97 protein-coding genes, 4 tRNA genes, 3 rRNA genes and 1 pseudogene (1 of these 105 cut by a window edge) are annotated in these 115343 nt (G+C 61.7%); 70 read left to right on the top strand and 35 right to left on the bottom strand.

The genetic code is table 11. The annotated features are described in order from the left end of the window. Positions 1-129 precede the first annotated feature (129 nt). From ACEN8U_RS25960 to ACEN8U_RS25830, 27 genes are all read left to right on the top strand, one after another. Positions 130-1146, top strand: a complete 1017-nt coding sequence (locus ACEN8U_RS25960; RefSeq protein ID WP_310106243.1) for an NAD(P)H-quinone oxidoreductase — start codon at positions 130-132, stop codon at positions 1144-1146. A 172-nt stretch (positions 1147-1318) separates the two neighbouring features. Then, entirely contained in the window at positions 1319-2098 is a 780-nt protein-coding gene (gene tpiA / locus ACEN8U_RS25955) for a triose-phosphate isomerase (protein WP_310106245.1), read from the top strand. An 81-nt stretch (positions 2099-2179) separates the two neighbouring features. Next, positions 2180-2566, top strand: a complete 387-nt coding sequence (gene secG / locus ACEN8U_RS25950) for a preprotein translocase subunit SecG (protein WP_310106248.1) — start codon at positions 2180-2182, stop codon at positions 2564-2566. Positions 2567-2678: 112 nt separating this feature from the next. Continuing rightward, positions 2679-2763, top strand: a tRNA-Leu gene (locus tag ACEN8U_RS25945). 160 nt (positions 2764-2923) lie between these two features. Then, on the top strand, positions 2924-3283 hold the full coding sequence (locus ACEN8U_RS25940; RefSeq protein WP_013587773.1) for an NADH-quinone oxidoreductase subunit A: 360 nt from the start codon (positions 2924-2926) through the stop codon (positions 3281-3283). A gap of 63 nt (positions 3284-3346) precedes the next feature. Then, on the top strand, positions 3347-3826 hold the full coding sequence (locus tag ACEN8U_RS25935) for a NuoB/complex I 20 kDa subunit family protein (RefSeq protein WP_006052903.1): 480 nt from the start codon (positions 3347-3349) through the stop codon (positions 3824-3826). A 19-nt stretch (positions 3827-3845) separates the two neighbouring features. Next, on the top strand, positions 3846-4448 hold the full coding sequence (locus tag ACEN8U_RS25930) for an NADH-quinone oxidoreductase subunit C (RefSeq protein WP_013587774.1): 603 nt from the start codon (positions 3846-3848) through the stop codon (positions 4446-4448). Positions 4449-4457: 9 nt separating this feature from the next. After that, positions 4458-5711, top strand: coding sequence for an NADH-quinone oxidoreductase subunit D (locus tag ACEN8U_RS25925; RefSeq protein WP_013587775.1), 1254 nt, complete (start codon positions 4458-4460; stop codon positions 5709-5711). A gap of 131 nt (positions 5712-5842) precedes the next feature. Beyond that, positions 5843-6328: an NADH-quinone oxidoreductase subunit NuoE gene (nuoE, locus tag ACEN8U_RS25920; protein WP_013587776.1), complete on the top strand. Its 486-nt coding sequence runs from the start codon at positions 5843-5845 to the stop codon at positions 6326-6328. Then, positions 6325-7653 carry an NADH-quinone oxidoreductase subunit NuoF gene (gene nuoF / locus ACEN8U_RS25915; protein ID WP_013587777.1) on the top strand — a complete coding sequence of 443 codons (1329 nt, stop codon included), beginning with the start codon at positions 6325-6327 and terminating at the stop codon, positions 7651-7653. The genes nuoE and nuoF overlap by 4 nt, the downstream gene beginning before the upstream one ends. 196 nt (positions 7654-7849) lie before the next feature. Continuing rightward, the gene (gene nuoG, locus ACEN8U_RS25910) at positions 7850-10183 is read left to right on the top strand and encodes an NADH-quinone oxidoreductase subunit NuoG (RefSeq protein WP_310106251.1); all 2334 of its coding nucleotides are present in this window, start codon (positions 7850-7852) and stop codon (positions 10181-10183) included. Next, positions 10184-11248, top strand: a complete 1065-nt coding sequence (gene nuoH, locus ACEN8U_RS25905; protein ID WP_006052897.1) for an NADH-quinone oxidoreductase subunit NuoH — start codon at positions 10184-10186, stop codon at positions 11246-11248. Between the two features lie 15 nt (positions 11249-11263). Then, positions 11264-11752, top strand: a complete 489-nt coding sequence (gene nuoI / locus ACEN8U_RS25900; RefSeq protein ID WP_013587779.1) for an NADH-quinone oxidoreductase subunit NuoI — start codon at positions 11264-11266, stop codon at positions 11750-11752. A 213-nt stretch (positions 11753-11965) separates the two neighbouring features. After that, positions 11966-12649 carry an NADH-quinone oxidoreductase subunit J gene (locus tag ACEN8U_RS25895; RefSeq protein WP_013587780.1) on the top strand — a complete coding sequence of 228 codons (684 nt, stop codon included), beginning with the start codon at positions 11966-11968 and terminating at the stop codon, positions 12647-12649. A gap of 20 nt (positions 12650-12669) precedes the next feature. After that, complete coding sequence (nuoK, locus tag ACEN8U_RS25890) at positions 12670-12975, top strand: NADH-quinone oxidoreductase subunit NuoK (protein ID WP_013339863.1); 306 nt, start codon at positions 12670-12672, stop codon at positions 12973-12975. Positions 12976-12992: 17 nt separating this feature from the next. Continuing rightward, positions 12993-15062 carry an NADH-quinone oxidoreductase subunit L gene (gene nuoL, locus ACEN8U_RS25885; RefSeq protein ID WP_013587781.1) on the top strand — a complete coding sequence of 690 codons (2070 nt, stop codon included), beginning with the start codon at positions 12993-12995 and terminating at the stop codon, positions 15060-15062. A gap of 14 nt (positions 15063-15076) precedes the next feature. Continuing rightward, entirely contained in the window at positions 15077-16567 is a 1491-nt protein-coding gene (locus tag ACEN8U_RS25880) for an NADH-quinone oxidoreductase subunit M (RefSeq protein WP_310106254.1), read from the top strand. A 24-nt stretch (positions 16568-16591) separates the two neighbouring features. Next, entirely contained in the window at positions 16592-18064 is a 1473-nt protein-coding gene (gene nuoN, locus ACEN8U_RS25875; RefSeq protein WP_013587783.1) for an NADH-quinone oxidoreductase subunit NuoN, read from the top strand. Beyond that, the gene (locus ACEN8U_RS25870; RefSeq protein WP_310106256.1) at positions 18064-18360 is read left to right on the top strand and encodes a DUF2818 family protein; all 297 of its coding nucleotides are present in this window, start codon (positions 18064-18066) and stop codon (positions 18358-18360) included. Before nuoN ends, ACEN8U_RS25870 begins: the two co-directional genes overlap by 1 nt. A 43-nt stretch (positions 18361-18403) precedes the next feature. After that, on the top strand, positions 18404-18988 hold the full coding sequence (locus ACEN8U_RS25865; protein ID WP_013587785.1) for an NUDIX domain-containing protein: 585 nt from the start codon (positions 18404-18406) through the stop codon (positions 18986-18988). 316 nt (positions 18989-19304) lie between these two features. Beyond that, positions 19305-19562 carry a hypothetical protein gene (locus ACEN8U_RS25860; protein ID WP_310106258.1) on the top strand — a complete coding sequence of 86 codons (258 nt, stop codon included), beginning with the start codon at positions 19305-19307 and terminating at the stop codon, positions 19560-19562. Positions 19563-19596: 34 nt separating this feature from the next. Further along, positions 19597-20121 carry a DNA-binding protein gene (locus ACEN8U_RS25855; RefSeq protein WP_310106260.1) on the top strand — a complete coding sequence of 175 codons (525 nt, stop codon included), beginning with the start codon at positions 19597-19599 and terminating at the stop codon, positions 20119-20121. 269 nt (positions 20122-20390) lie between these two features. Continuing rightward, positions 20391-20816, top strand: coding sequence for a DUF1178 family protein (locus tag ACEN8U_RS25850; RefSeq protein ID WP_013587788.1), 426 nt, complete (start codon positions 20391-20393; stop codon positions 20814-20816). Between the two features lie 48 nt (positions 20817-20864). Further along, positions 20865-22061 (top strand): acyl-CoA dehydrogenase family protein, encoded by a 1197-nt coding sequence (locus ACEN8U_RS25845; RefSeq protein WP_013587789.1) that lies wholly within the window; start codon positions 20865-20867, stop codon positions 22059-22061. 10 nt (positions 22062-22071) lie between these two features. After that, positions 22072-23199: an acyl-CoA dehydrogenase gene (locus ACEN8U_RS25840; protein WP_310106263.1), complete on the top strand. Its 1128-nt coding sequence runs from the start codon at positions 22072-22074 to the stop codon at positions 23197-23199. A 35-nt stretch (positions 23200-23234) separates the two neighbouring features. Then, positions 23235-23693: a MaoC family dehydratase gene (locus ACEN8U_RS25835; RefSeq protein ID WP_310106266.1), complete on the top strand. Its 459-nt coding sequence runs from the start codon at positions 23235-23237 to the stop codon at positions 23691-23693. Further along, a complete protein-coding gene (locus tag ACEN8U_RS25830; protein ID WP_310106268.1) occupies positions 23690-24169 on the top strand; it encodes a MaoC family dehydratase in 480 nt (159 codons plus the stop codon). Before ACEN8U_RS25835 ends, ACEN8U_RS25830 begins: the two co-directional genes overlap by 4 nt. A 121-nt stretch (positions 24170-24290) precedes the next feature. Here the strand turns inward: ACEN8U_RS25830 and ACEN8U_RS25825 are convergent, their stop codons facing one another. The 6 genes from ACEN8U_RS25825 to ACEN8U_RS25800 form a co-directional block, all read right to left on the bottom strand. Then, a complete protein-coding gene (locus ACEN8U_RS25825; RefSeq protein ID WP_013587793.1) occupies positions 24291-24992 on the bottom strand; it encodes a glutathione binding-like protein in 702 nt (233 codons plus the stop codon). A 164-nt stretch (positions 24993-25156) separates the two neighbouring features. After that, positions 25157-26416: an acyl-CoA dehydrogenase family protein gene (locus tag ACEN8U_RS25820; RefSeq protein ID WP_310106271.1), complete on the bottom strand. Its 1260-nt coding sequence runs from the start codon at positions 26414-26416 to the stop codon at positions 25157-25159. A gap of 74 nt (positions 26417-26490) precedes the next feature. After that, positions 26491-27597, bottom strand: a complete 1107-nt coding sequence (locus ACEN8U_RS25815; protein WP_310106274.1) for a phosphotransferase — start codon at positions 27595-27597, stop codon at positions 26491-26493. Between the two features lie 20 nt (positions 27598-27617). Then, entirely contained in the window at positions 27618-28334 is a 717-nt protein-coding gene (locus ACEN8U_RS25810) for a histidine phosphatase family protein (RefSeq protein ID WP_310106279.1), read from the bottom strand. Positions 28335-28344: 10 nt separating this feature from the next. Continuing rightward, positions 28345-29133 (bottom strand): oxepin-CoA hydrolase, alternative type, encoded by a 789-nt coding sequence (locus ACEN8U_RS25805; protein WP_310106282.1) that lies wholly within the window; start codon positions 29131-29133, stop codon positions 28345-28347. Next, positions 29130-30686, bottom strand: a complete 1557-nt coding sequence (locus ACEN8U_RS25800) for a 3-hydroxyacyl-CoA dehydrogenase (protein ID WP_310106284.1) — start codon at positions 30684-30686, stop codon at positions 29130-29132. Before ACEN8U_RS25800 ends, ACEN8U_RS25805 begins: the two co-directional genes overlap by 4 nt. Before the next feature lie 132 nt (positions 30687-30818). On the opposite strand from ACEN8U_RS25800, the gene ACEN8U_RS25795 reads away from it, so the two are divergent. Continuing rightward, positions 30819-31466, top strand: a complete 648-nt coding sequence (locus tag ACEN8U_RS25795; RefSeq protein WP_310106287.1) for a glutathione S-transferase — start codon at positions 30819-30821, stop codon at positions 31464-31466. A 169-nt stretch (positions 31467-31635) separates the two neighbouring features. Here the strand turns inward: ACEN8U_RS25795 and ACEN8U_RS25790 are convergent, their stop codons facing one another. Together ACEN8U_RS25790 and ACEN8U_RS25785 are read right to left on the bottom strand one after the other, a co-directional pair. Next, entirely contained in the window at positions 31636-32808 is a 1173-nt protein-coding gene (locus ACEN8U_RS25790) for a pyridoxal phosphate-dependent aminotransferase (RefSeq protein ID WP_310106290.1), read from the bottom strand. A 124-nt stretch (positions 32809-32932) separates the two neighbouring features. Further along, entirely contained in the window at positions 32933-33451 is a 519-nt protein-coding gene (locus ACEN8U_RS25785) for a putative toxin-antitoxin system toxin component, PIN family (protein ID WP_310106293.1), read from the bottom strand. Positions 33452-33508: 57 nt separating this feature from the next. Between ACEN8U_RS25785 and yaaA the strand changes: the two genes are divergently transcribed. Further along, a complete protein-coding gene (yaaA, locus tag ACEN8U_RS25780) occupies positions 33509-34291 on the top strand; it encodes a peroxide stress protein YaaA (RefSeq protein WP_310106296.1) in 783 nt (260 codons plus the stop codon). Positions 34292-34355: 64 nt separating this feature from the next. After that, the gene (locus ACEN8U_RS25775) at positions 34356-35510 is read left to right on the top strand and encodes a M14-type cytosolic carboxypeptidase (RefSeq protein ID WP_310106299.1); all 1155 of its coding nucleotides are present in this window, start codon (positions 34356-34358) and stop codon (positions 35508-35510) included. A 179-nt stretch (positions 35511-35689) separates the two neighbouring features. Here the strand turns inward: ACEN8U_RS25775 and ACEN8U_RS25770 are convergent, their stop codons facing one another. The 4 genes from ACEN8U_RS25770 to ACEN8U_RS25755 all read right to left on the bottom strand — a co-directional run bounded on the left by ACEN8U_RS25770 (position 35690) and on the right by ACEN8U_RS25755 (position 39588). Beyond that, complete coding sequence (locus tag ACEN8U_RS25770) at positions 35690-36316, bottom strand: BspC domain-containing protein (RefSeq protein WP_310106302.1); 627 nt, start codon at positions 36314-36316, stop codon at positions 35690-35692. A gap of 188 nt (positions 36317-36504) precedes the next feature. Then, the gene (locus ACEN8U_RS25765; protein WP_013587805.1) at positions 36505-37179 is read right to left on the bottom strand and encodes an energy-coupling factor ABC transporter permease; all 675 of its coding nucleotides are present in this window, start codon (positions 37177-37179) and stop codon (positions 36505-36507) included. A 110-nt stretch (positions 37180-37289) separates the two neighbouring features. Continuing rightward, positions 37290-38168, bottom strand: coding sequence for a response regulator transcription factor (locus ACEN8U_RS25760; RefSeq protein ID WP_310106304.1), 879 nt, complete (start codon positions 38166-38168; stop codon positions 37290-37292). Positions 38169-38373: 205 nt separating this feature from the next. Then, entirely contained in the window at positions 38374-39588 is a 1215-nt protein-coding gene (locus tag ACEN8U_RS25755; protein ID WP_013587807.1) for a DUF2863 family protein, read from the bottom strand. 272 nt (positions 39589-39860) lie between these two features. Here ACEN8U_RS25755 and ACEN8U_RS25750 point away from each other — a divergent pair, with 272 nt between their 5' ends. From ACEN8U_RS25750 to rrf, 6 genes are all read left to right on the top strand, one after another. Next, a complete protein-coding gene (locus ACEN8U_RS25750; RefSeq protein WP_310106390.1) occupies positions 39861-40976 on the top strand; it encodes an AI-2E family transporter in 1116 nt (371 codons plus the stop codon). Positions 40977-41454: 478 nt separating this feature from the next. Next, positions 41455-42986, top strand: a 16S ribosomal RNA gene (locus ACEN8U_RS25745). Positions 42987-43060: 74 nt separating this feature from the next. Further along, positions 43061-43137, top strand: a tRNA-Ile gene (locus ACEN8U_RS25740). Between the two features lie 63 nt (positions 43138-43200). Next, a tRNA-Ala gene (locus tag ACEN8U_RS25735) sits at positions 43201-43276 on the top strand. 306 nt (positions 43277-43582) lie between these two features. Further along, a 23S ribosomal RNA gene (locus ACEN8U_RS25730) occupies positions 43583-46462 on the top strand. A 212-nt stretch (positions 46463-46674) separates the two neighbouring features. Further along, positions 46675-46788: ribosomal RNA gene (rrf, locus tag ACEN8U_RS25725) — 5S ribosomal RNA — on the top strand. The 16S, 23S and 5S rRNA genes sit together here with 2 tRNA genes alongside, the layout of an rRNA operon. Positions 46789-46939: 151 nt before the next feature. On the opposite strand, the pseudogene ACEN8U_RS25720 reads toward rrf, so the two are convergent. Beyond that, a pseudogene (locus tag ACEN8U_RS25720) lies at positions 46940-47182 on the bottom strand (lipocalin family protein); the annotation flags it as partial. 211 nt (positions 47183-47393) lie between these two features. Between ACEN8U_RS25720 and imuA the strand changes: the two are divergent. From imuA to ACEN8U_RS25705, 3 genes are read left to right on the top strand one after another with little or no spacing between them, the layout of a single operon-like run. Next, positions 47394-48233 carry a translesion DNA synthesis-associated protein ImuA gene (gene imuA / locus ACEN8U_RS25715; RefSeq protein ID WP_310112210.1) on the top strand — a complete coding sequence of 280 codons (840 nt, stop codon included), beginning with the start codon at positions 47394-47396 and terminating at the stop codon, positions 48231-48233. Continuing rightward, entirely contained in the window at positions 48133-49980 is a 1848-nt protein-coding gene (locus tag ACEN8U_RS25710) for a Y-family DNA polymerase (protein ID WP_413657794.1), read from the top strand. The genes imuA and ACEN8U_RS25710 overlap by 101 nt, the downstream gene beginning before the upstream one ends. A gap of 5 nt (positions 49981-49985) precedes the next feature. Beyond that, positions 49986-53561 (top strand): error-prone DNA polymerase, encoded by a 3576-nt coding sequence (locus ACEN8U_RS25705; RefSeq protein WP_310112216.1) that lies wholly within the window; start codon positions 49986-49988, stop codon positions 53559-53561. 51 nt (positions 53562-53612) lie between these two features. On the opposite strand, the gene ACEN8U_RS25700 is transcribed toward ACEN8U_RS25705, so the two are convergent. Together ACEN8U_RS25700 and ACEN8U_RS25695 are read right to left on the bottom strand one after the other, a co-directional pair. Beyond that, on the bottom strand, positions 53613-54533 hold the full coding sequence (locus ACEN8U_RS25700; protein ID WP_310112218.1) for an SDR family oxidoreductase: 921 nt from the start codon (positions 54531-54533) through the stop codon (positions 53613-53615). A gap of 12 nt (positions 54534-54545) precedes the next feature. Then, positions 54546-54788 carry a heavy-metal-associated domain-containing protein gene (locus ACEN8U_RS25695; protein ID WP_013587813.1) on the bottom strand — a complete coding sequence of 81 codons (243 nt, stop codon included), beginning with the start codon at positions 54786-54788 and terminating at the stop codon, positions 54546-54548. 120 nt (positions 54789-54908) lie between these two features. Here ACEN8U_RS25695 and cueR point away from each other — a divergent pair, with 120 nt between their 5' ends. The 4 genes from cueR (at position 54909) to ACEN8U_RS25675 (ending at position 57586) form a co-directional block, all read left to right on the top strand. Further along, a complete protein-coding gene (gene cueR, locus ACEN8U_RS25690; protein ID WP_310112299.1) occupies positions 54909-55343 on the top strand; it encodes a Cu(I)-responsive transcriptional regulator in 435 nt (144 codons plus the stop codon). 293 nt (positions 55344-55636) lie between these two features. Further along, entirely contained in the window at positions 55637-55783 is a 147-nt protein-coding gene (locus tag ACEN8U_RS25685) for a DUF3563 family protein (RefSeq protein ID WP_006053111.1), read from the top strand. Positions 55784-56012: 229 nt separating this feature from the next. After that, positions 56013-56354, top strand: coding sequence for a hypothetical protein (locus tag ACEN8U_RS25680; RefSeq protein ID WP_310112219.1), 342 nt, complete (start codon positions 56013-56015; stop codon positions 56352-56354). A 191-nt stretch (positions 56355-56545) separates the two neighbouring features. After that, a complete protein-coding gene (locus tag ACEN8U_RS25675) occupies positions 56546-57586 on the top strand; it encodes an ABC transporter substrate-binding protein (RefSeq protein ID WP_310112223.1) in 1041 nt (346 codons plus the stop codon). Positions 57587-57644: 58 nt separating this feature from the next. Here ACEN8U_RS25675 and ACEN8U_RS25670 read toward each other — a convergent pair whose 3' ends face one another. Both ACEN8U_RS25670 and ACEN8U_RS25665 read right to left on the bottom strand, forming a co-directional pair. After that, entirely contained in the window at positions 57645-58490 is an 846-nt protein-coding gene (locus ACEN8U_RS25670) for a 23S rRNA (adenine(2030)-N(6))-methyltransferase RlmJ (RefSeq protein WP_310112226.1), read from the bottom strand. Between the two features lie 311 nt (positions 58491-58801). Then, a complete protein-coding gene (locus ACEN8U_RS25665; protein ID WP_310112228.1) occupies positions 58802-59773 on the bottom strand; it encodes an aldo/keto reductase in 972 nt (323 codons plus the stop codon). Positions 59774-60016: 243 nt separating this feature from the next. On the opposite strand from ACEN8U_RS25665, the gene ACEN8U_RS25660 reads away from it, so the two are divergent. Together ACEN8U_RS25660 and ACEN8U_RS25655 are read left to right on the top strand one after the other, a co-directional pair. After that, positions 60017-60814 carry a 3-hydroxybutyrate dehydrogenase gene (locus ACEN8U_RS25660; protein WP_013587820.1) on the top strand — a complete coding sequence of 266 codons (798 nt, stop codon included), beginning with the start codon at positions 60017-60019 and terminating at the stop codon, positions 60812-60814. A gap of 10 nt (positions 60815-60824) precedes the next feature. Beyond that, positions 60825-62063, top strand: a complete 1239-nt coding sequence (locus ACEN8U_RS25655; protein WP_013587821.1) for a DUF3734 domain-containing protein — start codon at positions 60825-60827, stop codon at positions 62061-62063. 107 nt (positions 62064-62170) lie between these two features. On the opposite strand, the gene ACEN8U_RS25650 is transcribed toward ACEN8U_RS25655, so the two are convergent. Then, a complete protein-coding gene (locus ACEN8U_RS25650; RefSeq protein WP_310112231.1) occupies positions 62171-63370 on the bottom strand; it encodes an amino acid aminotransferase in 1200 nt (399 codons plus the stop codon). A gap of 347 nt (positions 63371-63717) precedes the next feature. Here ACEN8U_RS25650 and uvrB point away from each other — a divergent pair, with 347 nt between their 5' ends. The 5 genes from uvrB (at position 63718) to ACEN8U_RS25625 (ending at position 69466) form a co-directional block, all read left to right on the top strand. Next, positions 63718-65811, top strand: coding sequence for an excinuclease ABC subunit UvrB (gene uvrB, locus ACEN8U_RS25645; RefSeq protein ID WP_309583324.1), 2094 nt, complete (start codon positions 63718-63720; stop codon positions 65809-65811). Positions 65812-66157: 346 nt separating this feature from the next. Then, positions 66158-66706 (top strand): iron transporter, encoded by a 549-nt coding sequence (locus tag ACEN8U_RS25640; RefSeq protein WP_310112236.1) that lies wholly within the window; start codon positions 66158-66160, stop codon positions 66704-66706. Positions 66707-66806: 100 nt separating this feature from the next. Continuing rightward, entirely contained in the window at positions 66807-67139 is a 333-nt protein-coding gene (locus tag ACEN8U_RS25635; protein ID WP_310112237.1) for a cupredoxin domain-containing protein, read from the top strand. Between the two features lie 78 nt (positions 67140-67217). Continuing rightward, on the top strand, positions 67218-68063 hold the full coding sequence (locus tag ACEN8U_RS25630) for an FTR1 family iron permease (protein WP_013587826.1): 846 nt from the start codon (positions 67218-67220) through the stop codon (positions 68061-68063). Next, complete coding sequence (locus tag ACEN8U_RS25625) at positions 68060-69466, top strand: 4Fe-4S binding protein (protein ID WP_310112240.1); 1407 nt, start codon at positions 68060-68062, stop codon at positions 69464-69466. The genes ACEN8U_RS25630 and ACEN8U_RS25625 overlap by 4 nt, the downstream gene beginning before the upstream one ends. A gap of 261 nt (positions 69467-69727) precedes the next feature. Here the strand turns inward: ACEN8U_RS25625 and hemP are convergent, their stop codons facing one another. From hemP to ACEN8U_RS25605, 4 genes are all read right to left on the bottom strand, one after another. After that, a complete protein-coding gene (gene hemP / locus ACEN8U_RS25620; RefSeq protein ID WP_310112242.1) occupies positions 69728-69991 on the bottom strand; it encodes a hemin uptake protein HemP in 264 nt (87 codons plus the stop codon). Positions 69992-70233: 242 nt separating this feature from the next. After that, the gene (locus tag ACEN8U_RS25615; protein WP_015002198.1) at positions 70234-70716 is read right to left on the bottom strand and encodes an SRPBCC family protein; all 483 of its coding nucleotides are present in this window, start codon (positions 70714-70716) and stop codon (positions 70234-70236) included. Positions 70717-70795: 79 nt separating this feature from the next. Continuing rightward, positions 70796-71194, bottom strand: a complete 399-nt coding sequence (locus ACEN8U_RS25610) for an OsmC family protein (RefSeq protein WP_310112244.1) — start codon at positions 71192-71194, stop codon at positions 70796-70798. 275 nt (positions 71195-71469) lie between these two features. Beyond that, positions 71470-72348, bottom strand: coding sequence for a pirin family protein (locus ACEN8U_RS25605; protein ID WP_041745136.1), 879 nt, complete (start codon positions 72346-72348; stop codon positions 71470-71472). 121 nt (positions 72349-72469) lie between these two features. Here ACEN8U_RS25605 and ACEN8U_RS25600 point away from each other — a divergent pair, with 121 nt between their 5' ends. Continuing rightward, complete coding sequence (locus ACEN8U_RS25600) at positions 72470-73456, top strand: LysR family transcriptional regulator (protein WP_310112245.1); 987 nt, start codon at positions 72470-72472, stop codon at positions 73454-73456. Positions 73457-73850: 394 nt separating this feature from the next. Here ACEN8U_RS25600 and ACEN8U_RS25595 read toward each other — a convergent pair whose 3' ends face one another. The 8 genes from ACEN8U_RS25595 to ACEN8U_RS25560 form a co-directional block, all read right to left on the bottom strand. Further along, a complete protein-coding gene (locus tag ACEN8U_RS25595; RefSeq protein ID WP_006051191.1) occupies positions 73851-74270 on the bottom strand; it encodes an ExbD/TolR family protein in 420 nt (139 codons plus the stop codon). A 28-nt stretch (positions 74271-74298) separates the two neighbouring features. Further along, positions 74299-75027, bottom strand: a complete 729-nt coding sequence (locus ACEN8U_RS25590) for a MotA/TolQ/ExbB proton channel family protein (protein ID WP_310112247.1) — start codon at positions 75025-75027, stop codon at positions 74299-74301. A gap of 27 nt (positions 75028-75054) precedes the next feature. After that, on the bottom strand, positions 75055-75801 hold the full coding sequence (locus tag ACEN8U_RS25585; protein WP_310112249.1) for an energy transducer TonB: 747 nt from the start codon (positions 75799-75801) through the stop codon (positions 75055-75057). A 272-nt stretch (positions 75802-76073) separates the two neighbouring features. Next, positions 76074-76313: a bacterioferritin-associated ferredoxin gene (locus ACEN8U_RS25580; RefSeq protein WP_310112251.1), complete on the bottom strand. Its 240-nt coding sequence runs from the start codon at positions 76311-76313 to the stop codon at positions 76074-76076. Positions 76314-76530: 217 nt separating this feature from the next. After that, positions 76531-77418, bottom strand: coding sequence for a glutamate racemase (gene murI / locus ACEN8U_RS25575; protein ID WP_310112253.1), 888 nt, complete (start codon positions 77416-77418; stop codon positions 76531-76533). 198 nt (positions 77419-77616) lie between these two features. Continuing rightward, positions 77617-78096, bottom strand: coding sequence for a bacterioferritin (bfr, locus tag ACEN8U_RS25570; RefSeq protein ID WP_013587838.1), 480 nt, complete (start codon positions 78094-78096; stop codon positions 77617-77619). 183 nt (positions 78097-78279) lie between these two features. Then, complete coding sequence (locus tag ACEN8U_RS25565; protein WP_028362303.1) at positions 78280-79815, bottom strand: fumarate hydratase; 1536 nt, start codon at positions 79813-79815, stop codon at positions 78280-78282. 52 nt (positions 79816-79867) lie between these two features. Continuing rightward, a complete protein-coding gene (locus ACEN8U_RS25560) occupies positions 79868-80434 on the bottom strand; it encodes a TIGR00645 family protein (protein WP_374725957.1) in 567 nt (188 codons plus the stop codon). A gap of 786 nt (positions 80435-81220) precedes the next feature. Between ACEN8U_RS25560 and acs the strand changes: the two genes are divergently transcribed. The 13 genes from acs (at position 81221) to ACEN8U_RS25495 (ending at position 104273) form a co-directional block, all read left to right on the top strand. Continuing rightward, on the top strand, positions 81221-83203 hold the full coding sequence (gene acs / locus ACEN8U_RS25555; RefSeq protein ID WP_310112257.1) for an acetate--CoA ligase: 1983 nt from the start codon (positions 81221-81223) through the stop codon (positions 83201-83203). A gap of 134 nt (positions 83204-83337) precedes the next feature. Then, positions 83338-83820 carry a DUF4212 domain-containing protein gene (locus tag ACEN8U_RS25550; protein ID WP_310112258.1) on the top strand — a complete coding sequence of 161 codons (483 nt, stop codon included), beginning with the start codon at positions 83338-83340 and terminating at the stop codon, positions 83818-83820. 4 nt (positions 83821-83824) lie between these two features. After that, entirely contained in the window at positions 83825-85843 is a 2019-nt protein-coding gene (locus ACEN8U_RS25545; protein ID WP_310112261.1) for a sodium:solute symporter family protein, read from the top strand. Between the two features lie 60 nt (positions 85844-85903). Continuing rightward, positions 85904-85994 (top strand) — tRNA-Ser (locus tag ACEN8U_RS25540). A gap of 338 nt (positions 85995-86332) precedes the next feature. Beyond that, positions 86333-87001, top strand: coding sequence for a hypothetical protein (locus ACEN8U_RS25535; RefSeq protein ID WP_310111476.1), 669 nt, complete (start codon positions 86333-86335; stop codon positions 86999-87001). A 9-nt stretch (positions 87002-87010) separates the two neighbouring features. After that, on the top strand, positions 87011-88147 hold the full coding sequence (locus ACEN8U_RS25530; protein ID WP_310111478.1) for a hypothetical protein: 1137 nt from the start codon (positions 87011-87013) through the stop codon (positions 88145-88147). A 1050-nt stretch (positions 88148-89197) separates the two neighbouring features. Beyond that, positions 89198-97522 carry a filamentous hemagglutinin N-terminal domain-containing protein gene (locus tag ACEN8U_RS25525; protein WP_310111481.1) on the top strand — a complete coding sequence of 2775 codons (8325 nt, stop codon included), beginning with the start codon at positions 89198-89200 and terminating at the stop codon, positions 97520-97522. A gap of 38 nt (positions 97523-97560) precedes the next feature. After that, positions 97561-98067: a hypothetical protein gene (locus ACEN8U_RS25520; RefSeq protein ID WP_310111484.1), complete on the top strand. Its 507-nt coding sequence runs from the start codon at positions 97561-97563 to the stop codon at positions 98065-98067. Positions 98068-98102: 35 nt separating this feature from the next. After that, positions 98103-100226, top strand: coding sequence for a filamentous hemagglutinin N-terminal domain-containing protein (locus tag ACEN8U_RS25515; protein ID WP_310111486.1), 2124 nt, complete (start codon positions 98103-98105; stop codon positions 100224-100226). Beyond that, on the top strand, positions 100226-102046 hold the full coding sequence (locus ACEN8U_RS25510) for a ShlB/FhaC/HecB family hemolysin secretion/activation protein (RefSeq protein ID WP_374725952.1): 1821 nt from the start codon (positions 100226-100228) through the stop codon (positions 102044-102046). The genes ACEN8U_RS25515 and ACEN8U_RS25510 overlap by 1 nt, the downstream gene beginning before the upstream one ends. A gap of 2 nt (positions 102047-102048) precedes the next feature. Then, complete coding sequence (locus ACEN8U_RS25505; protein ID WP_310111491.1) at positions 102049-102897, top strand: peptidyl-prolyl cis-trans isomerase; 849 nt, start codon at positions 102049-102051, stop codon at positions 102895-102897. Between the two features lie 116 nt (positions 102898-103013). Then, positions 103014-103658, top strand: coding sequence for a glutathione S-transferase family protein (locus ACEN8U_RS25500; protein ID WP_310111494.1), 645 nt, complete (start codon positions 103014-103016; stop codon positions 103656-103658). Positions 103659-103781: 123 nt separating this feature from the next. Next, a complete protein-coding gene (locus ACEN8U_RS25495; RefSeq protein ID WP_310111499.1) occupies positions 103782-104273 on the top strand; it encodes a GFA family protein in 492 nt (163 codons plus the stop codon). A gap of 645 nt (positions 104274-104918) precedes the next feature. Here the strand turns inward: ACEN8U_RS25495 and ACEN8U_RS25490 are convergent. Together ACEN8U_RS25490 and ACEN8U_RS25485 are read right to left on the bottom strand one after the other, a co-directional pair. Next, a complete protein-coding gene (locus tag ACEN8U_RS25490) occupies positions 104919-105383 on the bottom strand; it encodes a MarR family transcriptional regulator (RefSeq protein ID WP_310111501.1) in 465 nt (154 codons plus the stop codon). 44 nt (positions 105384-105427) lie between these two features. Further along, positions 105428-106309, bottom strand: a complete 882-nt coding sequence (locus ACEN8U_RS25485; protein ID WP_310111504.1) for an NmrA family NAD(P)-binding protein — start codon at positions 106307-106309, stop codon at positions 105428-105430. Between the two features lie 481 nt (positions 106310-106790). On the opposite strand from ACEN8U_RS25485, the gene ACEN8U_RS25480 reads away from it, so the two are divergent. The 6 genes from ACEN8U_RS25480 to ACEN8U_RS25455 are packed head-to-tail and all read left to right on the top strand — an operon-like array spanning position 106791 to position 112699. After that, positions 106791-107723: a TauD/TfdA family dioxygenase gene (locus tag ACEN8U_RS25480; RefSeq protein ID WP_310111506.1), complete on the top strand. Its 933-nt coding sequence runs from the start codon at positions 106791-106793 to the stop codon at positions 107721-107723. 48 nt (positions 107724-107771) lie between these two features. Further along, positions 107772-108839: an ABC transporter substrate-binding protein gene (locus tag ACEN8U_RS25475; protein ID WP_310111508.1), complete on the top strand. Its 1068-nt coding sequence runs from the start codon at positions 107772-107774 to the stop codon at positions 108837-108839. A gap of 13 nt (positions 108840-108852) precedes the next feature. Further along, the gene (locus ACEN8U_RS25470; RefSeq protein ID WP_310111510.1) at positions 108853-109683 is read left to right on the top strand and encodes an ABC transporter permease; all 831 of its coding nucleotides are present in this window, start codon (positions 108853-108855) and stop codon (positions 109681-109683) included. Between the two features lie 21 nt (positions 109684-109704). Continuing rightward, positions 109705-110562, top strand: a complete 858-nt coding sequence (locus ACEN8U_RS25465) for an ABC transporter permease (RefSeq protein ID WP_310111512.1) — start codon at positions 109705-109707, stop codon at positions 110560-110562. Then, on the top strand, positions 110562-111326 hold the full coding sequence (locus ACEN8U_RS25460; protein WP_310111514.1) for an ABC transporter ATP-binding protein: 765 nt from the start codon (positions 110562-110564) through the stop codon (positions 111324-111326). Before ACEN8U_RS25465 ends, ACEN8U_RS25460 begins: the two co-directional genes overlap by 1 nt. Before the next feature lie 5 nt (positions 111327-111331). Continuing rightward, complete coding sequence (locus ACEN8U_RS25455; protein ID WP_310111517.1) at positions 111332-112699, top strand: LLM class flavin-dependent oxidoreductase; 1368 nt, start codon at positions 111332-111334, stop codon at positions 112697-112699. A 60-nt stretch (positions 112700-112759) separates the two neighbouring features. On the opposite strand, the gene ACEN8U_RS25450 is transcribed toward ACEN8U_RS25455, so the two are convergent. The 3 genes from ACEN8U_RS25450 to ACEN8U_RS25440 all read right to left on the bottom strand — a co-directional run. Continuing rightward, positions 112760-113440, bottom strand: a complete 681-nt coding sequence (locus ACEN8U_RS25450) for an SDR family NAD(P)-dependent oxidoreductase (RefSeq protein ID WP_310111520.1) — start codon at positions 113438-113440, stop codon at positions 112760-112762. Between the two features lie 35 nt (positions 113441-113475). After that, complete coding sequence (locus ACEN8U_RS25445) at positions 113476-114258, bottom strand: DeoR/GlpR family DNA-binding transcription regulator (protein ID WP_310111523.1); 783 nt, start codon at positions 114256-114258, stop codon at positions 113476-113478. A gap of 137 nt (positions 114259-114395) precedes the next feature. Continuing rightward, positions 114396-115343, bottom strand: the 3' portion of a protein-coding gene (locus ACEN8U_RS25440) for a sialidase family protein (protein ID WP_310111647.1). Its footprint extends 240 nt past the window's final position; only the last 948 of its 1188 coding nucleotides appear in the window; the start codon falls outside the window, past its right edge — the gene reads right to left on this strand; the stop codon is at positions 114396-114398.

Here is a 115343-nt window from a genome sequence, read left to right as displayed (position 1 = left end):
GTTGGCGAAAATCGGGTAGCGCGCACGTCATTGTCGCAATCGGGGGACAATGCGCATGAGGTCCCGCCAGCGCGGACCGCGTAGACAACGCGCGGTGTGCAACGCAATCCAATCTTGGAGTTGACGCAGATGAAAGCGATCGAAATCACGGAATTCGGAGCGCCGGAAGTTCTCAAGCTCGCGGAGCGGCCCACGCCGCAGCCCAAAGCGGGCGAGGTGCTGATCAAGGTGGCGGCTTCCGGCATCAACCGTCCGGACGTGTTTCAGCGCAAGGGCACCTATGCGCCGCCGCCGGGTGCGTCCGACCTGCCGGGGCTGGAGGTGGCGGGGGAAATCGTCGGCGGTGACATCGACGAAAGGAACAATCCGTTTGGTTTGAAAATCGGCGATCGCGTCTGTGCGCTGCTGGCGGGCGGCGGCTACGCCGAATACGCCGTCGCGCCGTTGTTGCAGTGCCTGCCGGCGCCGGCCGGTCTGTCGGATGTCGAGGCTGCCTCGCTGCCGGAGACGTTTTTTACCGTGTGGAGCAATGTGTTCGACCGCGCGCAGCTCGGCAAGGGCGAGGGTGGCGCGAACGAAACGCTGCTGGTGCAAGGCGGCTCGAGCGGCATCGGCGTGACCGCGATCCAGATCGCGCACGCGCTCGGTTTCCGCGTTTTCGCAACCGCCGGTTCGGACGACAAATGTCGCGCGTGCGAAGCGCTCGGCGCCGAGCGTGCGATCAACTACAAGACTGAAGATTTCGTCGAAGTCATCAAGTCGCTGACCAACGATCGCGGCGTCGACGTGGTGCTCGACATGGTGGCCGGCAGTTACGTGTCGCGCGAGCTGACGGCGTTGGCAGACGGCGGCCGTATTGTGCTGATCGCGCTGTTGGGCGGCGCGAAAGCGGAACTCAACCTCAACGAAGTGCTGCGTCGCCGCTTGACCGTGACGGGCTCGACGCTGCGTCCGCGGCCGGTGGAGTTCAAGGCGAAAATTGCTGCGCAGTTGAAGGAGCAGGTGTGGCCCCATCTGGAAGGCGGGCGAATCAAACCGGTGGTGCATCGGGTATTTCCCGCCGCGCAGGCCGCCGACGCGCACGCGCTGATGGAAAGCAGCACGCATGTCGGCAAGATTGTGCTGACGTGGGGTCAGGACGCTTGATACGAGCCGTCCGGCGGCGGGAGCGGGTGCCAACGCGTGTGTTTGACCCGATCTCCCCCACGCAGTAAAATTGCGCGTTTTGCGCGCGCCGCATGAATCCGAAAGGCGGACTGTAAGCGCAACGAAACACGCGCAAGCGAGGCCCGCCGTCAACAGAAGACAAGACGAGACGATGTCGACACAACGAGCCAAACTGGTAGTGGGTAACTGGAAGATGCATGGGCGCCTCGCCGAGAACGCCGGGCTGCTGCAGGCCGTGGCGAAAGGCGCGGGCGAACTGCCGGTTGCGGTGCGCGTAGGCGTGTGCGTGCCGAGCCCGTATCTCGCGCAAGCGCAGTCGTTGCTCGAAGGCAGCCGGGTGGTGTGGGGTGTGCAGGATGTTTCCGCTTTTACGCACGGTGCCTATACCGGCGAAGTCGCTGCGCAAATGGTGACGGATTTCGGCGCCACGTTTGCAATCGTCGGGCACTCGGAGCGGCGTGCCTATCACCGCGAGAGCGCGGAGCTCGTCGCGGTCAAGACGCAGCGTGCGCTCGAGGCGGGCTTGACGCCGATCGTGTGTGTCGGCGAAACGCTGGAAGAGCGGGAAGCGAGCGCGACGGAGCAGGTGGTCGGCGCGCAGCTGGACGAAGTGCTGGCGAAACTGTCGGCGCAAGAAGCGGCGCATATCATCGTCGCCTATGAGCCGGTCTGGGCTATCGGCACCGGCAAGAGCGCGAGTTCGGAGCAGGCGCAGGCGGTCCACGCGTTTTTGCGCGCGCGTCTTGCGGTAAAGGGTGCTGAGGTCGCGGGCGTGCCGCTGTTGTATGGCGGCAGCGTGAAGCCCGACAATGCGGAAGAGTTGTTCCGTCAGCAGGATATCGACGGCGGCCTGATCGGCGGCGCGTCGTTGAAGGACCAGGATTTTCTGGCGATCTGCAAGGCGGCGGCTGCAACGGCAGCCGCGAGTTGAGCAGGGCGCCGCGTCGGGGATGACCCATTCCGGGTCTCGCAGTTTGCGAGTCTCGGCTCAATAAAGACTCAGGTGAGTGTAATGCTGTATTTGAAAACTTTGATTATCGTCGTTCAGCTGTTGTCGGCGCTCGGGGTCATCGGCCTCGTCTTGCTGCAGCACGGCAAAGGCGCCGATATGGGCGCGGCATTCGGCAGCGGCGCGTCGGGCAGTCTGTTCGGTGCGACCGGCTCGGCAAACTTCCTGTCGCGCACCACCGCCGTGCTTGCCGCCGTATTTTTTGTTACAACGCTGGCGCTCACGTATCTCGGCGCGTATCGCGTGAAACCGTCGGCCGGCGTGCTGGGCGCGGCAGTCACGGCGCCGGTCGCCGCGTCGGCTGCTCCCGCTGCGTCCACGCCGGCTGGTGGTTCGGCTGCGCTCGCGGCATCGGCTGCGTCCGTGCCTGCTACCGACGTGCCGAAATAAATTTTCGTAGAAAGTGCGTTTGTGCGTTGAACAATCTGTTTAAAGCAGTTACAATCTAAGTCTTGAAGCGATTCGCGGGTTTTACAAGTTGTTTTCCCGGATTGCATACAGTGCCGACGTGGTGAAATTGGTAGACACGCTATCTTGAGGGGGTAGTGGCGAAAGCTGTGCGAGTTCGAGTCTCGCCGTCGGCACCAAATGTTATCTAAATGCCAGCCGCTTGCTTCGCTTCGGCTGGCATTTTCACTTCTGGCGCGCCGTTTGCGTTGGTCTGCGGCGTGTACGTCTCAGAAGTGATTTCTCGTCAGGGGTGCTATGCTCCTGACGGCACTCAGAACCAACCGATTGAGGATAGTCTTGAACCTCGCAGCCTATTTCCCCGTCTTGTTGTTCCTCCTTGTGGGCACCGGTTTAGGCGTAGCACTGGTCAGTATCGGCAAGATCCTCGGTCCTAACAAGCCCGATACCGAGAAAAACGCACCGTATGAGTGCGGCTTCGAAGCGTTCGAAGACGCGCGCATGAAGTTCGACGTGCGCTATTACCTCGTCGCCATTCTCTTCATCATTTTCGATCTTGAAACCGCGTTCCTGTTCCCGTGGGGTGTGGCCCTGCGCGACATCGGCTGGCCTGGCTTCATGGCGATGATGATTTTCCTGCTCGAATTCCTGCTGGGCTTCGCCTATATCTGGAAGAAGGGCGGCCTCGACTGGGAATGATGGTTTAATCGCCGGTTTGCGTGGGTGGCTAAAGCTTGCCGCCCCGTCTGGAGTGGAAAGCAAATGAGTATCGAAGGGGTCTTGAAGGAAGGGTTTGTCACCACGACGGCTGACAAACTGATCAACTGGACGCGCACCGGCTCCCTGTGGCCAATGACGTTCGGTCTGGCGTGCTGCGCGGTCGAGATGATGCATGCGGGCGCGGCCCGTTATGATCTCGACCGTTTTGGCGTGGTGTTTCGTCCCAGTCCGCGTCAGTCGGACGTGATGATCGTCGCCGGCACGCTGTGTAACAAAATGGCGCCGGCTCTGCGCAAGGTGTACGACCAGATGGCGGAGCCGCGCTGGGTGATTTCCATGGGTTCGTGCGCGAACGGCGGCGGCTATTACCACTACTCGTATTCGGTGGTGCGTGGCTGCGATCGCATTGTGCCGGTCGACGTCTATGTGCCGGGTTGCCCGCCCACAGCGGAGGCGCTGGTTTACGGCGTGATCCAGTTGCAGGCCAAGATTCGCCGCACCAACACAATCGCCCGTCAATAAGGCAACGCCTCCCCACAATATGGCAAGCAAACTCGAGACCCTGAAAGCGAACCTCGAGGCGGCCTTTGGCGGCCTCCTGCTGAGCACTACCGAGGCAATCGGTGAGTTGACGATCGTCGTGAAAGCAAGCGACTACCTCAACGTGGCAACGCGTCTGCGCGATGACCGCTCGCTCGGTTTCGACCAGATGATGGACCTGTGCGGCGTCGACTATCAAACGTACGCCGACGGCGCTTACGACGGTCCGCGTTTCGCGGCCGTTCTGCATTTGTTGTCGGTGCAGAATAACTGGCGTCTGCGGCTGCGCGTGTTCGCGCCGGACGACGACATGCCCATTCTGCCGTCCGTCGTCGAAGTCTGGAATTCCGCGAACTGGTACGAGCGCGAAGCCTTCGACCTCTACGGCATCGTTTTCGAAGGCCACCCCGACCTGCGCCGCATTCTCACCGACTACGGCTTCATTGGTCACCCGTTCCGTAAAGATTTCCCTGTTTCCGGCTACGTCGAAATGCGTTACGACCCGGAAGAAAAGCGCGTCGTCTATCAGCCCGTGACGATCGAGCCGCGGGAAATCACGCCGCGCGTGATCCGCGAGGATCGCTATGGCGGTCTGAAACACTAAGAGAACGCCATGGCAGAGATCAAGAACTACACGCTCAACTTCGGCCCGCAGCACCCGGCAGCGCACGGTGTGCTGCGCCTCGTGCTGGAGCTCGACGGCGAAGTCATTCAGCGCGCCGACCCGCATATCGGCCTTTTGCATCGCGCTACCGAAAAGCTCGCCGAAACCAAAACGTTCATCCAGTCGGTGCCGTATATGGACCGTCTCGACTACGTGTCGATGATGGTCAACGAGCACGGCTATGTGATGGCCATCGAAAAGCTGCTCGGCATCGAAGTGCCGGTGCGCGCGCAGTACATTCGCGTGATGTTCGACGAAATCACGCGCGTGCTGAACCATCTGATGTGGATCGGCGCGCACGCGCTCGACGTCGGTGCAATGGCTGTATTCCTGTACGCGTTCCGCGAGCGGGAAGATCTGATGGACGTGTACGAAGCGGTGTCCGGTGCGCGGATGCACGCGGCCTATTACCGTCCGGGCGGCGTCTATCGCGATCTGCCTGACGCAATGCCGCAATATAAGGCGTCGAAGATTCGCAATGCGAAGGCATTGTCGAAGATGAACGAGAACCGTCAAGGTTCGCTGCTCGATTTCATCGACGATTTCTTCACGCGTTTCCCGACGTACGTCGACGAATACGAGACGCTGCTCACCGACAACCGCATCTGGAAACAGCGTCTGGTCGGCATCGGCGTGGTCAGCCCCGAGCGCGCTTTGCAGCTCGGCATGTCCGGCGCAATGCTGCGCGGTTCTGGCGTCGAATGGGATCTGCGCAAGAAACAGCCGTACGAAGTGTACGAAAAGCTCGACTTCGACATTCCGGTCGGCGTGAACGGCGACTGCTACGACCGCTATCTGGTTCGCGTCGAGGAAATGCGCCAGTCCACGCGTATTGTGAAACAGTGCATTGAGTGGCTGCGCAAGAATCCGGGCCCTGTGATGATCGACAATCACAAGGTGGCACCGCCGTCGCGCGTGGGCATGAAGTCGAACATGGAAGAACTGATTCACCACTTCAAGCTGTTCACGGAAGGCTTCCATGTGCCGGAAGGCGAGACGTATGCCGCAGTGGAACATCCGAAGGGCGAGTTCGGTATCTACCTGATCTCGGACGGCGCGAACAAGCCGTATCGCCTCAAGATTCGCGCGCCGGGCTATGCGCACCTGTCCGCACTGGACGAAATGGCGCGCGGGCACATGATCGCCGACGCCGTGACGATCATCGGCACGCAGGACATCGTGTTCGGCGAAGTCGATCGCTAGGACGTAATCATCGGCGCGCGCGTTCGGGTAGGTCACAAGCGCGCGTCAAGCAAAGGAACGCCGGGTCTGTCGCAGCACGAAGTGAGCGACAGGTTTTCGTTCGGTAGGAATTGAAAGAGTCGTGTCTGAAAATGATCTCAGCTGAAGGCCTGAAAGAAATCGATCGTGCGATCGCGAAGTATCCCGCCGATCAGAAACAGTCCGCCGTGATGTCGGCGTTGGCCACTGCTCAGGAAGAGCATGGCTGGCTCTCGCCCGAACTCATGCAGTTCGTCGCGGACTACCTCGGCATGCCGGCTGTCGCCGTGCAGGAGGTCGCAACCTTCTACACGATGTATGAGACGTCGCCCGTCGGCAAGTACAAGATCACGCTCTGCACGAACCTGCCGTGCCAGCTCGGCCCGGACGGCGGCTCCGACAGCGCCGCTGAATATCTGAAGCAGAAGCTCGGCATCGACTTCGGCGAAACCACGGCCGACGGCAAATTCACCTTGAAAGAAGGCGAATGCATGGGTTCGTGCGGCGACGCGCCGGTGATGCTGGTGAATAACCATCGCATGTGCAGCTTCATGAGCCGCGAGAAGATCGACCAGCTGCTCGAGGAACTTTCGAAATGACGTCTTTACACGATCGTCACATCAAACCGCTGATTCTCGCTGGCCTGAACGGCGACAACTGGCATCTCGAAGACTATGTGGCGCGCGGCGGTTATGCCCAGCTGCGCCGTATTCTGGAAGAAAAGATTCCGCCCGAGCAGGTGATCGCCGACGTCAAGGCGTCGGGTCTGCGCGGCCGTGGCGGTGCGGGCTTCCCGACCGGTCTGAAGTGGAGCTTCATGCCGCGTCAGTTTCCGGGGCAGAAGTACCTGGTCTGTAACTCGGACGAAGGCGAACCGGGCACGTTCAAAGACCGCGACATTCTGCGCTTCAATCCGCATTCGCTGATTGAAGGTATGGCCATCGGCGCGTACGCGATGGGCATTACGGTCGGCTACAACTATATCCACGGCGAAATCTGGGAAGTCTACAAGCGCTTTGAAGAAGCGTTGGACGAAGCTCGCCGCGCTGGGTTCCTCGGCGAGAACATCATGGGTTCGGGCTTTTCGTTCGAACTGCATGCGCACCATGGCTATGGCGCCTACATCTGCGGCGAGGAAACGGCGCTGCTCGAGTCGCTGGAAGGCAAGAAGGGCCAGCCGCGCTTCAAGCCACCGTTCCCGGCGAGCTTCGGCGTGTACGGCAAGCCGACCACCATCAACAACACCGAGACGTTCGCCGCAGTGCCGTTCCTGCTCGCCATCGGCCCGCAGAATTACCTCGAAATCGGCAAGCCGAATAACGGCGGCACGAAGATCTTCTCGATTTCCGGCGACGTCGAACGTCCGGGCAATTACGAGGTTCCGCTCGGCACGCCGTTCGCCACGCTGATGGAACTCGCGGGCGGCATGCGCGGCGGCAGAAAGATCAAGGCGGTCATTCCCGGCGGGTCGTCGGCGCCGGTCATTCCCGGCGACATCATGATGCAGACGGACCTCGACTACGACTCGATCGCGAAGGCGGGCTCCATGCTCGGCTCCGGCGCGGTCATCGTCATGGACGAAACGCGCTGCATGGTGCGCTCGCTGCTGCGCCTGTCGTACTTCTATTACGAAGAGTCGTGCGGTCAGTGCACGCCTTGCCGTGAGGGCACGGGCTGGCTGTATCGCGTCGTGCATCGCATCGAGCATGGGCTCGGCCGTCCGGAAGACCTGGATCTGCTGAACTCGGTCGCGGAAAACATCATGGGCCGCACGATCTGCGCGCTCGGCGATGCGGCGGCCATGCCGGTTCGCGGCATGCTCAAGCACTACTGGGACGAATTCGAATATCACGTCGCTCACAAGCATTGCCTTGTCGGCGGTCATGCGGGTGCTGCGGCGGCAGCCGAAACAGTGGCGGCCTGATCGAACTTTGGAATGAGCTTCAAAGTGAGCTCCAGATTGCCCGAGGCGCGAACCTAAAGCGCTCGGGCAAGCGCCGGGCAAGCAACGCGCCGGACAGCTACGCACCAGAACACGTCAACCACGGGATTCATTGCAGAAGCCTGCGATGAACGGGGCGAACGATTGAGCGGTAACAGGTTAAGGAAGATTGACCATCATGGTTGAACTTGAAATAGACGGCAAGAAGGTAGAAGTGCCCGAAGGCAGCATGGTGATCCAGGCTGCGCATAAGGTCGACACGTACATTCCGCACTTCTGCTATCACAAGAAGCTGTCGATTGCGGCCAACTGCCGGATGTGTCTCGTCGATGTCGAAAAGATGCCGAAGGCCGTGCCCGCATGCGCGACGCCCGTTTCGGCCGGCATGGTCGTGCGCACGAAGTCGGAAAAAGCAGTGAAGGGTCAGCAATCCGTGATGGAATTCCTGCTGATCAACCACCCGCTGGATTGCCCGATCTGCGATCAGGGCGGCGAGTGTCAGTTGCAGGATCTGGCGGTGGGCTACGGCAAGTCGTCGTCGCGCTACAGCGAAGAAAAGCGTGTGGTGTTCCACAAGAACGTCGGGCCGCTGATCTCGATGGAAGAAATGTCGCGTTGCATTCACTGCACGCGCTGTGTGCGCTTCGGCCAGGAAGTCGCCGGCGTGATGGAACTCGGCATGCTGGGCCGCGGCGAGCATTCGGAAATCACGTCGTTCGTCGGCAAGACGGTGGACTCCGAACTGTCCGGCAACATGATCGACCTGTGCCCGGTCGGGGCGCTGACCAGCAAGCCGTTCCGCTACAGCGCCCGTACGTGGGAACTGTCGCGCCGCAAGTCGGTGAGCCCGCACGATTCCGTCGGCGCAAACCTGGTGGTGCAGGTGAAGAACAACCGCGTCATGCGCGTTTTGCCGTTCGAAAACGAAGCGATCAACGAATGCTGGATTTCGGACAAGGACCGCTTCTCGTACGAAGGCCTGAATAGCCCGGAGCGTCTCACGCAGCCCATGCTGAAGCAGGGCGGCAAGTGGGTGGAAACCGACTGGCAGACGGCGCTCGACTACGTGGTCAAGGGTCTGAAGGGTATCAAGGGCGACCACGGCGCAAATGCGCTGGCTGCGCTCGGGAGCGCCCACAGCACGGTGGAAGAACTGTTCCTGCTGAAGCAGCTGGCGCAAGCGGTCGGCACGCCTAACGTCGACTTCCGTCTGCGTCAGTCGGATTTCTCGGCTCCTGTCAACGGCGCGCCGTGGCTCGGCACCACGATTGCAGACCTGTCGAATATCGACTCCGCGCTCGTGATCGGTTCGGACCTGCGTCGCGATCACCCGCTCTTCGCCGCGCGCCTGCGTCAGGCCGCGAAGGGCGGCGCGAAGCTCACGCTGGTGCAAGCGAGCGGCGACGACGCGCTGATTCCGCAAGCACAACGTATCGCCGCTGCGCCGTCGGCATGGCTCCAGGCACTGGGCGGCATCGCATCGGCGGTCTCGCAGGCGAACGGCACCGCGTTGCCGGAAGCGTTCTCCGGCGTAGAAGCCACGGAAGCCGACAAGGACGCCGCAAAGTCGCTGGCTACGGGCGAACGCCGCCTTGTGCTGCTCGGCAACGGCGCGGTGCGTCATCCGGATTTCGCGGTCATTCATGCGGCGGCGCAATGGATCGCCGACGCAACCGGCGCAACGCTCGGCTTCCTGACGGAAGCGGCGAACACGGTCGGCGCCCATCTCGTGAATGCATTGCCGGGCGAGGGCGGTCTGAATGCTCGCGAAGTATTCGAGCAGCCGCGCAAGGGCTATGTGCTGCTGAACTTCGAACCGGAATTCGATACGGCCAATCCGGTTGAGGCGCTGGCCGCACTGAAGCAGGCGGAAATGGTCGTCGTCATGTCGCCGTTCCAGACGGGTGCCGAATACGCCGACGTGCTGCTGCCCATCGCGCCGTTCACCGAAACGGCCGGTACCTTTGTGAATGCGGAAGGCACGGTGCAGACGTTCAACGGCGTTGTGCGTCCCCTCGGCGACACGCGTCCTGCATGGAAAGTGTTGCGCGTGCTGGGCAGTCTGTTGGGCGCGTCCGGTTTCGAATACGACACGGCGGAAGAAGTGCGCACGGCGGCACTCGGCGACGGCGAACTGCAAGCGCGTCTGTCGAACCGCACGAGCGTGGCGGTTGCTCGCGGCAAGGCGGCCAAGGCAGCGGAAGGCAAGTTCGAGCGTATCGCCGACGTGCCCATCTACCACGCCGACCCGCTTGTCCGTCGCGCCGAGTCGCTGCATCTGACCGCCGCGGCGCGCGCCGCGAACAAGGTCGGCCTGCCGGCGGCGCTGTTCGACAAACTGGGTTTGAAGGAAGGCGACGCGGTTCGCGTGCGCCAGGGCGAGCAATCGGTGCAGTTGCCGGCCGTGCGCGATGCGAATCTTGCGGAGACGGTCGTCCGCGTGTCGGCGGCTACGCCTGCCGGTGCAGCGCTGGGCAGCCTGTTCGGTGAACTGGTGGTGGAGAAGGCGTAAATGAGCTTGTTCGATACGATCAACTCGGGCGGCACCCAGCTTCTCGGTGTGGCATGGCCCACGGTGTGGGCATTGGTGCGCATCCTGGTGGTGGCCGTCGTGATCCTGCTGTGCGTGGCTTACCTGATTCTGTGGGAGCGTAAGCTGATCGGCTGGATGCACGTGCGTCTCGGCCCGAACCGCGTCGGTCCCGCAGGTCTCTTGCAGCCGATCGCCGACGTGCTGAAGCTGTTGCTGAAAGAAGTGATTCAGCCGACCCAGGCAAGCCGCTGGATCTACATGATCGCGCCGATCATGGTGGTGGTGCCGGCCTTCGCGGTCTGGGCGGTGATTCCGTTCCAGGCGGGCGCGGTCCTCGGCGACATCAACGCAGGTCTGCTGTATGCGATCGCCATTTCGTCGATCGGCGTGTACGGCGTGATTCTGGCCGGCTGGGCGTCGAACTCGAAGTATGCGTTCCTTGGCGCCATGCGCGCCGCGGCGCAGATGGTGTCGTACGAAATTTCCATGGGCTTTGCGCTGGTCGTCGTGCTGATGACGGCCGGTACGCTGAACCTGTCGGACATCGTCGGTTCGCAGGAACGCGGCTTTTTCGCGGCGCACGGCCTGAACTTCCTGTCGTGGAACTGGCTGCCGCTGCTGCCGATGTTCGTCGTGTACTTCATCTCGGGCATCGCGGAAACGAACCGCCATCCGTTCGACGTGGTGGAAGGTGAGTCGGAAATCGTCGCGGGTCACATGATCGACTACTCGGGTATGGCGTTCGCGCTGTTCTTCCTCGCCGAGTACATCAACATGATCGTGATCTCGGCACTGGCGTCGACGCTGTTCCTCGGCGGCTGGAGTGCGCCGTTCGGCTTCCTGTCGTTTATCCCGGGTATCTTCTGGCTCGTCCTCAAGGTTTTCCTGCTGCTGTCGGTGTTCATCTGGGCGCGTGCCACGTTCCCGCGCTACCGCTATGACCAGATCATGCGTCTCGGCTGGAAGATTTTCATTCCCGTTTGCGTGGTGTGGCTGGTGGTGGTCGGCTTCTGGATCATGTCGCCGTGGAATATCTGGAAATAAAGGGCGGATGAACTCATGACCGCAATCCAAAACTTTTTCAAGACCTTCTTCCTGACGGAACTCGTCAAGGGCCTCGCGCTGACCGGGCGTTATACGTTCCAGCGCAAGGTCACCGTGCAGTTCCCGGAAGAGAAAACGCCCATTTCGCCGCGTTTTCGCGGACTGCATGCGCTGCGCCGTTATGAAAACGGCGAAGAGCGCTGCATCGCGTGCAAGCTGTGCGAAGCGGTGTGCCCGGCGCTCGCTATTACGATCGAGTCGGAAACGCGCGAGGACAACACGCGGCGCACCACGCGCTACGACATCGACCTGACCAAGTGCATCTTCTGCGGCTTCTGCGAAGAAAGCTGCCCGGTCGATTCGATCGTCGAGACGCACATTCTCGAGTATCACGGCGAAAAGCGCGGCGATCTGTACTTCACGAAGGAAATGCTGCTGGCCGTCGGCGATCGCTACGAAACGGAAATCGCCGCGAACAAGGCTGCCGACGCGCCGTATCGTTAAAGCGTCAAGTGAAGCGGTAGATGCGGCAGTCGCGCATCGAGTCAATGCAGCAGTAACACGGCCTGTTGTCGGGCCGGACGCCGCGGCGTGAATGCCGCGGCATGGCGCACCTGTGCGGTTGTTCTGGCGGTTTTCACGCTGTTGCCAGCGTGCTTGCCAGATGCACGTGCCAAAGAAAATGCCTGACGATGGCCTAACGATGAACCGGTAATCATGGAATTCACGACCGTACTGTTCTACATCTTCGCGCTGCTCCTGGTGGTTTCAGGGCTGAAGGTGATCACCTCGCGCAACCCGGTGTCGTCCGCACTGTTTCTCGTGCTGGCGTTTTTCAACGCAGCCGCTATCTGGATGCTGCTGCAGGCCGAGTTCCTCGCCATCCTGCTGGTGCTGGTTTATGTGGGCGCGGTGATGGTGCTGTTCCTGTTCGTCGTGATGATGCTGGACATCAACCTCGACGTGCTGCGCAAGGACTTCAAACGCTTTGTGCCCATGGCCACGGTCGTTGGCGCGATCATCGTGCTCGAAACCGCGCTCATCCTGTGGCACGGCTACGGTGCGACGAGCACGGTGGTGCGCGACACGACCGCCGCCGCGAGCGGCATGGGCGACTGGTCGAACACCCGCCTGATCGGCAAGGTGATCTACACCGACTACATCTTCGCGTTTGAAATTGCCGGACTCGTGCTGCTGGTAGCGATTATCGCGGCCATCGCGCTGACCACGAGCCACAAGAAGGACAGCAAGCGCCAGACAATCAGCCAGCAGGTCAAGGTGCGCGCGCAGGACCGCGTGCGCGTCGTGAAGATGCCGTCGGAGAAGAGCGCGGCGACTGTCGCGGCGGAAGAAGCCGCAGCAGCGGCGGCAGCCGAATCGGCGTCTGCGAAGAACAGCTGAGCGGACAGGAGATAAAAATCATGTTGACCCTTGCCCATTACCTCGTGCTCGGCGCGATTCTCTTTGCGATCAGCGTCGTCGGCATTTTCCTGAACCGCCGCAACGTCATCATCATCCTGATGGCGATCGAATTGATGCTGCTCGCGGTGAACACCAATTTTGTCGCCTTCTCGCATTACCTCGGCGACGTGCATGGCCAGATTTTCGTGTTTTTTGTGCTGACAGTGGCGGCAGCGGAAGCGGCGATCGGCCTCGCCATTCTGGTGACCCTGTTCCGTAGTCTCGACACGATCAATGTCGAAGATCTCGATCAGCTCAAAGGTTAATCTCAGGAAAAGCGGTTATGTCCACGATACTTAATGAAAACCTGCTGCTGGCGATTCCGCTGGCGCCGCTGGCCGGCTCACTGGTCGCGGGGCTGTTCGGGAAGGCTGTAGGGCGCGCGGGCGCGCACTCGGTCACGATTCTCGGCGTTGCCATCTCGTTCGTCCTGTCGATGATGGTGTTCTTCCAGGTGCTGGACGGCGCGAGCTTCAACGCGACCGTCTACGAATGGATGATGATCGGCAAGACGAAGTTCGAGATCGGCTTCCTCGTCGATTCGCTGACGGCCATGATGATGTGCGTCGTGACCTTCGTGTCGCTGATGGTGCACATCTACACGATCGGCTACATGGCCGACGACGACGGCTACCAGCGCTTCTTCTCGTACATCTCGCTCTTCACGTTTTCGATGTTGATGCTCGTCATGAGCAACAACTTCCTGCAGCTGTTCTTCGGCTGGGAAGCGGTGGGTCTGGTGTCGTACCTGCTGATCGGTTTCTACTTCACGCGCGAGTCGGCCATCTACGCGAACATGAAGGCGTTCCTCGTGAACCGCGTCGGCGACTTCGGCTTCCTGCTCGGTATCGGCCTGCTGTTCGCGTTTGCCGGTTCGTTGAACTACGGCGACGTGTTCGCAAAGCGTACGGAGCTTGCCGCGCTGAGCTTCCCGGGCACGGACTGGGGCTTGCTGACGGTGGCCTGTATTTGCCTCTTCATCGGCGCAATGGGTAAGTCCGCGCAGTTTCCGCTGCACGTGTGGCTGCCCGATTCGATGGAGGGTCCCACGCCGATTTCTGCGCTGATTCACGCGGCAACCATGGTGACGGCCGGTATCTTCATGGTCACGCGCATGTCGCCGCTGTTCGAACTGTCGGATAGCGCGCTGTCGTTCGTCACGGTGATCGGTGCCATTACCGCGCTGTTCATGGGGTTCCTCGGCATTGTCCAGAACGACATCAAGCGTGTGGTGGCGTACTCCACGCTCTCGCAACTCGGCTACATGACGGTTGCGCTCGGCGTCTCGGCTTATCCGGTCGGCGTGTTCCACCTCATGACGCACGCGTTCTTCAAGGCGCTGCTGTTCCTCGGCGCGGGTTCCGTGATCATCGGCATGCACCACGATCAGGACATGCGCAACATGGGCGGTCTGCGCAAGTACATGCCGATCACGTGGATCACGTCGCTGATCGGTTCGCTCGCGCTGATCGGCACGCCTTTCTTCTCGGGCTTCTACTCGAAAGATTCGATTATCGACGCCGTCAAGCTGTCGCATTTGCCGGGTTCGGGCTTTGCCTATTTCGCCGTGGTGGCAAGCGTGTTCGTCACCGCGCTGTACTCGTTCCGTATGTATTTCATGGTGTTCCACGGCAAGGAGCGCTTCCGCGATCCGAAGCATCCGGATTCGCCGATGGGCGCCGAAGCCGCGGCACACGGTCATGGCAACGGCCACGACGCGCACGGTCATGGTCACGACGACCACGGTCACGCGCACGAGCCTCATGAAACGCCGTGGGTGGTGTGGGTGCCGCTGGTGTTGCTGGCCATTCCGTCCGTCGTGATCGGTGCGATTGCTGTCGGTCCGATGCTGTTCGGCGACTTCTTCCAGCACGGCGTGGCGTTCGAGAAGGTCATCTTCATCGGCGAAAACCATCCGGCATTGCATGAAATGGCGGAAGAGTTCCACGGCTGGGCGGCAATGGGCCTGCACTCGGTGGCCGGTCTGCCGGTCTGGCTGGCGCTCGCGGGTGTCGTCGTTGCGTGGTTCCTGTATCTGGTTCGTCCTGAACTGCCGGCTACCATCAAGCGCGCGTTCGGTCCGATCTACACGCTGCTCGACAACAAGTACTACATGGACAAGATCAACGAAGTCGTGTTTGCGCGGGGCGCGGTGGCAATTGGCCGTGGTCTCTGGAAGGAAGGCGACGTCGTCGTGATCGACGGTATCGTCAACGGCAGCGCACGCTTTATCGGCTGGTTCGCCGGCGTGATCCGCTTCCTCCAATCCGGCTACATCTACCACTACGCGTTCGCCATGATTATCGGCATGTTGGGGCTCCTGACCCTGTTTGTAACGCTCGGCGGCAAATAAGGCGAGGGACACTAATGCACGCTTATCCGATTCTCAGTATCGCCATCTGGTTACCGATCCTTTTCGGCCTGCTGGTTCTGGCCATCGGTTCCGACCGCAACCCGGGCCCCGCGCGCTGGGTTGCATTGATCGGCTCTATCGTGAGCTTTCTCGTCACGATTCCGCTGATCACCGGTTTTGATTCGAGCACCGCCGACCTGCAGTTCGTCGAAAAGGCGAACTGGATCGAACGATTCAATATCACGTATCACCTGGGCGTTGACGGCATCTCGATGTGGTTCGTGGTGCTGACCGCACTGATCACCGTGATCGTCGTGATCGCCGCGTGGGAAGTCATTACGAAGAACGTCGGCCAGTACCTCGCTTCGTTCCTGATCCTGTCGGGCATCATGGTCGGCGTGTTCAGCGCGGCCGACGGCATGCTGTTCTACGTGTTCTTCGAAGCAACGCTGATTCCGATGTACATCATCATCGGCGTGTGGGGCGGGGCGAACCGCGTCTACGCGGCGTTCAAGTTCTTCCTGTACACGCTGATGGGCTCGCTGCTCATGCTGGTCGCGCTGCTCTATCTGTACATCCAGACCGGTACGTTCGACCTCGCCACCTGGCAGCACGCGCAAATCGCGATGACGCCGCAGATCCTGCTGTTTATCGCGTTCTTCATGGCGTTCGCCGTGAAGGTGCCGATGTGGCCGGTGCACACGTGGTTGCCTGACGCTCACGTGGAAGCGCCGACGGGCGGCTCCGTCGTGCTGGCCGCGATCATGCTGAAGCTCGGCGCCTACGGTTTCCTGCGCTTCTCGTTGCCCATTACGCCGGACGCAAGCCACTTTCTCGCGCCAGTCGTCATCACGCTGTCGCTCATTGCCGTGATCTACATCGGCCTCGTCGCGATGGTGCAGGCCGACATGAAGAAGCTCGTCGCGTATTCGTCGATTGCGCACATGGGCTTCGTTACGCTCGGCTTCTTCATCTTCAATCAGCTCGGCGTAGAAGGCGCGATCGTGCAGATGATCTCGCACGGTTTCGTGTCGGGCGCCATGTTCCTTAGCATCGGCGTGTTGTACGACCGCATGCATTCGCGTCAGATTGCGGACTACGGCGGCGTCGTCAACGTCATGCCGAAGTTTGCGGCTTTCGTCATGCTGTTTTCGATGGCCAATTGCGGTTTGCCGGGCACCTCGGGTTTCGTCGGCGAATTCATGGTGATTCTCGCCGCCGTCCAGTACAACTTCTGGATCGCGGCCGGCGCCGCCGTGACGCTGATCCTGGGCGCGGCCTACACGCTGTGGATGTACAAGCGCGTGTACTTCGGCGCGGTCGCCAACGACCACGTGAAGAGCCTGCTCGACATCGGCCGCCGCGAATTTTTCATGCTGGCAGTGCTCGCCGCACTGACGCTTTTCATGGGCCTGTATCCGAAGCCCTTTACCGATGTGATGCACGTATCCGTGGAAAACCTCCTCTCCCACGTTGCGCAGTCGAAGCTGCCGTTGTCTCAGTAACGCAGAGCGGAGGAATCAAACACCATGCAAAACGCCCCTATGACTGCTCTGTTGCCCGACGCGCTGGTGATGCTCGCCGTTGTCGTCGCGTGGCTTAACGACACGTTCGTCGGCCAGGCCGGTCGCCGTACCACGTACTTCATCGCGGTCCTGTCGACGCTCGTCGCCGGCATCTGGTTCGCGGTAAATGCGTTCGACCCGTCGGTGCACTACTTCTTCAGCCGCATGTACGTGGTCGACTCGTTCGCGAATCTGATGAAAGCCGTGGTGACCCTCGGCTATACGGTCACGATCGTGTATTCGCGCCGCTACCTCGAAGATCGCGGGCTGTATCGCGGCGAGTTCTTCCTGCTCGGCATGTTCTCGCTGCTCGGTCAGATCGTCATGATCTCGGGCAACAACTTCCTGACGCTGTACCTCGGTCTGGAACTGATGTCGCTGTCGCTGTATGGCGTGATCGCACTGCGTCGCGAGGCCGCGCCGTCGAATGAAGCCGCCATGAAGTACTACGTGCTCGGCGCGCTGGCTTCCGGCTTCCTGCTGTACGGTATTTCCATGCTGTACGGCGCGACCGGCTCGCTCGAGCTGAACGAAGTCTTCAAGGCGATCGGTCAGAGCCACTACGACCCGAGCGTGCTGCTGTTCGGCGTGATCTTCATCGTCGCGGGCGTCGCGTTCAAGATGGGCGCCGTGCCGTTCCACATGTGGGTGCCCGACGTCTATCAAGGTGCGCCCACGGCCATGACGCTGCTGGTCGGCGGCGGTCCGAAGGTCGCGGCATTCGCGTGGGGCCTGCGCTTTCTCGTGATGGGTCTGCTCCCGCTCGCAGTCGAATGGCAGGAAATGCTGGTGATTCTCGCGGCGCTGTCGCTCATCGTCGGCAATATCACGGGTATCGTGCAGCGCAATGTGAAGCGGATGCTCGCGTACTCGGCGATCTCGAACATGGGCTTCGTGCTGCTCGGCCTGCTGGCCGGCGTGGTCGACCACAAGACCACCGGCGCGGCGAGTGCGTACGGCTCGGCGATGTACTACAGCATCGTCTATCTGATCACGACAATGGGTACCTTCGGCGTCATCATGCTGCTCGCGCGTCGCGAATTCGAAGCCGACACGCTTGACGACTTCAAGGGTCTCAATCAACGCAGCCCTGTGTTCGCGTTCGTCATGATGGTCATGATGTTCTCGCTCGCCGGCATCCCGCCCGCAGTCGGTTTCTACGCGAAACTGGCGGTACTGCAGGCTACGATGAACGCCGGCCTGACCTGGCTGACGGTGCTGGCTGTGATCACGTCGCTGTTCGGCGCGTTCTACTACCTGCGTATCGTGAAGCTGATGTATTTCGACGAGCCGCAAGACAAGTCGGCCATCACCGCGGACACGGGTACTCGCGCGTTGCTCGCGCTCAACGGCGTCGCGGTGCTGGTACTCGGCATCGTGCCGGACCCGCTCTTGAAGGCTTGCCTGCAAGCTATCCAGCACACACTGTCGTTCTAATGTCCGCCGCTGGCTGGTTTATCGTGCTGTTGGCGCTCGTCGGCGCCAACCTGCCGTTCCTGAATCAGCGACTCTTCGCCGCCGTCCCGTTGAAGGCGGCGAAGAAAAGCGCCTGGCTCCGCATTGCCGAACTGATCGTGCTGTACTTCGTGGTCGGCGCGCTCGGCTTTCTGCTCGAAGCGCGTGTCGGCAATCGGTTTGAACAGGGGTGGCAGTTTTACGCGATCACGTTCGCACTGTTCGTCGTCTTCGCCTTCCCCGGCTTCACTTTCCAGTATCTCCTCAAACGCCGCTGACGGCGTCACGCCGTCGCGCACCAAGCTGTTCCGAGGTCCGCATATGGCTGAACTTCCCAATCACGACGCCGTCCTTACCGAGACCTGTGTCGACAGTAAAACGGTCCATCAAGGGCCGTTTCTGACACTCAAGTGCGACACCGTTCGTCTGCCGGACGGCAAGCATGCGACCCGCGAATATGTGGAGCATCCGGGCGCCGTGATGGTGATTCCCCTGTTCGATGACGGCCGTGTGCTGCTGGAAAGCCAGTATCGCTATCCGATGGGCAAGGTTATGGTCGAATATCCGGCCGGCAAACTCGATCCGAACGAAGGCGCGCTCGCCTGCGCGATTCGTGAATTGCGCGAAGAGACGGGCTACACGGCGCGGGAGTATGTGTATCTGACGCGTATCCACCCGATTATTTCCTACTCGACCGAGTTCATCGACATCTATCTCGCGCGAGGTCTCACGGCCGGCGAACGCAAGCTCGACGACGGCGAGTTTCTCGAAATGTTCACGGCGACGGTTCCCGAAGTGTCGGAGTGGGTGCGAACCGGCAAGATCACAGACGTCAAAACCATCATCGGGACGTTCTGGCTCGAGAAGGTGTTGTCGGGCGCATGGCCGATGGCGCAACCGCAATAAATCGTGGCATCTGCCGGCACACAAGTATTGGTGCTGCATCAGCGAAGCCCCTGCCGGTTTTGACCGTCAGGGGCTTTGTCATTGTTGGGCGCGCCAAACCTTCCACATTTCTCATGGCGTCTGAACGAATGCGCCTTTGTCCTATGCCATCCGACAGTCTCGCGTCATTGTGGCGCCTACTTTAGTATGGAACTCCGGCAAACCGCTTTCTCGTCAAATTATTTTGCACAACGAAGTATATGAGCGCGAGCGTCGCCGACCGAAATCAGGTTGTCACTTGACAACCTGATTTGCGGGTACTACATTGGAGGACAGGATGGTTCGTGGAGTCCACGCTAAGAAAGAGATTGAGGCCGCATTGGCATATGCCGAGCGGCGCGGGTGGCGCATACAGGGCGGAGGCAAGGGGCACGCGTGGGGAAAAATGTATTGCCCTTATAAAGATGCGGAGTGCCGTTGCGGAGAGTTCTGCATCTCAAGTGTGTGGAGTACGCCTAAGAATGCGGTTAATCATGCCAGGCACTTGCGGCGTGTGGTCGACAACTGCACGGCGCACCGTTCATGCCGGCATTGAGTTGCAAAGTCATGGAATTGAGTAGGAGTAGCACATGGAATATACGTTCACGTTGAAGTACAAACTCGCTGCGCAAGACTGCGATCTTGACGCGATTGTCGAGCGACTGGGCGAAGCGGGGTGTGACGACGCCACAATCGGCGTGGGTCAGCCGGGGCGGCTCGCGCTGGTCTTTTCTCGAGAAGCGGCGTCCGCGTTCGAGGCGCTGGCCAGCGCGCTTCGCGACGTCAAGAATGCGGTGCCGTCGGCACGGCTTGTCGAAGCGGGCCCGGATTTCGTTGGTCTGACAGACGTGGCCGAGATTGCGGGCGTGTCCCGGCAAAACATGCGCAAGCTTATGCTGAGTCATGCAGCTGAGTTCCCGGCGCCGGTGCACGAGGGAAGTGCGTCGGTGTGGCATTTGTCGGACGTGCTCGATTGGCTGGATTCCCGTGGTGGATACGACATCAAGCCAGACGTTTTCGATGTCGCGAAGTCGGCCAAGCAGATCAACCTCGCCAAAGAAGTGCGCGAGCTCGAGCCGCAGCTGAGTCGTCGACTCGAACGTCTCGTCGCGTGAGCGCTCAACAGGGAACCGTACGAGGAGCCCGGTGAGCACCCCGTGAGTGCGCAGGTTTTCGGAAGCGCTAAGGTGGTAACACGCACGCAGGTCGGGCTCGTCCGGTCATATCGCGTTCAGCAGGTGTTTGCTCAAAGCGTTAAAATCGCCCTCCACGCCTGATCTTCCGGCAGCGTCTTGATACGAACGCGTGGTCCGCCAATTTTTACGAACGACCGTTCACAAATTTTCGTTTTGCGCTAAACTGGCAAGCAAGCCCCTGATTCCAAATGAAGGTCCTCGATTTACAGTGTCCGCACGGCCATCGGTTTGAAGGCTGGTTTGCTTCGGCTGATGACTTCGAATCGCAGCAGTCCCGCAAGCTGGTCGAATGTCCGATTTGCGGCGCGAAAGAGGTGAGCCGTTTGCCGTCGGCTCCGCGCCTGAATCTCTCGGGTGCGGTCGAAACGAAAGCGCCCGCGACCTCCGGTGACCTGCAGGCGCGGGCCATGCGTGCGTTGCGCGAGGTACTGGAAAAGACGGAGAACGTGGGCGACCGCTTCGCCGAGGAAGCGCGGCGCATTCATTACAACGAAGCGCCGGCACGCAATATTCGCGGCGTCACGACGCCGGAAGACGCGCGAGCTTTGGTCGAAGAAGGCATCGAAGTGATGCCGCTGCCGGTCCCGGCTGCCTTGAAGGAACCGCTGCAATAGCGCAGTGGCTCACTGGCGGCGGGTGGTAGCGGCCAGGAGACACTGCGTATGAATCTGGACTATTCCCCCGCGGAGAAGGCGTTCCGCGCCGAGATCCGCGCCTGGCTCGAAGCCAGCCTGCCTCGCGAACTGAGCGAGAAGGTACTCAATCACAAGCGGCTGAATCGCGAAGACTTCGCAAGCTGGCACAAACTGCTGGGCGCGCGCGGCTGGTCGGCTGTGGCCTGGCCGAAGGAATACGGCGGCCCAGGCTGGGACGCGACCCAGCGTCATATCTGGGACGAAGAGTGCGCGCGTGTCGGCGCGCCCACGGTGTTGCCATTCGGTGTCTCCATGGTTGCGCCAGTCCTCATGAAATACGGCAACGAGGCCCAAAAACGCTACTACCTGCCGCGCATTCTCGACGGTACCGACTGGTGGTGTCAGGGCTACTCGGAGCCCGGCTCCGGTTCCGACCTCGCGTCGCTACGCACGCGTGCTGAACGGGTCGGGGATCACTACCTGGTCAATGGGCAGAAAACGTGGACTACATTGGGGCAGCACGCCGATATGATGTTCTGCCTCGTGCGCACGGACAGCGGCGCGAAGAAGCAGGAGGGAATCTCGTTCCTGCTTATCGACATGAAGACGCCCGGCATCACGGTCCGTCCGATCATCACGCTCGACGAAGACCATGAAGTCAATGAAGTTTTCTTCGAAGACGTAAAAGTGCCCGTCGACAATCTGGTCGGCGAGGAGAACCGCGGCTGGACCTACGCGAAGTATCTGCTTGGGCACGAGCGCACCGGCATCGCACGAGTCGGGCAGTCAAAGCGCGAGCTGGTTTTCCTCAAGCGTCTCGCGCTCGATCAGAAAAAGAACGGCAAACCGCTTTTGCACGACCCGGTGTTCGCCGCCAAAGTCGCAAATCTGGAAATCGAACTGATGGCGCTCGAAGTCACCGTGCAGCGCGTGGTGGCCAACGAGGCAGGCGGACGTGGGCCGGGTCCCGAGGCCTCGATGCTCAAGATCAAAGGCACGGAGGTGCAACAGGCGTTGACCGAACTCATGTTCGAAGCCATCGGGCCGCTTGCCGCGCCGTTCGACGTGCCGTTCCTCGAAGGCGAGCGCCAACACAGCCTTGCTGGCGACGACGATGCGGCGCCGTTAGCCGCGTATTACTTCAACTTCCGCAAGACGTCGATCTACGGCGGCTCGAACGAAATTCAAAAGAACATCATCGCCCAGATGATTCTCGGACTTTGAGGAGCGGCGCATGGACTTCACCTTCAACGACGAGCAACAGCAGTTTGCCGACGCGCTGCGCCGCTATCTGGATAAGGGCTACGGCTTCGAAGCGCGCCAGGCGATCGTGCAGTCGGACACCGGTGTCTCAGAGGCCCACTGGGCAGCCTTCGCCGAGTTGGGCCTGACGGCATTACCGGTGCCGGAAGCACACGGAGGTTTCAACGGCGGACCCGTCGACATGCTGGTCGTCATGCAGGAACTGGGCCGTGCGCTGGTGGTCGAGCCGTATTGGGCGAGTGCCGTGGGCATCGAGGCCGTGCGCCTCGCCGGCACAGGGCAGGGCGAAGATGCATCGCTGCTCGAGCGCGCGGCTCAAGGCAAGATCAAGCTGGCGTTTGCATTCCACGAACCGCAGGCGCGCTACGACCTGTTCGATGTGGCAACCACTGCGCATGACGCAGGCGAGCAGCAGACGCTTACCGGAAGGAAGTCAGTGGTGCTGCATGGCGCGCAGGCGGATTATTGGATCGTTCCGGCGCGGGTGAACGGCGAAATCGCGCTATTCGTCGTTGCGCGCGAGGCCGCCGGTGTGAAGATCACCGATTACCGCACCATCGACGGGCAACGCGCTGCCACGCTGGAGTTCGACCGCACGCCGGCACGCCGTCTGAGCGGCCGGCACGCGGGCGCGGCGGCTCTCGAGCATATCGCGGATTACGGCACGCTGTTGCTGTGTGCGGAAGCCATCGGCGCCCTCGACGCATTGAACACGGCAACGGTCGACTACACGAGGACGCGCCAGCAGTTCGGTCAGCCCATCGCACGCTTCCAGGTCTTGCAGCACCGTATGGTCGAGATGCTGATTCACGCCGAACAGGCGCGTTCGCTCACCTACCTGGCCGCCATGCGCTATTCGAGCGAAGATGCCGATGAGCGCCGCCGCGCAATCTCCGCGGCGAAGGTGCGCGTGGGGCAGGCCGCACGGTTCGTCGGCCAGCAGGCGGTGCAGTTGCACGGCGGCATGGGCGTCACGAACGAGGTCGCCGCGGCGCATCTGTTCAAGCGTCTCGCTATCATTGAAACGACATTGGGCGACGTCGATCATCATCTTGCACGCTTTGCCGCGCTGCCGGGGTTTGTCAGTACCGAAGTCTGATTGGCCGATTGAATCGACAGCAAGGAGACAAAGAGATGGGTTTGAGTTACGAGGACATGACGGTCGGCTCGACGACCGAAGTCGGCAAGCACACTTTCACGCGCGAGGAGATCATCGAGTTTGCGGAGAAGTTCGACCCGCAGCCGTTCCATGTCGACGAGGCCGCGGCTGAAACGTCTGCGTTTCGGGGATTGGTGGCGAGCGGCTGGCATACCTGTTCGGTCATGATGGGCATGCTGGTGCGCAACGTACTCGCGGGCTCGACGTCGATGGGCTCGCCCGGCATCGACGAAATACGTTGGCTCAAGCCGGTACGCGTCGGCGATACGATTACCATGACGAATTCGGTGCTCGACAAGCGCGTCTCGGAGAGCAAACCGGATCGCGGCATCGTGTCCACGCAATGGGCGGGCATCAATCAGCATGGCGAGACGGTGATCACCGTGCGCTCCAAAGGCTTGTTCGGGCTGCGCAACCCGGGCGCCGGGTCATGACGACGGAAAGCGCGTCGCCTGCTGCGGTGTTTTGCGACGCGGCGGCGTTGCATGCGCTCGTCGGCGGGGCGCCGCTGTTAAGCGATTGGATAACGATCGATCAAGCGAGCGTCGATCGTTTTGCCGAAGCCACCGGCGACCAGCAATGGATCCACGTCGACCCCGAGCGAGCGCAGCGCGAGTCCCCATTCGGCGGCGCCATTGCGCACGGCTTCATGACGCTTTCGCTGATTCCCGGACTGCTGCAAAAAACTGTGCGGATCGAGCAACGCATGGCGGTGAACTATGGGCTCAATCGCGTCAGGTTTACGTCGCCTGTACTGGTGGGCGCGCAATTGCGCGCTCAATTCGCGGCGGCGTCCGTCGTGGATATCGAGCAGGCAGGCGTGCAAATAACGTGGAACGTCACGTTGGAGCGGCAAGGCAATGAGCGGCCGGTGTGCATTGCCGAGTTCATCACGCGCCATTATTTCTGACGCGCTCCGCCGCAAGCGTTAGGCGGACGACGGCTACCCGCATGCCACCGTCGGGTCGCTTTGGCGCCACGACATTTCCAGTCAGGCGCGCGTGCGCGCCGTCGCGCCACGCCCCAACGCCCTAATGCTTTGCGTATTGTGTCGCGCCGAACAGCATTTCCTTGGCCTTGTCGTCCATCAGCGGCTTGCGGGCCGACGCGAGCACGGCGACGCCGCGCACCACCGCCGGGCGCGCGGCGATTTCCTCGTGCCATCGTTTCACGTTCGGAAACGCGTCCAGTTCGATGCCCTGGTTTTGCCACGAACGCGTCCAGGGGAACGACGCAATGTCGGCGATCGTATACTCGTTCCCAGCGAGGTACTGCGTCTTGCCGAGTTGCTTGTCCATCACGCCATACAGCCGCCGCGTTTCATTGGTGTAGCGGTTGATCGCGTACTCGATCGGCTCGGGCGCGTAAATGCGGAAGTGGTGCGTTTGCCCGAGCATGGGCCCGAGACCGCCCATCTGGAACATCAGCCATTGCAGTACCGAATAGCGGGCAGCGGGATCGGTTGGCAGGAAACGGCCGGTTTTCTCGGCGAGATAAATCAGGATCGCGCCCGATTCGAACAGCGCGAACGGCTTACCGTCCGCGCTGCGTGGGCCGTCGGAGTCGGTAATCGCCGGAATCTTATTGTTCGGGCTGATGTCGAGAAATTCGGCTTTGAATTGATCGCCGGCGCCGATGTCGACTGCGTGCACCGTGTACTCGAGGCCTGTCTCCTCGAGCATGATATGAACCTTGTGACCGTTAGGGGTCGCCCAGCTATAGACGTCGATCATCCTCGCTCCTTGCGTTCGTTACCGCGGCACCGCGAGGGCGCCGCGCTTCGCGAAAATTAGAGCATAGATCGCGCGATGCTGCTGGCGAGCCGGCTGCAACGACGGGTGCTGCAAGACCGAATCTGCCGCCGACAAAACGCCTGTCAAATTCTGTCAGCAGTACCTCAAGCGCGCGTGACCGGCGTCTTGACACGATCCGTCGCGCCGGGCTCCATGTAACGCGCAAGTTCCAGCTTGGCAATCGCATTGCGATGCACTTCGTCCGGTCCGTCGGCGAAACGCAGCGTTCGAGCCGACGCGTAAGCGTACGCGAGCGGGAAGTCGTCGCTGACACCGCCGCCGCCGTGAGCCTGGATTGCCCAGTCGATGACCTGACAGGCCATGTTCGGCGCCACGACCTTGATCATCGCGATTTCGCCGCGCGCTGCCTTGTTGCCCACGGTGTCCATCATGTACGCGGTTTTCAGCGTCAGGAGCCGCGCCTGCTCGATCAGGCAGCGCGCCTCCGAAATGCGCTCCTGCGTCACGCCCTGCATGGCAACCGGCTTGCCGAAGGCGACGCGTTGCAGCGACCGTTTGCACATCAATTCGAGCGCGCGCTCTGCAAGGCCGATCAGACGCATGCAATGATGGATGCGTCCCGGTCCCAGGCGGCCCTGCGCAATCTCGAAGCCACGCCCTTCGCCGAGCAGCATATTCGTCGCCGGCACGCGCACGTTGTCGAGCGTAATTTCCATGTGGCCGTGCGGCGCGTCGTCATAACCGAACACGGAAAGCGGACGGTGCACCGTGATCCCGGTGGCGTCGGCGGGAACGAGGATCATTGACTGCTGTTGATGGCGCGGCGCCTCGGGATCGGTCTTGCCCATCACGATATAGATCTTGCAGCGCGGATCGCCCGCGCCCGACGACCACCACTTGTGACCGTTGATCACGTAGTAGTCGCCGTCGCGCACAATGCTGGTCTGGATATTGGTGGCATCCGACGAAGCGACTTCGGGCTCCGTCATCAGGAATGCAGAACGAATGTGCCCTTGCAGAAGCGGTTCAAGCCATTCGCGCTTGTTCTCCTCGCTGCCGTAGCGCTCGATCGTTTCCATGTTGCCGGTGTCGGGCGCGTTGCAATTGAACACCTCCGGCGCCCAGGGCACGCGCCCCATGATTTCGCACAATGGCGCGTATTCGAGGTTAGTCAGCCCGGCGCCGCGTACGGAATCCGGCAAAAACAGATTCCACAGGCCCGCGTCGCGCGCTGTCTGCTTGAGTTCCTCGATCAGTTCCGTCGGCTGCCATGCGTTGCCGTCTTGCCGATTCCGTGCAATCTCCGCGTAGAACGCGTGCTCATTGGGATAAATGTGCTCGTCGAAAAAGGCGAGCAGTTTTTCGCGCAGTGCCTGAACCTTCGGGGTGTAGTCGAAATTCATCTATGACCTCGCGGATAACGGACGATATTCAATGTGGGGCTGCGAGGCGCGCTCCGGCGCCCTCGCATCGCCGATCAACGCACCTTCTGCGCGTAACGCCAGGCGAGCTCAGCCATTGGCCGCGCGCGCCGGCCTGCATCGAGTGCTTGCGCGCTTGCCGCGGTGCCGTCGACGACTCGCTTCATGATGCCCTGCAGAATCGCCGCGATGCGAAACATGTTGTACGCCAGGTAGAAATTCCAGTCGCCGCGAATCTCGAAGCCTGTGCGCGCGCAATATTGCTCGACGTAGCGCTGTTCGTCGGGTATGCCCAGCGCGGCCCAGTCAAGGCCCGCGATGCCGCGGAACTGTGCGGGATCGACATGCCACGCCATGCAGTGATATGCGAAATCCGCGAGCGGATCGCCGAGCGTCGACAATTCCCAGTCGAGTACGGCCAGCACTTTCGGTTGCTTGCGATCGAAGATCAGATTGTCGAGCCGGTAATCGCCATGCACGATCGAGACGCGCTCGCCGCTTTCGGCGGGCATATGCTGCGGCAGCCATTCGATGAGACGCTGCATCGCTTCGATCGGTTCGGTTTCCGACGCAAGGTACTGCTTGCTCCAGCGGCCGATCTGACGCGCGAAATAGTTGCCCGGCTTGCCATAGTCGGAAAGCCCCACGTCCGCCGGGTCGACGCTGTGCAGTGCGGCGATCACGCGGTTCATTTCATCGTAGATCGCGGCGCGTTCAGCGGCGCTCATGCCGGGCAGCGACGGGTCCCACAGCACACGGCCCTCGACGAACTCCATCACATAGAAGGCGCGCCCGATCACGCTTTCGTCCTCGCACAGCGCGAGCATTCTGGCGACGGGCACGTCCGTGCCGGCGAGCGCATGCATGACGCGGTATTCGCGTTCGACGGCATGCGCGGACGGCAGCAATTTCGCCGCCGGCCCAGGCTTCGCGCGCATCACGTAAGCGCGCGCGGGCGTGACGAGCTTGAAGGTGGGATTCGACTGCCCCCCGGCGAACTGCTCCACCGTGAGCGGCCCCGAAAAACCGTCGACATGCTGCGTCAACCACGCGCCGAGCGCTTCATGGTCGACGCGCTGCCGTTCATTGACGGGGCGCGTGCCCTCGAACGCCGAGTAATCCGCCCGCTGTTCCAGTTCGCCGCTTTCTGACGCTTGCACCATGTGTCTCCTCCGGTTCGGGTTCAGCTACGCGAGTATTGGATGAATTGTGCGTAGAGAATTTCCATCGTCGTATTGCGGATGTCGCGATGCAGCGGCGACGGCGGGGAATAATTGATCGCGCGCAGCACCCAGTCGCGCGGTGCCGAGCCGACGTCGAGCGCGTTGATGCAGCCCGTGGCCTGCGCAAGGTGGCCGAAGAATGTGCGGCCGCCGGCCGTGAGCGCATGCGAGAGAATCGCGCGATTCACCCCGCCGTGCAGCACCAGCAACACGGTGTCCCACGAGCTGTCCTCGCGCAACGCGGCGACGGCGGGCAGCACGCGGTCGAACAATTCGCGGATCGTCTCCCCGTCGAGAAAGCGCGTGCTTTCCGGCACGATCCCGTCGAACACGCCGAGAAACGCCGCTTCGAGATCCTGCAACGGAATCTGCCGCAGCTTGCCGCCGCGAATTTCATGCCACGCCGGTTCGATCTCCACTTCGATCCGCTGACCGGTCTCGGCCAGCACGCGCTGCGCGGTTTCCACGGTGCGCGGCAGTCCGCTCACGATCACACGGTCGAAGCGCACCTGCTGTTCGGCGAACACGCGGCCCGCGGCGCTTGCCTGCTCGCGGCCGTTGGCGTTCAGGGGCACGGTTTCGGGATCGATTGTCCGGCCGGAGTCGTCGAAGTACGTCACATCGCCGTGACGCATCAGATAGATGCGCCGGCGCTTCGGTAGCTGATAGGCAGGCATGGTCCCTCGCTTATTTGTAGACGGGCGCGCGCTTTTCGAGGAACGCGGAAATGCCCTCCAGCGCGTCGCGATGATGCAGCGAGGCGACGAAGTTATCGCGTTCGGCAACGAGATGCGTGGAAAGCGGCTGCGTGCCGGCCGCGCAGACCAGAGTCTTGATGCGCGCGGTCGAATTGGGCGAGATCTTGCCGAGCTCGTCCGCCCATGCGACGGCGGCGTCGCGCGCCGTGCCCGGCTTCACGAGCCTGTTGACGACGCCGAGTTCGTGCAAACGCGCGGCGCCGATCGGCTTGCCTTCGATCAGCACTTCCGTGGCCAGCTGGCGAGGCAGCGCCTGCGCGAGGAACCACGAGCCCCCGCCGTCGGGTGTGAGGCCGACGCGTGCATACGACATCACGAATTTGGCGTCTTCGGCCGCGACGATCAGATCGCATGCCAGCGCGAGCGAAAAGCCGGCGCCGGCAGCCGCGCCGTCGACCGCGGCAATCACCGGTTTCGAGGACAGCCGCAGCGCCGAGATCCACTCGGCCAGCAGGTCGATGCTTTGTGCCTGCACCGAAGGGTCTTTCGCGCGATTTTCGAGCAGACGGTTCAGGTTGCCGCCCGCGCAAAAAAAGTTGTCCGCTCCCGCGATCACCACGGCGCGAATGGATGGATCGCGTTCCACTGAATCGAGCGCTTCGATTCCGGCCGCATACATGTCGGGGTGCAAGGCGTTGCGGGCGCCGGGGTTCGATAGCGTGAGAACCAGTGTCGATTCGCTTTCTGGCGGGCGCGAGGTGAGCAGTTCGGCGCTCATGATTGTGTCTCCGTATCGTTGTCTGCGGCGTCGCACTGGGTGAGCGACAGGCCGAGTTGCGCGCGGCGCGCGAGCCACGGCGACGGCCGGTAGCGCGGCTCGCCGAGCACGTCGAACATATTGCGCAAAATGGTGAGGATGGTTTTCGCGCCGAGCGCGTCGCCGAGTGCAAGCGGCCCGCGCGGATAACCGAGGCCGAGCATCACGGCCAGGTCGATGTCTTCCGGCGACGCAATCTGCTTTTGCGCGATGTCGCAGCCGATGTTGACGATCGTTGCCACCACGCGCTGGGCGACGAACCCCGTCGAGTCGCGAATGACGGTGACCGGCACGCCGTCGGCGGCAAAGAGCGCATGGCCGGCGTCGCGCGCGGCGCGCGTGGTGGCGGGCGTGGTCATCAGCGTGCGGCGTTGGGCGCCGACGAGCGGAAAGAGCGCGTCGATGGCGACGACGCGGCGCGCGTCGAGCGCTTCGTCGACGGCGGCCGTGGTGGCGTCGTGGCCGAACGGTGTGACGACAATCAGCGAATCGGCGGCGGGCGTCGCGCCTTCGTCCAGCGTCACGCCGGCTTTCCCAATGAGATCGACCACGGCTTCGTAAGCTTCCGGGTAGCGCTTGCTGACCCAGACGCTCGCCGGCAGCGCAGTGGGCGCGGGGGCTTCCGCGGCCGCCTGCTGCTTGCCGTCTTCATAGCGATAAAACCCTTCGCCGGTCTTGCGGCCGAGCAGTCCGCCCGCGAGCCGTGTGCCGGTAATGGGCGAGGGCGTAAAGCGCGGCTCCTCATAAAACTGATGGTAGATCGACTCCATCACCGGGTGTGAAACGTCGAGCGCGGTCAGGTCGAGCAGCTCGAACGGGCCAAGGCGAAAGCCTGCTTGCTCGCGCATGATTCTGTCGATGTCGGCGAAACTCGCCACGCCTTCTCCGGCCACGCGCAGGCCCTCGGTATTCATGCCGCGGCCCGCGTGATTGACGATGAAGCCAGGCATGTCTTTTGCGCGAACCGGCGTGTGGCCCATGCGGCGCGCGAGGTCCATCAACGCGTCGCCTGCTTCGCGGTCGCTGCGCAGGCCGTCGATCACCTCGACCACTTTCATGAGCGGGACCGGATTGAAGAAGTGATAGCCGACCACGCGCGACGGGTCGCTACAGCCCGCGGCGATCGCCGTGATGGACAGCGACGACGTGTTCGACGCGAGCACGCAACGTCCGCTCACCACGGTCTCGAGTTCGCGAAAGAGCGCCTGCTTGACTTCGAGCTTTTCGACGATCGCCTCGATCACGAGATCGCAATCCACGAGTTCGCTGATCGAATGCGCGGCCTTGACGTTGGCGAGCGCGGCGAGCGAACGCGCGTCGTCGAGCTTGCCTTTGGCGGTGAGCTTGGCGAACGTGTCGGCGAGATAATCGCGCGCGGCGCCGATTGCAGCCGGATTCGCGTCGTAGAGGCGCACGGTGAGACCGGCGAGCGCCGCGATCTGCGCGATGCCGCGGCCCATTGCTCCGCTGCCGACAATGCCGATAGTCTCGATGCTGAAATTACGAGAGGTCATTGTGTTGCTCGACTCCATGGTTATTTTAGAATAGCACGCTCGTGCACATTACCTGACGGTTGCCGGGCGGCTGCCGCATCCGTTGATCAGTAGTTCAACAGTTTCACCTACGCAGGAAACAAGGAGACAACGATGATCAAGCTGTGCGGCTTTGCGCTTTCCAACTACTACAACAAGGTGAAGTTCGTTCTGCTCGAACACGGCATCGAGTTCGAGGAGGTGTTCGTCGAGCCGAGCCAGGACGAGGCGGTGCTCGCTCACTCGCCGCTCGGCAAAGTGCCTTATTTGCAGACGGACCACGGCGATTTGTGCGAATCGCAATGTATCGTCGAGTATCTCGCCGCGCGCTTTCCCGACAGGCAGATTTTCTCCGCGGATCCCTGGGAGGCGGCCAAGGAGCGCGAGTTGATCACGTTCGTCGATGTGCATCTCGAACTGACGGTGCGCAATCTGTACAAGGAAGCGTTTTTCGGCGGCACGGTGAGCGACGCGACCAAGGGCCGGGTCGAGAAGCTGCTCGCGCATCACATCGCGGGCTTCATGCGGATAGCGAAGTTCGCGCCGTATTTGCGCGGCGAGCGGTTCAGCGTCGCGGATGCAGCCGGCTACGTGAGCTTGCCGCTCGTCGGCATGGCGACGCAGGCTGTCTATGGCCGCGATTTTCTGCTCGACGCCGGTCTGGACTGGAAGAGCTATGTGAAAGCGATCAACAGCCGGCCAGCCGCGCAGCGCGTGACCGAGGACCGCAAGGCGTATATCGCGGCGTCGCGTCCGGCCTGACTGAAGGCGCCGGCCGGGGCGCCGCGAAATGCCACACGAAGCGCAACACGAAGTGCAACCCGAAACGCGCCGCACGGCATGAAGCGAGCAGCGGCGCCCGGCGCACGCGCTGGCCGCTGCGCGCGATGACGAGGAACGTAGGTTCGTTCGCAGCATCGCGCGTGACATGCTAGAGCCGCGCCAGCCGTTCGAGCGCCGTGGCGAGCGTGGTTTCCTGCTTCGCAAAACAGAAGCGCACTACGCCCGACTCGTGCGCCTCGTGATAGAACGCGGAGACCGGAATGGCGGCGACGCCGATTTCGCCGGTCAGCCATTGCGCGAACTCGGCTTCGGGCAGATTGCTGATGGCGGAATAGTCGACGCACTGAAAGTACGTGCCCGTGCACGGCAGCAGCTTGAAGCGGGAATGGGCGAGGCCGGCGCGGAAGAAATCGCGCTTCTTCTGATAAAACGCCGGCAGCTCCAGATACGGCGCCGGGTCTTTCATATACTCGGCGAGGCCGATCTGCATCGGCGTGTTCACGGTGAAGACGTTGAACTGATGGACTTTGCGGAATTCGGCGGTCAGCGCGGCCGGCGCCGCGACGTAGCCGACTTTCCAGCCGGTCACGTGATACGTTTTGCCGAAGCTCGACACGACGAAACTGCGTTGCGCCAGCTCCGGATATCGCGCCACGCTTTCGTGCGGTGCGCCGTCGTACACCATGTGTTCGTACACTTCGTCCGAGAGAATCAGCACGTTGGTACCGCGCACGATGTCTTCGAGCTTGCGCATGTCTTCGGCGCGCCAGACGGTGCCGGTCGGATTGTGCGGCGTATTGATCAGCAGAAGCCGCGTTTTCGGCGTCATGGCGGCGGCGAGCCTCTCGAACGGGATCGCGTAGTCCGGCGCCTCGAGAGTGACGAATACGGGTTTGCCGCCCGCCAGTTCGATGGACGGAAGATAGCTGTCGTACGTCGGCTCGATCACGATCACTTCGTCGCCCGGATGGACCGTGCACAGAATCGCGGTCAACAGCGCCTGGGTCGCGCCTGCCGTGACGGTGATCTCCGTGGCGGCGTCGTAGCGGCGGCCGTACAGACTGGCGATCTTGCTGGAGATCGCTTCGCGCAGCGGCGCGGCGCCTGCCATCGGCGGATACTGGTTGTGGCCGTCGCGCATTGCGTTCGCGACCGCCTCCACGATGCGCGGATCGCAGCCGAAGTCGGGAAAGCCCTGGCCGAGGTTCACCGCGCCTTTCTCGGCGGCGAGCGCGCTCATCACGGTGAAGATCGTGGTGCCGACATTCGGCAGGCGCGAGGGAAACGAGGGACTCATGGGCGTGTCGTGCGGTGCATTCATGGCGCGGTTCGGGCGGGACGGGTGAGTGGGCGCAGGCATCGTTTTGAAACCCGCGAAGCCTGATTGTAGGGAATCGCGGCGCTGCGTGCGCGGCCGCGGCGCAGCGCGGGCTCGAAGCCGAGGGTTATGCCGGGCTTTCCACGGCTGCTTGGCTGGTCGAACCGCCAGGTGCGTTGCCGGCAGGATCAGCCAGCGAGGCGGCGAACGGCGCGGGCTGTGCAATCTGAAAGCCGAAATCGCGCGCGATCCGTTTCGCGAGTTTCAGCACGGCGCGATCTTTCGAAATCAGCCAGTGCGCTTGTGCGGCATGCGCGAGTTCGAGGAATTTCTGGTCGTCGCGGTCCTTGCATTTGGGCAGCGGCCGCGCGTCTTCGGGCCGCGCAGGTTCGACAAGCTGCGCGAGGCGCCCGAGAACGGCGAGCGCGGCGGACTTGTCCACCTTGCGTTCGACGAACTGCGGATAGTCGAGCACGTAAGTGAGTTCGGCGAGGCAGCGCGCGTCGATCAGCGCGGCGAGGGCGCCGCTTTCGAGCGCGGCGCGAATGGGCCGCGTGTGCGGATCGTCGAACACGAGAATGTCGATCCAGACATTGGAATCGAGAACGACGCGCAAAGCGCCGCGTGAGGCATGGGAACCGGGCATTCGTTACAATCTGGCTTTCGTCTTTGACCGCCAGGCACGGCGTGCCTGCAAGCCTCTATGATAATCGTTCTGTCGCCGGCGAAATCGCTCGACTACGACACCCCGCCTCACGTCAAGAAGCACACCATTCCCGATTTTGTCGACGATGCCGCCGAATTGATCAGCGGCTTGCGTCGTTTGTCGCCGCAACAGATCGCCTCGCTCATGAGCATTTCCGATCAGCTGGCGCACCTCAATGTCGAGCGCTATGCGCAGTGGTCGCCGCGCTTCGGCACGGACAACGCGAAGCAGGCCGTGCTCGCGTTCAACGGCGACGTGTATGAGGGCTTGAACGCGAAGACGCTGTCGTCGGCGGATCTGGATTTTGCGCAGAACCACGTGCGCGTGTTGTCCGGGCTCTATGGGCTGCTGCGTCCGCTCGATCTGCTGCAGCCGTACCGTCTGGAAATGGGCACGCGCCTCGCCAACCCGCGCGGCAAGGACCTGTACGCATTCTGGGGCGAGCGCATCACGCAAGCCTTGAATGTGCAATTGAAGAAGCGCGCGGCGGGCTCGCGGGTGCTGGTGAATTGCGCGTCGGGCGAGTATTTCAGGTCGGTCAAGCCGAAGCTGCTGGAAGCGCCGGTCATCACGCCGGTGTTCGAGGACTGGAAGGGCGGCCGCTACAAGATCATCAGCTTTCATGCAAAGCGCGCGCGCGGGCTGATGGCACGCTATGCCGTCGAGCATCGCCTCGACCAGCCGGAACAACTGAAGGCGTTCGACTCGGAAGGCTATGCGTTCGACGCTCAGGCCTCGAACGATTCCACTTACGTATTCCGCCGCCGCGTCGCCGAATAAGCGGAACGCCGGCGGGCAGAGCGCCGCCCGGCGGTTTGTCGCACACCCTGCAGGGAATCACATCATGACTTTATCGATTACGAGCAACTTCGACGCGGGCGCAATCGAGGTGCTGTCCTGCGCGCAAGCCGGGGACATCCGCCTGCGCGTCAGGCCCGACAGCCATGCGGACTTCGCGCAGTGGTTCTACTTCCGGCTCTCGGGCGCGGCAGGCGAGCGCTGTGTGATGACCTTCGAGAATGCGGCAGCGTGCGCCTTTGCGGAAGGTTGGCGCGACTACCAGGCCGTGGCCAGCTACGACCGCGTCAACTGGTTTCGCGTGCCGACGTCCTACGACGGCCGCGTGCTCATCATCGACCATACGCCGGAGTTCGACCGCATTTACTACGCGTACTTCGAGCCGTACAGCGAGGAACGTCACGCCGAGTTTCTCGGCGCCGTTCAGCAGATGCCGCATGCCGCGCTCACCGAACTGGGCACGACCGTCGAGGGCCGGCCGGTGTCGCTGCTCACGCTCGGCACGCCCCAAAGCGGCGCCACGCCGAAGAAGAACATCTGGCTGATCGCGCGTCAGCATCCCGGCGAAACAATGGCCGAATGGTTTATCGAAGGGCTCGTCAAGCGGCTCGTCGGCTGGGGCGATTGGGCGGGCGATCCGGTTGCGCGCAAGCTGTACGATCACGCCGTGTTTCATATCGTGCCCAACATGAACCCGGACGGCAGCGTGCACGGAAACCTGCGCACGAACGCGGCGGGCGCCAATCTGAACCGCGAGTGGATGGAGCCGGACGCCGCCCGCAGTCCCGAGGTCCTCGTGGTGCGCGACGCGATTCGCGCAACCGGTTGTGATCTGTTCTTCGACGTTCACGGCGACGAGGCGCTGCCTTACGTGTTCGTGGCGGGCTCCGAGATGCTGCCGGGATTCACCGAGCGGCAAGCCGAGGAACAGAAAGCCTTTATCGAAGCATTCAAACAGGCGAGCCCTGATTTCCAGGACAAGTACGGCTACGCGGCGAGCAAGTATCGCGAGGATGCGCTCAAGCTGGCGTCGAAATATATCGGCAACGAATTTGGCTGTTTGTCATTGACGCTGGAAATGCCGTTCAAGGACAACGCCAACTTGCCTGACGAACGGGTGGGCTGGAACGGCGAGCGCAGCGCGTCGCTCGGCGCGGCGATGCTGCAGGCGATTTTGTGGCATCTGGAGAGGTTCGCCTGATGGGAGGCGGCACAAAGGCACACATGGGTTGCGTGTGTGCTTTTGTGTTGCCGTAAGCGCGCGCCGCGGATTTCATCACGACACGCGCTGAAGATTGCCCACTCTGGCGGTATTACCAGCGCCCAAGATGGGACGGGGGGCGGCGTTGCCGGCCGCGCATGGTGACGCGCGATCTTCGCCTAGTGCTTCTTCGCCGGTGCTTTCTTGCTGGACGATTTGCTCGACGTGCCTTTCGACGACTTGGCCGTGCTTTTCTTTGCACCTTTGCTGGTGGCCGCCTGCTTGCCCTTGCCGCCACGATGCTTGCCCGACGTCGCACGCGACTGTGAATGTTCCCCGCTGCGCGCCCGTGCGGGCGGCACCGGGTCGTTCCAGCTGAACGCGAGCATTTGCGAGCCGACATAGCCGCAACGGAATTTCAGGTCGGCAGCGTCGCCTCCGCCGTTCTGGCGGATGCCGAGCCCTTCCACCGTGACGATGTTGTCCACCTTGACGCGCTGCTTGCCTTCGTCGAACGAATCGTTCCACGGTGTGATCGAGGCGTGCGCGCTGTCGAAGGAACTGGGTGGGAATTCGACGTGATCAAAAGCGGTCGATGTGCTCGCGACAAAATTGCCATGCGCGGCGCAATCCGCTACCAGCGGGTCGGCGTGCATTTCATTGACAAATTTGTTGACGAGATCGTTGTGCTGTTCGAGTTGGTCGGCGAATGCGGGCGGCGTGCAGACAAGCGAGAGACTTGCTGCCAATGTTGCCAACCGGCCGACCAGCCGCAGCAGTCGGCGCGGTGCGTTGGTGCAATCCATCAAGTTCGTTAGACGCTAATGAGACGTGAGGCACGTAAGATGCCTGGCGACATGGTTGAGTTCAATCATGCCGCAACTATTTTTCGACCGCTGTTTGGCCGGGCTCTGCAGAGGCTCGGCGCGTGTTCACATGCACGCCGCGCAACGCGGTCGCTTTGGCGCGAGCTTGCGTACAGGCTTGTCGGCGTTCACGTGCGCGGTCCGCCGAGCCGGTATCGCCGAACATCATAAGTGGTGACCCATGCGGGGCGGTAGACCGCGATCAATGCCGTCGACATTCCCGTGAACCATGCCTCGCCCGTGGCGAGTAAAAGCACGCTGAGCGCATAGCCTGCGGGCACGACAGTCGGCGAGCCGTCGGCAAGCGCGACATGAACGCCGAGTGCCGCCGCCGCCGTGAGCGAAACGGCAATAGCCGGCGACACAAAGCCCTGGCCGAAGATGAACATAAAGAGATTGCGCGGCAGCCACGCAATGCTGGCCCGTTGAAGCAGTGTCGAGATGCCGACCGGCACCGCGCCGAACACGAGGAAAGTCAGCGCGATGCCTTGCCACGGTGCGTCGAAGATCAGGCCCGCGAGACCCGTGACCACTGCCATGGCAATGAGCGCGAGTGCCCAGTCGAACAGCGTTACGACGAGCGTTGCGCCGAGCAGATGCATGACGGTTCCGTCGTCGAGCCAGGCGTTGCTTGCCCACAGCACCGATACGGCCACGATGATGGCCAACCAGACATGCTGCAATGTGCCGTCCTGAAGACGTTTGAAAGGATTTTTCCACAGCGCGAGCGCGACCACTATCGCAGTGACGATCCAGCCACCGACAGCGATCCAGAACGGAAGCGGTGTGTAGAGGAAACCCATGAGTCTCATATTACTCGTTGGACGACAAAAGGTGTGAGCGGATTCCGTGCCAGCCGGTACACGCACTGGCAGAAACCGCGCGTCACGCTGCCGGCGCGCGCGTCGTCACATCACGAGGAACTTTCCGTAACGGACTCAGACGGAAGCTTCGCGGCAGGCGCCTCGTCGTAGGCCGTGCCGGGCTCGGCTGCCATCGGCAGGGGCGCTGCCGTGTCGTTAGCCGACAACGGGTATTCGAAGCGCCGCTGAGAGGCACGCCGCAGCGGCACCAGGCCGGCTTGACCCATGACCGGCCGCATCAGGTTGTCGCCTTTGTTGCGCAGTACTTGCAATTGGTTCGTCAGCCATCCGTTGTAAAGCGCGACCGCGGCGGCCCGATTCGGTGCGCCGAGCTGCTGGAATATGCTTGTCAGGTGGATCTTGACCGTACCTTCACTGATGCCGAGCGTGCGCGCAATCATCTTGTTGGTGCTGCCCATATGGACGCAGCGCATGATCTGCTCCTGGCGGGGCGAGAGTCCATTGGACAACCGCGTGCGGCGCGGCGGCGGGTTCTTTTCGTCGAACGGCCGGATGGCGGTGTCCGTGGGCAGCGGCGGATTGAGCGGCAAAGCGCCCGAGGGCACATAGTGTCCGCCCAGCAGCACCATTTCAAAGGCGCGCACGATCAGGCAAGGATCGGTTTCGCGCGCCACGACACCGCGCACGCCCTCGTCCATGAGCTCGCCCACTACCTTGGGCGAAATCTTGTCGGTCAGCACTGCGATGCGCAGATCCGGGTAGTGGCTGAGCAGATGCCGGACGTCCTTGACAGACATCCAGTCCTGCCAGTCGATCACGAGCAGATCGGGCCATTGACGCTTGAGCGTACGCTCGACCTGGCGCCAGTCTTGCCCTTCGTTAAAGCGTGCCAGCCGGTTGATCTGCCGCAACAACGCTTTGAGGCCGTCGCGTCGTTCCGCGTCTGAGTTGAGTATCGAGAATCGCATGCATGTCTCCAGATGAATCGGGCGAATTGGCGCGATGCATTCGCGAGGCGTGTGGCCGGGCGTTGCGATGCGTCGCCGTGACTATGATGACAAATTCGCTTCGATTTGACGGCTGTCCGAAAGGCATAGGAGGCATCAGGCATAAAAAAGCCCCGCGCGCGGCGGGGCTTCCTGCGGAGCTGCGATGCGCCGGCGGCGCGCCTGTTTAATGGAAGTGCGGCTGGGCGGGCTCGGCATCTTCCGGCATTTCGGCGTGGACGATTTCGCCGAGCGGGTCGGCGTACAACGGCACGCCGCAGTCATCGCAATATTCAGGCTCGAAGCGGCCGGCGTGGCGCCGCACGTCGGTCACGCCAGTTTCCTTGAGCAGCGCGACGATTTCCTCGAGCGGAGCATCTGGAGCGGCGGTTTCCTGCGGCTCTTCGTCGATGCCGGCTTCTCCGTTTTCGCGGCCGTATAGCGGCCACACGACGCCGTAGATGACGTCATTGCTGCCGCGGCGCGTGAAGCCGACGCGGTATTCGTCGATGCGACGCTCGCCGAAGCCGGCGACCACCGCGCGCAGGTCCTGCGGCGCTGCGCCAATTGTGTCGAAAAGATAACGCACGGCGGTTCGCACGGTGTGGGGCCGCACGCGTTCGTCAGCATCACGGCACGCGGAATAGTAGGCGTCGGGCAGCAGACACTCGAACTCGCAGCCCGGCAGCACGAGCGACAGATTGGCGCCGCCTTGCGTTGCCCACTGCTCGAGACATTGGCCGCGCTCGATGCGGTTGCCGTGTTCTTCTTCCTGCCAGCGAAAGGTCGGCTCGCCGACCGGCGCGGCCACTACCGCTAGCAGGAAGCGCGGGTCGGCGAGAATCGGCGAGGTTTCCGGCAGTTCGCCGAAGTTCAGCTTGAGACTGCCGCCGGCCATGGCGGCCTGCGCGAGCTGCTGCGCAATGCGCCAGGTTTCGACGTGATGGCGCGGCAACTGGTCGATGCTGTACAAAAACGGCGCCATGGCGACGCGCGTATTGGCCGCGAGTACATGAGCCTGCAGATGCGCGCGCAAGGCGTCGGCGGCGTCGGCTTTGAGCGGGCCGGACGGGATCATGTAGCGGGTCCACGCGAGGACCGGCGCGGCAATCAGCAACGCCTCATACGACGCACCCTCGTGCTCGATGACGAACGACTCGCTGTGCGTTTCGGCCATGTCGGCGAGCGCGCCGTAAGCGTCAGGATGATTCTGCTGCAGATGGTCGAGTGCGGCGTCGAGCGTGGTCTGATTGCCGTTGCGCACGATCCTGGCTAGCAGCGCGTCGAGTTTCGCTTCCCAGAAGCGGTCCTCGGTACGGCTGCCCGACGCGAAAAGCGCGAGCGAAAGACCGACAAGCTTGTCGGCATCGGGGGGGAGACGTTTGGCGATTCGCGAGCGCATAAATCCGGAAGTTTGGGTGTGCACAGAACCTTATATTCTAGTCGTTTCCGGGGCGCCATATTGTTTGGCGCGTAGTGCCGGATCGATTAGGACGTTTCACGACGAAAAATCAGACTGGTGAAGTAGGTCGGACAGACTTCGCGTCCCGACTTCGTCAAATAATATAAGACGACAGGTGCGTGGAAGTCGCTTCTATATACTGAGCGCTTTTTGCGGGCGCCCGGGCGGCGTCCGGGCTTGCCGCCACGGTCTGGCGCAACAGGAGATTCATGGTGAAATCCGACCAATTGATTGAACGTCTGGCCGCGGTGTTCGCGCTGATTATCCTGGTGGGCGGCTCCTTGCTTGTGCTCGCTCCGTTCACCACGGCTTTGCTGTGGGGTGCGATCCTCAGCTATAGCTCCTGGGGGTTTTACCGGAGGCTGACCGCGGCAGTCGGCGGCAGGCGAAAATGGGCCGCCACGTTGATCGTGCTGATCATTCTGATCGTGGTGCTCGGGCCGTTCGTCTATGCGGGTTTTGCGTTCGGCGCGCACGTCCACGACATCGTGGCGCTGGTTCAAAGGCTGTTCGAAGCCGGACTGCCGGATCTGCCGCCTTGGGTGGCGCGAATTCCCGTGGTCGGTTCGAGCATCGAAAGTTTCTGGGAGACGCTGACAAGCAGCAATTCCGAGCTGATCGCGCAGTTGCGCACTCTGGCCGCGCCGGCCGGCAAGTGGATTCTTTCTGCGGCGATTGCCGTCACACACGGTCTTGGCCTGCTCGCGTTAAGTATCGTGCTGGCCTTTTTCTTTTACACCGGAGGCGAGGGCGCGGGCGCGTGGCTGAACGCGGGCATGCGGCGCATTGCCGGTGAGCGCGCCGATTATCTGCTGGCGCTGGCAGGCAGCACCGTCAAGGGTGTGGTCTACGGAATCCTTGGCACTGCGCTTGTTCAGGGCATTCTGGCGGGGTTCGGCTGCTGGATCGCTGGCGTGCCGGCGCCTGCATTGCTGGGGCTCGCGACGTTTTTCCTCTCGGTGATACCAGGCGGCCCGGTAATAGTATGGTTGCCCGCGGCCATCTGGCTCTATCACAGCGGGGCGACCGGCTGGGCCATCTTCCTCGTCGTGTGGGGCGTACTGGTGGTCGGCATGTCGGACAATGTGATCAAGCCGATTCTCATCGGGAAAAATAGTGACATGCCGTTGATTCTCGTCATGCTGGGCATTCTCGGCGGCGCGTTCGCGTTTGGCTTCCTCGGGGTGTTCATCGGACCGACGTTGCTGGCGGTTGCGTACACGGTGCTGCACGACTGGACCATCGGAGCGCCTGCTGCAGGCTCATTGACACCAGACGTTAAACCGCCTGTTGCCGGAGAAATAGGGCGTATCGAAAAGGCGCCTTGAATAAATGCGGATTGGGGCTTGCAACCCGCCGCCGTGCTCGCTAGAATTTCGCTCTTTCGTGCTCCGGACGCCGGGGCACGGGAAGCGGGAAAGCCAGCAGTGGCAAGGCTTCCGGCGGTGGCAGCAGGTTCAGTCAGTAACAAAAACCTGTTGACGGCGCGACGGAAGTTCTTCATAATCTCGCTTCTCTGCTGCTGATGCAGCGACGCAGAACGAAGCAGTGCCGGGTGGTTGAAATCAGGCGCTGCGAAGTGTGCGAACCGATCTTTAAAAACTAACAGCCGATAAGTGTGGGCGCTTGATGCGACGACGCTACGCCGGACTCTTTGGGGTCTGGCGGAAAAGCGAAAGTATCAAGTCTCACACAGTAATGAAAGGAAGGTTGCCTGACTCTTCTGTGGAGGAGTGAGGTTAATCATTCGTCAGTACGTTGAGTGAGCGACCGGGTTCGAGAGAGCCCGAAAACAGTAACAGGTTTGAACTGAAGAGTTTGATCCTGGCTCAGATTGAACGCTGGCGGCATGCCTTACACATGCAAGTCGGACGGCAGCGCGGGCTTCGGCCTGGCGGCGAGTGGCGAACGGGTGAGTAATACATCGGAACGTGTCCTGTAGTGGGGGATAGCCCGGCGAAAGCCGGATTAATACCGCATACGCTCTGCGGAGGAAAGCGGGGGATCCTTCGGGACCTCGCGCTACAGGGGCGGCCGATGGCAGATTAGCTAGTTGGTGGGGTAAAGGCCTACCAAGGCGACGATCTGTAGCTGGTCTGAGAGGACGACCAGCCACACTGGGACTGAGACACGGCCCAGACTCCTACGGGAGGCAGCAGTGGGGAATTTTGGACAATGGGGGCAACCCTGATCCAGCAATGCCGCGTGTGTGAAGAAGGCCTTCGGGTTGTAAAGCACTTTTGTCCGGAAAGAAAACGCCGTGGCTAATACCCGTGGCGGATGACGGTACCGGAAGAATAAGCACCGGCTAACTACGTGCCAGCAGCCGCGGTAATACGTAGGGTGCAAGCGTTAATCGGAATTACTGGGCGTAAAGCGTGCGCAGGCGGTTCGCTAAGACAGATGTGAAATCCCCGGGCTTAACCTGGGAACTGCATTTGTGACTGGCGGGCTAGAGTATGGCAGAGGGGGGTAGAATTCCACGTGTAGCAGTGAAATGCGTAGAGATGTGGAGGAATACCGATGGCGAAGGCAGCCCCTGGGCCAATACTGACGCTCATGCACGAAAGCGTGGGGAGCAAACAGGATTAGATACCCTGGTAGTCCACGCCCTAAACGATGTCAACTGGTTGTCGGGCCTTCATTGGCTTGGTAACGTAGCTAACGCGTGAAGTTGACCGCCTGGGGAGTACGGTCGCAAGATTAAAACTCAAAGGAATTGACGGGGACCCGCACAAGCGGTGGATGATGTGGATTAATTCGATGCAACGCGAAAAACCTTACCTACCCTTGACATGGATGGAATCCCGCTGAGAGGTGGGAGTGCCCGAAAGGGAGCCATCACACAGGTGCTGCATGGCTGTCGTCAGCTCGTGTCGTGAGATGTTGGGTTAAGTCCCGCAACGAGCGCAACCCTTGTCCCTAGTTGCTACGCAAGAGCACTCAGTGGAGACTGCCGGTGACAAACCGGAGGAAGGTGGGGATGACGTCAAGTCCTCATGGCCCTTATGGGTAGGGCTTCACACGTCATACAATGGTCGGAACAGAGGGTCGCCAAGCCGCGAGGTGGAGCCAATCCCAGAAAACCGATCGTAGTCCGGATCGCACTCTGCAACTCGAGTGCGTGAAGCTGGAATCGCTAGTAATCGCGGATCAGCATGCCGCGGTGAATACGTTCCCGGGTCTTGTACACACCGCCCGTCACACCATGGGAGTGGGTTTTACCAGAAGTGGCTAGTCTAACCGCAAGGAGGACGGTCACCACGGTAGGATTCATGACTGGGGTGAAGTCGTAACAAGGTAGCCGTATCGGAAGGTGCGGCTGGATCACCTCCTTTCCAGAGCTTGACGCGTCAGGGTGTTGAGCGCTCACGCTTATCGGCTGTAAGTAAAGAAACGCAGACAGACGCAGGGGTCTGTAGCTCAGTCGGTTAGAGCACCGTCTTGATAAGGCGGGGGTCGATGGTTCGAATCCATCCAGACCCACCAGCTGTCTTGTGTGGTGGCTGACCGGGGTGCTTACTGAGGTCCCCTGTATCTGTGTGACCCGCGGGGGGATTAGCTCAGCTGGGAGAGCACCTGCTTTGCAAGCAGGGGGTCGTCGGTTCGATCCCGTCATCCTCCACCAATTCCCAATGCCTAGTGTTCAGTGCGAGCTGAGCGTTATGCATTGGCAATTGAGCCAGTCAGCGTGATGCACGATCCAGTCGTGATATCGGCTGAACGTTCTTTAACAATCAGGAAGAAGTAGTAAAGAGATTCACGAAAGTGTGCCTGGAGATGGGTGCGCGAGTAGGTGAATCAGGGTTGTGATTGTATCGATGTATTTTAAAGGTGATCGAAAGATCGCTTTGGAATACGGCGCAACACGAATACTCAACCTGTAGCGAGTGGGTCCTGTCGTGTCCAGCACGATGAGACATACCCGTTATAGGGTCAAGCGAACAAGTGCATGTGGTGGATGCCTTGGCGATCACAGGCGATGAAGGACGCGGTAGCCTGCGAAAAGCTACGGGGAGCTGGCAAACGAGCTTTGATCCGTAGATGTCCGAATGGGGAAACCCACTCCGAATGGAGTATCCATGACTGAATCCATAGGTCATGTGAGGCGAACGCGGTGAACTGAAACATCTAAGTAACCGCAGGAAAAGAAATCAACCGAGATTCCCAGAGTAGTGGCGAGCGAAATGGGAGCAGCCTGCATTCTTTATCTGAACTGTTAGCTGAACGCTCTGGAAAGTGCGGCCATAGCGGGTGATAGCCCCGTAAGCGAAAACAGATTGGAAGAACTAGGTATGCGAGAAGTAGGGCGGGACACGTGAAATCCTGTCTGAAGATGGGGGGACCATCCTCCAAGGCTAAATACTCGTGATCGACCGATAGTGAACCAGTACCGTGAGGGAAAGGCGAAAAGAACCCCGGGAGGGGAGTGAAACAGATCCTGAAACCGCATGCATACAAACAGTCGGAGCCTTCGCAAGGGGGTGACGGCGTACCTTTTGTATAATGGGTCAGCGACTTACATTCAGTGGCAAGCTTAACCGATTAGGGCAGGCGTAGCGAAAGCGAGTCCGAACAGGGCGTTCAGTCGCTGGGTGTAGACCCGAAACCAGGTGATCTATCCATGGCCAGGATGAAGGTGCGGTAACACGTACTGGAGGTCCGAACCCACTAACGTTGAAAAGTTAGGGGATGAGCTGTGGATAGGGGTGAAAGGCTAAACAAACCTGGAAATAGCTGGTTCTCTCCGAAAACTATTTAGGTAGTGCCTCGTGTATCACCTTCGGGGGTAGAGCACTGTCATGGTTGTGGGGTCCATTGCGGATTACTACGCCATAGCAAACTCCGAATACCGAAGAGTGCAATCACGGGAGACAGACATCGGGTGCTAACGTCCGGTGTCAAGAGGGAAACAACCCAGACCGCCAGCTAAGGTCCCCAAATATGGCTAAGTGGGAAACGAAGTGGGAAGGCTAAAACAGTCAGGAGGTTGGCTTAGAAGCAGCCATCCTTTAAAGAAAGCGTAATAGCTCACTGATCGAGTCGTCCTGCGCGGAAGATGTAACGGGGCTAAGCCATATACCGAAGCTGCGGATGCACATTTATGTGCATGGTAGGAGAGCGTTCCGTAAGCCTGCGAAGGTGCACTGGAAAGTGTGCTGGAGGTATCGGAAGTGCGAATGCTGACATGAGTAGCGATAAAGGGGTGAAAGGCCCCTCGCCGTAAGCCCAAGGTTTCCTACGCAACGTTCATCGGCGTAGGGTGAGTCGGCCCCTAAGGCGAGGCAGAAATGCGTAGCTGATGGGAAGCAGGTTAATATTCCTGCACCATTGTTGAATGCGATGGGGGGACGGATCGCGGAAGGTTGTCCGGGTGTTGGAAGTCCCGGTCCTTGCATTGGAGAAGGCGCTTTGGCAAATCCGGGCGCGGAATTCAAGGGTGCGAGGCCAGTGATCTAGGTCACGAAGCAATCGGAAGTGGTTCCAGTGAAAAGCCTCTAAGCTTCAGTTCAACAAGACCGTACCGCAAACCGACACAGGTGGGCGAGATGAGTATTCTAAGGCGCTTGAGAGAACTCGGGAGAAGGAACTCGGCAAATTGGTACCGTAACTTCGGGATAAGGTACGCCCCTGTAGCTTGACTCGCCTGCGCGAGAAGGGTGAAGGGGTTGCAATAAACTGGTGGCTGCGACTGTTTAATAAAAACACAGCACTCTGCAAACACGAAAGTGGACGTATAGGGTGTGACGCCTGCCCGGTGCCGGAAGATTAAATGATGGGGTGCAAGCTCCTGATTGAAGTCCCGGTAAACGGCGGCCGTAACTATAACGGTCCTAAGGTAGCGAAATTCCTTGTCGGGTAAGTTCCGACCTGCACGAATGGCGTAACGATGGCCACACTGTCTCCTCCCGAGACTCAGCGAAGTTGAAGTGTTTGTGATGATGCAATCTCCCCGCGGCTAGACGGAAAGACCCCATGAACCTTTACTGTAGCTTTGCATTGGACTTTGAACCGGTCTGTGTAGGATAGGTGGGAGGCTGTGAAGCGTGGACGCCAGTCTGCGTGGAGCCATCCTTGAAATACCACCCTGATCTGTTTGAGGTTCTAACCTTGGTCCGTAATCCGGATCGGGGACAGTGCATGGTAGGCAGTTTGACTGGGGCGGTCTCCTCCCAAAGTGTAACGGAGGAGTACGAAGGTACGCTAGGTACGGTCGGAAATCGTGCTGATAGTGCAATGGCATAAGCGTGCTTAACTGCGAGACCGACAAGTCGAGCAGGTGCGAAAGCAGGTCATAGTGATCCGGTGGTTCTGTATGGAAGGGCCATCGCTCAACGGATAAAAGGTACTCTGGGGATAACAGGCTGATACCGCCCAAGAGTTCATATCGACGGCGGTGTTTGGCACCTCGATGTCGGCTCATCTCATCCTGGGGCTGTAGCCGGTCCCAAGGGTATGGCTGTTCGCCATTTAAAGAGGTACGTGAGCTGGGTTTAAAACGTCGTGAGACAGTTTGGTCCCTATCTGCCGTGGGCGCTGGATATTTGAAGGGGGCTGCTCCTAGTACGAGAGGACCGGAGTGGACGAACCTCTGGTGTACCGGTTGTCACGCCAGTGGCATCGCCGGGTAGCTATGTTCGGAAGAGATAACCGCTGAAAGCATCTAAGCGGGAAACTCGCCTTAAGATGAGATATCCCCGGGGCTTCGAGCCCCTTGAAGGGTCGTTCAAGACCAGGACGTTGATAGGTCAGGTGTGTAAGCGCAGTAATGCGTTCAGCTAACTGATACTAATTGCCCGTAAGGCTTGATCCTATAACAGGTGTGTGTCGGCAGCCGTTAGTGCTTCAGCACTTATGGATGCCCCACCCTGCGCCACGCGCAGGGTCTTATGCAGACCACACACGGTTGAGATCCATGTTGTGCCCGATACAGCACAACCCCGCATCGCCTGGTGAGCATCACCAGAAACTACTTCTTCCAGATTGGCTGTATTGCCCCACCGGCAGTACGGCAACCCGTCAAAGCCTGATGACCATAGCGAGTCGGTCCCACCCCTTCCCATCCCGAACAGGACCGTGAAACGACTCCACGCCGATGATAGTGCGGATTACCCGTGTGAAAGTAGGTAATCGTCAGGCTCCCCAGCACCGTCAGAAACCCCACCCCGCAAAGGTGGGGTTTCTGCGTTTACGGACCGCGGGTACAGCGGCACCGAAACGGCTGGCGCCCGAAGCGTCGGGTGCTGCGCGTCCGATCGCCGCATCGCTCATCCCGCTCAGCGTTCACCGCTCACCGCTCACCGCCAGTACGCAGCGCCCCCGCATACCCCGTCAGTTCCAGATACGCGCGCCCGACGTCGGCGCCCGCGCGGCTCACCCGTGCTGCGCCTTCCCAGTACACCGCCCCCGTCGACTGACGCGAGTCGAGTTCCTGATCGTCCATCAGCGGATCGAGCTGCCAGGTCAGCGGGCCGGCCCTGACCGTCATCGCGACGGGATACGTGGTGTTCGTGCGCGGCGAGCGCCACGTCTGTGCCATCGGCTTTGAATCAAGTCGGTTACTGACACTAAAACTCCACGTCGGTTCTCTCTTATCCGAACCATTCACCGCTGCTGCCTCTTCTCCCGTTCTCTCCTGCTTAACATCACCCTCAAAATACTGTATAAATATACAGTGAAACTTGTCGTCCTCGGTTGCTCGTGGTTGAGCAGGGCGGAACGTTCTCAATTGAACGAGTGTGTCTATGGCAGCAGCGATTCAGCTTGTGACAACTCCGCTGTCGTCGCAATTGCGGCGTCAAATGTGGCAGGGCAACGAACTTGCCGAGGTGGATACGCGTGTGGTGCCGAGCGGCTATACCGCGCTGGATCAGGTATTGCCCGGAAAAGGCTGGCCGGCGGGTAGTCTGACGGAGTTGCTGGTCGAACATTGGGGGGCGGGCGAGCTGCGTTTGCTGGCTCGCGCGCTTTGTCATCTGACGAAGCAAGCCGGACGGCATGTAATGCTCGTGGCGCCTCCTTATCAGCCATGCGCCGCGGCATTGAAGGCTTGGGGCGTCGACGTGGAACGGGTCCTCTGGGTGCGCTCGGACGAAGACAAGGCGCTTTGGGCCGCCACTCAGGCATTGAAGCAGGATGGCATCGGCGCGGTGGTGGTGTGGTTATCGAATGCGCGCGCCGATAAAGTGAGGCGCTTGCAGGTCGCGGCTCAGGAATCCACTGCACTAGCATTTCTGATGCGGCCTGTGGCGGCCGCCGCGCAGTCGTCGCCAGCTCCATTGCGCATGATCTGTGAGCCGCTTTTGCCGGCTAATGCCGAGACGATCAACCGTCGTCAGTGGTTGCAGGACATTGGCTTGTCGATCGACATCTTCAAGCGCCGCGGGCCGCCACTCGCCGAGCCGCTTCGTCTCGTTCTGCCTCTGCAGGACACTTTATTACCGGCGAACGGGGCAGAGAGCGGTCAAGGATTAGAGACTCAACATGTTGTGGATCGCCGTCGCATTGCCTCTCTTGTCGCTGGAGGCGGTAAAGCCGCTGACCTCGCTTCCGGATGGTTCGTCCGCGAAGCCGAATCGGTGTGAGCCGTCTCGCGACACAAACCCGTCGTGCGATGCTGGAAACATCGCCGACGCGCACTGCTATGCGCTCGCCGACCACGCACACATTCTGCTGCCGGACGTCGATGCCTTGCGTGCCGGCGTGCAACCGGGCCACTCGCGTTCCTATGCACTGGCATTGGCGCCGGAGCTCAAGCTGCTGACTGCCGACGCCAGCCGCGAGATTCAGGCCTTCGAAGCCATCGCACTTGCGCTCCTGACGTACACGCCGAAGGTCTCGCTGGCCGACACGCACACCTTGCTGCTGGAAGTCGGCTCGGGCTTGAGGTTGTTCGGTGGCTTGCGAACCTTGTTGGCTCGTGTGTCGGCCACGGTTGCCGAATTCGGCTATACCGCGCGCGTCGCCTGCGCGCCGACGGCGTGGGGTGCCTGGCTATTGGCGCAGGCACGTGCCAAACGGCAAGGGTGTCGCTGGCATGTGGTGAAAAAAGATTCGCTCGCGCGTGTACTCGACCGTTTGCCCGTGTCGCTGCTGCCGGTTGCGCCCACTTATCGCGACGCTTTCGCGCATCTCGGATGCGCGACCCTCGCCGAATTGCGGCAATTGCCCCGCGCGGGCGTAGTCCGGCGGTTTGGTAGCGGCATTCTGGATCTGCTGGCCCAGGCGTATGGCACGCGCCCCGATCCGCGCGAATCGTTTCGTGCGCCTGCGTCGTTTCATGCGCAGCTGGAATTGCCGTCGCGCGTCGATAACGCGGATGCACTGCTGTTCGCCGCACGCCGGCTGATCGTGCAGCTGGCCGGTTGGCTGAGCGCGCATCATGCGGCGCTGAGCGGTTATACGTTGCTGCTCGAGCATGAGCTGGCATCCCGCCATTCGCCGAAGACATCGAGCCTGAAGGTCGCGTGGGCCGTACCGTCGCGAGATGCCGAGCATCTTATCTGGCTGCTGCGCGAGAAATTGAATCAGACGGTTCTCGCGGCACCCGTCATCGAATTGAAGCTTGTCGCGGATCAGATCGCCGAGTATGCAGGCCAGTCGGACACCTTGTTTCCCATGCCGGAGTCGGACGGTGAGTCGATCGCACGGCTGCTCGAACGCCTGAGCGCTCGCTTGGGGCCGGAAAACGTATTGCAGATGTCGGTGCAGGACGATCATCGACCGGAACGTGCAATGCGTGCCGAGGCGTACCAGGCTCAGGCATTTTCGCGCAAGAAGCGTTCGCGGGCGTTGGCGCGGCCCAGAATCAAAGCGGATAAAACCTGGCTAACTGATGAATTGCGCAACGCAGCGGGCGAGGGCGCGTCGCCCGCCAGCGCGACCGACACGGAAGCGGACGCTGAGGCTCCGGCCCAAGCCCAAGCCCAAGCCCAAGCCCAAGCCCAAGCCCAAGCCCAAGCCCAAGCCCAAGCCACGCCGAACCCATTCACCTTGGCCGACGCAGAAACCACCACTACGTCCACCGTGCAACACGCACATCAACGACCCCAAGAAGCATCGCCAGATCTCCCCGACAGCATCTTGCCTTCACAGCCGCGTCCTGTCTGGATGCTCGACAAACCCCTGCGCCTGATGATGCGCGACCAGCGACCAATCTATCGCCGGCCGCTGAAAATGCTGACGCGTACCGAGCGGATCGAGGCCGGCTGGTGGGACGGCGATCTCGTCGAGCGCGATTACTACGTCGCCGCCGACGATCGCGGCCATATGTTCTGGGTTTATCGCGAGCGCATGACCGGCGAGTGGTATTTGCAGGGTCTGTTCGGTTGAACATCATGACGGCATCCGCATCAGGACTTTCTCCGCCGCAGCCGCCCGCCAGGAACCTGCCGGCGTATGCGGAGTTGCATTGCCTGACTAATTTTTCGTTTCTGCGCGGCGCCTCGCATCCGCATGAACTCGTTGAACGGGCCATGCTGCACGGCTACAGCGCACTTGCCATTACCGACGAATGTTCGCTGGCGGGCGTCGTGCGCGCTCATACGGCGCTCAAGGAAATGGAGGCAGAGCAGGATCGTTTGCGCAAGGAAATCGAGGAAAAGCTGAAGGCAGCCGAGGGGAGCGAAGCCGGCCCGCTCCCGCAAGAAGCGTTAGACGCAGCGCTGCAGCAGGAGGCGCTCGAAAACTGGATGTTGAAACCGCTGCCGCAACTGATCATCGGTAGTGAACTGAATCTCACGAGTGCAGATGGCGAGCCCTTCTGCACGCTGGTTGCGCTTGCAACGAATCGCAACGGTTACGGCAATCTTTCGGAACTCATCACGCTCGGCCGCTCGCGCGCGGAGAAGGGCAGCTACCGGCTCTGTCCGGCGGATTTCATCGATTCGCTGCCGCATCTGGAGCATCTGCGAAGCCTGCCTGATTGTGTGCTGATGCTCGTGCCGCAGCGCACGGCCACGCTGTCGCATACGCTGCATTGCGCACATTGGCTCGCCGCGTTTGCCGGAACCCGGGCGTGGATCGCGCTCGAGCTCTGGCAAACCGGCAGCGACGATCTTCAGATCGACGCCTTGCGGATGATTTCACAAGCGAGCGGTCTGCCGCTCGTCGCGGCGGGCGGCGTTCTGATGCACACGCGATCGCGCAAGCCTTTGCAGGACACCATGACGGCCATTGGCCTGAACACGCCGCTGCCGGCATGCGGCCACGCGCTCGAGGCGAATGCCGAACGGCATCTGCGCACGCGGGTGCGGTTGAGCAAGCTCTACCCGCGCGATACGCTCGAAGAAACGCTCAAGATCGCCGCACGGTGCCGCTTCTCGCTCGACGAACTCAAGTATGAGTATCCTGAAGAGCTGGTGCCCGCGGGCGAGTCGCCGTCGAGTTACCTGCGCAAGCTTGTCATGGCGGGCGCGTCGGAGCGCTGGCCGAACGGCATGGACCTGAAGCGCATCGATCAGATCGAAAAGGAACTGCATCTTATCGCCGACCTGAAATACGAAAAGTACTTTCTGACGGTGCACGATATCGTGCGCTTCGCGCGCTCGAAAAACATTCTTTGCCAGGGCCGCGGCTCGGCGGCCAATTCGATCGTCTGCTACTGCCTGCACGTGACGGAAATCGACCCTGTGCACATGAACATGCTGATCGAGCGCTTCATCTCTCGCGCGCGCAACGAACCGCCCGATATCGACGTCGACTTCGAGCATCAGCGCCGCGAGGAGGTGATCCAGTACATCTACGCGAAGTACGGGCGCCATCGCGCGGCGCTGACCGCATCGCTCATTACCTATCATGTGCGCAGTGCATTGAAGGACGTCGGCAAGGCGCTCGGTCTCGAAGCGTCGCTGATCGAGCGCATCAGCAAATCGCAGCAATGGTGGGACGGCCCGGAGGCGGTGGCCGGATATCTGAAGGAAGCGGGCTTCGACGCCAACTCTCACATCACGAAGAATCTGATCCGTCTCACGAAGGAACTGCGTCTTTTTCCGCGTCACCTGTCGCAGCATGTCGGCGGCTTTGTGATCGCGAGGGACAAGCTCTCGCGACTCGTGCCGATCGAAAACGCGACCATGAAAGACCGCAGCGTGATCGAATGGGATAAAGACGATATCGACGCGCTCAAGCTGCTGAAAGTGGACGTGCTGGCGCTCGGCATGTTGTCGGCCATTCGGCGCGCGCTGGAATTCGTCGCGCTAAGACGCGGTTTTCCGCGGTTCCGCGTGCAGGACATTCCGCGCGAAGACCGCGCCGTCTACGAAATGTGCGGCCATGCCGATACGGTCGGCGTGTTCCAGATCGAATCGCGGGCGCAGCAAAGCATGCTGCCGCGCCTCAAGCCGAACAAGTATTACGACCTCGTGATCGAAGTGGCGATCGTGCGGCCGGGGCCGATTCAGGGCGGCATGGTGCATCCGTATTTGCGTCGCAAGCAGGGCCTCGAGCCGATCGACTATGCGAAAGACGAGTTGCGGCCCGTGCTTGAGCGCACCCTCGGCGTGCCGATTTTTCAGGAGCAGGTCATGCATCTGGCCATGGTCGCGGCGAAGTACACCGGCGAGCAGGCCGATCAGTTGCGACGTGCAATGGCGGCCTGGCGGCGCACCGGCAACCTCGCGAAGTACCAGAAGGATTTGAGCGACCGCATGTCGGCGCGCGGCTACGAGCCCGAATTTATCGAACGGATCTGCCAGCAGATCGAAGGTTTCGGCGAGTACGGTTTCCCGGAGAGCCACGCGGCGAGCTTTGCGCTGCTCGTCTATTTGAGCGCGTGGTTAAAGCGCTATGAGCCGGCGGCCTTTCTTGCCGGGTTGCTCAACAGCCAACCCCTGGGTTTCTATTCGCCGTCGCAACTCGTGCAGGATGCAAAGCGCCACGGCGTCAAAGTCTTGCCGCCCGACGTGACACTGAGCGACTGGGAATCGACCTTCGAGAAGCGCGATCGCGAAGGGGAGCGCGTTCTGGCAAGCGAGACCTGCTTGCATCGTCAGCAGGCCGTCGTGTCCGCGCAGCAGTTGCGCGATCTGTCGCTGCGTCGCCTGAGCGTGAGCAGGACGATCCGGCGCGCCGCCCGGCGGTTGAGCGCGCGCGTGTTTCAACCGCCCGGCACCTATGGCGCGCGCGGTCCCGCCGTGCGCATCGGCATGCACCTCATCAAGGGACTCGCGCAGGCGGCTGCCGAGCGCATCGTGGCCGCGCGCAGCCATGCACCGTTCAGCAATGTCGACGATCTGGCGCGCCGCGCGGCGCTGACGCGGCGCGATCTCGAAGCGCTCGCGGCGGCGAATGCGCTGGCGAGTATCGCGGGTCATCGGCGGGAAGCGTGGTGGGCTGTGACCGCGCAGCACATCGTTCCCAAACTGCTGCGCGACGCGCCGATTGCCGAAGCGCCGCTCCTGCTGCCGCAGGCCGACGAGGCTCGTGAAATCATCGACGATTACGCGAGTCTCGGGCTCACGTTCAATCGCCATCCGCTCGCGCTGTTGCGCGCGCGTCTTGCCAGGCGGCGTTTTCGCACGGCAGCGGACCTCGCGGCGTGTCAGCACGGCACGCTCGCGCGGGCATGCGGCATCGTCACCGTGCGGCAACGGCCGGGCACCGCGAACGGCACCATCTTTGTTTCCATCGAAGACGAAACCGGCTCGATCAATGTGATCGTCTGGCCGTCTCTGGTGGAAAAGCAGCGCAAGGCGCTGCTCGGCTCCTCGCTGCTCGCGGTCTACGGCGTCCTGCAGCGCGACGACGGCGTCGCGACCGGCGGCCATCCAGGCGAAGAGAGCGCGGCCGCGAATCAGGCCGGCAAGACGAGACGAAAAAACAAGGGCGAGGTGGTGCATCTGGTGGCACACCGTCTGGAAGATCTCAGCGAGTGGCTCGGCGACCTGGCCACCGCGAGCCGCGATTTCCATTGATCCCCGCTCGGCCTTCGCTTGCGGCTCTTCACAACCTCGCTCTGTGCGCCGTCATGCCGGCGCCCCCCCGCGCCACGGAAAGGCGGCCAGCACCTCGCGGATCGCAGTGTCGAACGGCGTGCGCCGGCCGATGCCGAATTGCTCGAGCCGGTCCGACGCAAGGTGGCAATTATGCGGACGGGGCGTCGCATCGGTCGGCGTGTGTTGCGGGGTGAGCCGCGCGTCGAGTTGCAGCGCTTCGCCAAGGCGCACGGCGATTTCGTACTTGGTCATCGGCTCGTCGCCCGACCAATGCACGATGCCGCGGATCGCATTGCCCTTGGCGTGACGCTCGAGCATTTGCCGGATCACGAATGCAACGTCGGGCGTGAAGGTCGGATAGCGGATCGCCCACGCGTCCATGGGAGCCGCTTTGCCCTCGGCCGCAGCGGAGGCGGCAATCGCCGGCACGAGGCTCGTCACGGCGGACTCCGCCCAATCGACGATAGGCCCGTACAGCAGCGGCAAGCGCAGCACGCAGCCGAAGTCGGTCGCCGCGGCCAGCGCGCGCTCGCCTTCCAGCTTGCTGCGCCCGTACGCGTTGAGCGGTGCGGGCTCCGAATCCGGCCGATAGGGCGGACGCGTGCCGTCGAAAACGTAATCGGTGGAAATCGAAAGCGTCCACGCGCCGCGCCGATGCGCGGCGGCAGCAATTGCGTGCACCGCGTCGACATTGAGCGCGCGGGCCAGTTCCGGATGACGCTCGCACACGTCGGGGCGGCGCTCGGCGGCGGCGATCACCAGCGCATCGGGTGCTTCCCGGTCGACAAACTGCTCGATTGCCCGCGCCTCGCGAACATCCAGCACCACAGTGTTTGGCGTCGGGCGGCTGAACGCAGTGCCGACGACCTGCCAGTCAGGCTGCCCGGCCAGTTCGTCGACAATAGCGCGGCCGAGCAGGCCCGACGCTCCCATCACGGCGACCTTGAACATGACCGCCTCCGCCTAGCGCGGGGCGCCGTTGCTTATGCCGCGTGCAGCATCCGGCAAGACGCCTTTGACTGTGTAGCCGGCGTCATCGATGGCGGTCTTCAGGGCCTCGACAGATTGCGTCGATTCGACGACGACTCGGCCCGCCGCGAGGTCCACCTGCACCTGCGCCGCGTCGTCGTGCTCGCGGATAGCGTTCGTGACCGCGGCCACGCAATGCTGGCAGCTCATGCCTTCAACCTCGAATTCAGTTTTCATCGGAATTGCCCTGGGAAATGACGTTGCGACAGTTGAATTATGCCTGTCGGACCGGATTTAAGTGGCTGACCTTCCCATCATGGGAAGGTGTACGATCTGCCCAATCAATCGGGAAACATGATGAACATTGGCGAAGCGGCCCGCGCGTCGGGCGTCACGGCGAAGATGATTCGCTACTACGAAAGTGTTGGTCTGCTGGCGGCAAAAGCTCGCACGAGCGCGGGCTATCGGGTTTACGGCCCGCAGGAAGTGCACTCGCTGCGGTTTATTCGGCAGGCGCGCCGGCTGGGTTTCCTGGTGGAGGATATTCGGCGGCTCCTCGCGCTATGGCACGACCGCACGCGCGCGAGCGCGGAAGTCAAGGCGATCGCGCTCGATCATGTGGCGGAGCTCGATCGGCGCATCGCGGAACTCACGGAGATGCGCGACACTCTGGCGCATCTCGCCCACCACTGCCACGGCGACGACCGCCCGGATTGTCCGATTATCGAGAGACTCGCGCACGCGGACAGCGTTTATGAAGCCGAGAGCGGGAACTGCGGGAGGCATGCGTAGGAGGCGGAGAATGGCTGACAGACAACGGAAGGTGCAACCACGCGCGATGCACTTTTGTTGTGCATAATTCGGCGACGGGTACTTGTGCCTCTTGATGAAATATGGGAACAACGCCATGAAAACAAAGACTTGATTGCACCGACATGGTGCGTCATTCCGAAATGGAATGCCCACCATGCGAGCATTTCACTGGCGCGGTTGCACCATCAGCCTATAATACGGGTTAACCCTTTTACGGGAAATCCCTGATGCCCAATCCACCGGGGATTCATTTCTGATCCTTGGAGAACATCATGTTTGCATACATCCTTGAAAAGCTGAGCACCTGGTTTGAAACCGCTGAACGCGACCGCCGTGAAGCCTATCTGGCCTCGTCGTCGGACATCGTCCAGCTGGAACAGCGTATCCGCTCGCTGGAAACCAACGGCTACTCGCTGTGAGTTTCACCGGCTGCGCAGACCTCGCGGTCGGCACAGCCAGTTGCAGTACCGCGTAGTTCAGTCTCAAGCCCCGTTTCCGCGGGGCTTTGTCACATCTGGCGTCCTGAATTGTCCGCTGGCCTACCCGACACTCGACATGGCGAATATCGACTAGCCTCCGCGCGCGCGTCGCGGTAAGGTAAGACGTTTTCCGCGCAATCCGGCCTCGCCGACTTAAACCGGTCCGCCCATGTCTTTAATCCACTGGTTCAAATCCGCGGCAGCGCTCATCGTCGTTTCAGTGGCCACGGCCTGTGCCGGGCCGAACGTGTTCGCCGCTTCGAGCAATACCCGCAAGCCCGTGATTCTGGATACGCAGAGCGGGATCAGCGACGGCCAAAGCGGCACGGTCTTGCAGACAGCGCCGCTTTCGCGGCAGCCCATCGTCGAAGCGCAACCCATTGCGACACCTGTCGAACTGGCGCCGAACCCGTCATTGCCGATCGTCGTCGCGCCTTATATCCAACTGCCAGTCGGTGGAACGCCGGCGCAGCCCCAAGGCCAGCCGGTGCTGGCGCCGCGCCATCAATAGCGCAAGCGGCCTCGTCGCCGCCCGGTTGCATGCCGACGCGCGCCGCGGCGCCGTCATTCGGGTTTGGGCGCATGGCGCGCCCCGCGGCGGGCGAGGACAATCTTCAGGCGGTCCCTCTCGTCCACCGTCCGGACTGCACGATAGCCGGCCTGGCCACCGCATCGAACGACAATACAAAAAGGAGACGACAAATGCCCTCTCACTGGATGCGGCGCGCCGCTGGCGTCTGTGCCGCGATTTTTGCCGTGGCCACGCTGCATGGCGAAGCCTTTGCGAAAGATACTCCTGAAAAACCGACATTGACGATGGCCGTGGGCGGCCTGCCCGGTCTTTACTATTTGCCCGTACTGACGGCGCAGCAACTGGGTTATTTCAAGGACGAAGGCCTCCAGGTCACGCTCGAAGATTTCGCGGGCGGCTCCAAAGCGCTCGAAGCGGTGGTGGGCGGCAGCGCGGATGTCGGCGCCGGTGCCTTCGAGCACACACTCTTCATGCAGGCCAAGGGTCAACGCTACCGGGCCTTCGTATTGATGGGCCGCGCGCCGCAGATCGTCGTCGCGGTATTGACTTCGAAGGCGGACAAGATCAAGACGCTCGCGGACTTCAAGGGGGCGAAGGTGGGCGTGAGCGCGCCGGGTTCGTCGACCGATCTGGTGCTGACGGTCGCCTTGCGCAAGGCCGGCGTGCAGCGCAGCGACATTGCGGCGATCGGCGTGGGCAGCGGTGCAACGGTATTGGCGGCGGTCAGCAACGGACAGATCGACGCACTTTCCAATGTCGATCCGATGATGACGAAGCTCACGCGCAGCGGCGCAATCAAGGTGCTCGTCGACACGCGCACCGTGAAGGGAACGCAGGAGGTATTCGGCGGGACGATGCCCGCCGCCACGCTTTATGCGCCGGAAAGTTTCATCCAGAAATATCCGAAGACGACGCAGGCGCTCGCCAATGCAATCGTGCGCGCCGATCGTTGGCTGCAGACCGCAAGCGATGCCGATCTGCTGAAGATGGTCCCGCCGGCGTATCTGCTCAACGACTCCGCGCTATACGTGGAGGCCTTCCACAACGTGCGCGACGCCTATTCGCCCGACGGCCTGATGCCCGCCGACGGCCCGGCGACTTCGCTGCGCGCGCTGGCGTCGTTCGACAGCCGGCTCGATCCGAAGAAGATCGACCTGAACGCGACCTACACCAACGACTTCGCGCGCAAGGCGGCTGCAGAGCTGAAGTAAGTGCGCGGTACGTGTGCGGTAAGGGCGCGCGCCCGGCCGCGCGTGCCCTCGGCGCGACTCAGTCGCCGCGGTACTCCACCTTGAACTGCGCGGCCTTGTCCTCGCCGAGCGTCTTCACGAGCCAGGGCATCTGCTCCTTCAGCATTTTTGGCAGCGTGTATGGCGGATTGAGAATGAACATGCCGCTGCCGAACAGGCCGAAGCCGTCTGCCGGCGGATTGCTGACGGTCAGGCTGACATGCAGCCAGTTACGGTCCTGCAGCCTTTTCAGCTGTTCAGGAAAGCGCTGCGACTCCGGCCGCTTCACCTGCGGATACCAGACCGCGTAGGTGCCGGTCGGAAACCGCTTCAGACTTTCTTCGACGCAGCGAAGCGTGCGCGCGTAGTCGCGCTTGTCCTCGTACGACGGATCGAGCAGCACCAGCGCCCGGCGCGGCGCCGGGGGGAGCAAGGCGAGAATGCCGTCGAAACCGTCGCCCGCGTACAGCATCGCGCGACGGCCCGCATCGCGGAAATTGTGGCGCAGCACATCGATCTCCGTGCTGTGCAGCTCGAAAAGACGCATCCGGTCCTGCTCGCGCAACTGCCGCCAGGCGATGTACGGCGAACCGGGGTAGAAGCGCAACTGGCCGTCGGGATTAAGTGCGGCGACTTCGTCGACATACTCGGCGAAGAGGGGAGGCAGGTCGTTGCGCTCCCACAGCTTTGCGATGCCTGTCTGGAATTCGCCCGTCTTCACTGCGTAGCCTTCCTTCAGCGAATACACGCCCGCACCGGCATGCGTGTCGATATACCAGTAGGCTTTGTCCTTCTGGCCGAGGTAGCGCAATAGCTGCAATACGACCGCGTGTTTGAGGACGTCGGCGTGATTGCCTGCATGAAAGGCGTGGCGGTAGCTGAGCATATGAGAAGACGCTGAAAGAGGGCGTGCCGTCCGGGCCCGAACCGGCGATGCGGATGCAATGCCGCTGCATGGCGGCACGAGCGCCGCAGCGGAGCGCGGTCGCGTATTGTACGCGACGTACACCGCGCGGGCGGCTGCGGCGTGCCATGACTAGCCGCGCGGCGGCCTTCGCGCCGGCTCGTTGCGTCGCGCCGTGATCCGCCACGCGGAAGCCTTCGCGCCATGTTCATGCGCCACGCGAGCGCGATTCCGACGCGGTCCCGCCGCGGGCGCGCGCGAAACGCAGCCCGCCGCAGTGCACTGCAGCCCGGTCAGTCGTACGTGTCGCCGATCATGCCTTCGATCTTCTCCTTGATCTCCGGCGTGATCCGATCGGCAACCTCGGCAGACTTCATGTTCTCGCCGATCTGCTCGACGCGCGACGCGCCCGTAATCACCGTGCTGACGTGCGGGTTCTTCAGAATCCATGCAATTGCAAGCTGGCCCACCGTGCAGCCGAGTTCGTCGGCCACTTCGCCGAGCTTGCCGACCACGTTGTTTTTGCTTTCATCGGTGACGTGCTTGCGCAGCCAGTCATAGCCTTGCAACTGCGCGCGGCTGCCCGCCGGCACGCCGTTGCGATATTTGCCGGTCAGGAGGCCCGATGCGAGCGGACTCCACGTAGTCAGCCCGAGACCGATATCCTCGTAGAGGCGCCGGTATTCCTGCTCCACGCGCTTGCGATGAAACAGGTTGTATTGCGGTTGCTCCATGACAGGCTTGTGCAGATGGTGGCGCTCTGCGATCTCGTAAGCCGCGCGGATTTCGTCAGCGCTCCATTCGGACGTGCCCCAGTACAGCGCCTTGCCGCGCGCAATCATGTCGCTCATGGCCCATACCGTTTCCTCGACGGGCGTGTTCGGGTCCGGACGATGACAGAACACCAGATCGACATAATCCAGTTGCAGACGTTTGAGCGATGAGTCGATTGCGTTCAGCAGATATTTGCGGTTCAGCGTGTGGTATTGATTGGGCGCCTCCTCGAGTCCCCAGAAAAACTTGGTGGACACGACGTAGCTCACGCGCGGCCACGCGAGTTCCTTGAGCGCCTGACCCATGATTTCTTCGGATTTGCCGCCGGCATAGACTTCCGCGTTGTCGAAGAAGTTGACGCCCGCGTCGCGCGCGGCCGCGAGCGATTCGCGCGCCGCGCGATGATCGACCTGATTGCCGTACGTCACCCACGAGCCGATGGACAATTCACTGACCTGCAGGCCGGAGCGGCCTAGACGCCGATATTTCATGCAATTCTCCTGAAAGTGAAGCGACCGGAACCCTGTCAGAACGCCTAGTTTAAATAGATAAGCCCCGGCGTGCTTTTTACCGATCCAACCCACACGGTTCATGCACAATAGCAGCATTGGCCGCAGTGCAACATTCGGCCGAACGGTATAGGACAGCGCCTAAGAGCGCCTATGCCATTCGGCCGACTTCACGCTGCGCGCGGCTCGTGGTCTCATTGCTCATCAACTGCATGGAGGTTCTGGATGTCGTCACTGAACACAAATCTGAATGGCAAGGTCGCGGTGGTTACCGGCGCCGCAAGCGGCATCGGCAAGCAGATTGCGTTGACCCTTTCGGCTGCAGGCGCGGCTGTCGCGATTGCCGACCTGAACCAGGACGGGGCGAACGCCGTCGCTGAAGAAATCACGAAGGGCGGCGGCAAGGCGATCGGCATCGCAATGGACGTCACCAACGAAGACGCGGTCAATCAGGGCATTGACAAAGTGGCGGCGGAGCTCGGTTCGGTCGACATTCTCATTTCCAATGCCGGCATTCAGATCGTCAATCCAATCGAAAACTATTCGTTTTCCGACTGGAAGAAGATGCAGGCGATTCACGTGGACGGCGCCTTCCTGACGACCAAGGCGGCGCTCAAGCACATGTACAAGGACGACCGCGGCGGCATCGTCATCTACATGGGCTCGGTTCACTCGCATGAGGCGTCGCCGCTCAAGTCGGCCTACGTGACGGCCAAGCATGCGCTGCTCGGGCTCGCGCGCGTGCTCGCCAAGGAAGGTGCGAAACACAATGTGCGTTCACATGTCGTCTGTCCCGGCTTCGTACGGACGCCGCTTGTCGACAAGCAGATTCCCGAGCAGGCGAAGGAACTGAACATCAGCGAAGAAGAAGTGGTCAAGCGGGTCATGCTGGGCGGCACCGTCGACGGCATTTTCACCACCGTGGAGGACGTCGCGCAAACGGTGCTGTTCCTGTCCACCTTCCCGACGGCGGCACTGACCGGCCAATCCTTCATTGTCAGTCACGGCTGGTACATGCAATAAGGAGGCGCGCATGGCGCAACGCAATCTCAAGCAGGCGCGCCTCGGTGCGCCGGGCAATGAGGAGGGCGCGGGCGCTGGCGCGACGCCCGCCACGGCGGCTGGCAGGCGCGTTCAATTGCCGGACTACGAAACGATCGCGCTCACGCTGCAGGGCGGCGGCGCGCTTGGCGCCTACCAGGCTGGCGTTTTTCAGGGGCTGCACGAGGCCGGCATCGAGCCGAACTGGCTGGCGGGCATTTCTATTGGCGCTCTGAATACAGCGATCATCGCGGGTAATCCGCCGGAACAGCGGGTAGAGCGGCTGCTGCAATTCTGGGAGACCATCTGCCAGCCGGCGTTTGGTCCGCCGCTGCCGGCGTTTATCGAGCACGCGTTCTTCAACTCCAGCGACGCCGTGCGCAAGGCTTTCACTGCAACCCAGGCGATCGGCGCGCTTGTCGAGGGGCAAAAGGGCTTCTTTGTGCCGCGCTTTCCGCCACCTTTGCCGACTGTGTCGGGGCCGCCGCAAGCCGCCAGTTACTACGACACGGCACCGCTCAAAGCGACATTGGAAAGGTTATGCGACTTCGACCGCATCAACTCGCGGGAGATGCGCGTATCGGTAGGCGCGGTCAATTGCGGCACGGGCAATTTCGCGTACTTCGACAATACGCATACCGCGCTGAGGCCCGAGCACTTCATGGCCTCCGGCGCATTGCCGCCGGGCTTTGCGGCGGTCGAAATCGACGGTCAGTATTACTGGGACGGCGGCTTGATGTCGAACACGCCGCTTTACGAGGTGGTGCAGACTACGCCGCGGCGCGATACGCTCGCGTTCCAGGTCGACCTGTGGAGCGCGATCGGGCCGGTGCCCGACAACATCACCGACGTGCAGGGGCGGATGAAAGATATTCAGTATTCAAGCCGCACGCGTCTCGTGACCGACATGCTACAACGCTCGCAACGTTTCCGGCACGTATTGCGCGAGGTATTGGACCGCGTATCGCCGGATGAGCGCGACGACCCATGGTGCCGGCTCGCCGAAGACCTGTCGTGCTCGAAGCGCTACAACGTGATTCATCTTATCTACCGGCAGAAGGAATACGAAGGGCACTACAAGGACTTCCAGTTCGGCCTGTCGACCATGCGCGAGCATTGGCAAAGCGGCCTGGATGACATTCGCCATTCGCTTGCCCAGCCCGATTGGCTTGCCATGCCGGACAACGACGCTGGCTTCGTCACACACGACATTCACCGCGACTCGCGCTGACAGCCGCCTGAGCGAATTCCGAGCCGCAAAGAGAAACGGCGCCCTCCACGGGGCGCCGTTTCTCCATCCAGCCTAAGCAAAGCGCCGTGAGCGCTTTGCAAAATGCTTTACTTCAACACATGTGCAATCGCGCTCGCGACCGCGTCGAGGTTGCGCGTGTTCAGCGCAGCCACGCAGATGCGGCCGGTGCTGACGGCATAAATGCCGAATTCTTCACGCAGACGGTCGACTTGCGGCGCCGTCAGGCCCGAGTACGAGAACATGCCGCGTTGTGCATTGACGAAGCTGAAGTCGCGGTCCACGCCGCTTGCCTTCAGACGTTCAACGAGACCGTTGCGCATTGCACGGATGCGGTCGCGCATTTCGGCCAGTTCCGTTTCCCACGTGGCGCGCAGTTCCGGCGAAGCGAGCACCGCGGCGACCACCGAGCCGCCATGCGTCGGCGGGTTGGAGTAGTTCGTGCGGATCACGCGCTTGAGTTGCGACAGGACGCGGGTCGCTTCTTCCTTGCTGCCGGTGATGATGGACAGCGCGCCGATACGCTCGCCATACAACGAGAACGACTTCGAGAACGACGACGAAACGAACACGTTCAGTTCCGAAGCGGCGAAGAGGCGCACGGCTGCGGCGTCTGCGTCAATGTTGTCGCCGAAACCCTGGTAGGCGATGTCGAGGAACGGCACCAGATTGCGCGCCTTGACGACTTCGACGATCTGCTTCCATTGGTCGACGCTGAGGTCCACGCCCGTCGGGTTATGGCAGCAGGCGTGCAGCACGACGATCGTGCCCGCCGCGTAGCTGTTGAGCGCGCTCAGCATGCCGTCGAAATTCACGCCGTGCGTCGACGCGTCGTAGTACGGGTAGGAGACCACCTCGAAGCCCGCGGCTTCGAACAGCGCACGGTGGTTTTCCCAGCTCGGGTCGCTGATGGCGACCTTGGCGTTCGGCTCCAGGCGCTTCAGGAAGTCGGCGCCGATCTTCAGCGCGCCCGTACCGCCCAGTGCTTGCGCCGTCACGACGCGGCCTGCGGCGATCAGCGGCGAATCGTTGCCAAGCAGCAGCTTTTGCACGGCCGCGTCATAGGCGGCGATCCCTTCGATCGGCAGATAGCCGCGCGGCAGCGCCGCTTCGACACGCGCCTTTTCCGCGTCGCGCACGGCGCGCAGCAGCGGAATCTTGCCTTCTTCATTGAAATACACGCCAACGCCGAGATTGACCTTGGTGGGGCGCGTGTCGGCGTTGAAGGCTTCGTTCAGGCCCAGAATCGGGTCGCGGGGAGCAAGTTCGACGGCGGAGAACAGAGACATGGTGGGTGGCCAGCAGTAGTAAAAAGAGGGCGGCTACGAGCTTGCGCGACCGTGCCGGCTGCGTTTATGCAAAACGCAAGCGCCGGATGACGCAAAACGCGGACAGCTGCAAGCGAGCGCAACTTCGCATTGTAACGAATCTGCGACCGTTTTTAGGACGATAACGTCCATCTGGGGGACTTATTTGCTTGAAAAACAGGCAGCGCGTCGCTAAATGGCTAAGGACCGGCGTGTGGGACCGGCGGGTGCGCCGCTGCGATCCTACGCGGATCCGTTCAGTCCGTCCCCCGATCCGACTTTGCCCAACCCGTTAGAATAGTTTTTTGCCCAAGGCCGCTGCCGCCCCCATGTCCGAACAACATCTGACAGAAGCCGAAGATGCGCTCGACGAATCCAAATTCGTCCGCTTCGAAGGCTCGCCGTTCCAGCTTTATCAGCCGTATCCGCCCGCCGGCGACCAGCCGACGGCGATCGAAACGCTCGTCGAAGGCGTCGAGGACGGTCTCTCGTTCCAGACGCTCCTCGGCGTCACCGGTTCGGGCAAGACCTTCACGATGGCCAACACCATCGCGCGGCTCGGCCGCCCGGCTATCGTGTTTGCGCCGAACAAGACGCTCGCGGCGCAGCTCTACTCGGAGTTCCGCGAATTCTTTCCGCGCAACGCGGTCGAGTACTTCGTTTCGTACTACGACTACTATCAGCCGGAAGCGTATGTGCCGCAGCGCGACCTTTTCATCGAGAAGGACTCGTCGATCAACGAGCACATCGAGCAGATGCGTCTGTCGGCCACCAAAAGCCTGATGGAGCGGCGCGACGTGGTGATCGTCGCGACCGTGTCGGCCATTTACGGTATCGGCAATCCGTCCGAATACCACCAGATGATCCTGACGCTGCGCACCGGCGACAAGCTCGGCCAGCGCGACATCATCGCGCGGCTGATCGCGATGCAGTACAACCGCAACGAAGCGGACTTCCAGCGCGGCTCGTTCCGCGTGCGCGGCGACACGATCGACATTTTTCCCGCCGAGCATGCGGAAATGGCGGTGCGGGTCGAATTGTTCGACGACGAAGTCGAAACCCTTCAACTTTTCGATCCGCTCACCGGACGCGTGCGTCAGAAAATTCCGCGTTTCACGGTCTATCCGTCATCGCATTACGTGACGCCGCGCGACACCGTCGTGCGGGCGGTGGAGACCATCAAGGCCGAGTTGCGCGAGCGGCTGGAATTTTTCTACAGCGAGGGCAAGCTGGTCGAGGCGCAGCGGCTCGAGCAGCGCACCCGTTTCGATCTCGAGATGCTGCAGGAACTCGGTTTCTGCAAGGGCATTGAAAACTACTCGCGGCACTTTTCCGGCGCGGCACCCGGCGAGCCGCCGCCTACGCTCGTCGACTATTTGCCGTCCGACGCGATCATGCTGCTCGACGAGTCGCACGTGCTGATCGGCCAGTTGAACGGCATGTACAACGGCGACCGCGCGCGCAAGGAAAATCTGGTCGACTACGGCTTCCGTTTGCCGTCTGCGCTGGACAACCGGCCGCTGAAATTTAACGAGTTCGAGCGGAAGATGCGTCAGGTCGTGTTCGTGTCGGCAACGCCGGCGGACTACGAAAAGAAGACCTCGGGGCAGGTGGCCGAGCAGCTCGTTCGTCCGACGGGACTCGTCGATCCGGAAATCGAGGTGCGCCCCGCGCGCACCCAGGTGGACGACGTGCTCGCCGAGATCAACGAGCGCGTCGCGGCGGGCGACCGCGTGCTGGTTACGGTGCTGACGAAGCGCATGGCAGAGCAATTGACGGAGTTTCTGGCCGACCACGGCATCAAGGTGCGCTACCTGCATAGCGACATCGATACGGTTGAGCGCGTCGAGATCATCCGCGACCTGCGGCTCGGCACATTTGACGTGCTCGTCGGGATCAATCTGCTGCGTGAGGGGCTGGATATTCCCGAAGTGTCGCTTGTCGCCATTCTCGACGCGGACAAGGAAGGCTTCCTGCGCGCCGAGCGCTCGCTGATCCAGACCATCGGCCGGGCGGCGCGTAACGTGAACGGCAAGGCGATTCTGTATGCGGACAAGGTGACGGATTCGATGCGCCGTGCCATCGACGAAACCGAGCGGCGGCGCGCGAAGCAGATTGCCTTCAACCTTGAACACGGCATTACGCCGCGCGGGGTGGTCAAGCGCATCCGCGACATTATCGACGGCGTGTACAACGTCGACGACGCGCGTGCAGAATTGAAGGAACAACAAACGCGCGCGAAATTCGAGGACATGTCCGAAAAGCAGCTTGCCAAGGAGCTGAAGCGGCTCGAAAAGCAGATGATGGAGCATGCGAAGAACCTCGAATTCGAGAAGGCCGCCCAGACGCGCGACCAGCTCGCGTTGCTGCGCCAGCGCGTGTTCGGGGCGAACGTCGGCGATCATGTGTCGGGCGTTGAATAGGCGGCCAGAAGGCGCGGCAATCCGCCGCGCCTTCCTGGCCTTTATTTCTGAGCGCCTCAACAGCCGCCGCAACACCCGGAGCAACACCCGCACCAACACCCACCCCAACAGCCGCCTCGTCACCCCATTCCTCACCCGCACCCCGTTCCTTAAGACACCCTTAAGACCCTGTTGCCATAAGGCCTGGCATGCGTTCGTATTTGTTCCGGCCGACGAACAATGATAAACTCGCCCAATATTGAGAATGGTTCGCATTAACGTTCAACTATGCGATCTGCTTCGGCTTGTCGCCTGGCACACTGTTCCAATCGAACCGAATCGAGTCAGATAAAAACAAGGAGTTTCAATGCGGATTTCTTCATTCGTGCGTGGCGGCATCGCCGCGGCGGCTGCGGTTGCGGCGCTCTCGGCAACGGCCGCGGAATACCCGATCGGCAAGCAGCAGATTCAGGGCGGCATGGAAATCGGCGCGGTGTATCTGCAGCCGATCACGATGGAGCCGGAAGGCATGATGCGCAAGGCGTCGGACTCGGACATCCATCTGGAAGCGGACATCCACGCAGTCAAGAACAATCCGACCGGTTTCGCGGAAGGCGACTGGATGCCGTATCTGCAAGTGCGCTACGAGCTCACGAAAGCCGGTTCGAAAGACGCGCAAAAGGGCGACTTGATGGCGATGGTCGCGAACGACGGTCCGCACTATGGCGACAACGTCAAGCTGCAAGGCCCGGGCAAGTATCACCTGAAGCTGATCGTCGAACCGCCGATGCAAACCGGCCACATGGCCTTCGGCCGTCACGTCGACAAGGAAACCGGCGTGGGTCCGTGGTTCAAGCCGATCACGCTCGAATACGACTTCACGTTCGCCGGCATCGGCAAGAAGGGCGGGTACTGATCTCCGCGACTGCGCCGCGACCTGCGGCAGAGGAGCAACTGAGTGAATGAAGCAGGCGGCGCGAACTTTATCCTTCGCGCCGCGTTTTCCGGAAACGCCAATGAGAATCAACCGAAAGATCGTGGTCCTCGCGTCGTCGATTGTGCTGGCGGGCGCGGCGCATGCAGCCGATCTGCCGACGTTCAAGCTAGAAATGAACGACGGCAAGCTGACGCCGACGCGCATCGAAGTGCCGGCCGGGCAGCGCATCAAGATCGAGGTGCGCAACACCGGCAAGGGCGCGGCCGAGTTTGAAAGCGTGCAGTTGCGCAAGGAAAAGGTTCTTGCGCCAGGCGCGGACTCGTTCGTGGTGATCGCTCCGCTTTCGCCGGGCGAATACAAGTTCTTCGACGATTTCCACCAGCAGGCGCAAGGCGTGATCGTCGCGAAATAGCAGGTATGCGAGGCGGCGCGGGGCCTTGGGCCCGCCGGCGCCGCGCGGCAGCAGTAGCAGAGCAGAAGGGAGTGCTTGATGGGTCAGATTCTATTCATCGTGTGGCGGGAAAGTGTCGAGGCGTTGCTGGTCGTCGGCATCCTGTACGCATGGCTGAAAAATGGCGACGACGATGCGCGCCGCGGTTTGCCGTATCTGTGGGGCGGCGTCGCCGCCGGCCTCATCGCGGCGGTGGCGCTCGGCGCGGCGCTCGTCGGCTTCACGGAAGTGCTCTCCGGCGACGCGCAAGATTACTTCCAGACCGCGATGGTGCTGGTGGCCTGCGTGCTGATCGTGCAAATGGTGCTGTGGATGAAGCAGCACGGCCGCTCGCTCAAACGCGACATGGAACGCTCGCTGCAGCAAAGCCAGCGCGACTCGAACTGGTGGGGCGTGGCGCTGCTCGTCGCACTCGCCATCGCGCGTGAAGGCAGCGAGACGGTGATCTTCCTGTACGGCCTCGGGTTCGGCCAGTCGGGGCACGTGGACAGCGCCCAGATGCTGGCCGTCGTGATCGGCCTCGCGCTCGCGCTCCTCACGTTCTACGTGCTGCAGCTCGGCGGCAAGTTCTTCTCGTGGCGGCTCTTTTTCCGCATCACCGAAATCATGTTGCTGTTCCTCGGCGCGGGTCTGTTCCAGACCGGCGTCGACAAGCTGATCGACAAGGAATTCCTGCCGACGCTCGTCGATCAGCTGTGGAATACGTCGGCGATCCTCGACGATTCGAGCACGTTCGGCTCGCTCGTCGCGACGCTCACCGGCTACCGCGCGCATCCCGCGCTGATGAACCTGCTGGCCTACGCGGTGTATTGGGCGGTCGTCTATCTGCTGCTGCGGCGCGCGAACCGCAAGCCGGCGCAACAGGCGGCAGGGCGCGCAGCATGAGTACAGTGATGACCCGTCCGGGGCGTCTCGCCGCGGCCGGGCAGTGGATGCAGCGGCACGGTTCGGTGATCCGCGGCATCCAGTGGGTCGTGGTCGCGGTGTACGCGCTGCTGATCATCGTGCCGGCGGTGATGCCGCTGCCGGACGACAGCGCGCATTTGTGGAACAACCTGACGCTTGCCGCGCAGTTCGTGTTCTGGGGCATCTGGTGGCCGTTCGTGCTGCTCTCGATGGTGATGCTCGGCCGCGTGTGGTGCGGCGTCCTGTGTCCCGAAGGCGCGCTCGCCGAATTCGCCAGCAAGCACGGCCGCGGCAAGGCGATCCCGCACTGGATGCGCTGGGGCGGCTGGCCGTTCGTCGCGTTCGGCATCACGACTATCTACGGTCAGATGGTGAGCGTGTACCAGTATCCGAAAGCGGTGCTGCTCGTGCTCGGCGGCTCGACCGTGGCGGCGATCGTGATCGGTCTGCTTTACGGGCGCGAGAAGCGCGTCTGGTGCAAGTACCTGTGCCCCGTGAACGGGGTGTTTTCGCTTCTGGCGCGCCTCGCGCCGTTCCACTACAAAGTCGACGAAGACGCGTGGCGCCGTTCGTACAAGAACGGCGAGCACGGCCATCGCGTGATTCCGATCAATTGCGCGCCGCTCGTGCCCTTGCGCAACATGAAAGGCGCGTCCGACTGCCATATGTGCGGCCGTTGCAGCGGCCACCGCGACGCGATTGCGCTGACGTGGCGCGCGCCGTCGTCGGAAGTCGTGGAGCTCGGCGACAAGCACGCGAGCGCATGGGACACCGCGCTCATCCTGTACGGCCTGCTCGGCATTGCGATCGGCGCGTTCCATTGGACCGCATCGCGCTGGTTCATCGACCTGAAGATGTTCTTCGCGACGTGGCTGGTCGACCACGACGTCACCTGGCCGCTACAGACCAATGCGCCGTGGTTCCTGTTCACGCATTACCCGGAACAGAACGACGTGTTCTCGTGGCTCGACGGCACCATGGTGATCGGCTACATCCTCGCGACGGCGCTCGTCTACGGCACTGTGCTGCTCCTGCTGCTGATGGGCGCGACGCGCATGCTGGGGCGGTTGAGCAGCGTGCGCCTGCATCATCTGACGCAAGCGCTGATTCCGCTTGCCGGCGCGGGCGTGTTCCTCGGCTTGTCGGCGACCACGCTGTCGCTGCTGCGGGCCGAGCATGTGCCGTTGTGGTGGGCGTCGGACGTGCGCATTGGCATTCTGGCGATTGCGAATCTGTGGAGCGCATGGCTTCTCTGGCTCGTCACGCGACGCTACAGCGAGCGCTTCGTGCGACGCGGCCTCGCGATGCTCTGGTTCGCCGCGGCCCTCGCGGTGGTCGACAGCGCGTGGTGGCTGATGTTCTGGGGCTGGGCGCCGAAGTAAAGGCGCGAATCGCGAATTCTTTCGCCGCAAAAACAGAAGCCGTGGAGATGACATCCTCCACGGCTTTTTCATTGGCATGACGGCACACGGGGTTTCGCGTGGCGCATCGGCGGGAACCAAAAAAGCGGCCTGGCTGGCTGCGACGGCTGGCTTGGTGTCTGCACGAAGGGGTCTAGTTCTCGCGTGCAAGCCGTCGTGGCTGGCTAATGCCTAACACCTCTCAAGGGAGGTGGTCCCCACAATACCCGGTACTCCAGTTCGTTACTTCGTCAGGATCAGCTTGCCGAGACGCGTGGCGCGTAGCTGATACGTCTCGCCGTTGTGCACGATGCTGACGTGGCTATGGCCTTGCAGCAAAGTCTCGCTGCGCACCACCCGCCCGGCCGACTCCGCGGACCCGGTCGCACGGCTCACAGCAGGCTTTGCGGCGGGGGCGGCCGTGGCCGTCACCGTTTTCGGACGGCTGGTCAATGCCGCGGCCGGGCGGCGCAGGCTGAGCGTGGAAGTGCGAGTGGTATCTGTCATGCGGCTTGGCTGTTGCTTGATTCGATGGATGAATTCTAAATGATAACCATTCCTATTTACAAGGGGAGGAAATTCATCGGATCAAACTTTCGATAGCCTCACAAGCCAAGGAGCGCGAGGAACGCGAGGACCAACGGCGCCGCGCAGCGAACGGATGACAGCGGCGCATTGCACGCGCGAGCACCGGGCTAGCGCCACCTATTTGAACTTGGGGAGGCGGCGCGGGACATCGACTGCAACACTCAGTGCAGCGAACCGGGCTCCTGCTTTGCCTGCACATACTGACGGATCAGGCGCACGGTATCGATGTCGTTCTCGCGATACGCGGACTTCACGATCTCCTGCGTCTGCACCGCGTCCTGGTCGTTGGAAACCGGCAGCGTGGTCGCGTATTCGAAGCGCAGGAACAGCTGCAATTCGTCCGGCTGCTCGATAGTCATGGTCAGCGAGCCGCCGACGTAATCCGCCGTCGGCAGGATGTCGTAGCGCACGCTTTGGCTTTCGTGCAGCGTGACGCGGTCGCGGACCGTGGCCTGACCGTAATGCAGTTCGCGCTCGAGCGTATTGCCCTCGCGCGAAAGGATGGTGCAACTGTCGAGCCCCATCACGAACAGTTGCGGCTGCTCGGCGCGCAGCACGAGCCCTTCCCACAACTGCTCGCGGGTCATCGAGTCGACGAAGGGATTCAACGGGTCGTTGATCTGGATAAGGTGTTCGAAATTCAAGGCGACAGCATCCTATGAAAGCGTTGCAAGCGTGATGGCGACCCGCTCAGTTTCGCGCGCCTCGCCCGTCGGGCGCAAGTCAGACGGCGGTCAAGCCGGAGCGAATGGCGATCGAGCGCGTAAGGATCTTGTGAACTGGGCACGCATTCGCAATTTGCAAGAGCCGTTCCCGTTGCTCGTCGGACAGCTCGCCGTGCAGTGTGATCTTGCGGTCGATGGTCGAGCCTTCTTCGCCGGTTTCGATGTTCAGCGTGACGTCCACTTCATCGAGCGGCCAGCCTTTGCGCTGTGCGTACATTTTCAGCGTAACCGACGTGCAGGCGCCGAGGCTCGACAGCAGCAACGAGACCGGCGTGGGACCGCGATCGCCGCCGCCGAGCGATTCAGGTTCGTCGGCGAGCCAGGTGTGCTTGCCGTCGTCGAAATGGACCTGGTAATTCGTCGAACCGATATGGGCGGTGACGGTGGCTTCTGCCATGCGCGCTCCTTGAGCAGGGACGGAAATTGCCGCGCAGCGGCTCTGCAGCAATGAAGCTTGAAAGAGGGGCGCGCGGCGGGAATCGCTATTGTGAACGAAGTCGGCGGCGTTTGTGTCCGGCGGCGCGGCGCGCGTAATGGCCACGGCACGGCTGGAGTCGCGTGCCGCTTATTGTCATGCGCGCGAGTGACGGCAGCGAGCGGCGATTCGCGACTCGCGAGCGGCTATCCGCCGCCCGCCCGTCGCACGCGCGAGTGCTTTCCCCACACGCCCATTCAATGCGTGATCGCGCCCATGCGGCCGGCCTGATAATCGACGACCGCCTGGCGGATTTCGTCCTCGGTATTCATGACGAACGGGCCGTAGCGCACCACGGGCTCCTTCAAGGGCACGCCGCCAAGCAGCAAGACCTCGAGCGGCTCCTCGCCGGCTGCGAGCGTGACCGCGTCGCCGTCATTCCGAAACACGACCATCTTGCGCGCGTCGATCTCCTGACGCGCGTCGCCTTCACCATAAAAGCCCTTGCCCGAGAGCCCATACGCGAACACACGATAGTCCGCGGGCACCGGCTGGCGGATCGTTGCGCCGGGCTGCAGCGAAAAATGCTGATACAGAATCGGCGTGCGCGTTTCCACCGCGGCTTTTACGCCGAGCGCCTCGCCGGCGATCACCTTCACGCGCACTTTGCCGTCCGCCGACGTCGCCAGCGGAATCTTCGCCGACGGCACTTCCTGGTAACGCGGCGCGATCATCTTGTCGCGGCGCGGCAGATTCACCCACACCTGCAAGCCGTGCACGCGTCCGCCCGTCCGCACGAACGACGGGTCGGGCATTTCGCTGTGCACGACGCCCGCGCCGGCCGTCATCCATTGCACATCGCCCGCGTGCAGCGTGCCGGAGTGGCCGGCGGAGTCCTTGTGGCCGAACTGCCCCTCGAGCACATAGGTCACGGTCTCGAAACCGCGATGCGGATGGTCCGGCGCGCCCTTGGCCTCGCCGGGCGCGTAGTCGACCGGTCCCATTTCGTCGAGCAGCAGAAACGGATCGAAGTCCATCAGCATGCGCGTGGGAAACGGGCGGTGGACGACGAAGCCGCCGCCTTCAATCGTGCGAACGGCGGGATACGTGCGTTCGATCGTGCGTGTCGCGGTCATCAATATCACCTCTAAAATTCGGGAATAGCGTTATTTTTGAAACATGGAGCTATTATAGGGACCGTTTTTCGGGGTGCCAGCCGCCATCACGCAATGGATTGTTCTATTACTGGAACGATGAATGAAGATCGATTCACACAACCTGAATGACCTGATGTATTTCTCGCAGGTCGTCGAACATGGCGGTTTCTCCGCCGCCGAGCGCGTGCTGGGTATTTCCAAGTCGCGTCTGTCGCGGCGCCTGACCGAACTCGAGGCGTCGCTCGGCGTGCGGCTGCTGCAGCGCTCCACGCGCAAGCTCGCGCTCACGGAAGCCGGCCAGCTGTTCTACCAGCACTGCCAGGCGATGCTCGACGAGGCACAGGCGGCCGTCAACGTCGTACAGCAGCTGCGCTCGTCACCACGCGGCACCGTGCGCGTGAGCGTGCCCGTCACGATCTCGCAGACCATTCTGTCGACGATCCTGCCGGAATTCATGCACCGCTATCCGGAAGTGCGGGTCGTCATGCGGGTGACGAATCGGGTGGTCGATCTGTTCGAAGATTCGATCGACGTCGCCTTGCGCGTGCGCTCGGATCCGCCGGAAAACGCCAACATTGTCGTGCGCCCGCTGTGGCGCACGCAGCAGATGCTGGTGGGCGCGCCGAGTCTGTTGCAGCAGAATGCGCCGCCGTTGCAGCCAAACGACCTGTCGCGCTTCGAAACGCTCGATGTCCCGACGAGCGACGGCCGCCACGTCTACAACCTGATTGCGCCCGACGGCAGCCGTCACGCGCACGAGCACGAACCGCGTCTCGTGACCGCGGATCTCTCGACGATTCGCGAAGCGGTACTCGCAGGCGTCGGCATCGCCGCCTTGCCGGAGATGATGTACGGCGCCGCCTTGCGCGCGGGGCAGTTGTCGCCCGTCATGCCCGGCTGGACCTTTCCGGCGCCGCAGTTGTACGCCGTCTTCGTGTCGCGGCAGGGCATGGTGCCGGCCGTGCGCGCGTTCGTCGACTATCTGGTGGAGATGCTCGATCCCAATGAAGGTAAGCACATCATGCGCGAATGCCCGCTGCACGCCGAATCGGCGGTCTCGCGAACCTCAGTGGCAATCGCTTCCTAGCAGATCGCGCGCGTTGCGGCATCGCTTTTAGCATTGAAGCGCGGCCTGTCATGAGTACTTTCAATGAGCGTTTGCTTGAATGCGCGAGCTCGCGGCGCTATATTGAAATCCCTTCGCTAAGGAGTCTCTTATGCGAAAACTCATGGCCGCTATCATAGCGAGCCTGATAGGGCTGACCGCGCTGTCCGTGTCGAGCACGGCTGTCGCATGCGGTGATCCGAGCCAGCAGTCTTCGACCGATGGCAAATGATCCCGCCGCCCGAAGGCGCCGAGCGCGCACAAAAAAAGGCCTTCATCTGACGATGAAGGCCTTTTACTTTTCAGCCCCTGTTTCAAGGGCTTTTCGTCATTTCATGAAGCGGCGCGGCCCGCACTGGCGACCGCCGCGAAACACTCACTTGCCTTTTGGCTGCGTGACGAACCCGATCTTCGTCAGACCGCCTGCCTGCGCCGCCGACATGACTTGCGCGACTTTTTCGTAAGGCACTTTGCGGTCCGCGTCGAGGTGCAGCTCGGGTTGCGGATTCGCCTGCGCGGCCTCTGCAATTTTCGCGCTCAACTGCGCTTCGTCGACTTTCTTGTCGTTCCACAGCACGTTGCCGTCGGCGTCGACCGCGACGGTCACCTGCGCGGGCTTCGTGTCTTCCTTCTGACTGCTTGCATGCGGCAGATCGATTTTCACCGCGTGGCGGATGACGGGAATCGTCACCATGAAAACGATCAGGAGAACCAACATGACGTCGACGAGCGGCGTCATGTTGATTTCGTTCATCAGGCCGTCGTCATCGTCGCCGGCGAAGGGGCTCATTGCCATCTCTGTGCCTCGTCGTTCAGTGGGCGCTTCAGTTGGCGCGCGTGGCGAGACGCAGCCCGTCGCGCTTGGTGGAGGACAGGCGCGCGCCCGTCACGAAGAATGCGTGCAGGCCATGCGCGAAGCGGCTCAGCTTGGCGACGATCGCCTTGTTAGCACGCGTGAGAGCGTTATAGCCGAGCACGGCCGGAATCGCAACGAAGAGACCGAATGCGGTCATGATGAGCGCTTCGCCGACAGGACCCGCCACCTGATCGATCGACGACTGGCCGCTCGCGCCGATGGCAAGCAGCGCGTGATAAATGCCCCACACGGTGCCGAACAGACCGACGAAAGGCGCGGTGCTGCCGATCGAAGCGAGAATCGCCAGACCGCTTTGCATGCGCGCGACGCTTTCGTCCATGGTGTCCTTCAGGCAGCGCGTGACCCAGTCGGACACATCCATGCGATCGTGCAGGTGCGGCTGCGTCTGGTGATGATGATCGGCCGCTTCCTGACCCGACAGCGCAAGCGCGAGGAACGGGTTGTCCTGCGGCGTGGATGAGCCGGCGCCGAGTTTCTTGACGCCGTCGGCGAGGTCGTCCGAATGCCAGAACGCCTGTTCCGCATTTTTCGTCAGGCGGTTCAGGCGCATCACGTTCCAGCCCTTGATGACGATCACGCTCCACGACATCACCGACATCACCAGCAAGGCGAGCGCGATGCCGCGCGTGACGAAATCCCCTTGCGCCCACACGTGCGCCAATCCGTAGTTTTGCATTGCCATTCCTTTATTTTGAAATCCGCTTCAATCTTCCAGATTGAAGTTGTAAGGCTGAGTGTAGGCGGCCCGCACAGGCTGGCCGTCTTCGAGATAGGGCTTGCACGCGCTCGCATGCGCGGCGGCGAGCGCGGCGTCGTCGAGACGGCTGAAGCCGCTGCTCTTCTTCAATTCAATGTTCTCGAGCTTGCCGGTGAGACCGACCACGAACTTCACGTACGCGGTGCCGGTTTCTCCGCGACGGCGCGACAGCGCCGGGTAGTCGGGCTTCGCGATGTTGCAGTCGAGGTGCGAGACGTTTTTCGGCGCGGCGATGTCCATCGTCTGGCGGCCGATGGCGGGCGCGGCCGGCGCCGCGGGCGGCGTCGCCGGAGCGGGCGGCGCGGTCGGTGTCGGCGGAGCCGGTTGCGCGGCCGCGACGGGTGCAGGCGACGGCGCAGGCGCCTCGCGCAACGGAGCAGGAGCGGGCTTTTGCGCCGGCTTCGGCTGCACCTTCGGCTTGCTGCGAACCGGCGGCGCGGGCGCGGGCGTGGGCGGCGGCGCGACCGACTGCACCGCGGCCGGCGCGGCAAGAGGCGCGGGCGGCAGCAATTGAGCGGTCATCACGCGCGACTCGAGCGCCGGCTGCCCCGGCTCATGGCGCAGCGTCAGGATCACGGTGAGCAACGCGACGTGAACCGCCGCAACCAGGGCGGTTGCAGTCAGCACGCGGGGATTCATTCGAGCGGACGAAGCCGGCGCGGCGCCGGCTGAAACGGTATGCGAAGCCTGCATGTTAGCGTGGCAGCGCGCTGTCGATGCAGCATGCGCGACAAAACATGGTCATGTTCGGAAGATCAGCAGCGAGATACACAAGGTGGTCACGAAACCAATCAGCAATTCCATCTGAATTCCTTTGACGGACGAGCGGTAGCTGGCTGGGAGCGAACTGGCTTGCTGACGGCAGTGGATTAACTCACTGGCGGTGGCTCAGCCAGCAAGGCGGGGAGCGGGAAGCGGCGCTGCAGGCGGATCATGCGGCCTTGGGCCGCATGCCGGAGCCTCGCTTAAGCCGCTTTGCGTTCGTAAAACGTCACCGGCATAGCCGTGGGCTGCTGATGCTCGAAGCCGCAGCGGCTTGCGCATACGCCGCTTTGCATCATCACGTCGCGCACCGAGTCCGCGCATTTGCCGCAGCAGGTGGCTACGCCGAGTTCGAACTGCAACTCGTCGAACGAGTCGACGCCTTCCGCGATCGAGGCACGGATCTTTCGGTCAGACACAGACTTGCAGACACAGACAATCATGGTGAGGCGTCATAGCTAACGTTAATGCGAATTATTATCATTTTGTTTGAGCCGTTTGGCAAGCGCCAGGGACGGATTTTTGTAACAAAACCAGACCCTTAGAAGGGTTTCGGCAACTGAGCGGCGCCCCCGGCCGGGCGATGTGCAGCGCCGGCGAAGTGGTGAAACGGCATGAAACCGGGCGAAAACTCGTCCGGAAAACGCGTCGCAGAGGCGCTCAGACGGGCTGCGAGGCCAGCGCCGCGGTGCGGCGCGAAGGAATCAGCACGCGTTCGACATGCGCGTCGATGTTGAGCAGCGTCGCGACAAGTTGCCGCAGATGCGTACCGTTGTCGGTGGAATAGAAGCGGGGCAGCGGGGCGCCCGCCGCTTGCGGTGCCGCGCGCATGCCGTGCTGCTCGAGTACGCGCTCGAGCTGACGGGCAATGGCCACGCTCGTGTCGACGAGCGCCATCCGGTCGCCGACGATGTCGCGGATCGCCGCGTCGAGAAACGGATAATGCGTGCAGCCGAGCACGAGGGTATCGGCGCCGGCCTCGAGCATGGGCTGAAGATAGCTGGCGAGCAACGCGCGCAGCTCCGCCGAACCGACGTCACAGCGCTCGACCGCCTGCACGAGCCCGTGACCGGGCTGGCAGATAAAGCGGCAATCGGCAGCGTAGCGCTCGAGCAGTGCCTGGAAGCGGGCGCTGCGCAGCGTGACCTGGGTGGCCAGCACGCCGGCCACTCGGGTTCTGGACCGCAGGGCGGCCGGCTTGATACCCGGCTCGACGCCGACGAGCGGAATGGGCAGCTTTTCGCGGACGAGCGCGATGGATTGCGCCGTCGCCGTATTGCAGGCCACGACGAGCGCTTTGGCGCCCTGCTTGACAAGCCACTCGCCGATGGCGAGCGTGCGGTCGGCGATGAAATCGTCGTCGCGCTCCCCGTACGGCGCGTACAGCGAATCGGCGACGTACAGCAGCGCCTCGTCTTGCGACTGCGCCCGAACCGCTCGCAACACCGACAAGCCGCCTAGACCCGAGTCGAAAATGCCGACCGGCGCGCGCGAAGCGGCGCCGGGAGAAGCGATTGATGCATTCGGAGTCGATGATTCTGCGGGCATAGGCGAGGGAGGCACTGCGGCGCGCGTTCAGGCAAATCGTGGCAGGTCGGGTGTATCTGGGGGAAATCGTGACGAGCGAAGCCCGCAAGTATATCGTCACCCCGTCGCCAACCCGTCGGCACCAAGTCGCCAGCGCGGCGCATGCTATCCCGCAAGAGGAGCATCATGCGCCGGCGCGGGCATTGGCCGGCTATCCGTTCAGGACTCCACCGAGCCCATGGCGCTTTGCTGGTAGTTCTGAATGCCGACCTTGTCGATCAGGTCGAGTTGCGTTTCGAGCCAGTCGATATGTTCTTCGGTGTCGTCGAGAATCTTCACGAAGATTTCACGCGAGATGAAATCGCGCACCGACTCGCAATAGGCAATGGCTTCCTTGCAGGTGCTTTGCGAAATCTGCTCCAGCTTCAGATCACATTCGAGAATCTCTTTGGTTTCCTCGCCGATCAGAAGCTTATGCAGGTCTTGCAGATTCGGCAGACCGTCAAGCATGAAAACCCGTTCGATCAGCCAGTCGGCGTGCTTCATTTCGCCGATCGACTCGTCATATTCATGCTTGCCGAGTTTCTCGAGACCCCAGTGCTTGTACATCCGCGCATGCAGGAAATACTGATTGATCGCGGTCAGTTCGTTCTTCAACTGCGCGTTGAGATACTCGATAACTTTCTTGTCGCCTTGCATGATCTTTCCTTTTTGGGAACTTCAATTTTTCAACAACAATAAACGCCATACCTGAAAAAGCCAAGCGGACAGAACATCTTTTGACGTCGTTCCGGGCGTTGCACGCCATGCGTGCCGTTCCATGAAAAAAGCCGGGACCGCGGCCCCGGCTTGTCATGACACGCTATGCGCGCGAGCAGCGAATCAGGCCGTGGCGACCGGAATCTTGCCGATTTTCGCCTGCCATTCCTTCGGGCCGGTCTGGTGCACGGACGTGCCGTTCGAATCGACCGCGACCGTGACCGGCATGTCCTTCACGTCGAATTCGTAGATGGCTTCCATGCCGAGATCTTCGAATGCGAGCACCTTCGCACTGCGAATGGCCTTCGACACCAGATACGCGGCGCCGCCCACGGCCATCAGATACGCGGCCTTGTGCTTCTTGATGGCCTCGATGGCGACCGGGCCGCGCTCGGCCTTGCCGATCATCGAAATGAGGCCGGTTTGCGCGAGCATGGTCTCGGTGAACTTGTCCATGCGCGTGGCGGTGGTGGGACCTGCGGGGCCGACCGCTTCGTCGCGCACCGGATCGACCGGGCCGACGTAATAGATCACGCGGTTCGTGAAGTCGACCGGCAGCTTCTCGCCCTTGGCCAGCATGTCGGCGATGCGCTTATGCGCGGCGTCACGGCCCGTCAGCATCTTGCCCGACAGCAGCAGCGTCTGGCCCGGCTTCCACGAAGCGACTTCTTCCGGCGTCAGCGTATTCAGGTCGACGCGCTGGCTGGTTTCCGTGTTCGGTTCCCACTGCACCTTCGGCCATGCGTCGAGCGAGGGCGCTTCGAGCTTCGCGACGCCCGAGCCGTCCAGCGTGAAGTGGGCGTGGCGCGTGGCCGCGCAGTTCGGGATGATCGCGATCGGCTTGGAGGCGGCGTGCGTGGGCGCAGCCATGATCTTCACGTCGAGCACGGTGGCAAGACCGCCGAGACCTTGCGCGCCGATACCCAGCGCGTTGACCTTCTCGTGCAGTTCCACGCGCAGTTCTTCGATCCAGTCTTTCGGGCCGCGTGCGATCACGTCCTGAATGTCGATCGGGTCCATCAGCGATTCCTTCGCCATGACCATCGCTTTCTCAGCCGTGCCGCCGATGCCGATGCCGAGCATGCCCGGCGGGCACCAGCCGGCGCCCATGGTCGGCACGGTCTTCAGAATCCAGTCGACGATCGAGTCCGACGGATTCAGCATCGCGAACTTCGACTTGTTCTCCGAGCCGCCGCCCTTGGCCGCGACCTGCACGTCGACCTTGTCGCCCGGCACGATCTCGTAGTGGATCACGGCCGGCGTGTTGTCCTTCGTATTCTTGCGGGCGCCTTCCGGCGGGCTCACGATCGATGCGCGCAGCACGTTGTCCGGATTCAGGTAACCGCGGCGCACGCCTTCGTTGATCATGTCCGTGACGCTCATGGTCGCCGGACCGGATTCGCTCGCCCAGCGCACGTCCATGCCGACCTTCACGAATACCGTGACGATGCCCGTGTCCTGGCAAATCGGGCGCTTGCCTTCGGCGCACATGCGGCTGTTGGTGAGGATCTGCGCAATCGCATCTTTCGCGGCCGGGCTCTGTTCGAGTTCGTACGCGCGGCCCAAGGCCTGAATGTAATCGAGCGGATGGTAGTAGCTGATGTATTGCAGCGAATCAGCAATGCTCTGGATCAGATCTTCCTGTTTGATGACGGTCATGGCTAAGCTCGGTGGGGACAGTGGCGCATTGTTCTGTTCGCAGGCTGTGCGGTCAGTCGTGCGCTTTCAGGGGAGAGGAACCGGCGGAACCCAGCGGCTGCAAGTCCGAGGGTTCCTGAAAATGGCTGGGATGCGTGTGCGTGGTCAGGCGGTCGACAAAAGCCATCACGAGCGCGGAGACAAGGAACGCGACGTGGATGACGACCTGCCACATGATGGTGTGCGTGGTGTTCTGGTCCGGGCTGATAAACGTTTTCAGCAAATGGATCGACGAGATGCTGATGAGCGCCATGGAAAGCTTCACTTTCAGCACGCCGGCGTTGACGTGGTCGAGCCATTCCGGTTCGTCCGGATGACCCTCGACCCCGAGCCGCGACACGAAGGTTTCATACCCGCCGATAATCACCATGATCAGCAGGTTCGAGATCATGACCACGTCGATCAGGCCCAGCACGACGAGCATGATGTTGGTTTCGTTGAGCGTCATGGACGCCGTGACGAGATGCCAGACTTCCTTCAGAAACAGCACGACGTAGACAGCCTGGGCGACGATGAGGCCGAGGTAGAGCGGCACCTGCAGCCAGCGGCTCATGAAGATGATGACAGGCAGCGGGCGCATGGGGCGGCGCGGGCGCGCGGAGTCGGGTCGCGAAGCGGACATAGGCAGGAGTCGGATCTAACGCAGGTGACGGAACAGGGGCCAATGTGCCGGGGCCGCGTGCGGATGACGCGCGCGGATCGGCACGCAAAGCGAGGCGCGCACGAGGCGGCGCGGGCGGACGGCAGTGCAGCGAGCCGCCGGCGACGCTCGTGTCAGGCGCGCTATTGTACAGCGTCAGGCGGATTTGCTGCGGCGCGGCGGGCGGGGCTCACGCGCGGCGGCGGGCTCTACGCGCGGACGGCTGTGAGCTCAGCATCACTGTCCCGACGCTCGCGGGCAAGCTGCATCATCCGCGTAGCGATTCAAACTGGAATCAGAGCAGGTAGTTCAGTTAGCATTGTATTAGGCGCTTCAACGCAGTACTCAATCCAGCATGGAACGGCTGCATGATGCAGGCGCCTCCATACGCGGGTGCAGCAATAGCCGGCGAGCCCCGTCGAAAGCGTCGTACGAATCGCGTTAGGGTTTTTGCGGGCATGCCGGCGCGGCGCGCGTAAGTGGCCGGTAAGTTGCACCGCTTATGGTTGAACACGAGAGCGGACGTGGCGTCATTCACATTCATGCTGCATGGCCGCATGAATGAGATGGAGGCAACGGGCCGCGGCGCGACGATCCATCGCGGGTCGCTCGCGCGAGGGCGGGAGACAGCGCGCCGTGAATCGCAAGCCGATTGCGGCGCTCAACATGACATGGCGCACCCCGTGTGCGCCGGCACAGGTTTTCATCTTCACCAAGGGGTTGTCGATGTCTGCGATTGAATCGGTTCTTCAGGAACGCCGTGTTTTCCCGCCCTCCGCTGAAACAGCGGCCGGCGCCACGATCTCCGGCATGGACGCTTACCATGCGCTGGCCGCCGAGGCCGAACGCGATTACCAGGGCTTCTGGGGGCGTCTTGCCCGCGAAACACTCAGTTGGAACACGCCGTTCACGAAGGTGCTGAACGAAGCCAACGCGCCGTTCTACACGTGGTTCGAAGACGGCCAGCTGAACGCGTCGTACAACAGCATCGACCGTCATGTGGAAGCGGGCAATGGCGGGCGCGTCGCGATCATCTTCGAGGCGGACGACGGCACCGTCACCAACGTCACCTATCAGGATCTGCTGCAACGCGTATCGCGCTTTGCGAACGCGCTGAAAAAACGCGGCGTGAAGAAGGGTGATCGCGTGGTCATCTACATGCCGATGTCGATCGAAGGCATTGTCGCGATGCAGGCCTGCGCGCGCATTGGCGCCACGCATTCGGTCGTGTTCGGCGGCTTCTCGTCGAAGTCGCTCAACGAGCGGCTCGTCGACGTGGGCGCGGTCGCACTCGTGACGTCCGACGAGCAGATGCGCGGCGGCAAGGCGTTGCCGCTGAAGAACATCGCCGACGAAGCACTCGCCATGGGCGGCTGCGACGCGGTGAAGAGTGTGATCGTCTACAAACGCACGGGCGGCAAGATCGCATGGAACGAAGGCCGCGACCTATGGATGCATGAGCTGTCGCAAGCGGAGTCCGATCAATGCGCGCCCGAATGGGTCGGCGCGGAGCATCCGCTCTTTATCCTGTACACGTCGGGCTCGACGGGCAAGCCGAAGGGCGTTCAGCACAGCACCGGCGGCTATCTGCTGTGGGCCGCGCAGACCATGAAGTGGACGTTCGACTGGAAGCCCACCGACGTATTCTGGTGTACGGCCGACATCGGCTGGATCACCGGCCATAGCTACATCACGTATGGTCCGCTCACGCTCGGCGGCACCCAGGTCGTGTTCGAAGGCGTGCCCACCTATCCGAACGCCGGCCGCTTCTGGGACATGATCGCGAAGCACAAGGTGTCGCTGTTCTATACGGCGCCCACGGCCATCCGCTCGCTGATCAAGGCCGCCGAGGCGGATCAGAAAGTGCATCCGAAGAGCTATGACCTGTCTACGCTGCGCATCATCGGCACGGTGGGCGAGCCGATCAATCCGGAAGCGTGGGTCTGGTATCACGAGAATGTCGGCGGCGGACGTTGCCCGATTGTCGATACGTGGTGGCAAACCGAAACCGGCGGTCACATGATCACGCCGCTGCCGGGCGCCACGCCGCTCGTGCCGGGTTCGTGCACGCTGCCGCTGCCGGGCATCATGGCCGCGGTCGTCGACGAAACGGGCCAGGACGTGCCGAACGGGCAGGGCGGCATTCTCGTGGTGAAGCGGCCCTGGCCTTCCATGTTGCGCAACGTCTGGGGCGATCCGGACCGCTACAAGAAGAGCTATTTCCCCGAGGAGCTGGGCGGCAAGCTGTATCTCGCCGGCGACGGCGCCGTGCGCGACAAGGAGACAGGTTACTTCACGATCATGGGCCGCATCGACGACGTGCTGAACGTGTCCGGTCACCGTCTCGGCACGATGGAGATCGAGTCGGCGCTGGTGTCGAACCCGATCGTCGCCGAAGCCGCGGTGGTGGGCCGTCCGGATGCGACGACTGGTGAAGCGGTGTGCGCGTTCGTCGTGTTGAAGCGCGCGCGTCCGGAAGGCGAGGAGGCGGTCAAGCTCGCCAACGAACTGCGCAACTGGGTCGGCAAGGAGATCGGTCCGATCGCGAAGCCGAAGGACATCCGCTTCGGCGAGAATCTGCCGAAAACGCGCTCGGGCAAGATCATGCGCCGTCTGTTGCGCTCGCTCGCCAAGGGCGAGGCAATCACCCAGGACGTCTCCACGCTGGAGAATCCGGCCATTCTGGACCAGCTCGGCGAGTCGCTGTAAGGCTTGATACGCGGTTGCGGCGCCTATGAAAGGGCGAGGCGTGTCGAGCGACGCGCCTGTCGCCCGGCGCCGCCATCCGGCATCGCGCGGACAATCCTAATTGCCTGCGCGGTGCCTTTTTGATACATAGGCGCATGGCCGCGCCGCACTCCATCCCTCACGCCACGCACAATCCTGCGCCCGAACCGCCCGCGGTCTCGGAGGCGTTGGCGCGCGCGCATCGGAAGTACTGGCGTTTCAATCTTGCGCTGATTGCCGCGTTGATGACGGTCGGCTTCGCGGTGTCGTTCCTGTTGCCGCTTGCCGCGCCCGCGCTCGCGGACGTGCGCTTTGCCGGCTTTAGCTTGCCGTTCTACTTCGGCGCCCAAGGCGCGATCCTGATCTATCTTGCGCTGATCGTCGTCTACATTGTGTCGATGCAGCGCGCCGACCGCCAGTTGCAACGCGCCTTCGAAGCCGACGCCGACGCGCTCGCGCAAGCTGTTGCCACTCACGTGGAGAATGGCGGCGCGAATGGCGCGAATGGTGTCAGTGCCGCGAATGACACGAATGCCGCCCATGAAAGCCTAACGACGAAGCGCCAGGCCGCGGCGGATCCCGGCGCGCGCGGATCCTGAGCCGATGAAGCTCACGAACCGGCTCATCCGCTCGTACGCGTTCTACACGCTCGGCTTCCTGCTCTTCATCTACGTGATGTGGCGCATCGAGCGCACCACAGGGCCGGGCATGTGGATCGGCTATGTGTTCCTGTTCGTGCCGATTGCCGTATACGCGGTGATCGGTTTGCTGTCGCGCACGTCCGATCTCGTCGAGTATTACGTGGCCGGGCGGCGCGTGCCGTCGGCGTTTAACGGCATGGCGACCGCGGCCGACTGGCTCTCGGCGGCATCGTTCATCGGCCTCGCCGGCTCCATTTACGCCACCGGCTACGACGGCCTCGCTTATCTGATGGGCTGGACGGGCGGCTATTGCCTCGTGGCGTTTCTGCTCGCGCCGTACGTGCGCAAGCTCGCGCGCTACACCATTCCGGATTTCCTCGGCACGCGTTTTTCGAGCAATGCGGTGCGTGCGCTCGCGGCGTTATCGGCGATTCTGTGTTCGTTCGTCTATCTCGTCGCGCAGATCCAGGGCGTCGGCCTCATTGCGACGCGCTTCATTGGCGTCGACTTCGCCGTCGGCATTTTCTGCGGGCTCGCGGGCATACTCGTGTGCTCGTTTCTGGGCGGCATGCGCGCGGTCACGTGGACGCAGGTCGCGCAGTACATCATTCTGATCGCCGCGATTCTGATTCCGGTTTCGATGATCGCGCATAAGGACGGTCTCGGCTGGGTGCCGCAGCTGAGTTACGGCCGCCTGATGGAGCGCATGGAGAGTCTCGAGAAACAGGTGCGCGACGAGCCGCTCGAGCAGACCGTGCGCGACGACTATCGCCGCCGGGCCGCGCTGATGCAGCAACGGCTCGACATGCTGCCGCATTCGTTCGTCGAAGAAAAACTGCGGCTCACGCAGCAGGTGGCCGACCTGCGGCGCCGCAATGGTCCGCTGCGCGAGATCAAGGAGCGCGAGAAAACGCTCGACCAGTTTCCACGCGATGCCGCCGCCGCGCAGGTGGTGTGGACCCAGCAGCGCGACGAAATGCTGCTGCGCGCGGCGCCGCCGCTGCCGATGCACGAGCCGTTTCCCGCCGCCGCCGATGACGACCGGCGCATGCATGAGCGCAATTTTCTTTCGCTGCTGCTGTGCCTGTCGCTCGGCACGGCGAGCCTGCCGCACATTCTGACGCGCTACAACACGACGACGTCGGTGGCGTCGGCGCGGCGCTCCGTCGGCTGGACGCTGTTCTTTGTGGCGCTGTTTTACGTGACCGTGCCGGTGCTCGCGGTGCTGATCAAGTACGAGATTCTGACGAATCTGGTGGGACATCACTTCGCCGATTTGCCGCAGTGGCTTACGCAATGGCGCAGGATCGAGCCGAGCCTGATCAGTCTCGCGGATACGAACGGCGACGGCATCGTGCGATGGAGCGAGGTTCAGATGCAGCCCGACATGGTGGTGCTGGCCGCGCCGGAAATTGCGGGCCTGCCGTACGTGATGTCCGGGCTGATCGCGGCGGGCGCGCTGGCGGCGGCACTGTCCACGGCTGATGGTTTGCTGCTCACTATCGCCAATGCTTTGTCGCACGACGTGTATTACCACATGGTCGACCCCGGCGCGTCGAGTCAGCGGCGCGTGACGATTTCGAAGATTCTGCTGCTGGGCGTGGCGCTGTTCGCGTCGTATGTGGCGTCGCTGAATACGGGCAATATTCTGTTTCTGGTGGGCGCGGCGTTTTCGCTCGCGGCGTCGAGCCTCTTTCCGGTGCTCGTGCTCGGCGTGTTCTGGAAGCGCACGACGCGCCTCGGCGCGGTGGCGGGCATGCTCGCGGGGCTGCTGGTGTGCATCTACTACATTGTCTCGACGTATCCCTTCTTCGCGCAGATGACGGGCTTTGCGGGACCACGCTGGTTCGGCATCGAGCCGATCAGCTCGGGCGTGTTCGGCGTGCCGGCGGGCTTTCTGGTGGCGATCGGCGTGAGTCTGCTGGATCACAAGCCGGATGCTTATACGAAGGCGCTGGTGGACTACATTCGCCATCCATAGACACGTTTCTCATGAGGGTCTGGCGGACGGCGCGAAGTTTGCTATAATTCGGCTCCCCGCGGAGAGATGGATGAGCGGTTTAAGTCGCACGCCTGGAAAGCGTGTATAGGTTAATAGCCTATCGGGGGTTCGAATCCCCCTCTCTCCGCCAGATGATGGCGGAAAACCCCGTAAAATCAACGATTTACGGGGTTTTTGTTTTTCGACCCACAATTCGACTATCAAATGTCGGCCCCCGCCACGTTCGGCCCCATCTGTCAGCAACCCGTGTGCTGACTTCTGCAGTTGGGGTGGTTTGTCAGGAACGGCACCAGACGATTCGTGCCGGATAGCCGTTCTTTTCACGGCTTTTGCCTCGATGCCGCCCATCGCCGTCAGCCCAAGCGCGATTTCCTCCACTGCCGAGCGAAGAATCGCTCTTCCAACGATTTCCCCTGATGTTTTTCTAAGCGCGCACAGGTACTATTTGCTCATCGCATGCCGAGCGGAATGTTCTACCGCTCAACAGAAATCGCCTGGATAATGGATCACGAATATACTCTGCTCGATCAAGATCGCGGGAAAATCTTCCAGCTCATCGGCACAGCCATTGTTGTGCTCGCCGCTATATATAGCGCCGCCATTGGTTGGCTCGGGAAGCTCGTATCAACGGTTTGGCCGGACGTATGGACGTTCGTGCCAAAGGCTGTCGATACCGGCGCGGCCTTCTCCGTCATCTATTTCGTATTCAACAAGTGGCTTTGGCGGTGGTGGCCCATCAGCCGCATCTTTTCATTTCCGAACCTGTCTGGTGAATGGGACGTCGCGGGTCAAACGCTTGGTCCGGTGGAAGCCTTGGAGAACGGAAACTTCCGCAATTGGACCGGCACTCTGTCGATCCGACAGCAATGGACGAAGATATGCGTCACGTTGCGTACCGAGCGTTCCGGTTCGTTCAGTAGAGCAGCGGCCATTCAGCAGCAAGGCGACGAGACCGTGCTGATGTATTGCTATGGGAACGACCCGAATGCAAGGGCGCACGCCCAAGATGGCCTTAATACCCATCGCGGATATTGCGAAATAAGAATCGCACCGGGGAACGCCCAAGGCGAGGGGTTCTACTTCAACAATATGGGCCGGTTCACCCACGGCTCTATAACGATTACAAAAAGGACGTAAGGCGCCGCCATGGGAACGAGCTATCAGGATCGTCTTGCTAAGATGCGGCAAAGGCGACGACCGTCCGCATCAACTGGAACCTTTGTTGGAAAGTATGAAGCGAGAGCAGACTCGGCGTTTGCCATGGATTCGGCCGACGTTAAAGAAGCGTATGAAAGCAAGGGCAACGGCGACGCCACCCGATATGCGCTCGGCGCTATGGAAGCAGTCGACGCCAAGTACACGTCGGTTTCGCTTGGAGAGGGTGATCGCGTAGCCAAGCAAATCAAAGACAGGCTCCCACTGGCAATGCCAGTGACGACGAGGTTGCAGGGTTCACTGGCGCTCGATATCCACATTCGCGCATCTTCGGATGTTGATATTCTGGTATTGGCCGAATGGTTCTTGACCCATGACACGCCGACAGCGCCATCGAAGTCGTATACGTCAATTCCAGGTACGACGACAATCGGCGAACTGTACTCGTTGCGTCAGCAGTGTGAATTGATCTTGCCGGTTGCATATCCCGCTGCGACAGTGGACATCAACAAAGCAAAATCCATTACTCTTGAAGGCGGCTCTCTGGCGCGCAAAGTAGACGTTGTCCCTGCACACTGGCATGACACAAGCGACTATCAGACAACCGGATATGAGGCCTTCCGCGACGTTTATATCTTCAACAAAGAGGAATTCGTCAGGCAGAGCAACCGCCCCTTTATGCACATGTCGCTCATCAACTATCGCGATGGTGAAAGTGGCGGCGGTGCAAAACGCGCGATTCGTTTGCTCAAATGTTTGATCCGAGACGCGAATCGCGATTACACGCTTAGCAGCTTCGACGTGGCGAGCCTCATTTATCACATGACGAAGGAGGAGCTAACCGTCCCTTGGTACCTGCCTTTGCAACTGCTCAATCGCGTCGAAAGATTTCTGATCAGGCTCGAAACGAATGCCGGTCTCGCGCGGCAACTTGAAACTCCGGATGGGACCAGAAAAATACTTAACGAGTCCACGAAGGAGGTTGACCTCGGTGCTCTGCGAGCCGAATTGACCACCCTGATCGAAGCGGTTGGGACTGATTACATTACGTACCTCCCCTTTTATGAAGACAAGGCGCTAGCGCTCGACGCCGCGCGTGGCGCACTCAACGAAGCGGTCATACAGTGAATAATTGTGGTTGTCAGCGAAGGTAGGAGCGTGACCAGTGAATACTGAATATCTCCCGTGCCTGGACGAGATGTCGATTGACGAATTCGAAGCCGTCGTTTGGACCACGGACGGCGTGAGAATTCGCATCTATGGACGCCGGACAGAAGACAGAATAAAACCGTACCGGTTTTACCGCGAAGCTCCGGGGACTGATACCGTCGCGACTTGGCTCGCTAGGCGCGTTAAACCGTTGGTCGGTAACCTCGATGTGGAAGTGATAGCTGGCGACGGGGCAGTGCCGCACGGAAACACTACACTGGCAAAGCTACGCGGCTCGTACAACCAATAAGCCGTCCGCGTTCTCCTGCAGCACATCCACTACCGTGAGTTTGATGAACGTCAGCACTCAATTTAAGCCCCTTGCATTTCGCACAAAAAATCGCTTTGGTGCCAACGCAAAAGGCCCAGCCTATCGTGTAATGTTGTTCGATCCGAGGGGAACATATCCTAGCGGTACGCGATTCGTTCGATCAGGCTTCTTTCACGCCGACGAGGATATTGCGTTCTCGGTCGTGCGTGGTCGATCGTGGGATGAAATTCTTCGACTCTATCGAGCCATGCTGCGGCACTCACGACACTGGCTCGTTACGGTGTACCCAATTGAGCCAAGTATTCGCAAACGCGGGGGGAGAGTTAGCACGCCCTCTTGAGTAGGAAGTGCATGGGCAACCGTCGCATGAGCGCACTCGGCGGCCAGCGCTAATGGCGTCGAGATCGCTCAACACTGGTAATCCTTGCCTCGCATCCGAGATAATCGAACGTTACGGCTTATGCGACTTGAATTAATGCGTCGAAATTTGTGTGGTTAAAAAGACAACGCATCAATTTGTGACATTGTTTTCCTGCAAGTTTGGGTAAGATTCGATCCGAAAATAATATTCGGATACACAGACCATGCAACGGGGTGCTCGTGAGAGCAGGTTGCGACTCGCCCAGAGAGAGGCGGCGCGGCAGGCAAATTCTTTTAATGCAGCAGGCTTTATAGCGGAAAAGACACGACCGCTATGGATGAAAGCGACCGCTTGCATCATGGCGGCGGTGACGTATCTGCTGCCTGGTGTACTTGTCCTTGACGAGGACGCGCATGCCGCGCCAATTGTCGATCCGCGCGCCCCGATTCCTTTCCAGCCGACGATCACCGAGACCACGACCGGTGTGCCGGCGGTCAACATCGCTGCACCCAATTCCAACGGCATTAGCGTCAACAGTTACCAGTCGTTCAATGTGGACAGCAATGGACTGGTGTTGAACAACAGCCTCTCGTCGGGGACACCTCTGCTCGGCGGTACTCTTGCCGCTAACCCGAATCTCGCTGGCCGCGCCGCGAGCGTCATTGTCAATCAGGTAACGACTACGGGGCCGGCATCCACGCTGCTCGGTCCGCTCGAGGTGTTTGGCAGTCCGGCGTCGGTCATTGTCAGCAACCCAAACGGCGTCTCGGTTAACGGACTCTCCCTGACCAACGCGACAGGTCTCGTGCTGACAACAGGGACACCGCAGTTTTTGACGGGCGTCGGCGGAACCTCGACGGACTTCGCCAACGCGGGTTCTCTGGCCTATGACGTCAGATCGGGGAACGTTGCGATTAGCGGGCCAGCGGGCGTCAACGGACCTGGAGCAGGAATCGAGGGCACCGTTGGCAACATCGATGTGATCGCGCAGACCATCAGTCTCAATGCGCCGTTACGTGCTGACCAACGGATCAATCTGATTGCGGGAAATCAGCTCGTGACCCCGACGACATCGGCCGCGTCGGGTACAAACTATGGCACGGCATCCAACGGCGCGGCCAATACGGCGACCGCGATTGGAAACAACGCGGTAGCAATCGATGCAAGCAAGTACGGATCGGTGACGAGCGGGCAGATTTATATCGTCTCCACAGCGGCGGGGATGGGCGTGAATACGCAAGGCGCGTTGACGGCGACGGCAGGCAATCTCACCGTCACGTCGAACGGCGACATCGCAGTCAACACCACGTACGCGCAACAGACAGCCAGTCTTACCGGTGGTGGCCAGGTGTCGATGGCGGGGGGCAATCTCGCCAATCAATACACAGTCAGCGCAGGAGGGGACATCGCCGCTGCGGGTGCATCCGTGCAGTCGGTGCAGGACCTCAATATGACCGCAGGCGGCGGCCTCAATGTTGCCACCGCGCAGTCCAATGGAAGTGTCGATCTTCGGGCAGGCGCGGACATGACGGTGGGATCGGTTCAGACGGGCAACAACCTCTCGATGACGACAACCGGAAGTACAGGCAATGGCGACATAACCGTCGGAGGCGCTGTGTCCGCGCCTGGCGCAATCGCACTGAATGCCGCTCGAGACGCGACGGTGAACGGCGCGCTTGCCAGTGGCACTACGGTACAGGTTCTCGCGCAGCGCAGCGCGACGGTTAATGGTCGTGTAGTGTCGTCTGGCGATCTCACGCTAGTCGGGCAAACAGGAAGCGTAACGACTGCAGGGGACGTGCAGACCAACGGCAACCTGAGCGCCACCGCGGGCCAGGCAATGGCGCTCGGCGGCAACGCTGTTTCAAACGGCAATACGACACTGAACGCAGGCGGCGATCTTAATGTTTCCGGTACGCTGGCGGGCAATGGCAGCGGTCTGCTGGGGGCGGGTGGCAATCTCACGACGAACGGAGAAGTCACCTTTGGTCAGAACGCGACGCTGACTGCGGGCCATGACGTCAAGCTCCCCGGCGCCGTAACGGCGGGTGCCAACCTGAACGTCACCGCAGGCAACAATCTGACGGTGGCGTCTGCCACTGCTGCTGGCGACACAACCCTGACTGCTAGCGGCGGTGCTGCAACGGTCAACGGTGCGATCCTGAGCGGCGGAAACACTGCCGTCAACGCTGCAACGGACGTAGCCGTTTCAGGCAGCATCGCGGGTAACAAGGGTGGCACCCTGAGTGGCGGTCGTGATGTCTCGTCGAGCGGAACGGTGACGTTTGAGCAGAATGCGATTGTCACTGCGGGGCGCAACGCCAACCTTGCCGCCGCCGTACAAACGGGCGGTAACTTCTCGGTAACCGCTGGCGACACTGCGGCTGTAGGCGGCGCGGGCGTGGTGGGTAACACGACTTTGACCGCAACGAACGGTGCGGTAACGGTGAACGGTGCGCTGGCTACCGGTGGCAACACGATGGTGACCGCTGCTACCGACGCAGTTGTCTCTGGCGCGATCACCGGTAACGGCACAGGGACTCTCATTGCCGGGCACAATCTCTCTGGGGGAGGCACGGCGGGCTTTGGCTCGGATGCGACCTTGAGCGCAGGTCAGGCGATCAATCTGTCCGGAGCGCTGCAGACCGGCGGCGATTTGAGTGCGACTGCGGGTACCAGTCTGACGGTAGGCTCTGCGACAGCGGTCGGCAACGCCAGGCTGCGGGCGAACGGCGGCGACGCAGCGATCAACGGTGCGGTGCTCAGTGGCGGAGACCTGAACGCACAGGCGACCGGCAGTCTCACCGTGACCGGCAGTGTCACTACGCTGGGAAAGACAACTCTTACGGCCCAAAGCGGCAATCTCACCGCGCAGGGTAATCTCAACTCCGCTAGCGACGCCACTTTGGCGGCGGCCGGGAACCTCGCGGTGACGGGCACGACGCAGGTGGGCGGCAATGCGACCCTCACTGGTGCCAATGTCAGCACGGGCGGCACGACGACCGTTGCGGGCAATCTTGCGGCGAGTGCGCAGAGCAGTCTCGCCCTGTCCGCTGGACAACTGAACGTAGTCAAGGACGTGACCTTGTCCGGTACCAATGTCAGAACCGGAAACGCGTTGATCGGTGGAAACCTAAGCGCGAACGCCTCGAACCAGTTGACGACCGCAGGCGCCCAGACTCTCGTTCAAGGCTTTGCCACTTTGTCGGGCCAAAACGCAGTGGTGAACACGGGTAGCGTGCTCGCGGGGGGGGCACTGACCGTGACTGGCGCGAACGTAACCAACACGGCGAGCGCAAGCCTGATCTCGACGGCGGCGACGACCGTCAATGCAACGAATCTGAACAACCAGGGATCAATTGCAGGTTTGACGACAGAGGTCACGGCGGCCGGCGCTCTCACGAATAACGGCGGCGCGATTATCGGCACCAATTCGCTCAACGTCACAACAGGCAACCTGGCTGGCAATAGTAACGGCGTGATGTTCTCCGGGAGTACGAGTGCTGCAAGCCCCGGTGCGCCCGGCGATGCAACCGTAACCGTGACGGGCGGCAACGGTACGTTCAACAATGCCGGCGGCCAGATTCTCGCGCAGCACAATCTGACATTGAATCTGCAGAATCAGGCGTTCGATCCGTCGGCGGTCGCGAGTGGTACGTTCAATCTAGGCAACGCGCTCACCATCAACACCCTGCAATTGAATAATTCCGGTACTTGGGCCATGCCGGGAAACAGCGTATCGGTTAGCGCAACGCAAGGATTCAACAACAGTGGCACGATCAGCAAGGCGGGCGACATCACTCTGTCGACCAATGGAACGCTGATAAACAGCGGCACGATTAGCGCAGGCAACGACGTGAATCTGTGGGGCACCATCGTCAACCTGGCAAGCGGAAAAATCCATGCAAATGAAGACGTCAGCCTGAACGGTACGACGACGAACCAGGGGACGGTCAGCGCTGTGCGTGACGTCAGCCTCGGTGGAAGCAGTTACGATAATAACGGTGCAACTACTGCGGCAGGGCGGAACCTTAGCGCCAACCTGTCGGGCGATCTGACGAACGCTGGCGGCAAGATCAGCGCGCAGAACGACATTGCGATTAACGCCGCGAACGTCAATAACAGCACGGTTGGCGCTAGCACGACGACCACGACGACATCGGCCACCACTATCGCTGCGGCAGGTCTCGAGTCAGCGTTTCTTTCGTCGCCGACGGGATCGCTTACTTTGAGTATGACCGAGCTGGCGTACGCGGACGGCAGCGTTACAGACTCGCAGACATTCACGACGAGCATTACAGGTCGAGTCGGGGACTTCCAGCCCTCAACTGCGACTTCCGTAACGGCTGCCGATCTCACTGGCGGCACATTCAACGGCATCGCTCTGCCCATGGTCACCCGGACGACGACGTCGACGCAACCTGCCGGGCAGGGTGGGGTTATTGCCGCGGGACACGATCTGTCGATTTCGACCGGAGCACTCAACAATCACGGCAGCACGATTTCTGCCGGAAATAACGTGACGCTGAACGTCGCATCACTCGACAACGGCGGCGACGCCGCCACAACGACGATTACCGACACTATCGATGCGGCTTCGTACACCGCCTTTCTTACGCAATTGAAGAATGCGTATGCGGCAGGCACGCTGGTGCCCATGCTGCCGCTTATCGATGCCGCGGGCAACCCGAGCGGCGATACGATGATGCCGACCGCGAACGTGATCACGAGTAGCGCCGCGCCCGCTGCACAAACGTCGACTGTCACCGTCTATACAAACCAGAGCGCCGGACAGATCGTCGCAGGCAACGATCTGTCTCTCACGGGCACTGGGAGCGGGCTGACGAATGCGGGCAGTCTGTATGCCATGCAGGATTTGCGTATCACCGCGAACAGTTTTACGAACCAGGGCTACCACACCGACAGCGTCACTTCTCACACGGGATGCGCTGCCGGCGTCTCGGCCGGCAACTGCGGTTATTTTGGCACCGTTGTTAATTACCCCAATTCGATGGTCACTTATGAGCGTCCGGGGCAGGATTTCACGGACGCGCAGACGAATGCCGTCACCGCGCAGCAACTGCTTCATAACTACGCGACGTATGGACCGAATAACGACGCAGCGACCATCTACGGCGACCGGACCGATACCCAGACGTACAGCTATACGCAGACAGACAACACTGTCTTTGCCGGGCGCGACCTTATCATCGCCGCACCAACGGTAAGCAATACATACGGCAACCTGCTGGCTGGCCGTGATGTCGTGATAGGCGGCGCAGGAACGACGCGCAGCAACGCCGATCCCAACAATCCGCAAACCAGTCTGACGCAGGGATCAAGCGTCACCAACACCTCGGGCAACATTCAGGCGGGGCGCGACATCGCGCTCAGCACCGGTACTTTGACCAACACCCTGTCTGCAGCGGTACAGGTTTACCAGAACTACGGAAAGACAGCGCAATCGGGCTGTAGCGGTGCCGACGGCCACTACTGCGATGCTTTCACTGATCAGCAGTCGGGCGATGCGTCGACGATTACTGCGAATCGCAATTTGTCGTTCAGCCTCGGCGCGCTGGTCAATACCGGCAGTTTGATCACGGCGGGCAATCAGGTCTCGATCGCAGCCGCGTCGACTGTCACGAACGAGGACCAGACGCTGAACGCCTACTGGCACGATGCTTTCTATGGCGTTGTGGTCGGCGGATCGAAACCGCCGGATAACTTCGGTTGCGGCACGGGTGCGAACTGCTCGACGCTTTTTGGCAGTGCGTACCAGACGAGCGACAGCGTTCAGCCGCCGACGCCGTACCGGAGCCTGTCAGGCACGATACAGGCCCCAGCTTTGTCGGTGACCGCTGGCGGTCAATTGCAGAATTCGGGCAACGTCTTGGGGCGGGAAGTTGCACTGACGGGGGCGACCCTCGTCAACGGGCTGACATCGCCGGCTGTCTACACGCCCCAACCGACGGGCTCCAATCAGGTTATCCCGTTGGGTCCTGTTGGGGTCCCGGTCGTTGCCTCAAGCGCAGCTAACCAGACCGCCAGTATGGTGGCGATCGGCGCAGGGCTGGCGGGCGCTCCTGGCATCGCCGGCGGCATTGCGTCGGTGTCGAGCGGGTCGTTGAACACGGCGGGCAGCACCTCTGCAGTCGTCAGCGCGCCAGGTAGCGCAGCGGGGACAATTGGCGCCCCTACCGTGAACGTCGCTTCTTCTTCCGCGCCAGCGTCGCCAGGCGTGTCGGTTACGACAGGTGCGTCTGCTGCTACTGGTGCTCCCAGCATCAGCTATCTGGTCAACAGTCCAGCGTCTCTGGTGATCGGCAACATCGGGCCGAGCCAGTTGCTGGCGAATCTGCCGGCAAGCCTGCAGCCGAAAATCACGCAGTTCTACTACGACCCGTTCTCGGAAAATCAACTGTTGCAGCAGGCTGCGTTGGCGCAGACGGGGCAGGCGAGTTTCGTGAGTGGGCTGTCTTATGACAATACCAAGCAGTCGTCCGTCACGGACCAGGAGAAGAAAGCGCTGTACGGCAACGCGATCGAGTACGCTGCGGCGAACAACATCGCGCTCGGAACTGCGCTAACACAGGACCAGATTGCCGCGCTGGATAAACCCATGCTCTGGTATGTCGAGGAGACTGTGCCCGAGCCGGGATGTACAGCGACCGGAATGGCGACCTGCTCGACCGTTGATGCGCTCATGCCGCAGGTCTATCTGCCGCAAAAGTATGCCGTGGTTCAGCATGACGGCACGATCAGCGGGCAGAACGTCACGCTTACGGCGTCGAACGGCGGGACGATCACGAATACCGGCTCCATCACAGCGACGGACACGTTGACCGTCAACGCCGGTTCGCTGACCAACCAGCAGCGTTCGACGGATATTGGAACGCAGAGCACTTTCATTCCCGATCTTTACACGCTGATCACGACGACGGGGACGGTGGCCCAGCAGGGCGGTTTCATGTCGGCTGGAAACTACCAGTTGAATGTCGATGCGGTGAACCAGATCGGAGGCGCACTGCAGAAGCTGAATGCGGACGGGACGGTCGATGCCGCGGGGACACAGCAGCAGCTCGCGGCGTTGAAGGCGCAGTTGGGCAACAGCTTTACGCAGAGCACTGTTCAGAACGATCTGCATACGAGTGTGACGTCCCTTGCTGAAAGCGAGGGTGCATTCCAGACAATTGGTATGCTGGCAGTGATGGTGGTCGCATCGGTCATTACCGCTGGAGCGGCGTCGGCCATGATTGGTTCCGGTGCGACCGTCGGCAGCACGTTTGCGGCAGGCACGGCTGCTACGACGACCGCGGAAGGCGTTGCAATGCCGGCAGTGTCAGCCGGACTAGGCAACATTGCGTTGTCCGCTGGCGTCGCGGGCATGACTAGCAGCGCACTTGGCCAGGCTGCGAACGGTACATTTAGCATGAGCGCCATGTTCCAGGCGGGCGCCACCGCGATGTTGACTGCGGGGCTGACGAACGGAATCACAGTAAGCGATGGGAGCCTGGGATGGACGTGGACCGCCTCGCCCAACAGTCTTGCCTCGTTGGCCGGCGTGCAGAGTGTCGGCGGGGCGTTGGTGCCGCAGGCGGGTTCTGTTACGGCCAGCACGGTCCTTACGCAAGGGGCGGCGATCGCGGCGGAAGCGACGGTTCAGGCCGGCGTTCAGACCGCTATCGGTGGTGGAAGCTTTCTGACCAACCTGCGCAACAGCGCGGTAAGTGACGTTGCGGCTGCCGGGGCCTATGCGATCGGACAAGGTACCGATGCGCTCACGTTCCAGAATATCGCTGAGCACGCCCTTCTTGGATGTGCGGCTAGCGCTGCGGAAGGAACAGGCTGCGCGAGCGGGGCGTTAGGCGCTGCGGCGAGTTCAGTCGTCACACCCTTCGTCCTCGCAGGCATTGATCCACAGGCGACGCAACTGAATGTCGGCCAGGCAGCAATGACCACCGCAATTGCATTGATCGCCGGTGGTGGGCTGTCCGCCCTGCTGGGGCAAAACGCAAATGCAGGTGCAACTTGGGCTGAAAACGAGGCGCAGAACAATGATGAACAGCATGTAGAAAAGACGAAAGCCGCGGTTTCGGCGTTTCTAGACGATGCTCGAAATCTGGTGCCCGGTGTGCGGATGGCCGATCAGGCGCAAACTGCGTTCCGCAACGGCAACTATGGGATGGCGCTCGCGTTGACGCTCGGTTCGATTGCCGACGCTGGCGTGGGCATTTTGACATTAGGAGACAGCACTGCGGTTAATCAGGCGGTGGGTAAGGCAGTGTCTAGTTTGGACGGGGCGGCGTTGGTGTCCGGGACTAGCACTGAGAGCGTTCGTATCTCGCAGCAAGGGCTTGACCTTGTTACAAATCACCTCGGCCGATTCGGTGACGATGCTGCTAACGCCGCGATGCTGCAACGTCTTGAAAATGCATTTGCTGCGGGGCAGAGGATAACGGGAGCCGACGCCAATTTTTATCTCCATGAAGCGTCCGAGGCGACGATGATGGCACGAGGTCTTGACTATGATTCAGCGCATGCCGCCGCCGTGGCGAAATACGGTGTGTCACCTTTCGGTCTGTACGCTCCAGAGGTGATTGATGCTAATCCCACTCTGTTTAACAATGCATGGAGAGCCGCTGCCGGGCTAAAGCCGCTATGATGAAAACTCTTGACTTGGGACGGTTTCGACGAGCGCGCGTGTGGATTGACGCTCTTCCCGATGCCGTTTATCCACGCTCCCGCGCGCCCGTTAAAGCGGTGGCCGCATCGAGATGTTTGCACGGCCCCACGCAATATGCGGCCATTGAATTATTCGTGCCTCTCGGTGCTCGATCGATGTACGGACTGATCGGAGGCCAATTCCACACGAGTGGGGGTGGCGAATTGGTCGTTGAGGTCGCCACGTCGTCATCGTCGGAGCGCTTGTTTGCCGACAGCTTGGCGTCGAATGTCGATGAGGTGCGCGTGGGATTGCCGGAAGAGTTCGTTCCGGGGATATGGTCGGGTGTCGATTCTGCCCGGACCAAACTTGGGACGATCACCGCCGGAAATCTTTCTATAGATCGCGCAGCTCATGGTGCCGCGACTTCATCGCATGCGATTTACAGTAGTTTGGTTGTAGTCATGCTCACGATTTTCAACCACCCAAGCAACAACATTTCCGATGCGGAGCTGATCGAGATAATAAGTGCGGCGACTTCGTAGCCGTGTTGGAAAGAGGGCGTCAAGGACATCATGGAATGTGGCTCGGTGAACGGCGTGTCGACAGATTTAAAAATGCGGGGCATTTCTTGAAGTGCAAGAGTTTAGGGAAAGAAAGGGCGAGCCGCCTTTGCAGTTTCAAGTTAGTGATTGGCCTGGCATCGACGGTTGCGGTCGCCACCGCTCACGCGGCAGGTATCGTACCTGATGGCAATACAGCGACAGCAGTCACGGGCCCGTTAGGTGGGCGCCAAACAGTTAATATCGCCTCGTCGCTAGGTGGCGTGTCAAACAACACCTACACTTCATTCAACGTATCCAAAGCCGGTGTCGACCTGAATAACGTTGGCATCAACGCTCGTGCGATCGTGAATCAGGTTACCAGCACAAACCCGTCCCTGATCCAAGGCGACATCACCGTGCTTGGGCCACGCGCGAATGTCATTTTGGCCAACCCAAATGGCATAACAATCGACGGCGGCAGCTTCGTGAACGCCGGCCATGTTGTGCTCTCGACAGGACAGGTGAGCTTCAACGATCTTGTGCCGGCGCCGGGTATCACGCAGAGAAATGTCGTCCTAACCACGAATCGCGGCGCGATTACCGTCGGTCCCGGCGGCCTCAGCGGCACTCTTGTCAACCTTGACCTGATCGCCAAACAGTTGTCGCTGAACGGCCCCGTAACTAACAATTTCACCACCTCCACAGGAGGCGTGAGAGCAACTATCGGTGACAGCACCAATAGCTTCGACACGAGCCTGTCGCCCAGCGATAACAACCATGACTGGCTCATCAGTTCAACCTCCCCCGGCTCGACCAGCTCATCGGTAGCGGTCGATATCACCTCACTAGGTGGATTGACCGGAGGACGCGTGCAACTGATTGTCACGGACAAGGGCGCGGGTGTGCGCAACGCCGGTGCGATCTATGCAAGTGCGGGCGATGTCGTGGTGTCCGCGCTCGGTGACGTGAGCGTGATCGGCGGATCGGTCAAGGCAGAGAACAATATCCAGATCACAACACCCGGCGCCTTCCTGCTGCAAGGGGGACAGCTATCTGCCGCCAATAGCGCGACCCTCAGTGCGAACGGCATTACGCTTGTCGATGACACCAAGGGTGCGTCGACGCTTACCGCGCAAAACGGCGCTCTTCAACTAACAAGTAGCGGCGACATTTCCAACACCGGCAGCCTGATCCAGTCCGGCGGGGCGACTGGGGAAGGAGGCACCGTCGGCGGCGATGTGACGTTGAACGCCACCGGTAGCATCCTGAATCGATCGAGCGTGGCCAATCTCGGCATCGTCTTTGCGGCGAACGGCCAGACATCGCTGAGCGCACAAGGAAACATTGTCAATGAGAACGGTCGCGTACTGGCAAATGGAAAAACCAGCGTGATCGCACACGGCGACATATCCAACATCATCGATCATACCGACGGAACAAACAGTGGACAGCCTGTCGCCTACTCGCATACCGGCGGCAGTTTCGTGTTCTTCACTCACGGTACGAGTGGCTTTGACGTCGATTATGGTACCGTCGCGCAACCGGGACAGCTTGCCTACATTGCATCGACTGCGGGATCGGTCAAGGTTTCGGGGCGAAACGTTATCAACTCGGGCGGCCTCCTCCAGTCCAACGAGGGCGACATTTCAATTACCGCCCAGCAGGCGTTCACGAACGAAGCGGTATTTTCCGGGCAGGCCAGCTATGCGCGAAGTTGCTGGATTTTCTGTCATGCAAGCGCGTCGAGCAATGTGGTGCCTCACGGTGGCACGATTCAGTCCGGGGGGAATATCGCGATTTCCGCAGGGACCGTCGCACGTAACATCGGCGGGAACGTCTTTGCCGCTGGTGATATTGCCGTGTCCGCTCCCACAACCTATGCACAAGGCGTAACCGGCTATTCGGCGATCACTCAGGACCGCGGCTTCAAGGCATTCTTTGGCAGCACATGGGCTCAGATAATCGCGAGCGATGTCGGCGGTGGCTTTACTGCCAACGGATCAGTGTCCTTGGTGGGCAGCGCGATTATCGATGGAGGCTACATCAACGGCCGGAAAGGCGTTTCAGCGAGTAGCGGCATCACGACGGTTCGTGCGCCCATGACGACTCCGGTGCAGCTTGGCCAGCACCTGGGCATGACAACGTGGTGGTGGCATTGATGCGGCTCGTATTAGGAAAGCCACGTGCAAAGCGGTCGCTGATACTTCGAGCGTTGCCTTTCGTCTTCATTCCAGGCGCAGCCGTTCTCGCACAAACGCCTCCCGTCTCACCGGTTCCGCTTCCGCCGCAACCGCTGGCTCGCCCGATTCAGGACCCAGCGCAACTCATTATCGACCAGCAGCGCGAGCAGGCAGCACGAAGACAGCTGAATCAGGCGCCACCCTCGATCACCCTGCCGGAGGCTGCGTCGCAAGGATCGCTGGACGTTCCGCCAAACACGCCGACAGAAGAAATCGTCGAGCCCGGTCCAGCGTTCCTGATCAAGCGCATCACGGTCGAGGGTAATACCGTACTTTCGCAAAAACGCGTCGACGCCATTGTGACGCCGTTCGTCGGCCATGCTCTCGGCTCCCATCGTCTGAACGTATTGCTCAAGCGACTCACCGATGCGTTCGTGGCGTCTGGCTATATCACGACGCGGGCCTTTCTCGGTCCGCAGAACCTCGAGTCCGCCGTGCTGACGATCCGGGTTCAGGTGGGCCGAATCGCGGAATACACATTGAACGGGCAACCGCTTGACAGGCGGCTCAAAAAGGACGAGAAATCGGCCGGTGGCGGACTGTTTACCGACGCAGGGTCCCAATGGGCGTTTCCGGCCGCGCCAGGCGATCCGCTCAGGCTTTCAGATATCGACCAAGGGGTCTCACAGATCAACCGGTTGCGACGCAATCAGGCCGAGATACAGATTCTCCCGGGTCAATCGCCAGGTGACTCCGTCGTTGCGATAAGCAATCGTCCCGGAGACCGTCTCTACTACACCTTAGGGATGGACAACTACGGCAGCACCGCGACCGGCGTCACCCGTTATCGCGCCGGTGTCGAAGCGGACAACGTGATCGGGTTGCAGGAGTCTCTCAGCCTTAATTTCCTCAATAGTGAGGATAGCAACGCGTTCGTTGGTTCGTTCGCGATCCCGTATGGTCGCCACACCTTAAGCTACACGTTTTCCGATTCCGAATACCAACAGGTCATTGGCACAAGCGCGCTGATGTACGGGCGGACGCTCAGCCATATTCTCGGATGGAATTACACACTCGACCGCACGCAGGCCGGCATCGCGAACATCGACGCGACGTTGTCATGGCGGCGGACGGACCGAGAAATCAACAACATCGATCTTAGCCCGCAGCACATCGCCGTTCTGCGGCTCGGTGCAAACTGGTTGCGGAAATTCGCTATAAATGATGCCGCAGGTAACATTACCTTCGATGCGGGCATTGCGCAGGGTTTGCCGTGGCTCGAGGCAGACCACGACGCGCATGGAATCGGTCGCAACGATGCACACAGTCAGTTCACGAAGCTCGATGCTACAGCCTCTTACACGGTTCCCCTGCCAAAGCTCGGGCGGGTTATGCTCGCCTATCGCGGAACGCTGAGTGGCCAATTCACTAATGTTGCGCTGTATGGGTCCGAGCAGTTGTACCTCGGCGGGATGGATACCGTCCGCGGCTTTCGTTCCGGTGAGATTGCCGGCGACAGAGGACTGTACTCGCGCAATGAGATCGCGTGGCTGAACTTCCCGGCGTGGCACGACGGACGCATAGAGCCCTATGTATTCTGCGATGCCGGCAAGGCCAGTCTCGTCGCGGTGCCGGGTTTTCCGACGCTCGCTGGAACGGGGGCGGGACTGCGGGCGCAATGGTTGTGGCACCGACAGATGCTGTCGGCGGAAGCGCTCGTTGGCCGCGCCCTGACTCAACCCGCCGCATTAGGGCCGAGGGCTACCCTTGTGCTTGCAACGGTTAACTGGAATTACTAGTCGTGAAAACTTCCCTTGTCCTGTCGTGCATTGCTGTGACTGCCGTTGTTTGCGGTGCCGCTGCTGACGTTCTTGCCCAGACTGCCGCCACCGAATTGCTGATGGGAGTTGTAGCCACTGTCAACGGTGTGCCAATCGTTCAGAACCAACTGGACGCAGCGGTGCTGGCATCGCATCAACCGGACACGCTGCGCTTGCGCGAGCTCGCCAAGCAGCAGTTGATTGCCCAAGAGCTCTTCAGACAGAACGCGGAGAAGCAGCACTATGACGCGAGACCAGAGGTGCAGGAGGCGATTGCTGCTGCCAAGGTGAATGCGGAGACCCAGATTTATTTGAAAGACAACGTCCGTCCCGAGCCGGTGACCGATGCCCAGATTCACGCCCGCTACGACGAAATCGTCGCATCGCTCGGTAAGGAGGAGTACAAATCACGAGTGATCGCTGTCGCTGACGATGCGACGGCCGCGACAGTCATCGCCCAGCTGAAAAAGGGCGTTTCATTTGATGCTGTGGCGCGCCAGTACAGCGTAGCGCCCACCAGGTCAGCAGGAGGCGAACTGCCGTGGGTAAGCTTTAAGGCGCCACTTACGGAAGGTCGAACGCAAGGACTGCCTCTTGGGGTTGCGCAGGCAATTATGCAGTTGCCGGTTGGTGGAATTACCCCTGTACCGATTGTGGCGGCAGACGCACGCCTGATTGTGAAGTTGGAGGCAAAGCGCCCCACCAGCGTGCCGACGTTCGGCCAGGCGAAGGACACGATCCGCGCACAATTGCAGACGCTCGCGTTAGAAAGGGCTGCGGCCGCATTTGTCGCCGATCAACTCCAGGCGGCGACGATACGACAACGATAATTGGCATCTTGAACCGGTGGATTGATGATTGACGAAGGACAATGAGGCAGAAATGGTGGTCTGGGATTGAAAAGAACTAGAGTCAGTGACCCAGCCTGCAAGACAGGAGAGACGTCTTGACAACAACCGAAGAAGCGCCGGTGCTCTACGGAGCCGCATGGAGCGTGTATGTGCGAATCGCCCGACTTGCACTCGAAGAAAAGCACATCACGTATGACCTGGTAGAGGTCGACGTTTTCACAGAAACCGGCGTTCCGCCGGAGCATCTCAATCGTCACCCGTTCGGTCGCATCCCGGCTTTTGAACATGGCAATTTCCATCTTTACGAAACGGGAGCGATCGTTCGGTATATCGACGACGCTTTCCCGGGATGCAAACTGCAGCCGATAGAGCCGAAAGCTCGCGCCAAGGTAAACCAGATCGTCGGCATAATGGACGCCTATGCATACCGAACGCTCGTTTGGGACATCTATGTCGAGCGCGTCGTTTCGGCTCGCGAAGGTCGGTTAGCAAACGAGCAGAAAATCGCCGCGGCGATCCCTCGTGCCGCCGTGTGCTTGTCCGAGCTGACTCGGCTGTCGGACGACCGCGGATTTCTAATCGGCGATAGCGTGACATTGGCCGATCTGTACGCCGCGCCTATCTTCGCGTGCTTCATGCAAGCGGACGAATCTACGTTATTGATGAATGGGCACAAAAAATTGACCGACTGGTGGCAGCGATTCGCCGCCCGGGGCAGCATGTGCCGGACAGGGGCGTGAGGCGTGTAGCGGCTCAGATCGGCCGTTCGACAACTCTCCGGATCGTCGACAATTCGACGTGGTCCATATGCCTATCGAGCTGATCAAACTCACCTAGCTTGTCTCCCCGCATTGGAGGTTGGTATGCCTGTACCCTACAGCGGCAATTGCCTCTGCGGGCAAATCAAATTTGAGCTCAGGCAAGAGCCGCTCACTTTTTACGTTCGCCATTGCACTGTATGTCAGCGCAGGACAGGCGGCGCCGCGCTACCCGTGATGTGGGTCCGTCGAGCGGATATGCATGTCCTGGAAGGCGAGCCAACGCTGCTGACATTTGACTTTGGTCACGGGCAGCGGCGCAGCAAGGCATGTCCGCGCTGTGACACCCGGCTTTGGGCAGAACCACACGATCAACCCGACTTGTCCATACTCAGGCCGGGGACATTGCAGAACCAAAGCGAATTTGTCCCGATAGCGCATATATTTACCCGCAGCAAGCAGCCATGGTTTTTGATTCCCGAGGGAGTTCCGACCTTCGAAGGTCCGGTGAGCGATAAAGCGGAACTGCTTCGGTTATGGCGAGAAAGGAATACAGGCGAACGCACTGAACGCCCTACTGATGCGGTGCGCCCGTGACTCGATCGCACACGTGAAAGGTCCGTGCCCCTCCACCCATCGCATCGGGCGCAGTTCGGCCGGCGTCGTGTGAAAGCGCAAAAGTACTCGGTTTTGGGGTGTCGCTTCTCCCTTCCCGAGTCGTCACCAGGCCGATACGCGGCGATCTGAAGGGTCGACTTTTGAGAAGGCTTCGTAAGCGGCGCGTTTTCACACGGCCTCGGCCAACAGCGGCCAGTCGACACCAGTTCCCAGATCGCCGACAATCACCCAGGCTGTTCAACTCGTTGGCTTTGCGCTGGCGGCTGGACGACAATGTCTCTGAGCGCGACTTGGCACGTATAGAGCGCGAGCTATTCGTGGGCTTTTACGCGATCCGCAAATGCCTCGTCCCGCCCGCGTTAATTGACTATCAAACAGACGCCGGATTATACCGTCTTCAAACGAACGGGGATGAACTCGATTTTGCGGAAGGCCAATGCGGGAGCGGGTTTGACGGATGTCTGCGGATTTCGCCGACTGCTAATCAAACGGACCCTCTCTCCGCCAGGACACCACAAGCCCTTGACTCCACAAGGGCTTTTCTGTTTGGTTCACGCAAAAGCGTTCCAGAACAGTGTCCCACGGCTTCTTCCCGTTACGGACCACACCGCAAACTCCCGGCCGTCACTCCTCGCCGCCAACGGGTGCAAAATCGCCGCCAACCTTCATCCCCGACAGGCTGCGACGCAGTACCTCCACGTTTCGTGCTCCATTCCGAACACTGAACTCGCGCTGCGCCTCGCGCCACAGCGGCGCCGCTCGCTCGAAAAGCCTGGTTCCTTCCGGCGTGAGCTCCACAATGCGAATGCGACCGTCCTCCGGCGACGGCCGCACCGCGACCAGACCGTCGCGCTCGAGAACCCCGATCATTTTCCCCATCGCCGTGCGCTCGATGTCGAGGCGCTCGGACAGCACATTGACCGATGCGCTTTCCCGCTCGTTCAACGTGGCGAGGATGAGGAACTGCGTGATGCGAAGGCCGGAAGGCTGGAGATAGCTGTCATAAAGACGCGAGATCTGACGGGCGGCCTTCCTCACCGTGAAGCAGTTGCATTGGTCCACACCGATGGGTTGGTCTTTCGCCCGCATTTCCTTCTCCTTAAGATCGGCACATTGCCGGGTTCACGCCCACGTCACGCAAAAGCGCCGCGGTACTTCTCGATGAAAGCCGGGACCGCCAGCGCGGGTGTACCGGTGATCCTCTCGACGACGTCGTTGGTACCCTGGAAAACACCCTCGCGATAGTGCTGCGCGACTTCCACGAGGTGCTGCACCAGAAACGGAGGGAACATGTACACCTGTTCCATCTTCTGCTTGAACGCCTCGATCGAAGTGGGAGCATAGTCGATCTTGACGCCGAGCACCTCGCTGACCAGCGCGGCGATCTCCGTGTGGTTCAGTTCCACCGGACCGTGCAGCGTGTAGGTCTGGCCGCCGTGGCCAGCGGGATTCGCCAGAAGGTGAGCAATGACTCTCCCTTGGTCGTCCGCGCTGATCGGTGCGTGGCGGCCGTTCTCGAACGGGAACGTGATCTTCTTCGTGGCCCAGATTTCCTTTGCGAAGTGCGGGTAGACGAGCCAGTCCGCAAAAAAGGTGGGGCGCAAATGTGTCGTCGGCACTCCTGACCAATCGAAAACCCGCTCGGATACCCAATGATCCTGCGCCGCATGACTCGTCGATTCACGCCGCGCTGAGATCTGCGACATGTTGACGATCGCACCGACGCCAGCTTCCTTCGCGGCCTGCGCGAAATAGGCCGCCGCGCTCAGAATGCCCGGCGCGATCGGGTACAGGAAGTAGGCGGAGCTGACGCCTTCCAGCGCGGCACGGATCGCGTCGATGTCCGTGAAATCGCCGACCGCAATTTCGACCCCGCGTGCGCGCAGCGCGGCCGCACGGTCGTCGTCCGCTCGCACGTAGGCGCGCACGCGCTTGCCCATTTGCAACAGTTCGTCGATGGCGGCGCCCCCGGTGCGGCCCGTCGCACCGCTTACAAGAATGGATGATTCGTTCATGGCTTAAGTCCCTCATAGATTAAGAGCATATGCTCCTGTCGATGACTATAGGAGCATATGCACCTATGTGCAAGTGTTTTTTTGCATAGGGCGTGTTGGCAGAAATCGAGGTGCCTCCGGCATTGCTGCCAGAGGCGGGCGGTCCTATCGTGCCGACTCATCGACGAGTCGCCGCGATCCGCTCAAGCAGGTCGCGCACCGCACCGGTTCCGGAGCCGACGAACGAATGCGCCAAGCTTTCGCGAAGGCGCTCGGCGTGCCCGGCAAGACTGCCACCGCCGTTTTGGCCGGTCGGCCCGACTGAAGGAAGTATCGGTCTCCTGACGAGGCGTTGCGCCGACTGCTGCGTCCCCAAAAACCACTGCGCAAATCTACTTCTTAGCTTATTCCCGGCGCTTCACTTAACGACGCACAAATCGTCAGTTCAGCTTTTGGCGCCGCACTGCTTGAATAGGACCTCAGCCATCTTCGGAGAGAGTCCATGTCAGAAGTCCAGTCCGCGCGTCGTGAGGCGTCCGTCAGCGCCGAAAATGTAGCTAAAGCGTCGTTGAACATTCGCCGGGTGGCGGGCCGCATCGGCGCGCAGATCGAGGGCGTCAGGCTCTCGCCGGAACTCGATCAGGCGACCTTCGAGGCGATCGAGGCGGCGCTCCATACCCACAAGGTGCTGTTCTTTCGCGGCCAGCAGCATCTCGACGACGCGAGCCAGGAAGGCTTCGCGCGGCGTTTCGGCGATACGGTCGCGCATCCGACCGTTCCGTCTCACGCCGGCGGCTCCCGTCTGCTCGACCTCGACTCGGCGCACGGGGCGCGCGCCAACTCATGGCACACCGACGTCACGTTCGTCGACGCCTATCCGAAAGTCTCCGTCCTGCGTGCGATCACCATTCCGCCGGTCGGCGGCGACACCGTCTGGGCCAACACGGCCGCCGCATACGAGCGCTTGCCCGAGCCGCTGCGCGCGTTCGCCGACCATGCCCGCGCGATTCACACCAACGCTTACGACTACGCCTCGGCGCACGCGGATGCAGACGATACGCAGTTGAAGCGCTATCGCGAGCTCTTCATCTCCAAGGTGTACGAGACCGAGCATCCGGTCGTGCGCGTGCACCCGGTGACCGGTGAACGCACTCTCGTGCTCGGCCATTTCGTGCAGCGTTTCATCGGGCTGTCGACTCAGGAATCCACCGCTTTGCTGCAGGTCCTGCATGAGCACATCACGCGTCTCGAGAACACCGTGCGCTGGCAATGGGCGGAAGGCGACGTCGCGATCTGGGACAACCGCGCGACGCAACACTACGCGATCAACGATTACGGCGACTCACGCCGCGTCGTGCGCCGCGCGACAGTGCAAGGCGACGTGCCGGTCGGTATCGACGGCAGGCGTAGCGTGGCGCTCAAAACCCCCTTTTAACCGCGAGCGCCGCAGCCGCGGCTCCGTAACTACTTCGATCCTCTTTCGATGACTCTCTCGCGTTTAATCAACAGCGTGGTAATCGCCTGCGCCTGCGGCCTCGCCGCCGGTGCCGCATGCGCCGACAAACCCGCGACGATCCGTATCGGCATCGCGCAGCAAGGCAGCGGCGATCCGCCGACGTTCGGCGGATCGGCGGCCGCCACAGTGCAGCAGCAACAGCTGCTCGAAAAGGAATTCGCCGCCGACGGCATCAAGGTGGAGTGGCTGTTCTTCAAGGGCGCGGGGCCGGCGGTCAACGAGGCGATCGCCGACCGTTCCGTCGACTTCGCGTTTCAGGGTGATCTGCCGTCCGTTCTCGGCCGCGCAAACGGCCTTAAAACGCGCATCCTGCTGGAATCCGGCGTGCGTGTCGGTGTGAAGATCGGCGTGCCGCCCGACTCGGACGTTCGTACGATCAAGGACCTGAAAGGCAAACGCGTCGGGCTCTTTCGCGGCACGAATCTGCAGACGGTCGCGGACAACGCGCTCGCGAAGAACGGTCTCGACGAACGTGAGTTGCGCGTCATCAACCTCGATACGGCGAGCGCGCTCGCCGCGCTGGCATCGAAAGGGATCGACGCGAGCTTCAACGACTACCACCTGTACAAGCTGCGCGACCAGGGCCTCGCGCGGATCATCTACGAATCGCAGGACGACGGCCCGCAGTTCACGCGTCAGGCGCACCTGCTCGTCACCGACGATTTCGAGCGCGCGCATCCGGACATCGTGCAGCGTGTAGTGACCACGTTCGTGAAGGGCGCGCAATGGTCTTCGGATGAAGCAAACCGGCAGGCGCTCTTCAAAGCGTGGGCGCGCAGCGGCGTCAGCGAATCGTCGTGGAACGCGGAGTTTCCGCCCGGCACGCTGAAGTCGCGAAATTCGCCGCTGATCGATCCGTTCATCGTCGCACGCTACAAGGCAGTCGCGCAGGACGCGCTGAAACTCAAACTGATCCGTCAGCCGGTGCAGGTCGACGGCTGGTTCGAGACGCGCTATCTGGACAACGCGCTGCGCACGCTGAAACTCGAACGCGAATGGACACAGTACGACGCGGCCGGCAAGCCGCTCGGCTAACCGGAGAGCGCCGATGAGCAACACCATCACCCTCGATCTCGATGCCGCCCTCGGCCACACGTCGACGCCAGCGCGGCGCTGGCGCGCGCTCGGCTGGGCGCTCGCGCCATGGGCGCTGCCCGCCGTACTGTTCGCGCTATGGTGGGTCGGCTGCGAGCGCGGCTGGATCGCGCCGCAGATCTTGCCGCCGCCCGTGCGCGTGTACGCGACCTTCGTCGATCTCGTGCAGAGCGGCGATCTCTTGCACAACACGCTCGTCAGCCTGCAACGCGTGTTCTGCGGCTTCGTTGCGGGCACGCTGGGCGGATTCCTGCTCGGCTCGGCGCTCGGCCTTTCGCGCAGCTTCGAGGCTTACGTGTTGCCCGCTTTCAACGCGCTCGTGCAGATTCCGGTGCTCGGCTGGCTGCCGTTTCTGCTGCTGCTCGTGGGTGTCGGCGAGCCGTTGAAGTACATCCTGATCGCGCACGCCGCGCTCGTGCCGGTCACGCTCAGCACGCTGCAGGGCTTTCGCGGCGCCCCCGTTACGCTCGACGAGGCGGCGCGCGTGTTCGGCTACACGCGCTGGCAACGCATCGTGCATGTGGTACTGCCGTCCGCGGTGCCGACGCTCGCAACCGGCGTGCGGCTCGCGTTCACCAAGGCGTGGCTCGCACTCGTGGTGGTCGAACTGGTGGCGTCGTCGGAAGGGCTCGGCTATCTGATCGTGTACGGGCGTCAGCTATTCCAGCTCGATCTCGTGATGGCGGCCGTCGTCGTGGTCGGCGCGATCGGGTTCGCGATCAACCGTGCGCTCGACGCGCTCGAAAGGCGGCTGCGCCGCGGCATGCCGTCGGCATTCCGCTAACAGAACGGAGGTTCGTCGGTCATGATCAGCTTCAGCGACGGGTTCAAAGCTCGCAACGCGCCGCCGCACTGCGATTGCGAGGTCGATCGCGCTGTCCCGCGAAAACGGAGTCTGCCCGACTTGCGCGGCCTCGTGCTGCCGGCGGCGGCTCTCGCGATCTGGTGGGCTGTCAGCGCATTGCATGCAGGCAAGGGTGGCCTGCTCGTCACGCCCGCGCAGGTCTGGCAAACGACGTGGCAGCAGGTGACGAGCGGCGCGCTCGCCAAGGCGCTCGGCGCATCGCTTGCGCGCGAGGCGAGCGGCTTCGCAATAGGCACGGTGCTCGGACTTGCACTCGGCGTCGCGCTCGGTTTGTCGCGCATCGCGGCCCGCGTGATTGGTCCGAGCTTCGACACGTTCAAGCAGATTTCGCTATTCGCGTGGATCCCGCTGATTTCCGTGTGGTTCGGTCTCGGCGATGCGGCGAAGGTCGTGTTTCTCTCGCTCGCCGCCTTGCTGCCGGTCGCCGCGCATACCTGCGACGGCATTCATGCCGTGCCGCGCGCCTACGTCGAAGCCGCGCGCGTCTTTCGCTACACGCAACGGCAACTGGTTTGGCACGTCATCCTGCCGGCCGCTCTGCCGTCGATTTTCACGGGCCTTTATCTCGCGCTGATCTATTCGTGGCTCGCGACGCTCGGCGCGGAATATCTGCTCGTCGCGGGAAGCGGCATTGGCAACACGCTGATCGACGGCAGCGAGAACTTCCGTATGGATCTGGTGCTGTTCGGCATCGTGGTAGTCGGCGTGGTGGGCTCGTTGCTGAGTGCGCTGGCGCGTGCGGCCGAGCGCGCCGTGCTCAAACGCCGCGGTGCCGCCTTGATTAAGGAGAACGTCTGATGACAGCGGTTGTATCCGAAGACGTGGAGATCGACCACGTCAGCAAGCATTACGCGGCGCTGCCGGTGCTCGACGATATTTCGCTGCGCATACGCGCGGGCGAGTTCGTCAGCGTGCTGGGTGCGAGCGGCTGCGGCAAGTCGACACTGCTGCGGCTGATCGCGGGGCTCGACACCGACTATACCGGCGAGATTCGCGTCGCCGGCGATCGCGTGCGCGATACGTCGCTGCAACGCGGCATCGTGTTTCAGGATCATCGGCTGTTTCCGTGGCTCACGGCAGCGCAGAACGTGCTCGCAGCACTGCGCAACGCGCCGTTGTCGCTCTACGAAAAGCGCCAGGCGGTGGCGGAGCACATCGCGCTAGTCGGACTCGAAGGCTTTGAGAACGCGTATCCGCATCAGCTGTCGGGCGGCATGGCGCAGCGTGTCGCAATCGCGCGCGGGCTCGTCAACCGGCCGCGTGTGTTGCTCCTCGACGAGCCGTTCGGCGCACTGGATGCGTTGACGCGCGCGCGCCTGCAGAACGAGCTGCAACGCATCTGGGAACACGAGCGGATCACGATGGTGCTCGTCACGCACGATGTGGACGAAGCGCTTTATCTCGGCGACCGGGTGGTTACCATGGCGCCGCGGCCCGGCCGCATCAAGCGCATTGCCGAGGTGAATCTGCCGCGGCCGCGCGATCGCGCCGATCCGCGCTACGTCGCCTTGCGCGATCAGCTCCTTGCTGGTTTCGGCCAGCCGCACACTACGCAGCCCTAAATATAATGAGCCAACGTCAGATCAAGCTCGGCGCGTTCCTCATGGAGACGGGCCACCACATCGCCGCTTGGCGTCATCCGCATGCGCATGCCGCCGCGGGCCTCGACTTCGCGCACTACGCGGAACTCGCGCAGATCGCCGAGCGCGCGAAGTTCGACACGATCTTTTTCGCCGACAGCGTCGGCGTGCGCGACACGGACCTCGCCTCGCTGTCGCGCACCGCGCGCGCGGATCACTTCGAACCGCTCACGCTGTTATCCGCACTGTCCGCCGTGACCCGGCACATCGGTTTGACCGCGACGGTATCGACGAGCTTCAATGAGCCGTACAACGTCGCGCGCAAATTCGCGTCGCTCGATCATCTGAGCGGCGGGCGCGCGGGCTGGAATCTCGTCACGTCGAGCAGCGAAACGGAAGCGCACAATTTCAGCCTGGATCGCCATTTCGACCACGCGCTGCGCTACGAGCGCGCGCGCGAGTTCTACGACATCGTCACAGGCCTGTGGGACAGTTGGGAAGACGACGCGTTCGTGCGCGACAAGGAGAGCGGCCTCTACTTCGATCCGGCGAAGCTTCACACGCTGAATCATCGCGGCAAGCACTTCAAGGTGAAAGGGCCGCTGAACGTCGCGCGTGCGCCGCAAGGCTGGCCGGTGGTGGTGCAGGCGGGCGCGTCGGAAGCCGGGCGCGAACTGGCCGCGCAAACCGCCGAGGTCATCTTCGTCGCGCATCAGACGCTCGAGGAGGCGCAATCGTTCTATCGCGATGTGAAGGGACGGCTCGCGCGATATGGCCGTCACCCGGACGATCTGAAGATCATGCCGGGCATCTTTCCGGTGATCGGCCGCACGCAGGAGGAGGCGGACGAAAAGTTCGAAGCGTTGCAGGCGCTGATTCATCCGGTTGTCGGCGTGTCGCTGTTGTCGAAGATGGCAGGCGGAGTCGATCTCTCGTCCTATCCGGTCGATGGCCCGGTGCCGGACTTGCCGGAGACCAACGGCGGCAAGAGCCGCCAGCGTCTGCTGCTCGACCTTGCCCGCCGCGAAAATCTGACGATTCGCGATCTGTACCTGCGCATCGCGGGCGCGCGCGGGCATCAGCAGGTCGTCGGCACGCCGCAGAGCATCGCCGATCAGTTGCAGCAGTGGTTCGAGGAAGGCGCGGCCGACGGCTTCAACATCATGTCGCCATGGCTGCCGGGCGGGCTCGTCGAATTCGCCGCGCACGTGGTGCCGGAACTGCAACGCCGCGGCCTGTTCCGCACCGAATACGAAGGGACGACGCTGCGCCAGAATCTGGGTTTGCGGCGGCCTCCCAATCGTCACGCGATCGAGCGGTCAGCCAACGCGCATGCACTTGCCGATGCCGGCTGATGAGCGGATGGCGCCCGATCGTCGCCGCCGACCGGGGCCGACGCCGCCCATCCGCATGCTTCACCCGAGCGAACTGCCGCCGCACACCATGATCTGCTGACCGGTGATCGCGCCGGCGTCGTCACCGAGCAGGAAGGCGACCAGCGAGGCGACTTCCTCCGTCTTCACATACCGGCCGATGGGCGGCATGACGGGCGCGCTGGAACTGCGCTGCGGATCGCGCAACATCGGCGTTTCGGTGGCGGCCGGCGAGACCACGTTCACCGTGATGCCGCGCGGCGCCAGTTCAATGGCCCACGAGCGCGCCATCGCCACCATCGCGGCTTTCGCTGCCGCGTACTGGCTGCGTCCTGCCGCGCCCGCCGACACGCGGCTGCCGATCAGGACGATGCGCCCGCCGGTGGGCAGGGACGGCACGAGCGCATCGGCGAGCGCCGCTGCCGCCGCGACGTGGAGCCGCCACATGGCCTCGCCGCTCGCCAGGTCGAGTTCGCCCACGCGCGCCGTCTTCATGAAACCGGCCGCGTGAACGAGACCGTCGACCGGTCCGAGCTCGCGGGCGAGCAGCGCAATTGCGTCGACATCCGCGAGATCCGCCGGGACATGGCGAAAGCGCGCGTCCGTGAAATTCGGCGCGCTGCGGCTCAGTCCGATCACCTCATCACCGTCTTTCAGCAGCCGGTCCGCCACGGCGCGCCCAATGCCCGAGCTCGCGCCCGTCACCACGATTCGTTTTGCCATATCCGTTTTGCCTGCCGCGTCCGTCAAGCGGCTCTTCAGTTGCGGGTCTCGCCAGGTAGCGGTACCGATTCGACCGTGACACCGTTGAGATTCTGAAACACCTGCCATGGCGCGTCGGCTGAGTTCGCGTTGGTAATGAGCGTCCACGGCTTTTCGATCGGCGCCCAGTGCTGCTGACTGTCGCGCTCCAGCTTGTCCGAGGTCGCCAGCACATACACGGCCGCCGCCTGCCGCATCACGCATTCCTTCAGATACGCCTGATCCGCCGTCGCTTCGCACAGTCCGCGGCCTGCCACCACGCCGTCCGCGCCGAGAAACGCCTTGTCGACGGTCAGGCGCGTGAGCGCGAGCAGGGCAATCGCGCCGAGCGTGCTCATGCTCGACTCGCGCACGTCGCCGCCGATCAGCGTCAGATGCACCTTGCTCGCGGCGAGTATCTGCACGGCCAGCAGATTGTTCGTGACCACCTGAATGTCCTCGCGATTCGCGAGCGCACGCGCGAGCGCGGCAGTGGTCGTGCCGCTGTCCAGAAAGATGGTGTCGCCCGGCGCGACATGCGCGGCGGCCGCGAGGCCGATCGCGTCCTTCTCTGCCTGGAAGCTGTGGCTGCGCTGCTCGAGCGGTTCCTCGGGCGCGTGAGTGCTGACGGACGCCGCGCCGCCGTAGGTGCGCAGAATCAGCCGCTCGTCGGCGAGCGCGCGCAGATCGCGGCGCACAGTGGCCTCGGACATGCCGAAGTGTTCGCAGAGTTCGGCGACTTCCGTCATTCCTGACAGAACGGCCTTGAGCATGGCCTCCCGGCGGCGGGCTACTTTCATGTGGTGATCGGTATCGGGTTCAAGACGCCGCCTGCAGGCACGGCGGGCGGCGGCGCGGACGGTCCGGCGCGAAGGTAGTTTATCCATTTCCCGATTGCGTTGTCGCGGCTATGCGCCGACGCGTGCCCGCTGCACGCTTACGCCGCCTGACGCTCCCCGGCCGATGCCCAGTCTTCGCTGACGCTCACGTATTTGATGCGCTGGCGGAAGTACGTGTAGGCGATATGCAGGCGTCCGTCCGCGGATTGCACAATGGACGGATACGAAAACTCGCGATTCAGCTTGTCCGTGGAGTTATTCGTCATGCAATAGCCGTCGCCGGTTTCCAGGTTGCGCATGACCGGCCACGTGCGGCCGCCGTCCATGGAAACGGCGAGTGTCATCGGCGCACGCGGCGCGCCCCAGAATGCCGTGCCGCGCGCCGACGCGGCTTGCGTGGCGAGCGTACCGCTGTCTTCCGCATCTTCGATGTCGTCGTAGAGCGAGGCGCGGCGGCCTGTGCTCTGCGCGGCGCTGCTGTTGTTGAAGACAAGCGCAAGGTGACCGTTGGCCAGCGTCACGAACTGGATCGACGAATTGTTGTTCGGCAGCGCGAGCGGTTCGGGCTCGCTCCATGTGATGCCGTCGGCGGAACGGCTCATGTGAATGTGATCGGCCCAGCGGCTGCGAAAGAGCGCGACGAGCGAGCCGTCGCGAAGCGGCTGGATGTTCATATGCACGCAGCCGACGCTGCCCGGCACATCGTGCGCTGTCCATGTCGCGCCGTTGTCGGTGGAGCGCATGACGGCGCTGACGTCGTCGTTGCCCGACCAGCGCTCGCCGGGCGCGACCCGGCACAGGAACACGGGGCACAGCCACGCGCCGTCGCGCGCGACGACAATGGGTTGCCGCACGAACGTGCCCGGCAAGTCGAACAGCGTGTCGATCGGCCCCCACGTATGGCCGTTGTCGCCGGATACGCGGCGCCGCACGATCGACGTGTTCTGATGCCCCGACAACTGCGCCGTGTAAATCAGCCATAGCTTGCCGTCCGGCGCGGCGAAGAGGACCGGGTTCTGCTCCGAGCGCGTCGGGTCGTCGGAAAG

Origin of the sequence: Paraburkholderia phenoliruptrix (assembly GCF_047325075.1) — a bacterium.
Taxonomy (GTDB): Bacteria; Pseudomonadota; Gammaproteobacteria; order Burkholderiales; family Burkholderiaceae; genus Paraburkholderia; species Paraburkholderia phenoliruptrix.
Note: the sequence above shows the minus strand (reverse complement) of the source record. Positions and strands in the feature narration are given on the sequence as shown.

Bases quoted from the DNA above. Each gene is read 5' to 3' on its own strand.
- hemP (WP_310112242.1), bottom strand. From the start codon at position 69,991: ATGACAGATACCACTCGCACTTCCACGCTCAGCCTGCGCCGCCCGGCC.
- ACEN8U_RS25685 (WP_006053111.1), top strand. From the start codon at position 55,637: ATGTTTGCATACATCCTTGAAAAGCTGAGCACCTGGTTTGAAACCGCT.
- ACEN8U_RS25895 (WP_013587780.1), top strand. From the start codon at position 11,966: ATGGAATTCACGACCGTACTGTTCTACATCTTCGCGCTGCTCCTGGTG.
- ACEN8U_RS25490 (WP_310111501.1), bottom strand. From the start codon at position 105,383: ATGCGGGCGAAAGACCAACCCATCGGTGTGGACCAATGCAACTGCTTC.
- ACEN8U_RS25595 (WP_006051191.1), bottom strand. From the start codon at position 74,270: ATGGCAATGAGCCCCTTCGCCGGCGACGATGACGACGGCCTGATGAAC.
- ACEN8U_RS25495 (WP_310111499.1), top strand. From the start codon at position 103,782: ATGCCTGTACCCTACAGCGGCAATTGCCTCTGCGGGCAAATCAAATTT.
- ACEN8U_RS25765 (WP_013587805.1), bottom strand. From the start codon at position 37,179: ATGGGTTTCCTCTACACACCGCTTCCGTTCTGGATCGCTGTCGGTGGC.
- ACEN8U_RS25660 (WP_013587820.1), top strand. From the start codon at position 60,017: ATGTCGTCACTGAACACAAATCTGAATGGCAAGGTCGCGGTGGTTACC.
- ACEN8U_RS25625 (WP_310112240.1), top strand. From the start codon at position 68,060: ATGAGTACAGTGATGACCCGTCCGGGGCGTCTCGCCGCGGCCGGGCAG.
- nuoE (WP_013587776.1), top strand. From the start codon at position 5,843: ATGATCTCAGCTGAAGGCCTGAAAGAAATCGATCGTGCGATCGCGAAG.
- cueR (WP_310112299.1), top strand. From the start codon at position 54,909: ATGAACATTGGCGAAGCGGCCCGCGCGTCGGGCGTCACGGCGAAGATG.
- ACEN8U_RS25450 (WP_310111520.1), bottom strand. From the start codon at position 113,440: ATGGCAAAACGAATCGTGGTGACGGGCGCGAGCTCGGGCATTGGGCGC.
- ACEN8U_RS25515 (WP_310111486.1), top strand. From the start codon at position 98,103: ATGTGGCTCGGTGAACGGCGTGTCGACAGATTTAAAAATGCGGGGCAT.
- ACEN8U_RS25760 (WP_310106304.1), bottom strand. From the start codon at position 38,168: ATGCGATTCTCGATACTCAACTCAGACGCGGAACGACGCGACGGCCTC.
- ACEN8U_RS25870 (WP_310106256.1), top strand. From the start codon at position 18,064: ATGTCCGCCGCTGGCTGGTTTATCGTGCTGTTGGCGCTCGTCGGCGCC.
- ACEN8U_RS25700 (WP_310112218.1), bottom strand. From the start codon at position 54,533: ATGTTCAAGGTCGCCGTGATGGGAGCGTCGGGCCTGCTCGGCCGCGCT.
- ACEN8U_RS25960 (WP_310106243.1), top strand. From the start codon at position 130: ATGAAAGCGATCGAAATCACGGAATTCGGAGCGCCGGAAGTTCTCAAG.
- ACEN8U_RS25865 (WP_013587785.1), top strand. From the start codon at position 18,404: ATGGCTGAACTTCCCAATCACGACGCCGTCCTTACCGAGACCTGTGTC.
- bfr (WP_013587838.1), bottom strand. From the start codon at position 78,096: ATGCAAGGCGACAAGAAAGTTATCGAGTATCTCAACGCGCAGTTGAAG.
- ACEN8U_RS25470 (WP_310111510.1), top strand. From the start codon at position 108,853: ATGAGCAACACCATCACCCTCGATCTCGATGCCGCCCTCGGCCACACG.
- ACEN8U_RS25755 (WP_013587807.1), bottom strand. From the start codon at position 39,588: ATGCGCTCGCGAATCGCCAAACGTCTCCCCCCCGATGCCGACAAGCTT.
- secG (WP_310106248.1), top strand. From the start codon at position 2,180: ATGCTGTATTTGAAAACTTTGATTATCGTCGTTCAGCTGTTGTCGGCG.
- uvrB (WP_309583324.1), top strand. From the start codon at position 63,718: ATGTCCGAACAACATCTGACAGAAGCCGAAGATGCGCTCGACGAATCC.
- ACEN8U_RS25460 (WP_310111514.1), top strand. From the start codon at position 110,562: ATGACAGCGGTTGTATCCGAAGACGTGGAGATCGACCACGTCAGCAAG.
- ACEN8U_RS25630 (WP_013587826.1), top strand. From the start codon at position 67,218: ATGGGTCAGATTCTATTCATCGTGTGGCGGGAAAGTGTCGAGGCGTTG.
- ACEN8U_RS25815 (WP_310106274.1), bottom strand. From the start codon at position 27,597: ATGGTGCAAGCGTCAGAAAGCGGCGAACTGGAACAGCGGGCGGATTAC.
- nuoK (WP_013339863.1), top strand. From the start codon at position 12,670: ATGTTGACCCTTGCCCATTACCTCGTGCTCGGCGCGATTCTCTTTGCG.
- ACEN8U_RS25680 (WP_310112219.1), top strand. From the start codon at position 56,013: ATGTCTTTAATCCACTGGTTCAAATCCGCGGCAGCGCTCATCGTCGTT.
- nuoN (WP_013587783.1), top strand. From the start codon at position 16,592: ATGCAAAACGCCCCTATGACTGCTCTGTTGCCCGACGCGCTGGTGATG.
- ACEN8U_RS25565 (WP_028362303.1), bottom strand. From the start codon at position 79,815: ATGACCGTCATCAAACAGGAAGATCTGATCCAGAGCATTGCTGATTCG.
- ACEN8U_RS25510 (WP_374725952.1), top strand. From the start codon at position 100,226: ATGCGGCTCGTATTAGGAAAGCCACGTGCAAAGCGGTCGCTGATACTT.
- ACEN8U_RS25795 (WP_310106287.1), top strand. From the start codon at position 30,819: ATGATCAAGCTGTGCGGCTTTGCGCTTTCCAACTACTACAACAAGGTG.
- ACEN8U_RS25580 (WP_310112251.1), bottom strand. From the start codon at position 76,313: ATGATTGTCTGTGTCTGCAAGTCTGTGTCTGACCGAAAGATCCGTGCC.
- ACEN8U_RS25530 (WP_310111478.1), top strand. From the start codon at position 87,011: ATGGGAACGAGCTATCAGGATCGTCTTGCTAAGATGCGGCAAAGGCGA.
- ACEN8U_RS25585 (WP_310112249.1), bottom strand. From the start codon at position 75,801: ATGCAGGCTTCGCATACCGTTTCAGCCGGCGCCGCGCCGGCTTCGTCC.
- ACEN8U_RS25590 (WP_310112247.1), bottom strand. From the start codon at position 75,027: ATGCAAAACTACGGATTGGCGCACGTGTGGGCGCAAGGGGATTTCGTC.
- ACEN8U_RS25830 (WP_310106268.1), top strand. From the start codon at position 23,690: ATGACGACGGAAAGCGCGTCGCCTGCTGCGGTGTTTTGCGACGCGGCG.
- ACEN8U_RS25770 (WP_310106302.1), bottom strand. From the start codon at position 36,316: ATGGATTGCACCAACGCACCGCGCCGACTGCTGCGGCTGGTCGGCCGG.
- nuoL (WP_013587781.1), top strand. From the start codon at position 12,993: ATGTCCACGATACTTAATGAAAACCTGCTGCTGGCGATTCCGCTGGCG.
- ACEN8U_RS25805 (WP_310106282.1), bottom strand. From the start codon at position 29,133: ATGAGCGCCGAACTGCTCACCTCGCGCCCGCCAGAAAGCGAATCGACA.
- acs (WP_310112257.1), top strand. From the start codon at position 81,221: ATGTCTGCGATTGAATCGGTTCTTCAGGAACGCCGTGTTTTCCCGCCC.
- ACEN8U_RS25560 (WP_374725957.1), bottom strand. From the start codon at position 80,434: ATGCGCCCGCTGCCTGTCATCATCTTCATGAGCCGCTGGCTGCAGGTG.
- ACEN8U_RS25855 (WP_310106260.1), top strand. From the start codon at position 19,597: ATGGAATATACGTTCACGTTGAAGTACAAACTCGCTGCGCAAGACTGC.
- ACEN8U_RS25600 (WP_310112245.1), top strand. From the start codon at position 72,470: ATGAAGATCGATTCACACAACCTGAATGACCTGATGTATTTCTCGCAG.
- ACEN8U_RS25850 (WP_013587788.1), top strand. From the start codon at position 20,391: ATGAAGGTCCTCGATTTACAGTGTCCGCACGGCCATCGGTTTGAAGGC.
- ACEN8U_RS25935 (WP_006052903.1), top strand. From the start codon at position 3,347: ATGAGTATCGAAGGGGTCTTGAAGGAAGGGTTTGTCACCACGACGGCT.
- ACEN8U_RS25695 (WP_013587813.1), bottom strand. From the start codon at position 54,788: ATGAAAACTGAATTCGAGGTTGAAGGCATGAGCTGCCAGCATTGCGTG.
- ACEN8U_RS25475 (WP_310111508.1), top strand. From the start codon at position 107,772: ATGACTCTCTCGCGTTTAATCAACAGCGTGGTAATCGCCTGCGCCTGC.
- nuoI (WP_013587779.1), top strand. From the start codon at position 11,264: ATGACCGCAATCCAAAACTTTTTCAAGACCTTCTTCCTGACGGAACTC.
- ACEN8U_RS25775 (WP_310106299.1), top strand. From the start codon at position 34,356: ATGACTTTATCGATTACGAGCAACTTCGACGCGGGCGCAATCGAGGTG.
- nuoF (WP_013587777.1), top strand. From the start codon at position 6,325: ATGACGTCTTTACACGATCGTCACATCAAACCGCTGATTCTCGCTGGC.
- ACEN8U_RS25840 (WP_310106263.1), top strand. From the start codon at position 22,072: ATGGACTTCACCTTCAACGACGAGCAACAGCAGTTTGCCGACGCGCTG.
- ACEN8U_RS25820 (WP_310106271.1), bottom strand. From the start codon at position 26,416: ATGAATTTCGACTACACCCCGAAGGTTCAGGCACTGCGCGAAAAACTG.
- ACEN8U_RS25785 (WP_310106293.1), bottom strand. From the start codon at position 33,451: ATGCCCGGTTCCCATGCCTCACGCGGCGCTTTGCGCGTCGTTCTCGAT.
- ACEN8U_RS25925 (WP_013587775.1), top strand. From the start codon at position 4,458: ATGGCAGAGATCAAGAACTACACGCTCAACTTCGGCCCGCAGCACCCG.
- imuA (WP_310112210.1), top strand. From the start codon at position 47,394: ATGGCAGCAGCGATTCAGCTTGTGACAACTCCGCTGTCGTCGCAATTG.
- ACEN8U_RS25535 (WP_310111476.1), top strand. From the start codon at position 86,333: ATGTTCTACCGCTCAACAGAAATCGCCTGGATAATGGATCACGAATAT.
- ACEN8U_RS25480 (WP_310111506.1), top strand. From the start codon at position 106,791: ATGTCAGAAGTCCAGTCCGCGCGTCGTGAGGCGTCCGTCAGCGCCGAA.
- ACEN8U_RS25705 (WP_310112216.1), top strand. From the start codon at position 49,986: ATGACGGCATCCGCATCAGGACTTTCTCCGCCGCAGCCGCCCGCCAGG.
- ACEN8U_RS25635 (WP_310112237.1), top strand. From the start codon at position 66,807: ATGAGAATCAACCGAAAGATCGTGGTCCTCGCGTCGTCGATTGTGCTG.
- ACEN8U_RS25825 (WP_013587793.1), bottom strand. From the start codon at position 24,992: ATGATCGACGTCTATAGCTGGGCGACCCCTAACGGTCACAAGGTTCAT.
- ACEN8U_RS25810 (WP_310106279.1), bottom strand. From the start codon at position 28,334: ATGCCTGCCTATCAGCTACCGAAGCGCCGGCGCATCTATCTGATGCGT.
- ACEN8U_RS25650 (WP_310112231.1), bottom strand. From the start codon at position 63,370: ATGTCTCTGTTCTCCGCCGTCGAACTTGCTCCCCGCGACCCGATTCTG.
- nuoG (WP_310106251.1), top strand. From the start codon at position 7,850: ATGGTTGAACTTGAAATAGACGGCAAGAAGGTAGAAGTGCCCGAAGGC.
- ACEN8U_RS25525 (WP_310111481.1), top strand. From the start codon at position 89,198: ATGAAAGCGACCGCTTGCATCATGGCGGCGGTGACGTATCTGCTGCCT.
- nuoH (WP_006052897.1), top strand. From the start codon at position 10,184: ATGAGCTTGTTCGATACGATCAACTCGGGCGGCACCCAGCTTCTCGGT.
- ACEN8U_RS25675 (WP_310112223.1), top strand. From the start codon at position 56,546: ATGCCCTCTCACTGGATGCGGCGCGCCGCTGGCGTCTGTGCCGCGATT.
- yaaA (WP_310106296.1), top strand. From the start codon at position 33,509: ATGATAATCGTTCTGTCGCCGGCGAAATCGCTCGACTACGACACCCCG.
- ACEN8U_RS25655 (WP_013587821.1), top strand. From the start codon at position 60,825: ATGGCGCAACGCAATCTCAAGCAGGCGCGCCTCGGTGCGCCGGGCAAT.
- murI (WP_310112253.1), bottom strand. From the start codon at position 77,418: ATGCCCGCAGAATCATCGACTCCGAATGCATCAATCGCTTCTCCCGGC.
- tpiA (WP_310106245.1), top strand. From the start codon at position 1,319: ATGTCGACACAACGAGCCAAACTGGTAGTGGGTAACTGGAAGATGCAT.
- ACEN8U_RS25845 (WP_013587789.1), top strand. From the start codon at position 20,865: ATGAATCTGGACTATTCCCCCGCGGAGAAGGCGTTCCGCGCCGAGATC.
- ACEN8U_RS25835 (WP_310106266.1), top strand. From the start codon at position 23,235: ATGGGTTTGAGTTACGAGGACATGACGGTCGGCTCGACGACCGAAGTC.
- ACEN8U_RS25670 (WP_310112226.1), bottom strand. From the start codon at position 58,490: ATGCTCAGCTACCGCCACGCCTTTCATGCAGGCAATCACGCCGACGTC.
- ACEN8U_RS25860 (WP_310106258.1), top strand. From the start codon at position 19,305: ATGGTTCGTGGAGTCCACGCTAAGAAAGAGATTGAGGCCGCATTGGCA.
- ACEN8U_RS25445 (WP_310111523.1), bottom strand. From the start codon at position 114,258: ATGAAAGTAGCCCGCCGCCGGGAGGCCATGCTCAAGGCCGTTCTGTCA.
- ACEN8U_RS25605 (WP_041745136.1), bottom strand. From the start codon at position 72,348: ATGACCGCGACACGCACGATCGAACGCACGTATCCCGCCGTTCGCACG.
- ACEN8U_RS25550 (WP_310112258.1), top strand. From the start codon at position 83,338: ATGGCCGCGCCGCACTCCATCCCTCACGCCACGCACAATCCTGCGCCC.
- ACEN8U_RS25930 (WP_013587774.1), top strand. From the start codon at position 3,846: ATGGCAAGCAAACTCGAGACCCTGAAAGCGAACCTCGAGGCGGCCTTT.
- ACEN8U_RS25455 (WP_310111517.1), top strand. From the start codon at position 111,332: ATGAGCCAACGTCAGATCAAGCTCGGCGCGTTCCTCATGGAGACGGGC.
- ACEN8U_RS25465 (WP_310111512.1), top strand. From the start codon at position 109,705: ATGATCAGCTTCAGCGACGGGTTCAAAGCTCGCAACGCGCCGCCGCAC.
- ACEN8U_RS25545 (WP_310112261.1), top strand. From the start codon at position 83,825: ATGAAGCTCACGAACCGGCTCATCCGCTCGTACGCGTTCTACACGCTC.
- ACEN8U_RS25800 (WP_310106284.1), bottom strand. From the start codon at position 30,686: ATGACCTCTCGTAATTTCAGCATCGAGACTATCGGCATTGTCGGCAGC.
- ACEN8U_RS25610 (WP_310112244.1), bottom strand. From the start codon at position 71,194: ATGGCAGAAGCCACCGTCACCGCCCATATCGGTTCGACGAATTACCAG.
- ACEN8U_RS25790 (WP_310106290.1), bottom strand. From the start codon at position 32,808: ATGAATGCACCGCACGACACGCCCATGAGTCCCTCGTTTCCCTCGCGC.
- ACEN8U_RS25485 (WP_310111504.1), bottom strand. From the start codon at position 106,309: ATGAACGAATCATCCATTCTTGTAAGCGGTGCGACGGGCCGCACCGGG.
- ACEN8U_RS25665 (WP_310112228.1), bottom strand. From the start codon at position 59,773: ATGAAATATCGGCGTCTAGGCCGCTCCGGCCTGCAGGTCAGTGAATTG.
- ACEN8U_RS25880 (WP_310106254.1), top strand. From the start codon at position 15,077: ATGCACGCTTATCCGATTCTCAGTATCGCCATCTGGTTACCGATCCTT.
- ACEN8U_RS25710 (WP_413657794.1), top strand. From the start codon at position 48,133: ATGTTGTGGATCGCCGTCGCATTGCCTCTCTTGTCGCTGGAGGCGGTA.
- ACEN8U_RS25640 (WP_310112236.1), top strand. From the start codon at position 66,158: ATGCGGATTTCTTCATTCGTGCGTGGCGGCATCGCCGCGGCGGCTGCG.